Here is a 102,594-nt window from a genome sequence, read left to right on the forward strand (position 1 = left end):
CATGATCTCGCGCAGCTTGTGGGTGATCAGGATGATGGTCTTGCCTTCGGCGCGCAGCCGGTCGAGGATGCGAAACAGCTGGTCGGCCTCGGCCGGGGTCAGCACCCCGGTGGGCTCGTCCAGAATCAGGATTTCCGCCTTGCGGTACAGCGCCTTGAGGATTTCGACCCGCTGCTGCATGCCCACGCCGATCTCGTCGATGCGCTTGTCGGGGTCCACGAACAGCTCGTATTCTTCCTCGAGCTCTTTCAGCTCTTTCCGGGCCTTGGCCAGCGAGGGGGCCAGCAGCCCGCCGTCTTCGGCGCCCAGAACGATGTTTTCCAGAACGGTGAAATTCTCGACCAGCTTGAAATGCTGAAAGACCATGCCGATACCCGCGGCGATCGCAGCCTGGCTGTCGGGGATGTCGGTCTTTTTGCCGTTGATCCAGATTTCACCTTTGTCGGCCTTGTAGAAGCCGTACAGAATGCTCATCAGCGTGGATTTGCCCGCACCGTTTTCACCGATGATCCCGTGGATCGTGCCGGGGGCGACGCTGATCGAGATGTCCTTGTTCGCTTGAACTGGCCCAAAGGCTTTGGAAATCCCTTTGAGCTCGATGGCGGGGACTGTCATGTCTTGTCCTCGATTGCCGTAGAAGCTGCGCTGATTTCGCGATCATTCTGTCGTGGCGAAACAGCGGCATGAGTGGATGCGGGACGGGAGGTTTCCCCCGCCCCGCGCGATATCAGAACTGCAGTGCCGGGCAGCTGTCGTTCTCGTAGTAGCTGACGACGGTGACATTGCCGTCGATGATGTCGCGGCGCGCCTTTTCGACGGCGGCCTTCATCTCGTCGCTCACCAGCGAGGCGTTGTTTTCATCCATGGCAACGCCGACACCGTCCTGTGCCAGACCCATGGTGAACTTGCCGGTTTCGACATCTTCGCCTGCCTTCATGGCGTCATAAACGGCCACGTCCACGCGCTTGAGCATCGAGGTCAGAACCTTGCCCGGGTGCAGGTGGTTCTGGTTGCTGTCCACGCCGATCGACAGGATGCCTTCGTCGGCTGCGGTCTGCAGAACACCAACGCCGGTCCCGCCTGCGGCAGCGTAGATCACGTCAGCGCCTTGGCTGATCTGAGCTTTGGTCAGCTCCGAGCCCTTCACCGGGTCGTTCCATGCAGCCGGGGTGGTGCCGGTCATGTTGGCGACGACGTTGATGTCAGGGTTCACGGCCTTCGCGCCCTGGGCGTAGCCGCAGCCAAAGTGCCGGATCAGCGGAATGTCCATGCCGCCGATGAAGCCGACGGTACCCGACTTGGATGCCATCGCGGCCATCATGCCGACCAGGTACGAGCCTTCATGCTCGGCAAACGAGACCTGGCGGATGTTCGGCGCGTCCAGCCAGCTGACGTCGACGGCAACGAACTTGGTGTCGGGATAGTCAGGTGCGACGGCGGCCAACGGATCAGCCATCGCGAAGCCCATCGTGATGATCGGGTTTGCACCGGCTTCAGCGAAACGACGCAGGGCTTGTTCGCGCTGCGCTTCCGACTGCAGCTCGATTTCGCGATAGGATTTGCCGGTCTGGTCGGCCCAGCGCTTGGCGCCGTTATGGGCTGCTTCGTTGAACGATTTGTCGAACTTGCCGCCCAGATCGAAGATGATCGCCGGTTCGGCCAGCGCCGCACCTGCGGTCAGTGCAAACGCGGCGGCCGCGCCCATCAAGGATTTCATCAGGGTCATCATATACTCCCGTTGTTTTTTATGGCTTCGGGGCAGGGGCTTTTGCCCAGCCCCGCTCAGAGCGAGCAGAACTGCTGTGATAGCGGCAATTAAGGCCGTCTGAAACAGCCATGGTCAACCGCTTTTTGACCATTTGGTCTCAGAAATGCCCGGCTTTCGTCAGGGTAGCGCGCGCTCCATCAAGATTGCATCTACTTTGTCAGCCTTGCCGCGCCGGTAATATCCCGGCCGAAGACCGCAGCGCGCATAGCCGCAACTTTGGTAGAGTGCAATGGCGGCCGCGTTGTCCGAAGCCACCTCAAGAAACGCCCGGCGCGCACCTAGATCGTGAGCCCTGTCGTGCCAAGCCTGCATGCAGGCGCGGCCCAGACCCTGCCGCTGATGATCGGGATGCGTCGCGATGGTCAGCAGCTCGGCCTCGTCGCCGATGACCTGGATCAAGGCAAATGCTGTTTTGTTTCCAACGACATGGGTGAAGCGGCTGGCAAGCAACTCAGCGAACTCATCGGCGGTCCAGGGGCGAGACTGGGTGAAAGCCGCGCCGTGGGTCTCGGCCATTTCCTGTGGGGTCATGGGTCCAGCAAAGGCGGCGGCGTATCGCGCGACGGGGCGGCGTCTGCGGCACGAACGTACAGGGGGGCCGGGGGACCTGACACAAGGTCAACACGTTCGGATGCAATCCGGGCGATGGCCCGGACGACTGCATCCGCATCGTCGCACAAAAACAGGGTGCCAAGTGATTCTGCCTGTTCCTGCGTCATCAGTTGCGGCGTCCCGTCGGGCGCTTGCAGGTAAACATGTTCCCGGGGGGCTGGAATGGCTGGGATCCGCCCTTCGGGCGCCAAGGCCGCAAGGGCTTCAAGGCCCGAAACGCCGATTGCCGGCTTGTTCAATCCAAGCGCCAGCCCTCGGGCGGCAGAGACCGAGATGCGAATTCCAGTGAAATTGCCCGGACCCGTCCCGACACCGACCGCGTCGATATCCGCCCAAGAAACCCCACCTTCTGCAATGACGTCTTGAAGCAGAGGCATCAGGCGTTCCGCCTGGCCGCGGCTCATGGTTTCGGCGCGGCTCACGACGATGTCTGGCCCGCGCAGCAAAGCGGCCGCGCAATGCGCGGCCGATGTGTCAAATGCCAGAATTGTCTGATCAGACGGCAACAGGGCGAACCTCGGTCACCTCGGGGATGTAATGGCGGAGCAGGTTCTCGATCCCCATTTTCAGGGTCAGCGTCGAGGACGGGCAGCCTGCGCAGGCCCCTTGCATATGCAGGTAGACGACGCCGCGGTCAAAGCCGTGGAAGGTGATGTCACCGCCGTCCTGCGCCACGGCGGGGCGCACGCGGCTGTCCAGCAATTCCTTGATCTGGTTGACGATTTCCGAGTCCTCACCCGAATGTTCAGCATGGCCGGACGCGGTTTCCACCCCGGCCCCCATCACCGGCTGGCCGGACTGGTAGTGCTCCATCACAGCGCCCAGGATGGCGGGTTTGATGTGGTCCCACTGCACGCCGTCGTCTTTGGTGACGGTTACGAAGTCATTGCCGAAGAAAACTCCGGTCACACCGCTGACCGCAAAGATGCGCTGCGCCAGCGGCGAGTTCTGCGCGGCTTCGGCGGTCGGAAAATCCGCTGTACCGGCCTCGAGCACGGTCTGACCGGGCAGGAATTTCAGCGTGGCCGGGTTGGGTGTGGATTCGGTCTGGATGAACATGGCGCGCTCCGTATCAGTTGGCTCTGATATGCGCGTCAGCGGCCGGGAAGTCAAGATTTGGAACGGTTCTAAATCGCTGTGGCCTGTCGGATTGCCATGTCCAGTCGGTCATCGCCCCAATAAAGCTCCTCATCCACGACAAAACTGGGGGCGCCGAAGATCCCCAGCGATTTGGCGCGGGCAACCTGGTCAAACAGAGCACTCTTGATGTCAGTGACTGCGGTCCGGTCGATCATGTCCTCGGGGAGGCCGGCGGCGGACAGGGCGCTGCGCAGGACAGGCTCTTCGGAAATGTTCAGGCCTTGGCCAAATTGTGCGGCGAAAACGGCGCGGGAGAATGCAGCGCGCGCTTCACCCTGAGGGATGGCGAGCGCAAGGCGTGCAGCCTTCAGGCTGTTTTGCGGAAACTCGCCAGGTCGGGTCAGGGGCAGGTCACGCTGCCGGCACAGCCGTTCCATGTCGCGCCACATGTACCGCCCCTTGGCCGGATAGATGTTGAACGGTGAGGTTTTCCATCCCTGCTCGGCAAAAATGGGACCCAGAAGGAATGGCTGCCAGTCCACCTGCACGCCGCAGGCTGCCGCGTCCTGTTCGACCCGCATGGCGCTGAGGTAGGAATAGGTTGAGGCGAAATCGAACCAGAAGTGCAGGGTGGCGGGCATCAGGTGATCTCTTCGAGCTTCTCCTTGCTCAGGTCGCCCGGAACGATGGTAATCGGAATCGGCAAGCTGCCGGAATTCCGCGTCAACTGAGTGACCAGTGGACCGGGGCCCTTCTTGTCAGTACCTGCACCCAGAACAAGGACGCCGATTTCGGGATCCGAGCGCACATGCTCAATGATCTGCGGAACGGGTTCACCCTCGCGGATCGCCAGTTCAGGCTCGATCCCCTGCTTGTCGCGCATCCATTTGGCAAACACCTCGAAATGCGCATGGATACGTTCGCGGGCTTCTTCCCGCATCACTTCGGCCACGCCGATCCAGTGGTTGAACTCGTCCGGAGGAATGACCGAGAGGATGGTCACCCCCCCGCCCGTATGCGCAGCACGCATCGCGGCGAAACGCATGGCGTTCAGGCACTCGCGGCTATCGTCAAGAACTACAAGGAACTTGCGCATGAATGTCCTCTTCGGTTTTCGGGATCATGCCCGAGCATTCGGTGTCTGGCAACTCGGGCCGCGACGGACCGTTGCTTATTGGTTGCTGGCCGCCCAGTCCCAGTAGAGGGCGCGCGTGCGGCGCGTGATAGGGCCAATCTGATATTGCGTGTCGTCCAGTGCGGTTACGGGCGTGACCTTGTTCATGTTGCCGGACATGAACACTTCGTCCGCGTCGTGGAAATCGTCGAAGGTCAGAACAGTTTCGTGAACCGTCACCCCGTCGCGACGCAGGTTGTCGATGTGCCGCGCGCGCGTGATGCCTGCAAGGAAGGTTCCGTTCGGTGCCGGAGTAAACACCTCTCCATCCTTGGCCATGAAGATGTTGGCCGTTGCGGTTTCTGCCACGTTGCCCATGGCGTCGGTCACCAATGCGTTTGAAAACCCCTTGGATCGCGCTTCCGCCAGCATTCGGGCGTTGTTTGGATACAGGCACCCGGCCTTGGCGTTGACTACCGCGCTTTCCAGAACCGGGCGGCGGAAGCGGGTGGTCGTCAGCGTGACCGAGGCAGCCTCGGGCGCCATCGGGATCTCTTCGAGGCAGATGGCAAAACCCGTGCTGTCACCCTGCGGCACGATTGCAGTCGCGTCTCCGTCGATCCCCCAGTACATCGGGCGAATGTAGACGGCGGCCTCGGTCGGGTATGCTTCCAGACCTTCGCGGATCAGTTCGACCATTTGTTCGGTGGCCACGGTCGGAGTGAGCATCAGCGCCTCGGCCGAGCGGTTCACCCGGTCGCAATGCGCGGCCAGATCAGGGGTCATGCCATCAAATCGGCGGGCCCCGTCAAACACCGACGAACCCAACCAGGCCCCGTGGTCCGCAGCCCGCATGATCGGGGCATCGCCATCGTGCCATTTGCCATCGAAATAAGTGCGGATATTCTTGCCGACTGCCATTGTGCCCTCCGTCAATTCCGCCGAACCGTAGGAGCGCGCGCGCCCGAGGTCCAGCAGATTATCCAGCCGACGATGGCAACACGTCGCGCTTGACCATCGCGCGCAGGGCGAAGTTGGAGCGCAGGTTGCGGATGCCCGGAATCTGCATCAGCCGGTTTTCCAGAAACGCATCAAAGGCGGTCAGGTCACGCGCCACGACGCGCAGCAGGATGTCGCGCGAGCCTGTCATGAGGTAACACTCCATAACCTCATCGCAGCGCAGGATGGCGCGTTCGAAGGCGTCGATGGCGTGGCGGTCCTGTTTCTCCAGTTCGACCGACACGAAAATCGTGACGCCAAAGCCCAGCTTCTCAGGGTCGACCTGGGCCGAATATCCGGTGATCACCCCGTCGCGGCGCAGGCGGTCCAGCCGCCGCGCGCAGGGTGTGGGCGACAGGCCCACCTTTTCGGCCAGGTCCAGAACGGTCATGCGCCCGTCCTGCTGCAGCGCGCGCACGATCTTGCGGTCGATCTGGTCCATGGAGAGAATCCCTAATATAATCGGATCAGATTACTATTATCTCCAAGAGAGATAAGTTGACCAGCATGTATTGGCGAAAATCGCTCGGTCGGATGTGGCAGAATCCATCTGTCTTTCTGGAGGAGCAAAATGGAACTAACCACGATTGACGCGCCAGATCACGAGCGTGTGGTCGAATTCAAAGACGCCGCCAGCGGGCTTTCGGGCTTTGTGGCGATCCACTCCACGCAATTGGGGCCTGCAGCGGGCGGCGTGCGGATGCGCACCTATGGCCACCCGTCCGAGGCGCTGGACGATGCGCTGCGCCTGTCGCGGGGCATGACCTACAAGAACGCGGCGGCCGATCTGCCGCTGGGCGGGGGCAAGGCCGTGATCATCGGCGACCCGAACGCGGACAAGTCGCCTCGGTTGCTGCAGGCCTTCGGGCGCGTGGTTCAAAGCCTTGGTGGCCGGTACTGGACGGCCGAGGACATGGGGATGACCCCGGCCGACATGGCCCAGATCGGCACCGAAACCGAATATGTCGCCGGTCTGCCCGACGGCCCGTTCGCCAGCGGCGACCCGTCGCCGGTCACCGCCCGCGGGATCTTCAACGCCATCCGCATCACCGCGCGGCATCGGTTCGGGTCCGGGGATCTGAGCGGCAAGACCGTCTCGGTGCAGGGGCTGGGCCATGTGGGCGAACATCTGTGTGCGTTGTTGCATGACGCTGGGGCAAAACTGGTGATCACCGACATCGATGCGGGCCAGACCGCCCGGCTGGGGGACCGGTTCGCAGCGCAGGCCGTCGCGCCCGATGCGATCTATGCGGCCGAGGCGGATATTTTCGCGCCCTGCGCCATCGGCGGCATCCTGAACGAAACCAGCATTCCGCTTCTGAAAGTCAGCGCGGTGGCCGGAGGGGCCAACAACCAGTTGGCGACCGATGCCGACGCGCAGCGCCTGCATGACCGCGGCATCCTCTATGCTCCGGATTTCGTGGCCAATGGCGGCGGGATCGTGAACGTCGCGACCGAGATCCTGAAGATCAAGGATCGCGAAGCCTGGGTCGGTCAGCGGCTCGAGGCGCTGGAGCGGACGATGGACCGCATCCTGACCCGCGCCAAGGTCGATGGCGTCAGCCCCCATGCGGTGGCCGAATCCATCGTCGAGGAAAAACTGCACCCGCAGGCCGCCTGACCTGCAACGAAAAACGCCGCCCCGGATCAGGGGCGGCGCTGAAGTTTCTGTCTGGGTCTCAGGCGCGGCCGGCGCCCACCATCCCCACGATCTCGTAGGTGCGGCTGAGGATCGGAGCCGCGATTTCCCGCGCCCGTTCTGCGCCACGGTCCAGAATCCTGTCGATCTCGGCCTGATCGCCCATCAGCCGCGCCATCTCGGTCGAGATCGGCGACAGCTTTGCGACCGCCAGATCGGCCAGCATCGGCTTGAATTCACCGAACTGCTTGCCACCGACTTCGGCCAGAACCTGCTCGACCGTCTGATCGCTGAGCGCGGCATAGATGTTGACCAGGTTGCGCGCCTCGGGGCGGCCTTCCAGCCCGTCCGCGTCCGAAGGCAGGGCGTCGGGGTCGGTCTTGGCCTTTCGGATCTTCTTGGCGATGGTGTCGGCATCGTCGGTCATGTTGATCCGGCTCATGTCAGACGGATCCGACTTGGACATCTTCTTGGCCCCGTCGCGCAGGCTCATCACGCGTGTCGCCGCGCCCTCGATCACCGGTTCGGTGATCGGGAAGAAATCGACGCCATAGTCGTGGTTGAACTTGATGGCGATGTCGCGGGTCAGCTCAAGATGCTGTTTCTGGTCGTCGCCCACCGGCACATGGGTCGCGTGATAGACCAGAATGTCAGCGGCCATCAGCGAGGGATAGGCGAACAGACCCAGAGAAGCGTTCTGCTGGTTTTTGCCAGCCTTGTCCTTCCACTGGGTCATGCGCTGCATCCAGCCCATGCGCGCGACACAGTTGAAGATCCAGGCCAGTTGCGCGTGCTCGGGCACCTGGGACTGGTTGAACAGGATCGACTGTTCCGGGTCGATGCCGGCGGCGATGAAGCCCGCGCACAGCTCGCGCGTGGAATGCGCCAGTTCCTTGGGATCCTGCCAGACGGTGATCGCGTGAAGATCGACCATGCAGTACACGGTCTCCATCTCCGGCCCCTGCATGTCCACAAAACGCTTGAGCGCACCAAGGTAGTTGCCAAGATGCAGGTTTCCCGAGGGCTGAATGCCGGAAAACACGCGCGGCGTGAACTTGGTCTCGGTCATGGAAGGGAACTCCCGTCTGGAAAAATAAGCCTCCGTCGCTTACCCATGAGGCAAAGGGACGTCAACAGCCGCGAAAGGCCCGCCCAATGAGCAGCGAGCATTACACACCCCCCGTGAACCCCCTGCCACCCGTGGTGGTGGCGCTGGTCTTGTTCATCATGGGGATCGAACTGGCCTTCACCCTCGGCACGCGCGGCCTGGTCGGCGGACCCGGCGCGGTAGGCTGGCGGCTGGAGGCGATCCAGCGCTATTCCTTCTCGGCCGACATCTTCGACTGGATGGTGATGAACGGGCGTTGGCCGGTCGAGCATGTGATCCGATTCTTCACCTACCCCTTCGTGTCAGGCAGTTTTACCCAGGCGCTTTTTGTCTGCGTCTTTGTTTTGGCGATGGGCAAGATGGTGGGCGAGGTCTTTGGCGGTTTTGCGATGCTGGTGATCTTCGTGTTGTCCGGCGTGGGCGGGGCATTGGCCTATGCGGTGCTGCTGGACCCGCGCTATCCTCTGGTCGGGGGCTTTCCGCCGGTCTACGGCCTGATTGGCGCATTCACCTGGCTGCTGTGGCGTAGGCTGTCGCTGGTCGGAGAGAACCAGGCGCGGGCGTTCCAGTTGATCGCGGTGCTGATGGGCATCCAACTGCTGTTCGGGCTGATTTTCGGCGGCACCTCGGATTGGGTGGCCGATCTGGGTGGCTTCGCGACCGGATTCGGGCTGTCGTTTTTCGTGGCGCCGGGCGGATGGGCGCGGCTGGTGGGGCGTATCCGGCGGGACTGAGGCGGTCAGGACCTTCGCAGGGCGGACCGGAACTCGGACAGACGGAACGCACCCAGCAGGTGGCCTAGAAGGAAGTATGACACTGCGGCGACCGCGATCAGGCCCAGCAACGCCAGATAGCGCCAGCCCGGAATCTCGAACGTCCAACCGAACATCTGCATCGATGCGATCAGCACCACGCCCATTCCTATTGAGGCGGCCAATATCCTGGGCGCGCGGCGCTTGAATCGGTCGTCGAAACGGGCCTCGTCGCCCATGCGCCGGGCGCCCAGTGCCAACAGCGCCACCATGCCCCACCCGGCGGCCGAGGCCGCGATGGCCGGGGCAATCCAGCCGACGATCGGGTACAGCCCAAAGGCCAGCACGGCGTTGATGACCATCGCCACAACGGCATACCGGAAGGGCGAGCGGGTATCTTCGCGGGCGAAGAACAGCGGTTGCAGCAGCTTTTGCAGCATGAAGGCCGGCAGGCCGATGCCATAGACCGCCACGGCCAGCGCGGTGGCAGCCGTGTCTTCGGGTGTGAACTGTCCACGTTCGAACAGGACCGAGACCAGCGGCACCGGGATGAGCACGAAGGCCACGGTGGCCGGAATGGTCAGCAACAGGGTGAACTCGCCGGCGCGGGAAAAGGCGTTGCGCGCACCGTCGCCGTCCCCCGCGCGCAGGCGGCGCGACAGGTCGGGTAACAGCACGATGCCCACGGCGATGCCGACCACGCCCAGCGGCAGCTGATACAGCCGGTCGGCGGCAAAGAGCCAGCTGATGGCCTTTTCGGTCTTTGACGCGACCAGCTGCCCGACAACGAGATTGACCTGCGTCACACCCATGGCAAGTGCCGCCGGTACCGCGATCCGAACCATGTTGCGCATTTCAGGGCTGAGGTTCGGTCGGCCGAACCGGATGCGAATTCCGGCGCGTTCGGTGGCGACCCAAACCAGCGCCAGTTGAGCGACCCCGGCAATGGGTATGACGGCGATGAGCCAACGGATGACCTCGCCACCGGTTGCCGCGCCTACGATCAGTGCCGTGCAGGCGAAGATGTTCAGCAGGACCGGAGCCGCTGCAGCGGCGGCGAATCGACCGGTGGCATTGAGAACCCCGGAAAACAGCGCGGCCAGAGACATGAACAGGATGTAGGGAAAGACGACATAACCGTAGCCGACCGCCAGATCGAAACGTTCGTCGCCATAAAACCCTTCGGCCGTCAGCCAGACCAGCCCCGGCATGAACACCATGGCCAGCCCGACCAGCGCCAGAACGGCCGCCGCCAGCAGGTTGAACGCATCCTGCGCAAACCCCTGCGCATCTTCGCCGCCTTCCAGCCGTTTCGAGAACATCGGAACGAAGGCTGCGTTGAAAGCGCCCTCGGCGAAGAACCGGCGGAACATGTTGGGTAGGCGGAAGGCTGCGACGAAAGCATCCATGACCGGCCCCGGCCCGATATAGGCTGTCAGCAGGATTTCCCGCAAAAAGCCCAGAATACGGCTGGCAAGGGTCCAGAACCCGACCGTGAACAGGCCCGAGAACAGGCGGATCTGCTTCATGAGGCCGCCCGCTCGGCGCCTTCGGTGATCGCGGTGCGCAGCTTGGCTTCCAGCGTCCTCTGCTTGGCCTCCGAGTGGTATTTGAGCCCGAACATGTCCTTGACGTAGAACGTATCCACCACCTGCTCGCCATAGGTCGCGATCACGGCATTGGCGATATAGACATTGGCGGCGGCAAGGGTCCGGGCCAGATCATAGAGCAGACCGGGCCGGTCGCGGGTGTCGACTTCGATGATCGTGTAGATCTCGGACCCCTCATTGTCGAAGGTGATGTGCGTCGGGACGTTGAACGCCTTTTCCCGCTTCTTGATCTTGTCGCGGGACTTGAGCGCCTCGCGGGCCACCACCTCGCCCTTGAGGATGCGGTGAATCATCTGGGTCAGGCGCGGAAGACGCGACAGCTCGAACGGGTGGCCGTCAGCGTCCTGAATCCAGAACGCGTCAGTCACGTAGCCGTCCTTGGTGGTGTAGCTGCGGGCATCGACCACGTTTGCGCCCACAAGCGCCAGCGCACCGGCAATCCGGGAAAAGATGCCGGGATGGTCGGCCATGGCAAAGCACGCCCGCGTCGCATCCCGGTCTTCGTCCGGGTGCAGCCGGATTTCCATCGCCGCCGGATCCGCGCTTTTTTCCAGCGCGCGCAGCATTTCGGCGAACTCGACATGGGTCGAGAGATTGAGCCCCTGCCAATACGGATCGTAGTGCCGCCCGGTTTCCGTCTTGAGGTCGGCCTTGGACCAGGCTGACAACGCGTCACGCAGCGCTTTCTTGGCCTCTGCACCACGATTGGCACGGTTGAGGTCCTCCATCCCGGTTTCCAGCGCGCGCTTGGTTTCCGCGTGCAAGGCCCGTAGCAGGGTGGCCTTCCAGTTGTTCCAGGTGTTCGGCCCAACCCCGCGGATGTCGCAGACTGTCAGGACCGTCAGCAGATCCAGCCGTTTGACGGTCTGAACCGCCTTGGCAAAGTCGCGCACCGTGCGCGGGTCCGAGATGTCACGCTTCTGCGCCATGTCCGACATCAGCAGGTGATAGCGCACCAGCCATTCGACGGTTTCGCATTCTTTCTTGTTCAGCCCCAGCCGAGGTGCGACTGTCCGTGCGATCTTGGCCCCCAGGATCGAGTGATCCTCGGGGCGGCCCTTGGCGATGTCGTGCAACAGCAGAGCGACGTAAAGCACACGCCGGTTCACTCCGCCCTCGAGGATCGACGAGGCCAGCGGCAGCGCTTCGACAAGTTCTCCCCGTTCGATCTGCGCCAGGTTGATGATGCACTGGATCGTGTGCTCGTCCACCGTGTAGCTGTGGTACATATTGAACTGCATCATCGCCACGATGGGCTCGAACTCGGGGATGAAGGCCGACAGAACGCCCAACTCGTTCATGCGGCGCAGCGCGCGTTCGGGATTGCCGTGTTTCAGCATCAGATCCAGAAAGATGCGCCTCGCCTCTTTGTCGTTGCGCATTTCGTCATCGATCAGGTGCAGGTTGGCCGTGACCAGCCGCATCGCATCGGGATGGATCAGCATACCCGTGCGCAGACCTTCCTCGAACAGACGCAGTAGATTCAGCTTGTCGGACAAAAAGCTTTTTGGGTCGGCCACATCCAGCCTGCCATGAACAACCCTATAGCCCGGCTTGACCCGTGGCTTGCGGCTGAAGATGCGTTCCAGCAACGGCGCGTTCTTCATATGTGCCGCTTCAAGCTTGGTCAGGAAGATCCGTGTCAGCTCTCCCACCTTCGTGGCTTCTCGGAAATAGCGCTGCATGAAGATTTCGACGGCCCGGCGGCCCGCTCGGTCTTCGTAACCCATGCGGTCGGCCACCTCGACCTGCAGATCAAAGGTCAGCTGTTCGGTTGCGCGCCGTGTCACCAGATGAAGATGCGAACGTACGGCCCAAAGGAAGTCTTCAGCCTGCACGAACGTGTTGAATTCGTCCTGGGTGAATAGCCCCAGCGGGACAAGTTCAGCCACGTCCTGAACGCCATAGATATATTTGGCGATCCAGTACAGCGACTGCAGGTCGCGCAGGCCGCCCTTGCCTTCTTTCACGTTCGGTTCGACCATGTAACGCTCGCCCTGCTTGTGGTGGCGTTCGTCGCGTTCATGCAGTTTGGCTTCGATGAATTCGCGTTCGGTTCCTTTGAACAGCTCGGATTTCAGCCGGCTTTCCAGCTCATCCGCCAGGTCCCGATCACCGGCCAGATAGCGCTGTTCCAGCATCGCTGTCCGAATCGTGAAATCCTCGTCTCCCAGACGCAGGCAATCACGGATCGTGCGCGAGGAATGTCCGACTTTCAGCCGTAGATCCCACAGGATGTACAGCATCGACTCGATCACGCTCTCGGCCCAGGCGGTGATCTTGTAGGGAGTCAGAAACAGCAGATCGACATCCGAAAACGGCGCCATCTCGCCGCGCCCATAGCCGCCCACCGCCAAAACCGCCATCTTCTCGCCCTGGGTCGGGTTGGCCAATGGATGCAGATGCTGTCCGGCCACAGTCATCGCGGCGCAGACCAGCCCATCGGTCAGATAGGTGTAGGATCGCGTCAAAGGCCGGGCGTCGAAGGGCCGGGCGGCGAATGCCTCTTCGATGGCCTGACGCCCGGATTTCTGAGCGTCCCGCAGGATCCGGACGGCCTCGTTTCGGGCTGCGGCCGTTTCCGGAATGTCTTTCAGGGCCTTCGACAGCAGCGCGTTGACCTTTTCGCCATCGAAGATTTCGCTGGCGTCGCAGATCAATGCGCCAGCCGGCGCGGGGATCGTCACAAGCTGATCAGAAACCGGCGCCAGAGAAGCTTTGCGGGGCAGGGTCAATCACAACTACCTGTTTGTTCTGGATCGTGGCCACGGCCAGACCTCGTTCATTCGTACCGTTCGGGCGCAGACGGAAAATACCGCCAACACCCTGGAACCCGGCATTCTGGGTCAGGGCCGCGGCGGAGAGGGCATTGGACTTCCCTTGGCTGGCCAGAGCGCCGATGGCGGCGATGCCGTCATAGGCCAGGCCGCTGATCGGATGCGGGGCCTCGCCATAGGTCGCGTTGTAGCGCACGCGATAGGCCTGGGCCTTGGCAGGGTCAGGCAAGGCAAACCATCCGCCCTGCACTCCCGGCAGTTCCAGCGTCTGGGCCGGAATGTCCCAGCGTGTCAGGCCAATATATTGCACGGTTGCCGGTGAGACACCGGCCTCGGGCAGCAACTGGCTGAAAAGCGGCAGCGCGCCGGCGGTCGTGGCGGTCAAAAAGAGCGAATCCGCCCCCGTCGAGTCCACAGTTGCCTTGATCGCAGGAATGGCGTCGATCACGCCCTGCTGAGATCGATCAAAACCGACCACACCCGCATTCGCCACACGGCTGTTGCCAAGTGCGTTCGAGACTGCCGCCTGGCCCAATTGGCCTGCCGCATCGTTGCTGTGCACGATGACGGTGCTTTTCTTTCCCTGTTTGCCGGCGTAGCTGACAAGCCGGTTGGCCGTGTTGTCGAAGGTCGGGCCAAGGACAAACACGTTTCCGCCGGCAATGCTGGTATTGTTCGAGAAGGACAGAACGTTCACGTTCTTGCTCAGAACCGCAAGGCCGGCAGCATTTGCAGCCTGCGCGTAGACCGGCCCCAGAATGACCTTTGCGCCGTCGGCAACGGCCTGTTGTGCAACTGCGGCTGCCGTGTTCGGATTGCCGGCAGTGTCATAGACGCGAAGATCGATCTTGACGTTGTTCAGATCGGCCATGGCCAGCCGTGCAGCGTTCTCAAGGCTTTGCGCCAACGCGGCGTCGCCCGATTTGGGCACCAGCAGGGCAACGGGGATCGGCTCTGACGTGTCTATCGACGGTCCGCGCCCGGTGGCGCCGGGTTCGCAGGCGGCCAAAAATGCCGCCGCGGTCAGGCCGATGGCGAATTTCGCCAGTTTGCGAACGGGCTTGCAAACGGTAAACATCTAAATGAAAACTCCCTGATCCGGCGGCAAAGAACGCTGCTGTTCTATCACGCCGCGATAATAAACGTCACGCTGCGAGGGTCCAGCTTTGAATTTCCAAAAGGTAAGATTGGCTGGGGGGCTGTATTTTGTTGCCACTCCGATCGGAACGGCGCGCGACATTACGCTCAGGGCGCTGGACGTTCTGGCCTCGGCTGATGTGATCGCGGCGGAAGATACACGCAGCCTGCGCAGATTGATGGAGATTCACGGTGTACCCCTCGAAGGGCGGCGCATCCTGGCCTATCACGACCACAGCGGCACGGCTGCGCGTGAAAAACTGATTGCCGAACTGTCCCAAGGCAAGTCCGTGGCCTACGCGTCCGAGGCCGGCATGCCCCTGATCGCCGACCCGGGTTATGATCTGGGCAAGAAGGCGGCCGAGGCCGGGTTCAGCGTGACCTGCGCCCCTGGAGCGTCAGCCGTCGTTACGGCGCTGACCCTGGCGGGCTTGCCGACGGACGCCTTCTTTTTCGCCGGATTCCTGCCGAATGCGTCCGGCGCCCGCCGAACACGGATCGAGGCGTTGCGGGATGTTCCCGGGACGCTGGTGTTCTACGAATCTCCCAAGCGTTTGGGGGCGTGCCTGTCGGATCTGGCGCAGGTTCTGGGTGGCGAGCGTCAGGCCGCGGTCTGTCGTGAACTGACCAAGAAGTTCGAAGAAATCCGGCGGGCTAGCCTTGCAGAGCTGTCCGAACAGTATCGAGATGCCACCGTGAAGGGCGAGATCGTCTTGCTGGTGGACCGTGCCCATTCACAAGCCGTTAACGATTCGGATGTAGAAGAGGCGCTGCGACAGGCTCTGGAAACGCACTCCGTGCGGGATGCGGCAGATCTGGTGTCCAGGATGTATGATTTGCCAAGGCGGCCAATTTACCAAAAGGCCCTGCAACTGGGGAGGGGATGATATGGCGCGACGGTCGGTCCAGGGCTCGGTTTCCTATCACTCCGGGCAGGCGGCCGAGAACAGCGTCGCTGCCGATTACGAGAGCCGAGGGTTCAAGGTCTGTCACAGGCGTTGGCGCGGCGCGGGTGGCGAGATCGACCTGATCGTCCGGGATGCACAGGGCCTTGTGTTCGTCGAGGTCAAGAAAAGCCAAACCTTTGACAGCGCCGCCGCCCGGATCAGCAAGCGGCAGATCGACCGGATATGCGCCTCGGCGGCGCAGTATTTGGCGCAGGAACCGGGCGGGCAGCTGACCAATGTCCGGTTCGACGCGGCTCTGGTGGATGCAACGGGCGCAGTACAAATCGTCGAAAACGCCTTTGGTCAGGGCTGATCGCCATTGAACACCCGTCCCCGCTGGGCCATGTATCTGGCGTGACTACGAGGGACAAGCCATGAAAATCGCCTTTCAGATGGACCCGATCGGGGCCGTGGACATCAATGCAGACAGCTCGTTCCGGCTGGCCGAAGAAGCCCAGGCCCGTGGGCACCAACTGTTTTACTACGGACCCGATCAGCTGGCCTATCAAGAGGGGCGCATCACCGCCCGCGGTCACGACATGACGGTGCAGCGGGTTGCGGACCAGCCGGCGGTTCTGGGGCCTGAGTGCGAGGTTGATCTGGCGGATTTCGATGTCGTCTGGCTGCGGCAGGACCCGCCGTTCGACATGCACTATATCACGTCCACCCATCTGCTGGATCGGTTGCGTGGGCAGGCTCTTGTGGTGAATGATCCGTTCTGGGTGCGCAACTATCCGGAAAAACTGCTGGTTCTGGATTTTCCCGACCTGACTCCGCCCACCACGATCGCCCGCGATCTGCAGACGATCAAGGCGTTCAAGGAAAAGCACGGCGACATCATCCTCAAGCCGCTCTATGGCAATGGCGGGGCCGGCGTGTTCCGGCTGGATGCCGATGACCGCAACCTGACTTCGTTGCATGAGTTGTTCACCGGTTTCTCGCGCGAGCCGCTGATCGTTCAGAAATTCCTGCCGGATGTGCGCAACGGCGACAAGCGGGTGATCCTGGTCGATGGCGAACCGGTCGGCGCGATCAACCGCGTTCCGGCCGAGGGTGAGACCCGGTCGAACATGCATGTGGGTGGCCGTCCCGAAAAGATCGGGCTGACCGACCGCGATCTTGAGATCTGCGCGGCCATCGGTCCGCTGCTGAAGGAAAAGGGCCAGATCTTTGTAGGTATCGACGTTATCGGCGACTATCTGACCGAAATCAACGTGACCTCGCCCACCGGAATCCAGGAATTGGAGCGGTTCAACGGAACCAATATTGCCGAAAAGATCTGGCAGGCGATCGAGGCCAAGGTCTAAGCCGCAACCCGGGCGCTGATCCTGTAGCTCAGCGCCTCGGCCACATGGGGGCGGCGCACATCGGGCGCGCCCTCGAGATCGGCAATGGTGCGGGCCACGCGCAGGATGCGGTGGTAAGCCCGTGCCGACAGGCCGAACCGCTCGGCCGCCTTGACCAGCAGGTCCTTGCCCTCCGCGTCTGGTGCGGCGACCTCCTCCAGCAGATTGCCCTCGATATCGGCGTTCTGGCGAATCCCGGGCGTGTCCTGAAAACGCCGGGCCTGAATTATGCGCGCCTGCTGCACCCGCGCAGCGACGGTAGCCGAGCTGTCTCCGGATGGCGGCAGGTCAAGGTCGGTAAAGCCCACTGGCGGCACTTCGATCCGCAGGTCGAACCGGTCCATCAGCGGCCCCGAGATGCGGCCCAGATAGTCCTCGCCGCAGACGGGTGCGCGCGAGCAGGCGCGGGACGGGTCGCTGAGATATCCGCATTTGCAGGGGTTCGCCGCCGCCACCAACATGAACCGGCAGGGGTATTTTACATGGGCGTTGGCGCGGGCGACCATGACTTCGCCGGTCTCGATGGGCTGGCGCAGGGTTTCCAGAACCGTTCGCGGAAACTCGGGAAATTCGTCCATGAATAGGACGCCGTTGTGGGCCAGGGAAATTTCGCCGGGTTTTGCGCCTTTCCCGCCGCCCACGATCGCCGCCATCGACGCCGTATGATGCGGTTCGCGGAACGGGCGGGCCCGGCTGATGCCGCCTTCGTCCAGCATGCCGCACAGCGATTGGATCATCGAGGTCTCGAGCGCCTCGGTGGGCGTCAACGGCGGCAGAATGCCGGGCAGGCGGGCGGCCAGCATGGATTTGCCTGACCCCGGCGTGCCGATCATTATCATGTGGTGACGACCGACCGCTGCGATTTCCAATGCGCGTTTTGCCCGTTCCTGCCCTTTTACGTCGCGCAGATCGCGGGTCGAGGGCTCCAACCTGACCTCGCCTGGCTGGGCGACCGGCAGGGGCGACTGGCCGGTGAAATGGCGCACGACGTCGGCCAGGGACGTGGCCCCGATCACCTGGGTCGCGTCAACCCAGGCCGCCTCGGCACCTGACGCGCGCGGACACAGCAGCGTGCGGCCCTCGGCCGCAGCGGTCATCGCGGCGGGCAGGGCGCCGGCCACGGGCACCAATGAGCCGTCCAGCGAAAGTTCGCCCAGAGCCATGGTGCCTTCGGCGGCGTCGGCGGGCAGGATGTCGATCGCACAGAGCAGGGCCAGCGCGATCGGCAGGTCGAAATGGCTGCCTTCCTTGGGCAGGTCAGCGGGCGACAGGTTGATCGTGATGCGTTTGGAGGGCAGCGCAATGGCCATCGCGCTGAGCGCACTGCGCACGCGTTCGCGGGCCTCGGACACGGCCTTGTCCGGCAGGCCGACGATTGAAAAGGCGGGCAGCCCGGGAGAGACGGCGCATTGCACCTCGACCGGGCGGGCCTCGACCCCCTGAAAGGCAACGGTATGAGCGCGGGCGACCATGGCGATCCTGTTCTTGGTTAACGGGACCTTGCTGCCATGGCTTCGGTTTAGGAATGGTTAACGGTCACACCGCTTGCCGGATCATTTGCGTGAATTTCGGCCACGCTCCGGGGTCGGCCACGGTTTTGTCGCGGCAGAAGGTGTTGCAGAAGCCCCATCGATTTCCATCCAGCTCCAGAAATGCGGTCACTGGCTTGCCGGAATAGGGGCAGCGGTCATTGACCGAAGGCCCCGCCTCAACCGCGCGGGCCGTCGAGGCCCCGCCGATCGGCCAGGGCTCGGTGTCGAGCGGCTGGTCATAGGGGAACGGGTCGTAGTCGACAGTCAGCCCCATCGCGCGCCATTGCCGAACCGCCGGGTCTGACAACAATTCCATGCAGTAATCGCGGCTCTGCACTGACACGGGCAGACCATAGCCGATGATCCGGGCTGCGACCGGCGTATAGAACACATCGGCCAGCGAATAGCTACCGAACAATGGGCCGGTATCCGTGCCTGAGATTTTGCGCGCATGCGCCCACAGGGTCTCGATCCGGGTCAGATCGGCGCGGGTTTCGTCGGACGGCTCGAACCCTTTCCAGCGGTGTTTGAGCTGCATGGGGCAGGCCGACCGCAGCGCGTGGAACCCGGCGACCATCTCGGCACACAGCCAACGGGCGGTTGCGCGGACGGCGGCGTCTTGGGGCCACAGCCCGGCATCGGGGTGTCGTTCGGCCAGCGTCTCGGCCATGGCGAGGCTTTCGCCGACCACCGTGCCGTCGGGCAGGCGCAGCGCAGGGACCAGACGGGCCGGGGCCAGCGGCTGCATGTCCCGGGCCATCGTGCCCGAATACAGGCCGATCATGTGGGTCGTGTAGGGCACGCCGAATTTTTCCAGCATAAGCCAGCCGCGCATGGACCAACTGGAAAACAGGCGGTCCCCGATGAAAAGGTCATATGTCATGGCCCGAGGATGGTCGAACGCCCGATATCAGTAAAACGCTGATTTGTGCGCGTTGTGTTCACGGAAGATGATTGATCCGGCCGACCGACCAGGTTTTGCCGTCAACGGCCAGCTCAGTCACCGACAGGTTATCGATGCGATGGGCAAAGGTCTGTTGCGCGTCCAGGTCAAGGGTGCGCTGTACCTGGGTCAGGATCACGCCGAAATGGGCCACGATGACCAGATCGGCGCCGGTATGCATACCGATCAACCCGTCGATCGCCGCGTCGACCCGCGCGCGGACCGCGTTCCAGCTTTCGCCGTTGGGCGGGCGCACGTCGCCGGGGCTGTCCCAATATGCAAAGGCCAACTCGGGGTCTTCGGCCTCGATCTCGGCGAATGCGCGCATTTCCCAGGTGCCGAAATGGATCTCGCGCAGGTCGGGATGGTGCGGCAGCCGGCGACGCGTGCCCTGAATGGCCGTGGCCGTATCCGCGGCGCGCGACAGGTCCGACGAAATGACCAGCGCATCCTGCGGCAGGTGGTCATGCAGGCGCGCGAGGGCCGCGTGGTCGCTCAGATCGGCGGGAATATCGGACCAGCCCACCATCGTCTTGGCATGGGTCGGGCCGTGGCGGACTAGATGCAGCCGGGTCACGGCAACTGGCCTTTCAAAACCTGCGGTAGTCCCGCGATGACCTGAACCACAAGGCCGGCTTGGGCGGCGAGGGCGATGTTCAACCGCCCCTGCGCCTCGCGGAATTTGCGGGCCAGCGCGTTGTCGGGGACGATACCGTGCCCCACCTCGTTCGAGACGATCACGACCTGCGCGGGACATGTCCGTAGCGCGGCCAGAAGGGCGGCCTGTTCCTGTTCAAGATCGCTGTCGGCCAGCAAGTGATTGCTGAGCCACATCGTGGCGCAATCGATCAGACAGACCTGATCCCGGCTCAGCCCCGCCAGCGCCGGGCGCAGGTCCATCGGGGCTTCGATCGTGGCCCAGCCGTCGCCTCTTTGGTCCACATGGCGCCTGATTTTTAGGCGCATTTCATCATCAAACACTTGTGATGTCGCCAGGTAGACGCGGGTTTTTTCCGTTGAAACAACGAGTTGCTCGGCAAATGCAGATTTTCCCGATGCCGCGCCACCCAGCACAAAGGTTAAATCGGGATGCATTTTTTACTACCTTTACAGTGATCCACCCGGTGCGCCCTTGCGTATCGACCATACGTCGGCAAGGCAAGACCGGCGGCGCCTACGACAGATGGGAGAGCTGCATGGCACTGGATAACCCGAACGACTTCTCGATGTCCCGGCAGGCTATGAAAGCCGAATTGCTGGATGCGGAAACCGAATTGCGCCTCGCTTATGCCTGGCGAGACGAGCGCGACGAACAGGCCCTTCACCGGTTGATAACGGCCTATATGCGTCTGGCCATTTCAATGGCGGCCAAGTTCAAACGCTATGGCGCGCCGATGAATGACCTGATCCAAGAGGCCGGACTGGGCCTGATGAAGGCCGCTGACAAATTCGACCCGGATCGTGGGGTCCGCTTTTCGACCTATGCGGTGTGGTGGATAAAGGCCAGCATTCAGGATTACGTGATGCGCAACTGGTCGATGGTACGGACCGGTTCGACCTCGTCCCAGAAATCCCTGTTCTTCAACATGCGGCGCGTGCAGGCCCGCCTGGAGCGCGAAGCCGCGACCGATGGCGTCGAATTGGACCGCCATCAGCTGCACCAGATGATTGCGGCCGAAATCGGTGTACCGCTGCGCGATGTGGAAATGATGCACGGCCGGTTGGCCGGCTCAGACTTCTCCCTGAACGCCGTTCAATCGGCTGACGAGGATGGTCGCGAGTGGATCGACGCGTTGGAGGATGATCGCGAGCAGGCTGCTGAAACTGTCGAGAACAGCCACGATACTCGCCAGTTGCGCGAATGGTTGATCACGGCGATGCAGGCGCTCAACGACCGCGAACGGTTCATCGTGCGCGAGCGCAAGCTGCGTGAGCCGGCGCGCACATTGGAAAGCCTAGGTCAGGAACTGGGTTTGTCAAAGGAACGCGTGCGACAGCTTGAGGCAGCGGCGTTCGTGAAGATGCGCAAGAACCTTGAAGCTCAATCGCGCGAGGTGCAACACTTCTTCGCATGAGACATCTTGCGATTCTGACGGCGGCCGTGCTGTCGCTGACACTTGTGACCCGGCCAGTTCTGGCCGGGGAGCTTATCCCCGACGATATTTTGGCACAGATGAGGGACGCCGATGTCGTGATCCTTGGCGAAGTTCACGACAACCCCCTACATCACCTGGTCCAGACCGAAGCGATTGCGGACATCGATCCGTCTGCAATGGTCTGGGAAATGGTGACCGAGGAAGGGGCTCAGAGACTGGCGCAGACTGCCGCCTCGAACCCCGAGGAGCTGTCACGCATCCTGAGATGGGCCGAAACGGGATGGCCGCCGCTCAGCATGTATTACCCTGTTTTCCAAGCATCAGAGGCTCCGGTATACGGAGCGATGGTGCCGCGCGCGGCTGCGCGAGCTGCGATGGAACGCGGTGCCGCAACGACCCTGGGCGCGGATGCGGCGCGATATGGGTTGAACATTCCGTTGGCGCCCGAGGATCAGGCGGCGCGCGAGGCCGAGCAATTGGCAGCGCATTGCAACGCACTTCCCGCCGAGGCCTTGCCGCAACTGGTGGCGATCCAGCGTCTGCGCGATGCTGTTCTGACCCGGGCTATTCTGCGTGCAATTGATGAAACCGGCGGTCCGGTGGCGGTGATTACCGGAAACGGGCACGCGCGAAAGGATCAGGGCATTCCGACCTTTCTGTCGCGCCTGCGTCCGGGCCTTAAGGTCTTTGTTCTCGGTCAGGCCGAAGACGGTGTCGTGACCGGTGAATTTGACGCGGTGATTGACAGCCCCGCGGCCGAACGCGAAGACCCTTGCAAGGCCTTCGAGTCCCAGAATTAAGCGCTGGAACTCGGGACATGGGTTGCATAGTGTCGAGGCCGAGCACGACCGGGAAGGGCTGAACATGCTGGCATCCAAACGGATCCTCCTGATCCTTGGCGGTGGGATCGCGGCCTACAAATCGCTGGATCTGATCCGAAGGTTGAAGGAGCGCGGGGCGGCGGTGACCCCGGTCCTGACCCGCGCTGCCGAGGAATTCGTGACCCCCTTGTCCGTGTCTGCTCTGGCCGGTGAAAAAGCATATCGTGATCTGTTCGACCTGACGGACGAGGCCGAGATGGGGCATATCCAGCTGTCACGTTCGGCTGATCTGATCGTCGTGGCCCCGGCGACTGCTGATTTGATGGGAAAGATGGCCGGGGGTCTGGCCAATGATCTGGCATCGACCCTGTTGATGGCCACGGATACCCCTGTTTTATGTGCGCCGGCGATGAACGTGCGGATGTGGAACCATCCGGCAACGCGCCGGAACCACAAGCAGCTGATCGCGGACGGCGTCCGGTTTGTCGGACCCAATGACGGTGACATGGCTTGTGGCGAGTTCGGTCCCGGCCGCATGTCGGAACCTCTCGAGATCGTGGCGGCGGTCGAGTCTGCCTTGTCGGATGGCCCACTGAAGGGAAAGCGGATTCTCGTGACGTCGGGGCCGACGCATGAGCCGATTGATCCGGTTCGGTACATCGCAAACCGATCCTCGGGGGCGCAGGGGACGGCGATTGCCAACGCTTTGGCGGCCCTGGGGGCCGAAGTCGTTTTCGTAACCGGCCCCGCGGATGTGCCACCACCCCAGGGCGTCCAGGTAGTGCAAGTTGAGACTGCGCAACAAATGTCGGATGCGGTGGACGCGGCTCTGCCGGTGGATGCGGGCGTGTTTGCCGCAGCCGTGGCCGATTGGCGGGTAGACGGGGCATCAGACCGCAAGTTGAAGAAAAGCCGCGACGGAATGCCTGCACTGCAATTTGCCGAAAACCCGGACATCCTCAAACGGATTTCGCATCTGGAGACCGGCCGACCCAGCTTGGTCGTGGGTTTCGCCGCCGAGACGGATGATGTGATCGCCCACGCAACCGCCAAGCGGGCGCGCAAAGGGTGCGATTGGATTCTGGCCAATGATGTCAGTCCGGTGACCGGCATCATGGGTGGGGCCGAAAATGCGGTCGTGCTGATATCGGATGCGGGTGCCGAGGAGTGGCCGCGCATGGGCAAGGACGCAGTGGCCGTACGGCTGGCGGAAAAGATCGCGGCCGCGCTGGCGCTGTGATGCGGTTGTTTGACAGAAGATGAAGGTTGGGATGCGCTGATGGTGGCAATCCGGGTGATCCGAGAAGACGGGGCCGATCCGGCCATTGCATTGCCGTCCTATGAAACGGCCGGGGCAGCCGGCGCGGATGTGCGGGCCAACCTGCCTGATCGAGGGTCGATCACCCTTCAACCCGGTGCGCGCGCCTTGGTTCCGACCGGCCTGCGGGTAGAGATTCCGGATGGATATGAGATCCAGGTGCGTCCGCGCTCGGGACTTGCGTTGAAACACGGGATCACGCTGCCGAACGCACCGGGCACGATCGACAGCGACTATCGCGGTCCCTTGGGGGTGATCGTGCTGAATGCGGGTCAGGAAGCCTTTGAAATCGGACATGGCGACAGAATTGCGCAGCTTGTCGTGGCCCCGGTGATCCAGGCGCGGTTCGAGATGGCGGACAGCCTGCAGGAGTCGCAGCGCGGTTCCGGTGGGTTCGGATCCACGGGGCGCGCCTGATGGTTCTGGTACTGGCACTGGCAGCGGGGCTGTGGGGGCTTGGCTACCTCGCTGGTGCCTCGCGTACTGCCCGTTGGGTGTCGGTTTTGGTGTTGCTGGCAGGTGTGGTTCTGTCTCATCTGGTTTTGCCCGACGGGAACCCACTGCGCGAGGCCACGGGCGGCTCGGCCGCGATGTGGCTGATCCTGGGTGGCTTCGTTCTGCTGGCCATGGGTTATGGCGCTGTGGTGAAAGCCCTGAGGCGCCGGGCCAATCCACCGTCGGATATTCGACCGCACAGCCCATCTGACCAGTTCAGCGAAGCCGAACTGGAGCGCTATGCCCGTCACATCGTCCTGCGCGAGCTTGGTGGACCCGGGCAGAAACGGATGAAGACCGCTCGGGTATTGGTGATCGGGGCAGGTGGATTGGGCGCACCGGCGCTGCAGTACCTTGCCGCCGCCGGCGTGGGCACGATTGGCGTCATCGATGATGACGTCGTCGAGAATGCCAATCTGCAGCGGCAGGTCATCCATCGGGATGCAGACATCGGAATGCCCAAAGTCTTTTCTGCGCAGCAAGCAATGGAGGCGCAGAACCCTAATGTCATCGTTCGCCCCTATCACCGCCGCCTGACGGACGACATTGCGGCCGACCTGTTCGCGGATTATGACCTTATCCTCGACGGCACCGACAATTTCGAAACCCGGTATCTGGCCAACCGCACCGCCGTGGCTTTGGGCAAGCCCCTAATCTCAGGCGCGCTGTCCCAATGGGAAGGCCAGTTGAGCGTGTTTGACCCCGCCAACAACGCCCCCTGCTACCAATGCATTTTTCCCGAAGCGCCTGCGCCGGGTCTTGCGCCTTCCTGTGCCGAGGCCGGGGTGGTCGGGCCACTGCCGGGCGTGGTGGGGGCGATGATGGCGGTTGAGGCGGTCAAGGTAGTCACGGGTGCAGGTCAGGCCTTGCGTGGCGAGATGCTGATCTATGACGCGCTTTATGGCGAAAGCCGCAAGATCACCCTGTCCCGGCGGGACGATTGCCCGGTTTGCGGGCAATCCGTTTGATCGCGGCCACTGGACGATCTTGCCCTGCATTCCTAGCTTGACGCTTGAAGGAGACCCCAATGACCAATCCGATCCTGTCCGACTGGACGACCCCGTTTGAAATCGCGCCCTTTGCCGAAATCTCGGATGACGATTTTGCCCCGGCACTGGAAGCTGCTCTGCAGGCCCATGCCGACGAGATCGACACCATCGCGACGAATACCCAGCCCGCGAGTTTTGCCAACACGATCGAAGCGCTGGAAGCGGCGGGCGAGGCCTTGAACAAGGTCCTGTCGGTTTTCTTCACGGTCGCTGGCGCTGACAGCAACCCGGAGCGCGAAGCGTTGCAACGGGAGTTTTCGCCCAAGCTTGCAGCCCATTTCGCCGCGATTTCCTCGAACAAGGCGCTGTTCCAGCGTGTGGACGACCTTTGGACGAAACGAGATACGCTGGAGCTGACCGAGGAACAGGATCGGGTTTTGATGCTCACCCATCGCGGGTTCGTCCGCTCGGGTGCGGCGCTGCACGGTGCGGAAGATGCCCGGATGCAGGAGATCAAGGCGCGTCTGGCGTCATTGGGCACCGCGTTCACGCAAAACCTGCTGGCGGACGAGCGTGGCTGGTTCATGGAGCTGACTGAAGATGACCTGGCGGGACTGCCGGGTTTCGTTGTCGATGCGGCACACGCGGCCGGTCGGGAAAAAGGGGCCAAGGGGCCGGTTGTCACGCTGTCGCGGTCTCTGATCGTGCCGTTCCTGCAGTTCTCGCCACGTCGCGACTTGCGCGAAAAGGCTTACCGCGCCTGGGCGTCACGCGGGGCAAACGGAGGCGAGACCGACAACCGAGCGATTGCCGCCGAAATCCTTCAGCTACGCGAGGAACGGGCCAAGTTGCTGGGTTATGATAGCTTTGCGGCCTTCAAGCTCGAGACCGAGATGGCCCGAACCCCCGAACGGGTACGCGACTTGCTGATGCAGGTCTGGGCACCCGCCAAGGCCCGGGCCGAGGCCGACGCGGAGATCCTGACGCGAATGATGCAGGAGGATGGCGTCAACGGTCCGCTCGAACCCTGGGACTGGCGGTACTATGCCGCAAAACGGCGCAAGGCCGAGCATGATCTGGATGAGGCAGAACTCAAACCCTATCTGCAGCTGGAGCGCATGATCGAGGCTGCCTTTACCTGCGCCAACCGCTTGTTCGGGTTGGAGTTCGCGCCGTTGGACGTGCCGCTGTACCATCCGGATTGCCGAGCCTGGGAGGTGACCCGGCGTGGCAAACACGTTGCCGTATTCATCGGAGACTATTTTGCGCGTGGATCGAAACGGTCGGGTGCGTGGTGCAGCGCGATGCGGGCGCAGGCCAAGTTTCCCAAGGTCCAGACGCCAATCGTCATCAATGTTTGCAACTTCGCCAAGGGCGATCCGGCGCTGCTGTCATATGACGACGCACGGACCCTGTTTCATGAATTCGGGCACGCACTGCACCAGATGCTGTCGGATGTGACCTATGACAGCATCTCGGGGACCAGCGTTGCCCGGGATTTCGTGGAGCTGCCCAGCCAACTGTATGAGCATTGGCTGGAAGTACCGGAGGTTCTGGCCGAGTTTGCAACTCATGCCGAAACCGGAACTCCGATGCCACCGCAATTGCTGGACAAAGTTCTGGGTGCCGCCAATTTCGATCAGGGTTTTCAGACGGTCGAATACGTCGCCTCGGCGCTGGTCGACCTGGCCTTTCACGACGGTCCGGCCCCGGCGGACCCCATGGCGAAGCAGGCTGAGGTTCTGGCCGAGATCGGGATGCCGCATGCCATCGGTATGCGCCACGCGACGCCGCATTTCGCTCATGTATTTGCGGGTGATGGTTACAGCTCGGGTTACTACAGCTACATGTGGTCCGAAGTGATGGATGCTGACGCATTTGCTGCCTTCGAAGAGGCAGGAGGCGCGTTTGATCCTGAGCGGGCGCAGGCTCTGGAGGACAACATTCTGTCCAAAGGAGGCTCGAAGGAGGCCGAGGATCTGTATCTGGCGTTCCGGGGCCGGTTGCCGGGTGTCGAAGCCCTGCTGAAAGGTCGGGGACTGGTGGACGCGTAGCGGTCGAATAGCGCCCGGCAAGACGGGGGCGGTGGCCCCCGATGGCCTTAGTACCCGAGTGCGCGGTCGACGAGATGCAGCAGCGGCCGTCCGGATTCGCTGCGTTGGATGTTTTCGCAGATCACCTGCGCAGCCGTTTCGGGCCGGGTTTCCGACGCGATATGCGGCGTGACGGTTACATTTGGATGCGCCCAGTACGGATGATCGGAGGGCAGCGGCTCGGTGCGGAACACATCCAGCGTGGCATGCCCAACTTGGCCGGTGTTCAGCGCCTGCAACAGCGCTTCGTCGTCAATCAGTGGGCCTCGGCCGGGGTTCAGAATTCGCGCACCTTTTGGCAGAAGTGCCAGAGTGTCCGCGTTCAGAGTGTTCTCCGTGGCTGCCGTTTCAGGCAGCAGCAGGACGAGTATCTCGGCCTGGCTCAGGGCGACGCGCAGCCCGTCCGGTCCGTGCAGGCACGTGACACCAGACAGTTCCTTGGCCGAACGGCTCCACCCTGTCACGTTGAAGTTCAACGCGGCCAGCGCCTGTGCCGCAGCCCGGCCCAGGGCGCCAAGTCCCAGAACGCAGACCGATCGCTGCGTGGCAAGCGGAGGCGGATCCGGGGCCCAAACCCCATCCTGGACCGTTATGTGTCGATCCATGCCCAGATGGTAGCGCAGAACGTGCCCCACGACCCATTCGGTCATGCCCTGGGTGAGACCGTGATCGACCATCCGGGCCAGCGGCACGGTCAGCGTGTCGTTCGAGGCTATCTTCTCGACACCGGCCCACAGGCTGAGCACGGCCTTCGCGCGCGTGTAGGGCGTGAAATCAAGCAGCCCGCCATTGGGTGCATAGACGATGTAATCCACCTGATCGGGCGGCAGGTCGGTGGCGATAGTGGCTTCGATCCCGGCATCGGCCAGCCCGGTGTTCAGCAAGGGCTCGTAAACCGGCCAAAGTGCCGGGCGGGCGGAAAACAGGACTTTCACGGACATGGTCGGCCTTTCGGATCAACGAGGACGGTGTATATGCGCGCTCTGCACGATGCCGAAGGCGGCCATCAGAACCAACATGGCCGAGCCCCCATAGCTGACCATCGGCAACGGAACACCGACCACCGGCGCCAGCCCCATGACCATCGACATGTTGACGGCGAAGAACAGGAAGAAGTTCAGCGAAATGCCGAGTGTCACCAATGACGAGTACCTGTCCTTGGTCGACAGCGCCGTGACGAGGCAGAAGATCAGGATCAGTCCATAAAGCAGCAACAAGGTTGTACCCCCGACAAAGCCGAACTCTTCGGCCAGTGTCGTGAAGATGAAGTCGGTGTGCTTTTCGGGTAGGAAGTTCAGGCGCGACTGGGTGCCTTGCATGAAGCCTCGACCGTTCCAGCCGCCGGATCCCAGGGCAATCTTGGACTGGGTGATGTGATACCCCGCGCCCAACGGATCGGTCGAGGGGTCAAGGAATGTGTCGATGCGCCGGAACTGATAGTCTTTGAGCAACTGCCAATCGGTGCCACGGCTTTTGAACACCGTTGAAATCAAGCCGACACCCGCCGCGATGACCGCTGCGAAATAGGCCCAATGCACGCCGGCCAGAAACATCAGGCCGCCTCCGGCCGCCAACAGCAGGATTGCAGTTCCCAGATCGGGCTGACGCAGCACCATGAAGGTCGGGATCAGGATCAGGACAACCGGGATCAAGACCCAAACCGGGCGCGAGGTTTTGTAGGAGGGAAGCCAATCGTAGTAGGCCGCCAGCAACATGACCAAAGTCACCTTTGCCAGTTCGGAGGGCTGCAGGCGCATGAACCCTAGGTCGATCCAGCGTTGCGCGCCCATGCCGATGGTGCCGAACAGTTCGACGAACAGCAGAAGCCCCAAAGAAACAAGATAGGCGACGACGGACATGTTGCGCCAGAACCAGATCGGAACCAATGCGACGATGAACATGACCGTCAGGCCCAGGCCAAACCGTTCCATCTGTGGTTCCGCCCACGGCGACCACGAGCCGCCGGCCACCGAATACAGCATCAGAAAACCGGCACTTGCGACGCTGATCAGCAAAAGCGTCAGCGGCCAGTTCATATACAGAACCTTGCGGATCCCCGTCGGCGTGGTCTTGACCGCATATTCAAGATAGCTCATGCGCGGTCCTTTTCGTCAGGGCGCGCTTTCGGGCGGCGATCACCTTCCAGACGTTTCTGCTGTTCCTTGATGCGGTCGCGGTCGGCCACGGGATATGCTTCCAGCGGCGGGGTGCCGTTGTACAGCGCCTGCAGCATCACGTCCCGGGCTACGGGGGCTGCAGCCTTCGAACCGCCGCCGCCATGTTCGACAACGACGGCCACCGCATATTTTGGATTGTCGTAAGGGGCAAAGCTGACATACAGCGCGTGGTCCCGCCGTTCCCAGGGCAGGTCTTCGTTGCGGATGACCCCGGCGGCCCGTTCGGCCTTGGTGATGTTGCGCACCTGGCTGGTGCCCGTCTTGCCGGCCATGCGGAATTCGTCTGCGATGATCCGGCTGCGATAAGCGGTGCCGCGACGGTCGTTCGAGACCTTGTACATCGCGTTGCGCACCTGTTCCAAGTTGGCCGGATTGACGTCCAGCGGCTCGCCCGCGCCCGAAGGCTGTTCGACCCCGTCGACACTGCGGATCAAACGCGGTGTCACTGATCGGCCGGTCGCGATGCGCGCAGTCATGACGGCAAGTTGCATCGGCGAGGCCAACATGAAGCCCTGCCCAATCGAGGCATTTGCCGTGTCACCGACCAGCCAGTCCTGTCCGTGGGTGGTCTGCTTCCATTCCTGGTTCGGTGCAAGGCCAGCCGCCACGGCGGACATCGGCAGGTCGTGTTTGATGCCGAGGCCGAACTTGCGCGCCATGTCCGAAATCTTGTCGATCCCGACCCGCAGGGCCACGTCGTAATAGTAGACGTCGCAACTGCGCTTCAACGAAGTCTCCAGATCGACCATCCCGTGCCCGCCGCGCTTCCAGCAGTGGAATCGACGGCTGCCCACCTTCAGGTAGCCGGGGCAATAGACGGTGTTGCCCGGACCGACGACGCTGGCCTCGAGCGCGGCCAGCGCGGTGATCATCTTGAATGTCGAACCGGGCGGGTAGGTGCCCTGAACCGTCTTGTTGGCCAGCGGGCGGTGGTTGTCCTGGGTCAGAGCCTGGTAATCCGCGACCGATATCCCTCGCACGAACAGATTGGGGTCGAAGCTGGGGGTCGAGCTGATGGCCCGCAGATCGCCCGTCTCACAGTCGATCACGACCACGGCGGCGCTTTCTCCGGCCAGCCGGGCCTGTGCGTATTCCTGCAGGTCGGCGTCGATGGTCAATTGCAGGTCGGCGCCGGGCTGGCCCTCGCGGCGGTCAAGTTCCCGCATCACCCGGCCGGTCGCGTTGACCTCGACGCGCTTGGCGCCCGCCTTGCCGCGCAGCAGGTCTTCCTTCTTGGCCTCAAGCCCGACCTTGCCGATCTGAAAGCGCGGGATCATCAGAACCGGCTCGGGGTCTTCCATCTTGCTCAGGTCATAGTCGCTGACAGGTCCGACATACCCGACCACATGGGCGAAATCCTCGTAGCGGGGATATTGGCGGGTCAGTCCGACTTCGGGCGTGACGCCGGGAAGGGCGGGGGCATTGATCGCCACCTTCGAGATATCTTCCCAGGTGACCTGGTCGGCCAGCGTAACCGGCAGAAACGGCGCTGTACGTTTCATCTCGGCTTTGGCCCGCTCAATCTCGTCTTCGTTCAGCGGAATCAGTTGTGACAGTTTGGCAATGACCTTGTCGACGTCGCCCGCATCCTCGCGCACGATCACGATGCGGTAGGACGGCGCATTCTGCCCGATGATCTGACCATTGCGGTCATAAATGCGCCCTCGGGTTGGCGGAATGAGCCGGATGTTGATGCGGTTTTCTTCGGCCAACAGGCGATATTGGTCGGCCTGATCGACCTGCATGTAACGCATGCGGGCCGCCAGGCCGCCGACGAATGCGAATTGCATGCCACCCAGCACCAGCGCGCGCCGGGTCAGCCTTTTGTATGCGGCACCTTGTGTTTTGGGTGTGCGTTTCATGAGCGTGTTCCCACAGTGGCAACATCTACCGCAGATGGCCTGCGGACGCCAAATATGGTTTGGCTGAATGCAACGACAAGCGGGTAGGCGAGGACCGTGAAGACCACTTGGACAAATACCGGGCCAATGCTGGCCTGACTGACGGACAGCAGCGCCAGAACTGTCCGGTTGAAGGCAAAGATTGCCGCGATGACGACGCCCACCGTCGTCCACTCGCCCACGAATCCGACGTCGCGCATTCCGGGGCCTGCCGATCGCAGATAGGCAGAACCGATGACGACGGATGCCGCCAGCAGTCCCGGCGGCCGTTGCAGCAACAGGTCGGCCATCAGCATGACCGCAGCTATGCTGAGTGTCGGTACATATTCCGGCCGCCTGAGGACCCATGCAAAGGTCAGGCAGATCAGGAAGTCAGGAAAGGGCAGACGACCCGGTTGCGTGTTCAGAGGCAACAGGTGAAAGAACATCACCGTCAGAGCGAGGAACAGGTACAGGCCCCGCATCAGCCATAGACGTGACGCGGCGCTATCCATCGGCGGCCTCCTCGGTCGGGAGAAGAGCCTCGGGGCGCGGAGGTCCGACGATGCCGCCCGGGTCTCGGATCGGGGCGGCCGAGTGGTAGCGCAGGACGCGCAGGAATTCCAAACGCTCGAAATCCGCGGACAGTCGGACGCGCAGACGCCCCCCCGGATCGGCGGCGATCTGGCCGATCAGAAGGCCCGCAGGAAATACGCCGCCATCGCCTGAGGTCACCACACGGTCGCCGGGCCGCACCAGTTCACGGCTTTCAAGAAACTCGACGGCTGGGGCAGGGGTATTGTCACCGGTAATCAGCGCGGTCTGACCCGAGGGCTGGATGGTGGCGGGAATCGCGCTTGAGGCGTCGGTCAACAGGATGACCCGCGCGGTATCCGGGCCAACGCCAGAAATCCGGCCCACCAGCCCGATGCCGTCCATCGCGGCCCAGCCGTCGACGATCCCGTCACGCTCGCCGACGTTCAGCAAGACAGATTGCCGAAATGGCGAGCCGCTGTCGGCCATGACGACCCCGGTAATATAAGTCAGACGCGGATCCAGCCGAACGTTGTTCAGGTCCAGAAGCCGCGCGTTTTCCTGCTCCAGCTGCAGGGCCGCCTCTTTCCAGGCGCGCATGCGGCGCAGTTCACTGCGCAGTTCCTGGTTCTGCTCGCTCAGCCTTTGGTAGCTTTGGAAATCCCTTACAAGGTTTATGGCGGCCGTGACCGGAACCATCGCCCATTCCATCGAGGGCACAACGGTATCCACCACTTGGGCCCGGAACCTTTCGACCCGCGGGCTGTCGATGCGCCAAACCAGGAATATGCCGAGCAGGCACAGAACAACGATCCCCATGAACAAGCGGCGCAGGGGGGTGGTGTAGTCGTCGCGCTGTGCTCGGTCTTTTGCCACAGGACTCCTTCCCGTGCTGCTCGTGCCCGATCTTGAACCCTCAGATCAGAGGGTGCGCGCCTTAGCTTTCGTAGTCAATCGCGTGGCGCAGCTGTTTTTCGTATTCCAGCGCCTTGCCGGTGCCCAAAGCCACACAATTCAGGCTTTCGTCGGCAATCGACACCGCCAATCCGGTCTGTTCGCGCAGTGCTAGGTCCAGATCACCCAGCAGCGCGCCGCCACCGGTCAGCATCACGCCACGGTCCACGATGTCCGCGGCCAGATCCGGCGGGGTGGTTTCCAGCGCGGTCATCACCGCTTCGCAGATCTGCTGGACGGGTTCCGACAGAGCCTCGGCCACCTGGGCCTGGCTGATCTCGATTTCTTTGGGGACGCCGTTCAGAAGGTCGCGTCCGCGGATGTGCATCGACTGCCCGCGCCCGTCATCGGGCATCCGGGCGGTGCCGATGGTGGTCTTGATCCGCTCGGCGGTGGATTCGCCCACCAGCAGGTTCTGCTGACGGCGCAGGTACGAGATGATCGCCTCGTCCATGCGGTCGCCCCCCACGCGGACCGAGCGAGCATAGACGATGTCGCCCAGCGACAGAACGGCCACCTCGGTGGTGCCGCCGCCGATATCCACGACCATGTTGCCGGTTGGATCGGTGATCGGCATCCCGGCTCCGATGGCGGCGGCAATCGGCTCGGCGATCAGACCCGCGCGCCGCGCGCCTGCTGACAGAACCGACTGACGGATCGCGCGTTTTTCGACCGGCGTTGCCCCATGGGGAACGCAGACGATGATCTTGGGCTTCGAAAAGGTCGAACGCTTGTGCACCTTGCGGATGAAGTGCTTGATCATCTCTTCCGCGGTGTCGAAATCGGCGATCACACCCTCGCGCATGGGGCGGATGGCCTCGATAGAGCCGGGGGTGCGGCCCAGCATCAGCTTGGCGTCCTCGCCCACGGCCAGAACCTTCTTGACACCGTCCTTGACATGGTAGGCGACAACCGAGGGTTCAGACAGGATCACGCCGCGCCCCTTGACGTAGACCAGCGTGTTGGCCGTCCCTAGGTCGATGGCCATATCCGCTGTGAACAGGCCGCCCAAACTGTCAAAGATCCCCATATTCCCCTGATCCTGTCTGTCAGATGTTTTCTACTGCCCGCGACTCGACGGTTCCGGGACGGATGACTTATAGGGTGCCATGACGCCCGGTTAAAGGCCTGATTCCGCGTAAATCAGCACCTTTCCGCCTCTTTGACAGGGACTTTAGAAGGCAACATGCTCTCATATCAACACATTTACCACGCGGGAAATCTGGCGGACGTACAAAAGCACGCTTTGTTGGCATGGATGCTGGACTACATGACCCGCAAGGACAAGCCGATCAGCTATCTAGAGACCCATTCGGGGCGTGGTCTGTACCACCTCGATGCGGCCGAGGCCGTACAGACCGGCGAGGCGGCGGCAGGGATCGGACGCGCGCTGAGCAACGGGTGGTTTGCCGACGATCACCCGCTGGCACGCGCGTTGCGCTCGGTGCAGGCGAAGTTTGGCGAAACGGCCTACCCGGGCTCGCCGATGATTGCGGCAAGCCTGCTGCGCCCGCAGGACAGTCAGCATTTCGCCGAGCTTCATCCGCAGGAATACGCGGCGTTGAAAAAAGCGCTGACCGGGCGCGGTGCCAAGACCTACAGACAGGACGGGTTCGAGCTGGCTCAGTCGGTTCTGCCGCCCACACCTCGGCGCGGGGTGATGCTGATTGACCCCAGCTACGAGGTAAAGGCGGACTATGGCCGCCTGCCGGGGTTGATCGCCAAGTTGCACCGCAAGTGGAACGTGGGTCTCATTACCTTGTGGTATCCGATCCTGACAGACGATCGGCATGTTCCGATGGTGTCGGCACTGAAGGGCTTGGATCTTCCCAAGACGTTTGTGCACGAAGTTCGGTTTCCGCCTGCGCGTGAGGGTCACCGGATGATCGGTTCGGGCATGTTCGTGGTCAACGCTCCCTTCGGGATCGAAGACGAAGCGGCGCGCCTGTCCGACCTGTTCGCAAAGATCTGACGGCGCTTCAGGCGGCGAAGGCCTCCCGCCCCGTTTGACAGCATCAAAGATGCCGCCAAACGTGTTGGGCCCGGCACCGCGCCTTGGCGCGGTGCCGGGCCCAAGTCCGTCAGGCTGCGCGGCGAAGCCGGGCTGCCGCGGGCGCGGGAGCCTTGCCTGCCAATTCAGATCAGGTCAGATCCTTGTAGCTGATCTCGCGCGCATCCGCGCCCGGGCCGGCCTTTTCGCGGCGCATGATCAGACGGTTCAGCGCGCTGATATAGGCCTTGGCCGACGCCACCACGGTATCCGTATTCGCGGATTGACCCGTGGCGATCATGCCGTCTTCCTCCAGACGGACGGAAACAGTGGCCTGTGCGTCGGTACCCTCGGTCACGGCATGCACCTGGTAGAGCTGCAGATGCGCCTTGTTCGGGTAGATGGCCCGGATCGCCTTGAAGGTGGCGTCGACCGGCCCGTCGCCGTGCTCGGTGGCGATGACATCCTTGCCGTCCACCTCCAGTTCGACCGTCGCTTCGGCCTGACCGCCGGTGCCGCAGGTGACTTTCATCGAGACCAGCTGCAGGTGGTCGTTGGCCTCATCATCTGCACTCATCAGCGCGATCAGGTCGTCGTCGAACACCTCTTTCTTGCGGTCGGCCAGATCCTTGAACCGCACGAAGATGTCCTTGAGCTGGTTGTCCCCGACCTCGTAGCCGAGTGTCTCCAGCTTGTCGCGCAGCGCGGCCCGGCCGGAATGCTTGCCCAACGGAAGCGAGGTGCCTGAAAGGCCGATATCCTCGGGGCGCATGATCTCGAAATTCTCGCGGTTCTTCAGCATGCCATCCTGATGGATGCCGCTTTCATGCGCAAAGGCGTTCTTGCCGACGATCGCCTTGTTGAACTGCACCGGAAAGCCTGAAACCGTCGCCACCCGACGCGAGATGTGCATGATCTTGGTCGTGTCGATGCCCGTTTTCCATGGCATGATGTCGTTGCGGGTGCGCAGGGCCATCACGACCTCTTCCAGCGCGGTATTGCCCGCGCGTTCGCCCAGCCCATTGATCGTGCATTCGATCTGTCGGGCCCCGCCTGCAACGGCGGCCAGAGAGTTGGCAGTCGCCATTCCAAGGTCGTTGTGGCAATGGGTGGCGAAAACCACTTCGTCCGCGCCCGGAACGGTTTCGATCAGGCGTTTGATCAGGTCCGCGCTTTCAATCGGGGCAGTATAGCCCACCGTGTCGGGAATGTTAATCGTGGTCGCGCCGGCCTTGATGGCAATCTCGATCACGCGGCACAGATAGTCCCATTCGGTCCGGGTCGCATCCATCGGCGACCATTGCACGTCTTCGCACAGATTGCGGGCGTGGCTGACGGTCTCGTGGATCTTTTCGGCCATCTCGTCCTGCGTCAGGTTCGGAATGGCGCGGTGCAGCGGCGAGGTGCCGATGAAGGTGTGGATCCGGTTCTTTTCGGCGTGTTTCACCGCCTCCCAGCAGCGGTCGATATCGGCGAAATTGGCGCGCGCCAGGCCGCAGATGCGGGCGTTCTTGGACCGCTGCGCGATTTCCGAAACGGCCTTGAAATCACCCTCAGAGGCGATCGGAAAGCCGGCCTCGATGATGTCGACGCCCATGTCATCCAGAAGCTCGGCGATTTCCAGCTTTTCGTCATGGGTCATGGTGGCGCCGGGGCTTTGCTCGCCGTCGCGCAAAGTGGTGTCAAAGATCAAGACGCGGTCTTGGTCGGTCACGTTGGTCATGGGAGTCACTTTCTTGTCTGTCCTAAAGCCATTGGCGCGCAGGCGTCCTCCTCTGAGCGGGCGCGCCGGATGGCACGCTCAGAGGCGGATTAGGATCAGTAGGCCACGCAGAGCAGCGCCGGCGGAAGCGGCGAAAGCAAAAGGGATATCTGCGCGGTTGATCATGGGTCCGAGGTTATACACCCCGAACCGGGAATGAAAAGAAGGAAAATGCGCGGCCGTCTGATTTCGCGAAGGGATCGGAAACGGGGATTGATTGCGTGGGCAACTCCGCTAGCTGGAGGGCTATGAGAAATGCTTTGGTCATAGGTGCAAGCGGCGGGATAGGCCGGGCCGTCTGCAACGAGCTTCTGTCGCGGTCGGTCCATGTGGTTGGTCTGTCGCGGTCGGAAAACGGGCTGGATCTGATGCAGCCGGAACTGGCCGACGAGATGCTGGGCCGGATCAAGGGGCCGTTCGACCTTGTTCTGGTCGTGTCCGGCGCGCTCGAGATCGACGGGGCGGAACCGGAAAAGACCATTCGGGCGGTTTCGGCCAACGCCATGATGGATCAGTTCGCCCTGAACGCAGTGGGGCCGGCGCTGGTTCTGAAACACGCGCATCGCCTGTTGCCGCGCAATGGCCGGGCGGTGTTTGCGGTGCTGTCGGCGCGCGTGGGCTCGATCGGGGACAACCGTCTGGGCGGCTGGGTCAGCTATCGCGCGGCCAAAGCGGCGGTGAACCAGATCGTGCACACGGCCGCAATTGAACTGGCCCGAACCCACAAGGATGCGATCTGCGTCGCCCTGCACCCCGGAACGGTCAAGACCCCGTTCACGCAGAAATACCTGGGCCGCCATCCCGCGGTCGAGCCGAGTGACGCCGCCCAAAACCTTCTGCGGGTTGTGGATGGTCTGACGACTGATCAGACCGGCCAGTTTTTCGACTGGGCCGGTCAACCGGTTCCCTGGTAGCGGGCTATCCGTCCGATGGGGTGACTTCCGGGTCCTGTTCGGCCTCCGGTGCCTGCGGCTCGTTGCCCGATGGTTGCGCCGCGCCTGCTTCCGACAGGGCGCCGTTTTCCCAGGTGCCGCTTTCCTCTTCGCCATTTGCATAGCGCATTGTTCCAGTGCCCTGGCGTTTGCCGTTCACGAAGTTGCCTTCATAGACATCGCCATTTGCATATGTCGCGACACCTGAGCCGGTGATTTTGCCCTCGGTCCACTGGCCGGAATACTTGAAGCCATTCGCCATCACGACCTCGCCCTGGCCATGGCGCTGCCCGTTCTGGAAATCACCTGTGTAGACCGTGCCATCCGCGTAGGTGGCGGTACCCTTGCCTTGACGCACGCCGTCTACCCATTCGCCATCGTAGCGAGAGCCGTCGGCACGGGTCAGAACGCCGGTGCCATGCGTTCGGGCATTCTTGAACTGTCCTTTGTAGATCGTGCCGTTCGTGTAGGTCGCGGTGCCCTGACCTTCGATCACCCCTGCAACCCAGTCGCCGTCATAGGACGACCCGTCGGGATAGGTGATCCGGCCTTTGCCATCGGCGAGGTCCGCCTTGAAGTCACCGACATAGACCGAGCCGTCGGGATAGGTCAGTTCGCCCAACCCTTCGATCTGACCGTTTTTCCAGTCGCCGGTGTAGACATAGCCGTCGGTGCCAGTGAACGTTCCCTTGCCGTGTCGCCGGTCGTCGACGAAATCGCCTTCGTAGGTATCGCCGTTCGCGTAGGTCGCCTTTCCGTTGCCCTGCCGGCGCCCGTCCACCAATGCGCCTTCGTAAACGTCACCGTTGGCCTGTTTCAGTACGCCGGTTCCGGTGATCCGGTCCTCGGTCCATTCGCCGGAATAGATCATGCCGTCGGGCAAAGTCAGCGATCCGTTGCCCTGACGCTGGCCGGCAACGATGTCGCCTTCGTATACCGCGCCGTCCGCATAGGTGATCTTGGCTTTGCCCTGGCGAACGCCGTCCACCCAGTCGCCATCATAGGCATAGCCGCCGGGGTCTGTCATGACGCCTTTGCCGTCATGCTGGGCATTCATGAAGCCGCCTTCGTAACGCATTCCGTTTGCGTATTTCGCGATGCCGGTTCCGTTTATCGCGCCGTCGGTCCAGTCGCCCTCGTAGGTGCCGCCGTCGGCAAAGGTGATCTTGCCTTTGCCGTGCGGGCGACCTTTGACGAAATCGCCCTCGTAGACCGATCCATTGGCGTAACGTGCCACGCCCTTGCCCTGAATTTCTCCTTCGACCCACTCACCGGTGTATTCAAAGCCGTCGGGTAGGCGATAGGTGCCGGTTCCGTGACGCAGCCCGTTTTCAAAGGTGCCTTCGTAGACCCCGCCCACATCGTCATCTGCGGTGATGATCTGGCCCTGCTGCGCGGACGCGCTCTGTGCGGCGATGCCCATTGCGGCAACGGCAATCGTTGTACGAAAAGCGTTCATGGTAGTCCCTGCCTGCCCGATTGTCCCGTGGTGCATTGGTTCGTGCAAAACTATGACACTGATGAAGGTCGGGCAACGGGTTTTGCCGCATTGGCCTTTCACTTGCGGCCTGATCTGCTAAATGCCTTTTCAGGTGACGAGGGCAAGAGGGCAAAGATGGCCGACCATTTCCGCATCACGCTGGCGCAGCTGAACCCGACGGTGGGCGACATTGCAGGCAACGCCGCAAAAGCCCGTTCCGCATGGGAGCAGGGCCGCGCTGCGGGGGCCGATCTGGTGGCTCTGCCAGAGATGTTCGTCACCGGTTACAACACTCAGGACCTGGTTCTGAAGCCGTCGTTTCACATGGCTGCCATGGCGGCTGTGCAGCAGTTGGCGGAATCCTGCGCGGATGGACCGGCGATGGCCATTGGTGGGCCTTGGGTCGAAGGTGGCAATCTCTACAACGCCTATCTGATCCTCAGCCGGGGGCGGATCGTCAGCAAGGTGTTGAAACACCATTTGCCCAACGAAACTGTGTTCGACGAGGTTCGGTTGTTCGACGCCGGGCCGTTGGGTGGCCCCTATGCGGTGGGCAACACACGCATCGGCAGTCCGATCTGCGAGGATGGTTGGCACGAGGATGTTGCCGAGACGTTGCAGGAGACGGGCGCCGAGTTTCTTCTGATCCCCAACGGATCACCCTATTTCCGCGACAAGCACGATGTGCGCCTGAACCAGATGGTGGCCCGTGTGGTCGAAACCGGGCTGCCGGTGATCTACCTCAACATGGTGGGCGGGCAGGATGATCAGGTTTTCGATGGCGGGACATTTGGCCTGAATCCCGGCGGCGAACTGGCCTTTCGAATGCCAGTCTTCGACGAGGCGGTGATGCAGATCGATCTGCGGCGCGGTGATGAAGGATGGGCCATCGTCCCCGCCGAAATCGCCGAGCAGCCTGACGCGTGGGAGCAGGACTATCGCGCCATGGTGCAGGCGTTGCGCGACTATATGGGCAAGACCGGATTTTCCAAAGCACTGCTGGGACTGTCCGGAGGGGTCGATTCCGCGCTTGTTGCGGCCATCGCGGTTGACGCTCTCGGGGCCGAAAATGTGCGTTGCGTGATGCTGCCGTCGGAATACACCAGCGCCGGGTCGCTGGAGGATGCCGAAGCCGTCGCCAAGGCGCTGGGTGTGCGCTACGACTATGTTCCGATCAGCCAGTCCCGCGCCGCCGTCACCGAGACCCTGGCGCCGCTGTTTGACGGTCTTCAGGCCGACATTACCGAGGAGAACATCCAGTCCCGTCTGCGCGGTCTGCTGTTGATGGCGATGTCCAACAAGTTTGGCGAGATGCTGCTGACCACCGGCAACAAATCCGAAGTGGCGGTCGGGTATGCCACGATCTATGGCGACATGAATGGCGGCTACAACCCGATCAAGGATCTGTACAAGACCCGGGTGTTCGAAACCTGCCGCTGGCGCAATGCCAATCACCGCGACTGGATGAAAGGACCGGCCGGCGAGGTCATTCGCCCCTCGGTCATCGACAAACCACCCAGTGCCGAGCTGCGCGAGGATCAGAAGGACAGCGACAGCCTTCCCGATTACCCGGTCCTGGACGGCATTCTCGACATCTTGGTTGATCAGGATGGCTCGATCGCGGATTGTGTGGCGGCCGGGTACAACGAGGCTGATGCCCGCCGGGTCGAGCACCTGATCTATATCAGCGAATACAAACGCTTTCAGTCCGCGCCGGGCACGCGCCTGACACCTCGGGCCTTCTGGTTGGACCGGCGCTATCCGATCGTGAATCGTTGGCGCGATCCGAGCTGACGGAAACTGCGGCTGAGCGCCCCGTGCTCGGGTCCGGGTGTTTGTTTACAAATGGGCGGCAATGAGGGGGGTTTCATACTAACTGTTCTGCAGGTGGGGCGGAATTGCTGACAGCGCTTGGCCGCATCCTTGTTTTTTGGACATTTTTTTGCCATAGTTTAGGACCGATCTTGCCACATATTTTGAAAGATCGGCACGCTGGGGCCGGGCATTGATCTGTCGGCCGAAGCGCAGTTGAAGACCAAGTTTTCTGGTGACGCATCCGTGGTGGGGTGCCGGTTATAAGGTTTAGGTGGTCCGATGGTTGATGGATATGACAAACCGCTGCATGCGCCGTTGAGGTACAAGACAATGGAGACGCCGGCGCGCGAATTGGATGAGGCGCGTCTGGAAGCGGCAATCGCCGGTGTGTTGGCCGAGGCTGACGCAGAGAGCGAGGAACCGTCCGAGGAGTTCTCAGCCAAACACCCGGAATTGCCCGAGCTTCAACCCGAAGAGACCGAGACAAGGACCCAAAACTCGGGTGTCGCAGCTTTGTTGCGTCAGAAATGGGCCGAGTTCTCGGGCGCGGCCTGAACCGGGTGCCGGTCTAATTGCATTGTGGCGTTTGCATCGACGCCACACAGCCGAACAAAGTGATGCTTTTTCCTTTATTCAGGATTGCCGGATGACGTTTGCCAAGGCTCGATGAAGCTCGTGTCTGACTAACAAGATCCGTTGATGCCCGGCCCCAAGCCCAACCCTGTTGAATCCGATCTTTGCCTGCCCAAATCCGTTGACGTCGTGATCGTCGGCGGAGGGATTATCGGTGTCTCAACTGCGCTGGAACTGGCGGAACGTGGCAATTCCGTCCTCTTGTGTGAAAAGGGCCAGGTCGGCGCTGAACAGAGTTCCAGGAACTGGGGCTGGGTTCGCCTGGGGCTGCGCGACCCGCGCGAAATACCGTTGATGACCGAGTCGCTCAGGATCTGGCAATCGCTTGATGAGCGGATCGGACGCAAAACCGGCTATGTGCAATCCGGCATTCTGTTCGGTGCGCGGACCGACCGGTCCGCAGCTGATATGGAGCGCTGGTTGCGAAACCTCGAGGGCTACCAGACCGGAGCGCGCATGGTTTCCGGATCCGAGTTGGAACAGAACATGCCCGGCCTCCAGACCAAGTTGAAGGCCGCGCTTTTCACGCCGCAGGACGGACGGGCTGAGCCACAATGGGTTGCTCCGGCGTTGGCCGAGGCGGCGCGTGACCAAGGCGCGGTCATCATGACAAATTGCGCGGTACGCTGTCTCGACCTGAAAGCTGGTCGTGTTGCCGGGGTTTACACGGAACGGGGGCGGGTCGCTTGCGATCAAGTGGTTCTGGCCGGGGGGGCTTGGTCTCGGTTGTTTGCCGGTAACGAAGGAATCGCCCTGCCACAGCTGAAGGTGCTGAACACGGTTCTGCGGACCTCGCCTGTGGAGCCGGGTCCGGAAACAGCTCTGTGGTCGGATGATTTTGCCATTCGCAAACGCGCCGACGGCGGGTACACGATCGCCTCGGGCCATGAAAACACGGTGGATATCGTTCCTGACAGTTTTCGGTTGGCCGCGAAATTCCTGCCGGCATTCGCGCAGGAATGGAAATCGCTCAGATTCCGCCTGTCGCACCGCTGGACCATTGAGGCGCGTCAGCGCCGGTCATGGGCGCCCACCGACGTAACCCCGTTCGAACTCTGTCGGATACTGGACCCCGAGCCGTCGCAAAGGGCGCTCCGCAAGTCATGGGCCAAGGCCCGTCAGGCGCTTCCGGCACTGGTTGGTGCCGAAATCGTGCAGAGCTGGGCAGGGATGATCGATGTGACCCCGGATGCAATCCCGGTCATCTCAAACGTGCAGGAAATCCCGGGACTGGTGATCGCAACCGGATTTTCGGGACATGGATTTGGCATAGGGCCCGGGGCCGGCCGCCTGGTGGCCGATCTGGTGACGAACACAGCGCCTTGTGTGGACCCGGCCGCCTTTCGACTGTCGCGGTTTTCGGACGGTACGAAAGTACGGCCGGACCCGGGGTATTGATCAGCCCATCATCTGATAGCTGACAGGCACAAATCGGAAGCCTCCGCCGCGCGGCTCGACATAGCCGGCGGCCGGGAAAGGCATGTGGTACCCGATCATCGGGACCTTGTCCGCGGCCAGCATACCCAACACGTTCCGACGCGATGCGGTGGCCGCTGCCTTGTCCATGTCAAACCGGACTTCCCATTCCGGATGCGCGAAGGACCAGACATAGTGATTGGCAAGATCGGCGGTCAGGATCAGCCGCTGACCGTTGCTTTCGAGATGATAGACCATATGGCCGGGCGTATGCCCGAAGGCCGCCATGGCGGTCACGCCGGATGCGACCTCGCCACCGTCTTCGATGAACGACATCTTTTCAGCCATCGGAGTGACCTTGGCTGCCACAAGATCGCCGACGCGGTTGCCGGCCTCCTGTGCTGACCAGAAGTCATACTCGGCCGCGGCGGTCACATAGCGTGCGTTCGGAAAGGTCGCGGCATCGTTGGTCGTCATGCCGCCAATGTGGTCGGGGTGCATGTGGGTCAGGACGACGACGTTGATCGCCTCAGGGCCAACGCCCGCATCGGCCAGAGCCTTCTGGATACCGCCTTGGCCCAATCCCGTGTCAAACAGGATCAGTTCGGATCCGGTATTGACGAGCGTTGGCGTGAAGAAGAACTGGGCGATGTCGGGCGAGATGAAATTGTCGGCCGATACCTTGGCAAACTCCTCGTCTGACGCGCCACCGCCGAAAATCTCTTGGGCGCCGTCTCGCGGCAGGCTGCCATCCAGCAGGGTCGTGACCGTGAAATCGCCCAGTTGAAAGCTGCGGGCGACGGTCGAGTTGGCCTTGGTTTCGGCCCCGGCAGCCAGTGACTGTGTCGCGATAGATGCAAAAGGTAGCGCAGCGGCCGTGCCCAACGCGGCCCGGCGGGTCAGTTTCATGGTCATTTCAAAGTCTCCCTGTCAGATTACGTGCGACGAATTAGAACGCTTTCGGATAATTGCCACTTTCCACTCTACCATATGGGCTGCGCGTTGGCCGATCGCATGTTAAATCTTGTTCATGTCCCGCTCAGGAAACAAAACCGTTCCGACGGATCAAAGCGTCCAGGAATTCTTGGCGGCGATCCTGCCGGCCGCGCGCGCTGCGGATGCGCAGAGGCTGAACACCCTGTTTGAAACCGTCACCGGGTTTCGGCCGGTCATGTGGGGGCCATCCATCGTTGGATACGGGCGATATGGCTACCGCTACAAGTCCGGGCGGGAAGGCACATTTCTTGCCACCGGGTTTTCCCCACGCAAGGCCGCGTTTTCGATCTATATCATGCCGGGCTACTCCGATTTCGGCAGTATTCTGGCGCGCTTGGGCAAGCACAAGACCGGCAAATCATGTCTGTACGTGAACAAGCTGTCGGACATTGACGAGGACGTGTTGGCCGAATTGATCCGCGCAGGGTTGGATGACCTGTCATCACGTTGGCCGATCAAGTCCGAGTAAACGGCAAGCATTCGCACCGCCTTCTGGACAAAAACGCGCTCATGTGACATGAGCCGCGCCAACAGGAGACATCCATGACAACCACCCGTTTCGCCCCTTCGCCCACCGGTTATATTCATGTGGGCAACCTGCGCACCGCGCTGATGAACTATCTGATCGCCCGCAAGGCCGGCGGCACGTTCATTCTGCGTATCGACGACACCGACCCCGAACGGTCGAAGGAAGAATATGTTGATGCGATCAAGCAGGATCTCGAGTGGCTGGGTCTGCACTGGGACCGGGTGGAGCGGCAGTCGGACCGGCTGGACCGCTATGCGGAAGCCGCCGGCAAGCTGCGCGAGATCGGCAGGTTCTACGAAGCCTTTGAGACCCCGACCGAGCTGGACCTCAAGCGCAAGAAGCAGCTGAACATGGGCAAGCCGCCGGTTTATGATCGGGCCGCCCTGAACCTGTCGGAGGCCGAGAAAGAGGCGCTGCGAGCCGAACGTGGCAACGGTGTATGGCGGTTCAAGCTGGATCATGAGCGCATCGAGTGGACGGACGGCATTCTGGGTGACGTGTCGATCGACGCGGCCTCGGTATCGGATCCGGTGCTGATCCGTGGCGACGGGCAGGTGCTGTATACGCTGGCCTCGGTCGTGGACGACACCGAGATGGGCGTGACCGACGTGGTGCGCGGCGCCGACCACGTCACCAACACAGCGACCCAGATTCAGATCATCAAGGCGCTGGGCGGAACCGTTCCGCGTTTTGCCCATCACTCGTTGCTGACCGGCCCGCAGGGTGAGGCGCTGTCCAAGCGTCTTGGAACGCTGGCGCTGCGCGATCTGCGCGAGCAGGGTGTGCAGCCTATGGCGCTGTTGAGCCTGATGGCGCGGTTGGGCTCGTCCGACCCGGTCGAACTGCGCAGCGACATGGCCGAGTTGATCGAAGGTTTCGACGTGACCCGGTTCGGGTCGGCGCCAACCAAGTTCGACTTGCAGGATCTGTTCCCGCTGACGGCCCGGTATCTGCAGACGCTGCCGCTCGAGAAGGTTGCCGACGCGGTGGCCGCGGCCGGTGTACCCGATGAACTGGCCGAGCCGTTCTGGATGATGGCGCGCGAGAACATCACCACGCTGAACGATTTGAAGGGCTGGTGGGAGCTGTGCCGCGACGGGGCCGAGCCGCTGATCGACGACGAAGACCGCGAATTCGTCGCGCAGGCGATGGAACTGCTGCCCGAGGGGCCGTTTGACGGCGAGACCTGGGGCAAGTGGACCGCGGCCGTGAAGGAAGCGACCGGCCGCAAGGGCAAGGGCCTGTTCATGCCGTTGCGCAAGGCGCTGACCGGAATGGAGCGTGGCCCCGAGATGGCGACCTTTCTGCCGTTGCTGCAGGTCGTGCGGGCGCAAAAATAAGACACCGCGGAGCGGTGTCGCCTTCGATCTGAACAAGAACCAGAGGCGGGTGCTGCAGGCGCCCGCCTTTTTCACGCGGTTTGAACGATCCGGGCCGAAACCCGGGACAGGTGCTCATCGACCAAGGCTGTTTCGTCGGGGTGAAGCTGTTGGTGGCGCGGATAACGCGGCGCGTTCCGGTCATTCAGGATCGGCGCGTCCCACCCGTCGGTCGTGGCGAAGAAACGCTCGACACCCGGCAAGCCGAATGCGCGCAAATACCCCTGCACCACAACGTCTATATAGCTGAGCAAAACCGGGTGGCTGTGCGTCGGGTCCTTGCGGTGCTGTTCCGGAACCGCATAGACCGCAATCTCGACCTCTGTCTTCAGAGAATGAGTTATGGCGTGGGTGGCGGGGATCCGATCATAGGCCCACTCCCGTTCATCCAGTGCCGCCCAGTCGTTTTTGGGGACATGTGCGATCATGCCGTCGATCTCGCAGGCGGGATCCGGCACCGCGGTCAAGAAGGCGACCGGGCGCAGATCGGTATGCCGCCACGCCCGGCGCCAGCCCTTGAGTCGCGCCGGGCGCGGGTCGGGAAAGTCATGCGTGGCAAGGTTTACGAGGCTGCCGTAGCCAAAGAAATAGGGCTCTGCCATGTCGCGTGCTGTCCTTCTTGACGATTGATGTATGTCAAACCGTTTTTTTGCGGTCTGTGCAATAAGGCTGCATCTTGAAATTCGGGGGGAGGATCTGATGCGGATCACCAAACGAACAAATATCGCCGTGCGGCTGTTGATGTATTGCGCTGCACATCCGGATCGGCTCGTGACGAAATCCGAGATTGCGGATGTCTGCAACATCTCGGAAAACCATCTGGCGCAAGTCATCAACCAGCTGGGTCAGCTGGGGTATCTGAGCACGCAGCGCGGTCGCAACGGTGGAATGACTCTGGGGCGGCCGGCGGACCAGATCCGGATCGGATCCGTCTTTCGCCATGTCGAGGGCAGTTTGCCGATCGCCGAGTGTTTTGCGGATGCCGACAACACCTGTCCGTTGACCGATGCCTGCCGCCTGCGTCTGGCGCTGCAGGACGCGGCCGAGGTCTTCTTTGCGTCGCTGGATGAAATATCGTTGGATGCTTTGGTTTGTGACAACGATCCGCTGCTGAAAATTCTGCAACCCGTTACCTGCGTGCGTTGAATTCAATCGCTGGCCCGCAGGACGCGGGCTGGGCTGACGGATAGGGGGCGGAGGGCGAAGAACAGCCCTGCCAGCAGCGTGACGGCCAGCCCGGCAGCGACGATACCCAATGCCGAAGGCCATATCACCACAAAGCTGGTATCGAAAATGAATGTCGCCACCGCCCAGCCGCCAAGGATGCCGGCCAGCAGCGCCACGCAGCCGGCGGCCGCACCCAGAAGCGCCGAGCGCAAGCCAAAGCTGAGAAGTATCCGTCGGCGATCTGCGCCGATCGTCTTGAGGATTGCGGCCTCGTAGCGACGTGCGGGCTCTCCCGCGGCCGCTGCGCCGATCAGGACCAGAAAACCGGTCAGCAAAGAGACACCGGCGCCGTAGGAGGTGGCCGAGGCCAAACCGGCAAGCAGGCCCGAGACACGGTCGATCGCGTCCCGAACCCGGATCGCGGTGATGTTGGGGAACTGGGTCGCAAGGTCTTGAAGAATGGCTGCCTCGGCCTCTTCCTCGGCGTAAACCGTTGCAATGAAGCTATGAGGCGCGCCGGCCAGTGCGGACGGATTCATCGACATGATGAAACCCATGCCCGCGTTCGAGAAATCCACCTCGCGCAGCGATGTTATGGTCGCGGTGATATCACGCCCGAGAATATTTACCGTCAGTTCGTCACCAAGCTTGAGACCCATTTCCTCGGCCTCTTCCGCCGCAAAGCTGATCTGAGGCGGGCCTGAATAGTCCTCTGGCCACCATTCCCCGGCGGTGATGCGGGCGTTTTGTGGCGCATTGTCCGAATAGGTCACGCCGCGATCGCCCTCCAGAACCCAATGATCGCCCGCAACCTGATGTGCGGGCTGGCCGTTGATCTGCGAGATGATTCCGCGCAGCATTGGTGCGCTTTCTACGCGTGTGACACCGGGGTCGTTTTCAAGCCGGCTGCTGAAGCCGGGCATCTGGTCTTTTTGAATGTCCACGAAAAAGTACGACGGCGCCACGTCCGGCAGGTTCCCGGATATCGCATTGCGCAGAGTGCCGTCGATCTGTCCGACCGCAGCCAGAACCGACAGGCCCAATCCCAGAGACAGGACCACCGATGCGGCACCTTCACGGGGGTCGGAAATTGCGGCAAGTGCCCAACGCAACGCCGGGCGGCCACGGGCGCGTGTGGCGGCCCTTTTTGCCACATAGCGGATGCCTTGGGCCGACAGCGCCAACAGCACCAATGCGCCGACAAATCCACCTCCGGTCCAGAGGGTCAGCCACGGGGAGCCGCTGAACCAAGCGGCGGTTGCGATCAGTGTCGCCAGGGCCAGGCCCGTCGCCAACAGGTAAGCGGCGCGGGGCAGCCTGCGGGCACTGCTCAGCGCATCGCGGAACAGGGTCGCTGCCCGGACGTCCTCCGCCCGGGCAAGCGGCCACAGGGTGAACAGCAAGGCGGTCAGCAGGCCATACAATGCCGCCTCGAACAGCGGTTGCGGGTAGACAGAAAAAACGGCCGGTACGGGAAGCCGGCTTTCGATCAGAGGCGCGAGGAGAATCGGGGCCAGCCCGCCAAGGGCTACACCGGCGGCGATCCCGACAACCGAAAGGACGCCGATCTGGATCAGATAGGTCTGAAAGATCGTGGCGCGGTCAGCGCCCAGGGTGCGCAATGTGGCGATGGTTTCGGTCTTTCGGGCGAGATAGGCGCGTACGGCCGCGGACACGCCGATGCCGCCCACAGCCAGACCCGAGAGGCCCACCAGCACCAGGAACGCGCCGAGGCGCGAAACGAATTCGGCAATTCCGGGTGCGCCGTTGCGCGCATCGGTCCAGCGCAGTCCCGAACCCTGCAGAACGCTCTCTGCCTGTTCTGAGAGTTCTGTGAGGTCGGCTCCGATCGGCAGGTCCATACGGTATTTGGTCGAAAACAGCGTGCCGGGCTGCAATAGGCCCGAGTTTTTCAGATCGGTTGTGCGAACCAATGTGCGCGGGCCCAAGGTGAACCCATCTCCGGCCGCGTCGGGTTCGGATATCAGGGCGGCGGACAGCACAAAGTCCTGCGTGCCCAGTGCAAGACTGTCGCCGATGTCCAGCCCCAGACGCTCGATCAGAACCGGGTCCATTACTGCCCCGGGAAGGGTGGCATTTCCGTCCAACGCCTCGGACAGTGAGATTTCGGAGTCCAGTTGGACGGTACCGATCAGAGGATAGTCGTCATCGATGGCCTTGACCTGAGTAAGTCCGCGTTGCGGTGCGTCGCTGCGGGTCACGGCCATCGAGCGGAAATCGACAACTTCGGACACGCGATCCGCGTTTTGCTCCATCCATGCGGTTTCTGCTTCGTTCGCGAAGCGGTAGGTCAACTCGATCTGGGCATCGCCGCCCAGCAAGGCTGCCCCCTCTTGCGCAAGGCCGGTCATGATTGCTTGCCGCACCGATCCAACCGCTGCAATGGCGGCAACCCCCAGGGTCAGACAGGCCAGAAAAACCCGAAAACCGCGTAAGCCGCCCCTGAGTTCACGTCGGGCCAGGCGCGTCGCCAGGCGCAAGCTCATTCCGCTGCCTCTTGGCTGGCCTCTTCGGTGATGCGGCCGTCGCGCAATCGGACAACCCGGTCGCATCTGCGGGCCAGCGAGTGGCTGTGTGTGACGAGAACCAGCGTCGCCCCGTGCCGGTCGCGCAGGCCGAACAGCAAATCAACGATAGCCGCGCCATTCGTCTCATCCAGATTGCCGGTCGGTTCGTCCGCCAATAGGATCCGAGGCCTCGGGGCCGAAGCGCGGGCCAGCGCGACCCGCTGTTGTTCGCCGCCCGACAGTTGCGCCGGGTAGTGATCGCGCCGATGCGAAAGTCCCACTGCCGCCAATTCGGCCTCGGCCCGATCGAAGGCATCGCGGTGACCGGCTAGTTCCAGCGGGGTGGCTACGTTTTCAAGTGCCGTCATGGTCGGGATCAGATGGAAATTCTGGAAAACGACGCCCATCGCGTCACGGCGAAAGCGGGCAAGCGCATCCTCACTCATCGAGGTCAGGTCTTGTCCCAGTGCGGTGATGCGACCTGCGGTCGTCTGCTCCAGCCCGCCCATCAGCATCAACAGCGAGGATTTACCCGAACCGGATGGGCCGACGAGGCCCAGCGTCTCTCCCTCTTTGACGGTCAGATTGATGTCCCGCAAGATTTCAACGGGTCCTGCATTGCCATCCAGCGACAAAGCGGCATTTTGGAGTGTCAGAACGGGTTCAGTCATCAGTCTTTCCGAAAGGGGCAGTCATTTGGGATATGGAGCGGTCAGGAATTTGCGCAAGGCTCTGGCGGCGGGGCTGTTGTCGCTCTGCGGCATTGCTGCCACAGCCGAGCCGGTGGTCCTGGCCGCTCTCGGAGACTCGCTGACTCAAGGCTACGGCCTTGTCGAGGAGGATGGGTTCGTCCCTCAACTGAACCGGTGGCTGGATGCGCAAGGCGTGGAGGTGAAGATAATCAACGCCGGTGTTTCCGGGGACACAACGGCCGGTGGTGCGGCGCGTGTGGGCTGGACCCTGACACCAGAGGTGGACGGGATGATCGTGGCGCTGGGCGGAAACGACGTTCTTCGTGGGATCGACCCGGCGGTCTCGAAGTCGAATCTGGAAAAAATTCTGACCGAGGCGCAAACGGCCAAGGTTCCGGTTCTGCTGATCGGCATGCAGGCCCCGGGCAATTATGGCGCGGACTACAAACAGGCGTTTGATGCGATGTATCCGGATCTGGCCACCCAGTTCGGCACACTTTACGCCCCCAGCTTTTTTTCCGGGTTGCAGGCGGGTGGCGACCCCGGAGCCGTGCAGACCTACATGCAACCAGACGGGATCCACCCCAATGCGCGCGGCGTTGCGCTGATCGTGGATGATCTTGGACCTGCTGCCCTTGATCTGATCGCCGCCGCAAAACAGCGGCAGTAAACCGTGCCCGGGCGGTTCTTTCTGACGCGGCCGTTTTCCCAGATTTCCGAATTCCTGGGTCGAGAAACTGCTTGGCCGGATGAACAGCCGCGCCAGAACATACAACCCGGTCAGGAAGTGATCGTTCTGACTGCTGAAGGCGTCGGGCCCATGCGGTGGGGCATGATCCCCGTAGGGCGCGTCAATGCCCGGGGGCGACCGGTCATGGAAACGATCATCAATGCGCGGTCGGAAACGGTTTTTGACAAATCTGCTTTTCTAGGTGTCGGTCGCGCGGTTGTTCCGGTTGATGGCTGGTACGAGTGGACCGGCGAAAAGCGCCGCAAAACCGCGTGGCGGATTGAATCCGCCGACGGAATCCCCTTGTTGTTTGCCGCGATTACGGACAGATGGATCGCGCCCGGTGGTCAGCATGTCGATCAGTTCGCTGCTGTGACCTGCGAGCCGAACGATGATCTGCGGCCGATCCACCACCGCATGGGTGTCCTGTTGCGGCCCGAAGACGTCCGGACCTGGCTGAACGGATCGGACAGGCAAGCGGCAAGCCTTTGTGTCCCGTGGCCAAACGGAAGACTGAAGATTGAAAAAGCCGAAGGGGTGGATTGGTCGGGGCCTTGACCGCTGCCTTAGACGACGGTGACGACCGTTCCGATCGGGACGCGGTTGTACAGGTCGATCACGTGCTCATTCAGCATTCTGATGCACCCGTTCGACACGGCTCGTCCGATGGTCTGCGGCTGGGTCGTTCCATGGATGCGGAAATACGTGTCGACGCCATTCTGAAACAGATACAAGGCACGGGCGCCCAGCGGGTTGTCTCCTCCACCGGGCTGGACATAGTCATTGTCCTTGAATTTGGCATAGGCAACGGGGTCCCGCTCGATCATCTCTTCGGTCGGGCGCCAGGTGGGCCATTCCTTTTTCACGTCGATCGTCGCAGTTCCGGTAAATTCCAGCCCGGCCTTGCCGACGCCACAGCCATAACGGATGGCTTTGCGGGGCTCGGTCACGAAATACAGGTAGAACGAACGTGGCGCGACCAACAATTGCCCGGGCAAAAACTGCTTCTTGATCCGAACGATTTGCGGAGTCGGGTCGTATTCGACCGGCTTCTTTTTCGCGTGGGCCGTGCCAGGCACGGCGCTGAGAGCGGCAGCGGAGATCAGAAAATTGCGGCGTGAGAACATGGCAATACTCGGCTAATCAACAAAGAAAACAGGGTAGCAGTCTGTTCAGAATAGCCGATCCGGTCAATTCCCGCGCGGGTTTCACCGGAAAGTGATGTTGTTTTCCTGCCCCACTGGGGCTGGAAAGCGCGATCAGAAACCGCGCAAAAAAATGGGGGCGACGGTCATCCGTCGCCCCCAAGAGACCTGGTTTAGGCCAGTTCGATGTTGTCGGCGCTTTCGCGACCGTCGCGACCAGCGCGCAGTTCATAGGTGACTTTCTGGTTGTCGGCCAGACCAGTCAAGCCCGAACGTTCGACGGACGAAATGTGCACGAACACGTCTTTGCCGCCCTCTTCGGGTGCGATGAAGCCGAAACCTTTGGTGGTGTTGAACCATTTTACGGTGCCTGCGGGCATATCCGTATCTCCTGTATTAGTGCTGCCCACGGAATTGCGGCAGCCCGGCGTCGTTGTCTGGATCGATAGACTGAACGCCGAAAACGGAGACAGTAGGTCGAAGTAGAATAACGTAAGCTCTTTGCATATGGCACTGAGAGGGCCATATGGCAAGGGTCAGTTGGGCAGAATGTGTTGTGCTTTCAGGGGCCAGCGGGCGTTTTGAACATAAATCCGCCGAACTGAATTCGAATCCGCTACGGACTTTTCGGTGTCAGATTATCGCGTCCCATCCGGGCAGAACGGACACGAATCCAATAGCGGATCGGCCAAGAAATAGGATCGGTCACCTGTCTGATAGTCGACTCCAGTCAATGGCATTCGGACGCCCGAGAGCCCGTTTCGGCACAAGCAATCAGCCAGATGCCGGGATGTCGTTTTCTAGATTCGTGCCGAGATGATGTTGAACATCGCGGATGCATCGACCCACAGGAACACGGAAAAAATCAAGGTCGCAAGTGCCAGGAGAAGCATGCGAAAAAGGTTGCGATTTGGAGTGGTTTTGAGTGCACCCGGTGCAGGTGAGTCGTGCCCCCAATCTATCTTAAAGAAATAGCTGTTAGCCCCGTAAACCGTCAGAAGCAGACGAAGACGGGTGGGCGGTGCGCCGCTTACCCTCAATAGATACTCGGTATACTCTTTCTTGAAGTTGAAGAATGGAAACACAGACGCCAAGATCAGCATAGACACCCACGCCGAAATGCTTGCGAGCACAAAGAAGCCAATCAACAGTAGCGCTTCCGCCATACCGTTCTCCAACTGTCCATCATCCCGGTGATAGTATGGGCTGATTTCTGCTCACACTATCCATCCGGAGATGTGTCAGGAGTGTTATCGCGCAAACTTCTTATGCTTCAACCGCTTGGGCTCCAACGCGTCCGGTCCCAGGCGGCGCTTCTTGTCTTCTTCGTAGTCTTCGAAGTTGCCCTCGAACCATTCGACATGCGCATCACCTTCAAAGGCCAGGATGTGCGTACAGATCCGGTCGAGGAAGAAACGGTCGTGCGAGATGACCACGGCGCAGCCGGCGAAATCGACCAGCGCGTCTTCCAGCGCGCGCAGGGTTTCTACGTCCAGGTCGTTGGTCGGTTCGTCCAGCAGCAGGACGTTGCCGCCCTCTTTCAGCAGGCGGGCCATGTGGACGCGGTTGCGCTCACCTCCTGACAGCAGCGAGACCTTTTTCTGCTGGTCGCCGCCCTTGAAGTTGAAGGACGAGCAATAGGCGCGGGAATTGACCTGCGCGTCACCCAGTTGGATGATCTCGGCGCCGCCGGTGATCGCCTCCCACACGGTGTCGTTGTCGTTGAGGTCGTCGCGCGACTGATCGACATAGGACAGTTGTACCGTGTCGCCGTATTCAATGGTGCCGGCATCGGGCTTTTCCTGGCCGGTCAGCATCTTGAACAGGGTCGACTTACCGGCGCCGTTGGGACCGATGACGCCGACGATGCCGCCCGGCGGAAGGCTGAAGGACAGGTTCTCGATCAATTGCTTGTCGCCCATATGCTTGGCCAGCCCGTTGACCTCGATCACCTTGCTGCCCAGGCGCGGGCCGTTGGGGATGACGATCTGTGCGCGGGTCAGCTTTTCGCGCTCGGACTGTTCGGCCAACTCGTTGTAGGCGTTGATGCGGGCCTTGGATTTGGCCTGACGCGCCTTTTGCCCCTGACGCATCCATTCCAGTTCGCGTTGCAGGGTCTTCTGCTTGGATTTGTCCTCGCGGGCTTCCTGCTCAAGCCGCTTGGCTTTCTGCTCCAGCCACGAGGAATAGTTGCCCTCGTACGGGATGCCACGGCCGCGGTCCAACTCGAGGATCCAGCCGGTGATGTCATCCAGGAAGTAGCGGTCGTGCGTGACGATCAGGATCGTGCCCTTGTAGTCGATCAGGTGCTGTTGCAGCCAGGCGATGGTCTCGGCGTCCAGGTGGTTGGTCGGTTCGTCCAAGAGCAGCATGTCGGGCGCTTCCAGCAGCAGCTTGCAGAGCGCTACGCGGCGTTTCTCGCCGCCCGAGAGGTTGGCGATGTTGGCATCGTCCGGCGGGCAGCGCAGCGCCTCCATCGAAACGTCGATCTGGCTGTCGAGGTCCCACAGGTTTTCCGCGTCGATCGCGTCCTGCAGGGCTGTCATCTCTTCCATCAACTCGTCCGAGTAGTTCTCGGCAATCTCCATCGCGATCTCGTTGAAACGGTCGACCTTGGCCTTTTTCTCGGCCACGCCCAGCATGACGTTTTCGCGGACGGTCAGGGATTCGTCCAACTGAGGTTCCTGTGGCAGATAGCCGACCTTTGCGCCCTCGGCGGCCCACGCCTCGCCTGTGAAATCGGTATCGAGGCCGGCCATGATCTTCATCAGGGTCGACTTACCGGCGCCGTTCACGCCGACGACACCGATCTTTACGCCGGGCAGAAAGCTCAGGTGAATGTTTTCAAAGCACTTCTTGCCACCGGGATAGGTCTTTGAGACACCCTGCATGTGGTAGACATATTGATAGGCGGCCATGTCGCGTCCTCTGGGTCGGGGAATTCAGGTTGACCCGCTTGATAGCCAAGCGGGACGGGCGGGGCAAGCTGGTGCTTTGGCGAATTTCTGGCTGGCCTTATGCGCTGGCCTGACCGGACTGGGAAGGATGCTGGCAATGCCGGAACTTGCGCAATTGGTATCGGGTTGGGCCAAGGCCGGGCGGATCGAATGGATCGGCGTCAGACCGGGGCGACGATTGGATATGATCGCACTGGGTCAGGCCATGATCCGGGAAGACGGGGTTGAGGGCGATCGCGGTCGCTCGGGGAAGCGTGCGGTGACCCTGGTTCAGCACGAGCATCTTGCCGCGATCGGCAGCTATTTGGGGCAAGGTCCGGTCGCACCGGACGTGCTGCGGCGCAATCTGGTGGTTTCCGGCATCAATCTGGGCGCTCTCAAAGGGCGCGAGGTTCAGGTCGGCACCGCCATCTTGCGGATCACGGTTATCTGCGCGCCTTGCAGCAGGATGGAAGAGGCGTTGGGCAACGGGGGGTACTCTGCCGTGCGTGGGCATGGCGGCTGGTGTGCCGAAGTGGTGCGATCGGGGGCGGTCGGTTTGGGCGATGCTGTGCAACCTGTTGATTGACAAGGCCGGCGAGTTCTGGACTACAGCAGGGGATGTTGCGAAGCGCGATACCATATGCGCGGCCCGGTCAGGTCGTGGGACTGTTCGGGGGATCGTTCGATCCACCGCATCAGGGGCATGTGCACGTTACACTGGAGGCGATGAAGGCTTTTGGATTGGATCGGGTCTGGTGGTTGGTGTCGCCGGGGAACCCGCTGAAGGCTCGCGGCCCGGCTCCGATCGATCAGCGAGTTGAGGCCGCACGGTCCATCATGCAGCATCCCAAGGTTGAGGTGACTGACATTGAGGATCTGACCGGCACCCGCGCCACGGCTGACACACTTGCTGCATTGCGGCGGCTCTATCCGCAGGTTCGGTTTGTTTGGCTAATGGGGGCTGACAACCTGGCCCAGTTTCACAAATGGAAGGACTGGCGGTTGATCATGGACACCGTTCCTGTGGGCGTGGTGGCGCGCCCCGGAGATCGGATTTCAGCCCGCATGTCACCGGCGGCGCGTGTCTATGCCAAATACCGGATTGACGGAACGGCGCGGCATCTTTTGGGTCGGGCCGATGCGCCGGCCTGGTGTTTCGTGAACGTGCCGATGGTCGATGTCAGCTCGACTCAGATACGCTCCAAAGGCGGCTGGACCTGACAGGTGTTGCCTGAACAGCCCCGATGGGCACATAATTCAGGTGCATGGTTGTTTGCCTGTGATCTCTGGGATTTTATTTGACCCATGACTGATCGTATTTCGAGACGTTTCTTTCTGGCCGGCGCCGGTTCGCTTCTGATCCCCACCGCGGGTCTTGCCGGGGCGCCAACTGTCTCATTGCGGCCTGTTGCCCGTGGCGCCGAGTTGAGCGGTGCCGAACGCATCATTCAGGCGGCGCGATTGAAGGGGGAAGTGGTCTTCGCCGTGGCAGACGTAAAAACCGGCGCGCAACTGGAGGAATTCGGCGGGGCCCGCGGCTTGCCGCCGGCCAGCGTCGCCAAAGCCCTGACCGCGCTTTACGCGCTGGACGTTCTGGGGCCGGACCATCGGTTCGAAACAAAGCTGATCGCAGATGGTCCGATTGAAAACGGAATCCTCAATGGTGATCTGATACTGGTCGGAGGCGGCGATCCGGTATTGGATACCGATGCTCTGGCCACGATGGCCGCCAACCTGCGCAAGGCCGGACTGACCGAGGTTCGGGGTGCGTTCAAAGTGTACAGCGGCGCATTGCCCTATGTATTCAGCATAGACCCCGGTCAGCCTGATCATGTGGGCTATAGCCCTGCGATCAGTGGAATTTCCCTGAACTTCAACCGCGTGCATTTCGAGTGGAAACGCCAAGGGTCCAGCTATGACGTGACCATGGACGCACGCAGTGCCAGTTATACGCCGTCGGTGGACATGGCCGCGATGCGGATCGAAAATCGCAACCTTCCGGTCTACAGCTATCAACCCAGCGCGCGGCAGGACCGCTGGACAGTTGCCAAGGGCGCGCTGGGTAATGGTGGCGCCAGGTGGTTGCCCGTGCGCAAACCGGGTTTGTATGCCGGGGATGTGTTCCGCACTCTGGCCCGGGTGAACGGCATCGTCCTGGGGCGGGTTCAAGTCACACGCGAGGCCCCCAGCGGCACCGTTCTGGTCACGCATCAGAGCGATGAACTTACCAGCATAGTGAAAGGGATGCTGAAATATTCGACCAACCTCACGGCCGAGATGGTGGGGCTGGCTGCGACCGTCGCGCGGGGTAGGCGGCCGCAAACACTGGCAGAGTCCGCGGATGAGATGAATCGCTGGTCGGCTCAGACCTATGGCGCGTCCGGTATTGCTATGGTGGATCATTCGGGGTTGGGCGATGCTTCGCGAATGGTGCCGTCTGGCCTGGTCAAAGTTCTGGTGGCCGCTCAGCAACATGAAACGCTGCGACATCTGTTGAAGCCGTTTACCCTGACCGACGCCAAAGGCCAGCGGATCCAAGGGCACCCGATCAAGGTCGACGCCAAGACCGGAACCCTGAACTTTGTATCTGGCTTGGGCGGGTATCTGACCACCGCCGAAGGATCCGAGTTGGCCTTTGCGATATTCACTGCCGATCTTCCGCATCGGGCGACCATCGCGCGTGAAAGCCGCGAACGCCCTGAAGGCGCGCGCAGCTGGAATCGCAGGTCTCGCAAACTGCAGCAGGCCCTCATCGAGCGCTGGGGCGCGCTTTATGGCAGCTGAATCCGATCAGACGGTGTGACGCGCCCGTGCGCCGCGCTCGATCGCTGCGGCGTGCAGCCGATCGATCTCCAACTCATACCGGATCTCTTCCAGCAGCCGCAGTTCGGTTTCGGCCAGCGAGCCGTCGGCGGCGGCGACATCGCAGGCCAGAGCATAGGCCGTTTCGTTCAACCGCTCAGGCAGGTTGTCCCGGATCAGACCAAACAGTGCGTCCAGACCATCTTCCTGCTCGAACAGATCAAACACGATCTGCGAAACCCGGCGCATACGGTCGATATCGTAGTCGGCAAACACAGGCAGCATATTCACGGCTGTCTCGATCTTGACCAGTTCGACGGTGCGGATGTTCTCGTCCGAGGCTGAGACGGCCACCATGATCGCCACAAGGCAATCCTGCGGCGACATCGGGTGGGAAACGGGTTGGGTCATGGGAACGTCCTGCGATTGGTATCGTGCCGCACGTTATTGAGGTGTGGCAAAGGGTTCAATATCTTGTTTTCCAATACATACCGATGTCTGCTTGTGTCCTGATCAGAATTTTCTGTGTTCCTGGTCACGAGCAACCGTCTGAAATCGTAGCAGGGGCGGCGTTTCTCGCCTGTGGTCATTGACTCACGCTGCATCTGCACAATAGGAGATGCCGGTCGGTCGCATTGAGCGACCCTCGCTGATTTCCCGATGGAGAACGAACGAAATGTCTGAACTGCGTGAAACCGCCATGACGTCAAAGGCCTGGCCTTTCGAAGAGGCGCGCCGGTTGCTCAAACGCTATCAGAAGTCTCCACCGGAGAAGGGCTTCGTTCTGTTCGAAACGGGATATGGCCCGTCGGGCCTGCCGCATATCGGCACTTTCGGTGAGGTGGCACGGACCACGATGGTCAAGCGCGCCTTCGAGGCCCTGTCGGACATTCCCACCAAGCTGATCTGCTTTTCGGATGATCTGGACGGAATGCGCAAGGTCCCCAGCAACGTGCCGAACCCCGAGGCCCTTGAAGCCTATCTGCAGCAGCCGCTGACTTCGGTCCCTGACCCGTTCGGCGAGTATCCCAGCTTTGGTGAACACAACAACGCCATGCTGCGTCGTTTTCTGGATACGTTCGGGTTTGAGTACGAGTTCTATTCGGCGCGCGATTTTTATCGTTCGGGTCAGTTCGACGAGATCCTGAAGCGTGCAGTCGAACGATATGACGACATCATGGCCATCATGCTGAAAAGCCTGCGCGAGGAGCGTCAGCAGACCTATTCGATCTTCCTGCCGATCCATCCGGAAACGGGCCGAGTCCTTTATGTGCCGATGAAAAAGGTGTGCGCCGAGACCTACACCGTCACCTTCGATGATGAAGATGGCAAGGAGTGGACGCTGCCCGTGACTGGCGGCAATGTGAAGTTGCAGTGGAAACCGGATTTCGGAGCGCGCTGGGCGGCGTTGGGCGTCGATTTCGAGATGTATGGCAAGGAACATGCGACCAACGAAAAGATTTATGACGCGATCTGCCGCGCGCTGGGCGGCCGTGCGCCCGAGCATTTCTCGTATGAGCTGTTTCTCGATGAAAACGGGCAGAAAATCTCGAAGTCGTCCGGAAACGGAGTGTCGATCGACGAGTGGCTGACCTATGCGCCGACCGAGAGTCTGGCCTATTTCATGTATCAAAAGCCGAAGACGGCAAAGCGGATGCATTTTGACGTCATCCCGAAGGCATATGATGAATACCATCAGCAGTTGCGTGCCTACCCCGGGCAGGATCTGAAGGCTCAGTTGAACAACCCGGTCTGGCACATTCACGGCGGTGACGTGCCGGAATCGACGTTGATCGTACCCTTTGCAATGCTGCTGAACCTCGCGTCGGTTTCAGGTGCCGAGGACAAGGAGACTCTGTGGGGCTTCATCCGCCGCTATGCGCCCGAAGCCACGGCCGAAAGCCATCCGGACCTCGACAAGGCTGCCGGTTTTGCAGTGCGCTACTTCAACGACTTCGTGAAGCCGACCCGCAAGCATCGGGCGCCGACGGAGCAAGAGCGCGAGGCGCTTGAAGCCCTGAAGTCGGCGCTTGAAGCCTATGACGGTCCGGTCGAGGACGAATCCTTGCAATCGGTGGTCTATTCCATCGGCCGCGAGCGCTTTGACCCGATGCGCGGCTGGTTCACAGCCCTTTACGAGGTGTTGTTGGGCGCCAGCCAAGGTCCTCGGTTCGGCGGGTTCATCGCCCTTTATGGCGTCCCCGAAACGATTGCACTGATCGACAAGGCCCTGGCCGGAGACCTAGCCTGATTTGACCACATACTGCATGGGGCTACTTTTCCGGCAGGAGGTGGCCCCATGCGTCGACTTTTGCTTGCAGTTTCCCTGAGTGCCGGTCTGGCAACAGCCGCAGTTGCCCAAAGTGGCGACATCGAAGCCAATATCGCGGCACAGATTGAAGCCTTCAAGGCCGATGACTTCGCCACGGCCTTCACCTTCGCCAGCCCCAACATCCAGACAATGTTCCGCACGCCCGAGAATTTTGGCGCGATGGTGCGCAACGGCTATCCAATGGTCTGGCGCCCAGCTGAGATCCGATTTCTGGAATTGCGGCAGATCTCAGGGTTCTGGTGGCAGAAAGTGATGGTGGTGGATGCGAACGGCCGGGTTCACATCCTGGACTATCAGATGGTCCAGCTGGAAAACGGCTGGAAGATCAACGGGGTGCAACTGCTTGGCAACTCCGACCCATCCGCCTGACGCAACACCCACCGTCACGATGATATGAGCGACGGTTAATCCCTTTTCGATACTCAGACCAGCGTGTCCGGGCGGCTTCCGGATCCGAAATCTGGCATGCGCCATAGCCTGAAGAGTGGGCGCGTTTGGGAAAGGGTATTCAATGAACAAGGCAATCACCGACGGAATCGTTTTCACGCCGCCGCAATTCGCGAATGGTCTGGATGTGTGGTCCAGCGGCGACGGCACTCCGGGCTCACCGACCTATGACGGATCGGGAACGGGAGTGTTCGTGCCTGCAGATGCGGAGTTTGGCGGTTGTCTTGAGATACTGAAGGTCAATCCCACGCAGCAACTGCGGTACATGGGGCAGACGCCGCTTCTGCCGGGCTGCTATTTGCAGATCAAGGCGCGGGTCAAAGCGATCAGCGGGCCATTGCCGCAGGTCCGGATCGCTGGATGGGCCGGAGGGGCCGGCGACGTGCACCTTTCCGGACTGACCGAACAGGGCCCGGCCATTCAGCTGTCGGCCTATGGCGTGGTGCACGAGGTCACCGCCATCGTCGGGATTGGACAGCGGCCGGGCGTGGACATGCCTTGGGGCATTTCGGCGCTATACGGGCATTTCGGCCTCGATATCGAGGGGGCAAACGGCGCGCTCGTTCGGATCGATGATATCGAAATTACCGATGTCACCGGGATCTTCTTGCGCGACATGATCAGCCTTGTGGACGTGCGGGACTATGGCGCGTTAGGAGATGGTGTGGCCGACGACTCGGCCGCGTTCGAGGCGGCAGACCAAGCCGCGGGAGGTCGCCGCATCTATGTGCCGCAGGGAACCTACCACCTGGCACAGGATGTTGGGCTGGACGCGGAGGTCGACTTTGAGGGCACGGTCACGATGCCTGATGACAAGATGCTTCTTCTGACCAAGAATTTCGATCTGCCGACTTACATCTCCGCCTTCGGCGATGAAGCCCTGGCCTTCAAAAAGGCGTTTCAGGCGCTGTTGAACAACTCGGATCATGAATCGCTGGACCTGGGCGGCCGCAAGATCTCGGTGTCCGAGCCGATCGACATGCAGGCCGCCGTACCCAATCGCGGCAGCTACTCCACTCGCCGCGTGATCCGCAACGGGCAGTTCGACGTCAAGAGCAGCGCCTCATGGGACACCGAGACCTTTACCTCTGTCGCAACATACGATCCGGCGGATCCTTACAAGTTGTCCGGTGTGGCCAACGTGGCCAATATCCCGCTCGGGTCGTTGGTTCAGGGCAGCGGCGTTGGACGTGAGATCTATGTTCGGTCCAAGGATGAAGGTGCCGGTGAGATCACCTTGAACGCACCTATCTATGATGCGGCTGGCACGCAGACATTCACGTTCGTTGCTTTCAAGTACCTGTTGGATTTCTCGGGCTTCAGTGCGCTCCAGAAATTCGCGATGGAAGACATCGAGTTTCAATGCAACGGGCGCTGCAGCGCGATCCGCCTGTCGCCGGGCGGGAACACGTTCGTTTTGAAAAACTGCTTTGTCAGCCGTCCGTTGGATCGCGGCATCACTTCAATCGGGGTGGGGTGCCAGGGCATTTTGATCGACGGTTGCCAGTTCCTGTCCAGCGAGGAGTCTCTGGACGTGCCCGACCGCAGTTCGATTGCCATCAACGCCAATGCCAACGACGTCAAGCTGCGCCACAGCAGGGCCGTTCGTTTCCACCACTTCGCGGTTCTGGGTGGAGACAACAACCTGGTTCTCGGCAACCATTTCTTTCAGGGCGACAGCGTGTCGAACGGTGTGCGCAATGCGGGTTTGGTGATGATCGGGGCCTACAACAGCTCTTCGATCGCCGACAATTATGTCGACAACTGTTTCATCGAGTGGAGCAATGAGCGCGATGCCGAGCCCGACTACACCTCGGGCTATTCCTTCAGCGCCATGAGCATCACCGACAACATCTTCTATTCAAGCGACGTTGCCCCGTGGTTCGCCTATATCGTCGTGCGCCCGCATGGCGTCGGGCATTTCCTGAACGGAATGACGGTCACGGGCAACAAGTTCCGAACGGCGAACGGGTCAATCGACCGCGTGGACAAGGTTGATACAACTTTTGCCGATCTGAATCCTGATCGGCATGTGAATGTCACGTTCGCAGACAACACGTATCACAACGTGACACTCAAGACCGCGAACCCTCTGCGGGTCCGTCACGAACAAAATACGGCGGCCTCTGCCTGGACGGTGGACTCGGATGGTGCATTCCCCTTTGGTGGGCAGGCCCGCAGCTGTGACAGCGTCGTCGTGCTGGACGGGCTGAGAACCGCCTTTGGAACTCTGCGCTATACGGCCCCCTATGTTCAGTTGCAGCAAGGGACGAACCAGGACCAGATCAAGTTGCGTTGGTCCGAGGCCTTGAGTGGTGAAGTTTCGGTGATCATGCGGATCGAGGTCTGATCCGTGTCGGCCGGTCGCTTTTGGGGCGGCCGGCGCGCAGCATTCAGAACTCGCGCCACAGCGCGAATCTCAGGCCTGGCCTGTCCCGGGCGGCGTTGCGCTCGACCCCGATTATCCAGGTGTTGGGGCCGCTTTCGGATCGAAACATCGCCGAGGGTCGCGCGCTCCAATAGAGCGGGCGGCCAGGTACATAGGACGTTTCGATCTGGAGCAGGGGATTGACCCGACGGTGCGACGACAAACCCACTGTCAGGTCCAGTTTTCGGATCAGAGCGTCATGGCTTCGGTACTCCAGCGCGGCATCAGCCGCCATCCAGCCACTGCCATATCGGGCCTGAAATCCTTTGCCCCAAGACAGGGTTGCCTTGTACATCGCCCATGCGCGGGTTTCACGGTGATGCGCGCCGACACCCAACTCGGCCGCCAGACGCCCACCGTTGGAAAATTCGGCAACCGGTAGGCGCGCAAACACCACGGCGTGACCGTAGAGTTCTTGATGCTCTTCCGCGTCCAAACCCAGCGTCAGATTTGGGCGCATTCCCCATTCCCCATAGAGCGAGGACTTGAAGCGGATGCCCTTCCCGGGCTCGGAAAACGCCGTCAGGGCCAACGAGGTGAACGAGGCGCCTTCTTCACGTAGCCATGCCCCGGCCAAGGCCGGAGTTGAAAACACAAGGCTTGCACACAGGAAGGCGATCAGGCGGGCCATTTGCGCAGGATCATCAACCTTGGTTAACGGAAGGTTAGCGCTCGGTTCATTTTTTTCGGAAACTTTTTCGCGCCAGCTCAACGAAAGGCAGGACGTTTGAAAAACCTGTGCTAGGCTTGGGTCAGACAAGGGAGATGACCGATGCCGAAGATATCAAAAGACGCCAGTGTTCAGACCGTTATCACCACTTTCGAAATGACCCCCGGAACCTGCCAGGACCTGCTGGAAGCGTTGACCGACGCCTATGCGAACTTCATTTCCAAGCAGCCCGGTTTTGTCGCGGCCGGACTGCATGTCAACGATGCCCAGACCCGCATCGCGAACTATTCGCAGTGGGAGCGGCGGGAAGACTTTCTGGCCATGCTGCGAACGCCTGAAATGCGCGAGCGCAACCGCAAGATCAACGAATTGTGCAAAAGCTTCGAGCCGGTGATGTACGACGTGGCCGAAACATTTGACTGATCCTGACCTGAATCAAGGTCAGAAGACTTTGGCTACTGCTATCTGAACGCGAAACTCAAGGAGGCGCCAGCCATGTATCACAATATTCTTGTCCCGATTTCCTTCGATGCCGAGCGTGACACGTCGGGGCCGCTGAAGCTGGCCAAGCTGTTGGCGACGCCAGATGCCAAAGTGACCCTGTTGCATGTTGTCGAGCATATCCCGGACTACGCAATCTCTTACATGCCGGCCGAATACCTGACCGAAGCACGGCGCGCGATCCAGGATGAGCTGAACATTCTGGCCGCCAAGCTGCCGAACGCCAAGGGCGTTGTGGTCGAGGGCCATTCGGGGCGCACGATTCTGGATTGGGCGGAAACCAACAAACCTGACCTGATCATCATGGCTTCGCACCGACCGGGGATGCAGGATCTGTTGCTCGGCTCGACCGCGACACATGTGGTGCGCCACGCCAGCTGCGCAGTTCACGTCGTTCGCTGATTTGATGGCGGGCAAAGGTCTTCGCGTGTCATCTTCCACGCTTTGCCGAACCCGCCATTGAGAAGCCCATCAACAATCTCGAAACGCACAAAACGGAAATCTGCGAAGTCGATATATAGTCCGGCCTTCGGACGCTGTGACAAGTAGCGTGCCCGAAGCGCGGTATGCTCCTCGGTCGCCCGTGGGATCGGGCGCGCCGTGCAGTGCAGGGTCAGCCGGGGATGGGTCAGTGGATCACCTTTGTCAGCGGGCTCGCCGATCAGCAACGCGCAGGCCGGATATGCCTCCAATGCGCGTGAGTGCTCCGCCAGATCCGAGATCAGGGTCAGCGGCCATCCAGCACTGTCGGTGGCCAGTGCGATGCGGCTGATCGACGGCAGTCCGTTGTCCGTTTGTACCACGGCAAGCGCGGCAAAACGGGCCTGCGCGATGAGATCAAGGGCCAGTTCCCGCGCAGTCTCGTCGACCGGTTGAAACGGGTTTCGAGTGTTCACGTGGCGCCCTCGCTGGATTGCGTCATTCCGATGCCTCGGCTTTGCCACATAGTTGGTGTATCGCCAAGGTTATGAAGCTGAAGACAACCGTATATAACGAACCCGCACCAGATCCGCGCTTGGCACGTCGACAGCGCAAGGCTGATGCCCTGCGCCGACATGCGCTGTCCCCTCTGCGCATTCTGCTGATGGTGCTGGCCCTACCGCTGACGACAGGGATGATCGCGCTGGGCGTATATCTCCGGACTTCTGATCTGGAGCGGACCGAAGCCGTGATGCACCTTGTGGCGCTGGCTGGTTGCGATGCTGCTCGCTCCGTTGGTCTTGGGCCGATGCGCGAGGGACAGCTTGGATACCACAAACGCAACGACCCTGACGGCGACGGGATCGCATGCGAGTCCAGTGTCCGGGCCGCGACGCGGTCGGCTGTGCCGGTCCAGGCACCTGCGTCCACGCAAAGCACGGCGCCCAAACCGCGGGCTGTCGGAAACGCCAAATTTGTCCGCCCCTGACGGCCATGGAAGATACCTATCTTCATGGTTGAACCTTTTCGCGCACATGATCGCGTTGCCTGTGTCCCTGCGTGATTTGGGCAGGACGTGGTAGGATCATACCGTCCGCTGGCAGTTTGCCGCGGTTCGGGGTCTGGACCCCAAGCGAGGGAGGACAACCATGTTTGCACGCGTTACCCAGTTCAAAATGAAGCCCGGCACCCGCGAGGCCGCCACGGCCCGAATGAACGATCTGAAGGATCAGATCATGGGCATGCCCGGTATGCACTGCTTTACGAATGTGATGAACGAGGACGGCAGCGGCTATGTGATCTCGGTCGTCGAAAGCGAGGCGACATCAAACGCAAACGCCCCCAAGGTTGCCGAGTTGTGGGGCCAGTTTGCCGAGTATCTTGAAGGACCTCCGACGCCGATGGGGTATGATGTCATTGCCCACTGGGACAAGGGGTGACATCGGCCGCCACTCGGAGATGGCCTGATGCCTTACAAGATCACACCGCGTATTGCCGCCGAGCTTATCTCGCACGAGGCGATCGTGCGCGAGGCCTATCTGGATTCCGTTGATGTCTGGACCTGGAGTGTGGGGATCACGTCGGCCTCGGGCCACACGGTCTGGCCGCGTTATCTGGACAACCCCCAGACCTTGCGGCGCTGTTTTGAAGTGTATGAGTGGGCTATCCGCACCAACTATCTGCCTGCGGTGGAAACGGCCTTTGCCGGCCACGCCCTGACCGAGGCGCAGTTGGGCGCGGCCTTGTCCTTTCACTACAACACCGGGGCCATAGACCGGGCCGTTTGGGTGGGCAGATGGAAGGCCGGGGATGTGGCCGGCGCTCGACGCGCGATCATGTATTGGCGGCGGCCGCCTGAAATACGCCCGCGGCGGCGCAAGGAGCGCGCTCTGTTCTTCGATGGCGTCTGGTCGGGCACGGGCACCGGAACCGAGTACCAGGTGCGAAAACCGTCCTATCGGCCAGACTGGTCCAGCGCGGCGACGGTTCAAATCGGCGACGTTCTGCAAGACCTGTTCGGTTAGGCCCGACAGGTCATGCTTGCTTGCGAAATCCTTGCCGGCCCGTCAGGATCGGCGTCATGACCCGAGACGAATTCAACGCTTTCTGCGCCTCTCTCAAGGCCACGAGCCACGTTGTGCAGTGGGGCAATGCGGATGTGTGGAAGGTGGGTGGCAAGGTGTTCGCGATCTGCGGCTGGAACGACGGCAAGGATGCCTTTACCTTCAAGGCCACCGACCTGGCCTATGAGGTGCTACAGGATCAGCCCGGCATCCGGCCCGCGCCCTATCTGGCCTCGCGGGGAATGAAATGGCTGCAGGTTTACGACGAACGCGGGATGAGCGACGCGTCCCTGCGCGACCACATCGTGACGTCCTACGAGATGGTCGTGGCCAAGCTGACGAAAAAGATGCGGGCCGAGCTGGGGCTTTAGCCCTTCATCGCCTGCAGCAGTTCGATCAGCCGATTGCGGTCATCGTCATCGGCATAGTCGCCCGCAGCCAACCGTTCAGCGATGCGCAGGCGCAGGCGCTCGTGCTGGGTGCGCACTTCCTCGCCTGCGGTTTCGGCCAGCGTTTTCATGATCACCGCCACCGCCTGCTGGCGCTTGGTAGTAGGGTTGGCGATGTAGTCGACCAGGCTCTGCTGCCCGGAATCGAGGATGTTTTCGGCCAGCGCCCGCAATTGCTCGCCATTGGGCAGCAGCGGGGCGGGGGTGCCTTGGGGCGGCAGGATCTCGGGCGCGCTGCGTGGGGTTTCAGCGAGGGCGTTCGCACCGTCGACGAAGGCCTCGGTGATCATGCGGGTGATCTTGATCGCGCGCGGATCCTTGAACAGGGTCGAGGCGATGGCCACGCCGTAATCGGTATAGACCCACGGATTGACCCGCCGCCCGCCGCGGCCTTTGGGCTTTGAAATCACATTCCGTGATGTCAAATCGGCCACCTCGGCGTCGGTCAGCTGAAAGCGGTAGCCCTCGAACAGGTCCTTGTTGCGCGAGACGGCCTGATTGAAGGCGCTGACGGATTTTCCGTAGAACCGCGCCAGATCCTCGGCCAGCACCACGCGGGTGCCGCGCACCCGGTGAATGGCGCTTTGGACCTCATGCGTGGAGGGCAAGTTCTTGGCGTTCGTCATGGCTGCCGTTTGGAATCACAATTTGTGATTTCAAACGTGGAGGAGGGAGGGGTGCGTGGCAAGGGATGAGTGAGGGGCGTAAACTAAGGGGCGGACAAAACGCAATAACAGAAATTCTAAAGAAAGGGCTCTTTACGGAAGTAAAGTCACCTCTATTGCGGGGTGTGCAAAACTTGCTATCAATCTCTGTATGATTAGGTTTGCTTTCTTGTTAATTTTTTCCTTAGCAGCGGTGTTATTGTCGGTGACGGCTTTCGGTCCGGTCATAACATTTCCAATGTTGGCCGGGGTCGTCGGTTCAGTTCTGGCAATTATACAATTAATTAGAACTAAGCTGCGCAAACAAGCCAATTGGGTCGTGATAGACGGGTCAAATGTGCTGTATTGGAATAACGATAAACCTGACCTAGACTCTGTAAGAATAGTAATTGACGAGCTAATCTCGGAAGGGCTTGAACCTGTAATCTGGTTTGATGCAAATATCGGTTATTTGGTTGCCGGCCGTTACCTAGATCCAGCAAAGCTGTCCAAAGCACTTCGGTTTCCCGCACGTCGTATTTGGGTTGCGCCGAAAGGAACGCCTGCTGATCCGCTGTTGATTACGGATGCTCAAAAACTGAACGCGCGGATAGTATCAAACGACAGATATAGGGATTGGGAACAGCAGTTCCCGAATATATCTCAGAAGGATGTCTTCGTGCGAGGCAAAATAAAGGACAACCGTGTAGAGTTCAGGTAAATTCACATCTTCCTTCTCTTCACATTCCCACCCCGCTGCCCCGGCCGTCCGGCCGTTGACCGTCCCTGCGAGCGAATTGCGTCTTCCGAGGCTTTCTCGACTGCCCATTGCCGCGCCATGGGGTCGTCGGCGACGGCCAGATCGACCGCTTCCAGGCGCTTGATCTCATCCCGGATGCGGGCGGCTTCTTCGAATTCCAGGTTCTCGGCCGCCTTGCGCATCTGCTCGCGCAACCCGTCCAGATGGGCCTCGAGGTTGGCGCCGTGCATCGGTTTCTCGATGGTGGCGGTGACGCGGTTCATGTCCACGTCGCCGGCATAGAGACCGGCCAGAACGTCCTCGACATTCTTCTTCACCGTCTCGGGCGTGATGCCGTGTTCCTCGTTATAGGCGATCTGCTTGGCGCGGCGGCGGTTGGTTTCTTCCAGCGCGCGCTCCATGCTGCCGGTGATGCGGTCGGCATACATGATCACGCGGCCCTCGGCGTTGCGCGCAGCGCGGCCGATGGTCTGGATCAGCGAGGTTTCCGAGCGCAGGAAGCCCTCTTTGTCCGCGTCCAGAATGGCCACCAGCCCGCATTCGGGGATGTCGAGCCCCTCGCGCAGCAGGTTGATGCCCACCAGCACGTCGAAGGCCCCCAGCCGCAGGTCGCGCAGGATCTCGATCCGCTCGATCGTGTCGATGTCGGAATGCATGTAGCGGACCTTGATGCCCTGTTCGTGCATGTATTCGGTCAGGTCTTCGGCCATGCGTTTGGTCAGCGTGGTGACCAGCGTGCGGAACCCCTTGGCCGAAACCTTGCGCACCTCGTCCAGCAGGTCGTCGACCTGCATCTCGACGGGGCGGATTTCGACCTCGGGATCCAAAAGGCCAGTGGGGCGGATCACCTGTTCGGTGAAGACGCCGCCGGTCTGCTCCAGTTCCCACTTGGCCGGCGTGGCGCTGACGAAGACCGACTGCGGGCGCATGGCGTCCCATTCCTCGAACTTGAGGGGACGGTTGTCCATGCAGGAGGGCAGGCGGAACCCGTGTTCGGCCAGCGTGAACTTGCGCCGGTAGTCGCCGCGATACATGCCGCCGATCTGCGGCACGCTGACGTGGGATTCATCGGCAAAGACGATGGCGTTGTCGGGGATGAATTCGAACAGGGTCGGGGGCGGCTCGCCCGGTGCGCGGCCGGTCAGATAGCGCGAGTAGTTCTCGATCCCGTTGCAGACGCCGGTGGCCTCCAGCATTTCCAGGTCGAAATTGGTGCGCTGTTCCAGCCGCTGAGCTTCCAGCAGCTTGCCCTCGCCCACTAGCTGGTCCAGCCGTTGGCGCAGCTCCTTTTTGATGCCGAGGATCGCCTGCTGCATCGTCGGTTTCGGCGTGACGTAGTGCGAGTTCGCATAGACGCGGATCTGCTCCATCGTGTCGGTGCGCTCGCCGGTCAGGGGGTCGAATTCGGTGATGGCCTCCAGTTCTTCGCCGAAGAACGAGAGTTTCCAGGCCCGGTCTTCCAGGTGGGCGGGCCAGATTTCCAGGGAATCGCCCCGCACCCGGAAGCTGCCGCGCTGGAAGGCCTGATCGTTGCGGCGGTATTGCTGAGCCACCAGATCGGCCATCACCTGCCGCTGGTCGTATTCGTTCCCAACCTTCAGATTCTGCGTCATCGCCCCGTAGGTCTCGACCGATCCAATGCCGTATATGCACGACACCGAGGCCACGATGATCACGTCGTCACGTTCCAGCAGCGCCCGGGTGGCCGAGTGGCGCATCCGGTCGATCTGTTCGTTGATCTGCGATTCCTTCTCGATATAGGTGTCGCTGCGCGGCACATAGGCCTCGGGCTGGTAGTAGTCGTAATACGAGACGAAATATTCGACCGCGTTGTCCGGGAAGAAACCCTTGAACTCGCCGTAAAGCTGGGCCGCCAGCGTCTTGTTGGGGGCGAGGATGATGGCGGGGCGCTGGGTTTCCTCGATCACCTTGGCCATGGTGAAGGTCTTGCCGGTGCCGGTGGCGCCCAGCAGCACCTGATCGCGTTCGCCGTCCAGGACACCGGCGGCGAGTTCCTTGATGGCCGTTGGCTGATCCCCGGCCGGTGCAAACTCCGTATGCATGACGAACCGCTTGCCGCCCTCAAGCTTCAGGCGGGCGCGGACATCGTCGACGGTCAGCTGGGTTTTGTCAGAATGTGCATAGGGCATCGGCAGGCTCCGCTTGGGCTTCTTACATTTGTTCTTATTTTGTCCGCATGCAACCCCTGCAGCGCCGGTCATTTGCATGGCCCTGCGGCATTTGCAATCTTGTCCCCGCCCGCACTCTGACGCATAAACGGTCGCGACCAATCGAGTATGGAGAGGCGACATGCGCGCACGGATTTACCAGCCTGCAAGAAATGCGATGACGTCGGGTATGGCCAAGACCCGCAAATGGGTTTTGGAATTCGCGCCGGCGTCGGCGCGCGAGGTTGATCCGCTGATGGGCTGGACGTCGTCCTCGGACACGCAATCCCAGGTTCGCCTGAAGTTCGACACCAAGGAAGAAGCGTTGGACTATGCCAAGGATCATGGCATCGAAGTTTTGGTCAGCGAGCCGCACAAGCGCAAACCCAACCTGCGCCAGCGCGGGTATGGCGAGAATTTTGCAACAGACCGCCGCGGTCCCTGGACCCACTGAATGATTGACATCCGCGAGGCGGATCCGACTTCGGCCGCGCTGCGGCCGGTGGTCGAGGCGCATTTCGCGCACAGCGAAACCGCGGGACCCGCCGAAAGCAATCACACAATGGATGCCGAGGCGCTCTCTGGGCCGGATATTCGGTTCTGGGCCTTGTTCGACGACGACGAGCCTGTGGGGTGCGGCGCATTGAAGGCTTTGCCGGACGGGACGGCCGAGGTGAAGTCGGTCCATATCCTGGCCAAAGCACGTGGGCGCGGGTTGGCGCGGACGATGATGAACCACCTAGCCGAATGCGCCCGCGCCGACGGAATCTCTGCTCTGGTTCTGGAAACCGGCGCTGCCCATCTGGCCGAGTACGACGCCGCACGCAAACTCTATGAAGCGTTGGGATACAGCTATTGCGGTCCGATCTTTGGGTATCACGACGATCCCAACAGCGCGTTCATGCGCTTGGCTCTTGAACCCCGGCTCTAAACCGATCAAGAAGGGCCCAGCGGTCCCGTAGCTCAACTGGATAGAGCAGCTGACTTCTAATCAGCAGGTTGAGGGTTCGAGTCCTTCCGGGATCGCCAGTTACTGATCCAAGTGACGTTCGAGATCCAAAGTCGGTTTTTGCGACAAAAAAGCGGTTTTTTGGAACTGCGCTCGAACCTGCTTTGCCTTTAGCGCTGATCTTTCAACGGCTTATTCGCGATGCGGCGGTTCATTCAATCTGACCGGGTCCGATAGCACAGCCGCAAGCCGTTGCCTGATCATCTGGACCGGTATGTCGAAGTTTTGTCCCCAGGCGGGGACTGCACCCGCTGCGGCGGCAAAGCAAGCCGAAACCCTGATCGTGCAATGGCGTCTCCACTACACTACCGTCAGGCCACACAGCGCATTGGCTAACGTCCGCCTGCACCAGAAAGCATCGCCCGATGGACCGAAGGCCCGCGATGATCTTAAAATCGAACGGGCCACCTCAATTAGACAAGCCACAACACGAGACAACATGCGATTGATCCGAGGGACAGGCTCCCAACAACCAATTGCAAGTGGAAGCGAGATGCCGGTTGGGCGCTGTGCGCTTCCAATCGGGAATATACGCGGCGGGCGTTCATCCAGGCTCCCCAATAGATCAGCAGCGAGATCAACACAAAAAGAGTGGCTGCGGCTTTTGCCAGCCACTCGGGCTCGACGGCGGAAAATACGGCCTTGAGGCCAAGGGCGATGGCCACGCAGGCCATTCCGGTTCTCATCCAACCCGCAAACGTGCGCTCATTTGCCAAAATGGTGCGGTCTTCGGCCCAGTCGGTCCGCTCCTCGGCCAAGTTTTGGCTTTTCGTGTTTTTTTTAGACATTGCCGCCCTTTGGACTGGTCACCAGATCAGAATGTGCAGGCTTGCCGGTTTTTCGGCAAGCCTGCACAAGACTTTAAACGCGCGCCGTCGGGTCGCAAAACGACACACGCGCCCGCTCACCGCGTCAGCTTGATTTCGAGATCGCCCGCAGCATCCAAGCTGCCTGCTCATGAAATGCCGAACGTTCGGTCGCCAGATCTTCGGTCACGACGTCTTTGCGGCTTCCTGCAAGCTCGGTCAGGGCGTGCAGGCGGTGCGCCACCCGCTCGTGATCGGCGGCCAGATCTTCGATCATGTCGGCGGCGGACAGGTCCCCTTCGCGATCCTTGATGGCCGAGAAATCGAGGATGTCGGACATGCGCGAGGGTGCCAGATGACCCAGCGCGCGGATGCGTTCCGCGATCTCATCAGCGGCGGCGAACATGTTTTCGTACTGTTCTTCGGTCAGCTTGTGAATCGAATAGAACAGCGGGCCTTCCACGTTCCAGTGATACGCATGTGTCTTGAAGGTCAGCCGGTAGGTATCGGCCAGAACATCAGCCAGACCCTTGGCCAAGGGCGCGGTGTCGCGCACGCCAGTGGAAACGGGGTTTTCGTTCGGGACAACGTTCAATGCGTCGGTCATGACAACTCCTTTTTTCTACTGGGGAAGAAACGCCCAAAGGCGGATTTGGTTCCACTTTCGGCGGAAAAATCAGGTGACGGTGGGCATCCCGCCATCAGCCGAATAGTCGACGGACACCCGCAGCAAAGTCGGAACGGCGACGTCAGCGGCCGCCTGCAGCGCAGGAGCAAGTTTGCCGTGACTTTCGATATCGTGGTAGACCCAGCCAAAGGATCGGGCCAGCGACTCCCAATCGGGGTTGCCGAAGTAAAACTCGCGCGCACCAGGCTGTTTTTCGTCGATCAGACCATAGCCGTTGTCTTCCCAGATCAGAACGGTAACGGGCACGCACAACCGGGCCGCCGTCTCCATCTCCTGAACGTTCATCAGGAAGTCCCCATCACCGCAAACGGCGATCACCCGACCCTCGTCCAACAGACGGGCAGCCTCGATCGCTCCGGGCAGCGCAAGGCCCATACCGGCCAGGCCGTTCGGAATGATGATTTGCCCCGCCCGGCGCGCTTGAACCTTGCTGGCGACCCAAAGTTTGTGCAGGCCCACGCCAGACAACAGAACGTCGCTTTCGCGAAGCGTTTCGGAAATCGCCTGACAAATGTCCGACGGCGCGACGCAGGCGGCATCGGTAGCTGTTGATCCACCTTCCAGCGAGGCGTCAATCCTCCGCTGAAGATCTTTGAACCAGCTTTGCGGGGGACGTTCGGCGGTGGCCTTGGCCAGAACGTCGATGCAGTGAGGAAGGTCGCCTGTCAAAGCGGCCTTTACCGGCCAGTCCACATCAACAGTCGAGGCCACATCCGAGATCTCGAGAACCGGCTTCTTACCGCCCATCGAAATATTCGAGGGGGGATATTCGACCGGGTCAAACCCGATGGCAATGATCAGGTCGCACAGGTCGAAGGCTTCTGATGCCAATTCTTTGCCCGGCTGACCGACCGAATGCAGCGAGAGCGGGTGCCCCGGAGGCAGAACGCCTTTGGCCATGAATGTCGTGACGACCGGGGCAGACAGGCTTTCCGCAAGTGCCCGAACGTCGCTTGCGGTGCCGGATCGGATGACCCCGTGCCCTGCAAGGATCAAGGGCTTTTTCGCCTCGGCCAGTAGGCGCGCAGAACGGATGACCGCATCGGCCGCCGGTCGCACCTCGGCTGGCGGCGGCGCCACAAAAGGTTCGGCCAGAATCGGGACCTCGGCCAGATCTTCGGGCAGGGAAAGATGGACGGCTCCGGGTTTGTCGAGCTTGCTCAATCGCACGGCCTCGGCAACGACTTGGGGGATTTCATCCGCAACCATCAGCGTTCGGCTCAGCTTGGTTACTGGCGCGAAGAGTGCTTCGAGATCAATGATCTGATGGCTTTCGCGGCCCAGCCTGGACCGCGCACCCTGTCCCGTGAGGGCGATCAGCGGCACATGGTCAAGCGTGGCATCAGCCACACCGGTGACAAGATTGGTCGCTCCAGGTCCAAGTGTCGAGAGGCATACCGCCGGGTTCCCCGTCAATCGACCGTGAACCGATGCCATGAACGCCGCCGACTGCTCGTGCCGGCACAGGACGAAGTCGATGCTCGACTTGTCGATTGCGGCGATCAGATCGGTTGTTTCCTCACCCGGAACACCGAATGCACAGGTCACGCCGTTGGCTTCCAGGCAGGCAATCAGCAATTCGGCGGCGGTTTGGGTACGGACGGCATCTTTCATAGGGGTTTGAACCTCAGGGTACTGTTTCAGGGTGTGCGGATGCGCCGGGGTTTACCCACGGATCAGTCGCAAGATCAGCGAACCGATGAACAGGACCAGAAAGATCACGAAAAGGATCTGCGCGATACCGGCCGAAGCCGACGCGACGCCGCCAAACCCGAAGATGCCAGCAACGATAGCAAGTGCGAAAAAGATCAGCGCCCAGGACAACATGGGATTTCCTTTCATTTTTGTGACTACTGACGGGTCAACGCTTGGAACCCCAGATTGGTTCCGGATCATTTTGGTGGAACCTTTGGCGACCGCCCGCGTTGGGTCGATGAAAGGAGATCTGACATGACACAAAAAACGGCGAAGAAGGCCCCTCAGGACACTCCGCATGTCGAGATGGCGGCGCGGATCGACGAAGTGGCCAAGGAGGCCAAATCAGCGTTGGAAGATGGCGTAACCGCAACGCGTGACACGTTGAAGACGGCGCGAGACGAGGCGCAAAAACAGCTGACACAGACATCCGAGAAAAGTGTCGCATTCGTGCGTGAGAACCCGGGTCTGGCAATGGTCGGAGCGTTGGGCGTGGGTGTCCTGCTGGGCCTCGCGCTGCGCAAGGCGGACCGCAGTTAGAACACGCGGTACACTGCGACCGATATGGGCATCGAATACGTATTGCCGGCCATGCTCGGCTTGGGTTTGGCCGGTCTACTGATCTGGTTTTTCATCAGGAATCGCTGACAGCGCTATTCGTCACTGCCACGCCAACCAACCCGCCATCCCAAAGACCCAAAGCGCCTCAGCCGCGCTTTGGGTCTTCTTCTATTTCGGGTTTGATCTGGGCGTAGGCCAGCATCGTGAAGACAGCGGTTCCTCCGATGATGTTGCCGGCCAGTACGGGCAGGAAAAAACTGAAAACGGCTGCGCCTACTGGCAACTGCCCCTGAAGCATCAGAACCGCCATTTCCACCGAACCGGCAACGACGTGGGTAAAGTCACTGGCCGCAATCATCCAAGTGAAGATCACGATGACCAGGACCTCGTTGTTCTGTGCCGAAGGCAGCATCCAAACGATCGCCGCAATCAGGATCCCCGCCGGTATTCCGCGCAGAAAGCCAACCCAGGCGCCCATGCCGGTGGCGTGGTGGCTCAGGTCGTTGATGACCGAGACGAGTTCGAGTGACAACACCGGCGTATGGATCAGGAAGGCGGATATCGCAAACGCCCCCAGCACATTGGCACCCAGTACGATTGCCCAAAGCCTCGCGGTTTTGGTGAAGCAGGCAACGGACGGATTTATCATGGCTGGAACGACAGTCGTAATCGTGTTTTCGGTGAACAGCTGCATCCGCCCCAAAATGACCAGGACAAAGCCGAGGGAATAGCCCAGGTTCTCGATCAGAAAGCGCCCGCTGGTTTCGGGCAGATGTGCTCGCAAGATCGCTTCGCCGAGCACCGAAAAGCTGATCAGCACGCCTGCGGCAATCCCGGACCAGAACAACGCTTTGGTCGGGCGGTCCAGTTCCTCCTCGCCGTTTTGGCGGATGGTCTCGAATATCAGGCGCGGAGACAGGCCGGACGCTTCTTCGACCGCTTCGCGCTCACTTTCTTTCTCGACAAGATCTTTTCGCGGCGCTTTGATTTTATCGGACATTTTGACCCCATGTATCGACCTTCAAACCCAACGTTCTGCCGGTCGTTTTGGTTCCGTCAGGTACAAAGTTCCTCAAACCTTCTGAAAGAACTGGGAACACGCCCAGATCTTTGTAGGGAACTTTCAGCCACCTATCGCGTTGTGTCCTTGTAGGAACAACGACACGTAATTCGAAAGGAACTTCGGTATGGTGGAAGTATATGGCATCGGCGGTCTGATCGTCCTGGTTTTATCGATCTGGGCCATAATCTCGATCATCGGTTCGTCTGCGACGACCGGTGCGAAAATTCTGTGGGTCCTTTTCGTTCTGTTGCTTCCGGTCATCGGATTCATCTGCTGGCTGATCTTTGGCCCGAAGGCCGCGCGCAGCGCGATCTGATCAGTTCGGAAATTGTCAGTACAAAATCAAAGCGCGGCATCGGCCGCGCTTTTTTGGTTGAAGGATCTTGGGGGCACAATGCGCCCTGCGCCGACTCACCCAGGATCTGAACCGATCTTCAAGCCGTTCCCACTAAAATCAATGGCTGCGATCGTACGGGCAAGATCTGCGGCCGTGAAAGGCCGTATCAGAGCCGCGCATTCAAATTGCGCTTGCACCTCGGGGGACGGGTCCAACAGCAACAGTGCACTGCCGCGTTCAACCAACAGACGCGCGACGGCGTTAAATGACGTCTCACTTCTGCGATAGCTCAGAACGCTCAGGGCCGGGGCGAATTTGCGATCCTGCCAGAAATGCCCGCCCGCGTGCAGCTCGCGGATATGGACAATGCGATCGGGCGAAACTCCGGGGATGGCGTCACTGATGTCCGCTGCTTCGATAAAGTTTTCCGTAACAATCAAAACATCTGCTACGCTGCGCGAAGAGGCTTCCATAAATACCATCCTGAAATCTGTTCGATGCCACCGTATGGCAATCCCGCAGCGCCGCAATAAACTATGACACAGCAACGAAAAATTTCTCTGATCGCATGTGCGGACTGTCCGCTGAGGCAGATGGATGTCTTCCTGCCGTTCTCGGAAGAAGACCTGCGGTTCATGCAGGGGTTCAAAACCGGCGAGATGCAGGCCGAACCCGGAACGCAACTGTTCATCGAGGGCGCGAAATCCGCGCATCTGTTCACGGTTCTGAGCGGGATGGGCGTTCGTTACAAAACGTTGGAAAACGGTCGTAGGCAGGTCATCGGTTTTGTGCTTCCCGGCGATCTGGTCGGGTTGCAAGCTGGGGTCATGGGCGAGATGCGGCACTCCGTCGAAGCGACAACCGCGATGCGGCTGTGCGTGTTCAATCGCTCGCGGCTGTTCGAGTTGTATCAAAACCAGCCCGATCGGGCCTTTGACCTGACATTTCTGGCAGCCGTCGAAGAGCATTTCCTGGGCGACGCCCTGACTACCGTCGGCCAGCGCGGCGCGATCGAGAAGATCGCGTGGAGCCTGCACCGCTTCTACACAAGGTCGCAGGCCGTCGGATTGGCCAAAGGCTTGCGGTGTCCGCTGCCCTACCGGCAGCAGGATCTTGCGGATGCGTTGGGCTTGTCGCTGGTTCACACGAACAAGACCCTGCGCCGGCTGAAGGATCTCGGTCTGGCCGAGTGGTCCAACAATGTGCTGCAGATCAACGATCTTGAGGGTCTGGCCGAGCTTGGCTTGGTCGAAATCACCGAGGCCGTTCCACGACCGCTGATCTGATCGCGGCGGATGGACAGAAATTGAAAACCGCCGACCGAAAAATCGGCCGGCGGCTTGATCACATGCTTTGCGACTGAAGACCCGGTTTACGACCCTTCGTAGGCCGGCAGGTCCTTCAGCAGCTCCTTGTCGGCGTGAACGAAGGCATAGGTGGTGTCACCATCGACTTCACGCATCAGCGACACACGCGAGAAATCGATCAGAACATCCTTTTCCCCCAAGCCGAGGAACCCGCCGACACCGATCACGGCCCCATCGACCGATCCGTCCATGTCGACGACGACCTCTTCGATCTCGCCGATCCACTCTTGCGAGACGTCATAGACGCGCATGCCGGTCAGGTCTTCGGCCGGGATGGTGCCTTGGGCAACGGGGACATAACCTTCGATGTCGATGGTGGTTGGATCGACCGCATCGGCCATCTGCCCTGCTTTTTCGCTGATGTACTCACCGGTTGCTTCGGCTGCCTGGTCGACGTCTTCCGCCGTGTTCTGCGCAGCGTTCTTGATGTCCTGCGCGGTATTCGACAGCGCATCACCGGCTGCCTCGGCTGCCTCTTCCAGGTTCTTGCCGACTTCTTCGACATTCGAGCTTTCTGCATAGGCCGATGCCGACATCACCAGAACGATCGAAGTTGTGGTCAGAAAACGTTTCATAGCTCACTCCTTTGGTCTGTTCTGACCGCATTTCCCGCGGTCTTGTTGAACAAACGAATGACGCCGCAACTTGTTCCCAGAAAAATGCAAAAATATCTGTTTTGAAAAGAAAAAACCGCGCATCTGCGCGGTTTGACAAGCCGTGTCCAGATACTCAGAGCGGGTGCAGCGGATCGGAAGATCTAGACAGAACCATGTAGTGTTCGTCGTCGGGAATATTGCGTAACTCGGCGAATGGAAAACTCAGGATATCTGGTCGCCCGTCGATCAAGAGAAACCGCAGAGCCTTGGTGTCAGGGTCGAACTCAATATCCTTGAAACTGCCCAACTCACCAGTCGAGTCAAACACTGGGTTGCCCTGCAACTTCGTAAACCATCGGAAGTTGCTACCGGGTGGCGTGGGTTGGGGGCGTTGGCGGAGGGCGTCATTCAGGACCGCCCCCACCACAACCGGTGCAATCGCGTTGCCGAACGGCCCTATGACCAGGGGCGGCAGGCCTTCGATGTCCACTGAAAGGGGATCTTCATCTTCTCTGCGCTGGCGCAAATGATCCAATTGCTGTTGGGATAACGCGCACTCTATCTCGCTTGCGCCAAGATCGAGCGTATCGGCCGTGAACGCCACCGGGTCACTCCCCCCGGTCACGCTCAGATTGACCAAGACGTACTCCAACTCGGTCTGCCCAGCGCGGATGGCGATATCGGAAACACGACCAATTGCGTGGTCGGTTCCAGCTGAGACAACGGGCGTGTTGATGAGGTTAGACAGTTTCATAGTCTCGATGATTGCCTTTGGTGTCTATCCTGGGAGTGTGCGGCGCCATTGGTTCGACGCCACCCCACGCGATGTGCGCATCCACCTTTGGGCTACATGTCCTTCATCAGGCGATCCACGATTTCCCGAACGTCCTCTTTCGAGTCTCCGTATTTCTTTTGGATGATGCCTTCCAGTTGCTCGCGATCGCCGCGCGCTTGTTCGAGTTCATCATCAGTCAAATCGCCGAAACGCTCGATCAGCTTGCCTTTGAATTCGGTCCAGCGTCCAAGAATTTGGTCCCAGTTCATGATAATTTCCTTTCGATTGCTTCGTCGCTGTCAGTGAAACGCGCCAAACGCGAGCTGGTTCCGGGCGGCGGTGTTTTTCTGCAACTGACAACGTGCAAGGGCGATCTGACGGTATCCGAACTGGGTCCACCGTGGCGTTCGAACTGGTCTTGGGAACAATCTCGCTAGCCATGCGTTGGGGGCTTGAGACCTCAACACAGGAGATCGAACCATGCCACGTCGAACCGAGACCACGGAGAAAGCAAAAGCCCATGCCCAGGATCTGGCCGGCAAGGTCAAGGACACCGTGACCGCCGAGGCCTCGGCCCGGGCCGAAGCCCTGAAAGACAGCGCAGCGCAGGAGGCTGAGAGTGCCGCTCATGCAGCTGACGCAGCTGCCGATGCATTTCCCGACCAATCTGTGCAGCATCAGGTCCTGTCGAGGATTGCCGACAACATGGAGGCAGTGGCTGGGCAAGTGCGCGCTGCCGATTTGGCCAGTATGAGCCGAAAGGTATCTGATTTCGCCCGGGAAAACCCGCTGTTGTTCGTCGGATCGGCTGCCTTGGCTGGGTTTGCCGCAGCCCGTTTTCTGAGCGCGCGTAACACGGGCGCCGCTCAATCCGCATCTTTTGGCGCAGATCCTTGGGACATTGATCCCTCGCCGCTGCATGGGACCTCGGTCGATACGTCGGGTCACACCAGCGCGCTGGCGCGGATGAATGGTGGCCGCGATGCATAACCCCAACGATCTGCGATCGGCACCGGGGCTTTTGGCAAACGCGCTCAAACATCTGTCGGGTTTGCTTCAGGCTGAGGCGAAGCTAGCCAAGGAGGAGTTGTCCCGAAACTTGACGCGAGCGGGCGTAGGGCTGGCCTGCCTTGGCATTGCTCTGATCCTGTTGATGATCGCGCTGAACCTCATGGCCACAGCCCTGGTCGCGTATATCGCCGCCAATGGATTGTCGGTGGGTATGGCCTCGTTGCTTGTTGGCGCGGGCTTGGCACTGGCTGCTACGTGCCTGGCGCTTTTTGGCCGGTCCCGCATGTCCGCCACCGCGCTGGTTCCCGAGCAAGCCATGAAAAACCTGCAGCGCGACATCGAAGCGATGAAGGAGTCGACCCATGTCTGACCTGACACCCTTTGAAACGCAGATCGCATATGAACGCAGCGCCCTTGCGCGCTCGCTGAATGCTCTGTCGGATACGCTGGCGCCACAGCGCCTGGCCGACGAGGCGAAATCGACACTCGAAGCCTATGGCGGGCAGATCGGTGCGCAACTCTGGTCCGCGGCTCGAAAAAACCCGGCCGCATTTGCTCTGTTCGGTGCAGGGGCAGCCCTTTTGGTTGCGGGCCCCGGGTCCGGCGCAAAAAGCCCCCAATCCCCGCCCCAGGCCGTACCCCCGCAACAGGCCTTCGACGGGTTTGATCGGCGTGTCGCCGACGCCGACAGCCGCATGAAACAGGAGATGACCGGAATGACTGAACACAGCCAATCTGCCAGTGCGCTGTCCGCCGCCTTGGACCGTGGTCTGGACAGACTCTCACCCCAGGCCCGTGCCCGTGTGATCGAGGCGCGCAAGGCCGCAATCGGTGCGCAGCAAGCGGTCGAGAAGCGTGCGCGGAAGGCGGCGAAGGCCTCGCAAACCTTCGTTCATGATCAGCCGCTGGCGGCCGGAGCATTAGCGCTGGGCGTAGGTATTCTGGCTGGCGCTCTGCTGCCCAACACTCGCAAAGAGGACGAGTTGCTGGGCCATCGGCGCGATCAGCTGATGCGACAGGCCCAAAGGGTTTTGAACGCAGAACTGGACAAACTGCATGCCGCGGCCAACGCACGGCTGGATGAGGCCGCTGATCGGGCCTCTGACGCTTTGCGCAGTCAGTGAAGCGCACCCATGCCAACTGCTTTCATCTCTCCATCGGCCCTGCGTGCGATGCTGGCGATCCTGACCGGGATTGCCATCATCACCGCTTTGTACCTGGCCCGGTCGATCGTTGCGCCGATCACCTTCGCTTTGGTTTTGGGGGTCGTGGTTGCCCCGCTTGCGGACAAGCTTGAGAAGGTCGGTTGCCCGCGTGTGATATCCGCCTCGGCACTGCTGTTCGTGACCAGCACCGTCATCGTCGCGGCATTCCTTCTGCTTGAACCACTGCTGTCCACGCTGGTCGAACAGTTGCCTGCCATCAAACGCGAGTTGCGCTCTTGGGTCGCCGCGATGTCCGAGTTCATTCGGGGTATCGAAACGCTTGGACGCGAGATCGAAGAAACCGTCGGCGCCGATGGGGCAGCGGAAACGGAGTCCGCCCTTCCGTCAGTGATGGATGCCTTGTGGCTGGCGCCCAATTTCGGATCAAAGATCCTGATTTTCATCGGCACGCTGTTCTTTTTCGTTTTGACCCGACCCGAGCTCTATGCCGCAGCCGGCCCGTTGACGGAGCGGCTGTATCTGGCCGACCGCGCGGTCTATCGCTATTTCGCTGCCGTGACGTTGGTCAATATCGGCCTCGGAACGGTAACGGCCGTGGCCTTGGGACTGATCGGCATCAATGACGCCGTGATCTGGGGGGTGGCCGCCGGCCTTCTGAATTTTGTGCTGTATCTCGGCCCGCTGATGATCCTGACCGGCCTTCTGATCGCCGGCTTAACCCAGTTCGGCGGAGCCGCGGCCCTGTTGCCCCCCCTGATTTTCCTGGCCATCAATCTGTCCGAGGCACAATTCGTAACACCCGCCTTCGTCGGCCAACGTCTGCAGGTGAACCCGCTGGTCGTATTCATCGCCATCATCTTTGGGCTTTGGCTGTGGGGACCGGTCGGCGCCATCGTCGCGCTGCCGATCCTGCTGTGGTTCGGCGTATTGATGAACCCCAAGGTCATGAGCCCGGTCGCGACCACCTAGACGATGTTTTCAGTTACCCCTGGCAGCGGTTGCCGCATGTCGCGCGCAACGTCGGCGTCATGCGGGACCAAGAAGCCGCTGCGCGCTTCGGGGCGCCGCACGCCGTTGGCCTGAACCTCTCGCCGCCACCACGCAAACATGGCATCGGGCTCGTTCTGTTTGCGCAGATCATCCGAGAACCACCAATGGTCCACCAGTGCCTGCCGCATAACCGCGACCCGCTGCCGATCTGTGATCCGAAGGGCGACTTCTGTGTCCCACCGCAAAGACCGTCCGTTCAGGTTGGCGGACCCGACCAAGGCATGGCTGTCATCCACCACCAGAACTTTGTTGTGAACGTGAATGATCGGAGAGCCGCTCAGAACTTCAGCGCTGGCATCGGCCCCACTGGTCGAATTCGGTTGGACCGGGGTCGACACCGAAACCCGGTTTTGGAACCCCTGCTGGATGATTTCCAGACATTTGGCCTGCAGGTCCAACCCGTATTGCGCGTCCAGTCCGTCATGCCCGCCAAAGGCCACTTCCTCGGGCAAGGCTGGCAGAACAAGCACCAGTTTCAGATCCTGCTTGGCTTGGCCTGCTTCAGCCAGAGCCTCGGCCAGCCGGGTTGATCTGAAATACTGGGTCTCGATGTGCAGAAGTTGCCGCGCGGCTTGAAAGGCGGCGATGTGCTCATCCTCGATCTCATGCGCGATGGTCTTTGGCGACAGCCGCCAGAACGCAAACCGGCGCGGGCTTGACAGGGTGCGGCGCAGGTGGGTCGCCTGTGGGTCCGGTTTTCCGGTTGCGATTTCCTGTTCGAACCGGTCGATATGGCGCGCGGCCTCGGCGGCCTCGGGTCCGCGGACCAGCAATTGAACGTCTGACCAGGTGTTCTTGGCCAGACGATCGTGATCCGGCGTGTCAAAGCGCCTTTCGTTCAAGTCCAATCCGCCGAGGTAGCAGACCTCATTGTCGATCACGGCGACTTTCTGATGGTGCGACACGGTGTGAAGCCGGGGCAGCGTGTCCGACCCCAGCCGCACCGCCTGCCGTTCGCGTCGTTCGCGGGACAGTTCCTGCATCCGCTGCGCCTTTTTTCGCAAAACCGCGGGTAACAGCGTGGCCCAAGGCAATGCGCCGGCCTGCGCGGGATGCATGGACACGCGAACGCTCAAGCGCGCGGCCAGTTCTAGGCCAAGGATTTCCCCAAGCGCAACTGCCTGCCGTTTGGTGCGCCAGCTCAGTTCGTGTAACTCGGTCGCAAAGATCGGATCGAAATCGCTGATGACCAAATGAAACGAGACACCCTTGCGGATGACATGCTCGATCAGGTCAAACCAGGTATCGCCGATCCGGCGCGCCTCATCGCTGCGCAGCCGTGTCATGAAATCGAATATCCGAAAACTTGCCTTGATCTGGTGCCGGGCCTCCAGAACCGCTTTTTCCAAGGCGGGCCAGGCTTGCTCGGCCGTGATCAGGACTTCAAAGTCATTCTGCTGCGGCACGGGCATCACCGCCTCTCTCATCCGCAATGGTCTGTGGTTCGCTATCCCCTTCTACTTCGGCGATTTCGAACGTCACCTCATACACATAATGCGATGATGTCTCGGTTATGGTTTCCGAACCGTCCAATTGGCGAAGGAAGGCCTGCATCAGCCGTTGACCGATCCCGCCGCTGTGGAACAGATCCGCACCGTCGTCTGTCTGTCCGCGCGTGTTGGAGATTTTCAGATGCAGGGTGCTCTCCTCGGGTCGGGTCAATTCCACCGAAATTTTAGGCGGTCCGTCCTGCGGCACGCCTACGTATTTGACCGCGTTCGTCAGCGCCTCGGCCACCAGCATCGACAGCGTGACGGCCTGATCCTGCCCCAGTTCGACCGGCGCGATCCGGCAGTCGACCTCGACCACCTGACCCAGAATTGGCGGTCGATGCGCCAGTTCGGCCACCAAATGCGTGATCAGAGCCTCGGTGTTGATTGTCGTCATCTGCGAGTTCTGGTTCAGGGTCTGGTGCACCATGGCCAGGCCGCGAACCCGACGCTGCAACTGTTCCAGCAAGCGCCGGGCCTCGGGGGTTTCGGCCTTGCGCAAATGCATGTTCATGATCGAAGCGATCAGTTGCAGGTTGTTTTTGACGCGATGGTGCACCTCGCGCAACAACAGCGTTTTTTCGACAAGATCCCGTTCGTGCTGCGCCTCAGCCTCGCGGATCAACAAGACCATGCGGTTGAATGCAGTCTGGATTTGCTGGAACTCCTGCGGTGCGCCTGCAAGGCTTTCAATCGGGTCGCGCTCGCCTAACGCAAAGCGACGCACGGCGGAACGCAAGCTGTCGAGATGCCGGATCACCAATCGATGCAGGCCCCACAGGGCAACTCCCAGTCCGGTCACCCACATCAGGATGGGAAAAGCAATGGTCAGGGCTGTACTGCCTGCACCAACAGAGGCCAGCGCCGCCTCGCGCGGCCAACTGCCGATCACGGCAACTTCGCCCGGAATGATGGTGGCTACTGCAAAAACCCGATCCTCGCCGCCGACCGTCTTGGCGGCAAAGGTCTTGCCGGAACTGGATAGAACCAGCAGGTTTTCCTGCGCGGGCGGCAGGAATTTCTGGACCGCGTCCAGGCCGACATTTGACGACAGCACTTCTCCGGTCGCGTCGAACAGGGCGATGACAACGTCGCTCCCGATGTTCCCAACATCCAAGGGTGTCCGTGCCAGCGCATGAGGTATCGAGATGGAAACGAACCCCACAAGTTCGGTCCTGTTCAGGACCGGCTGGGTCACGATGATCACCGACTGCCCGGTCGCCGCGCCGGCACGATTGACAGAAAACGTAAGTTGCGGATTTTCAGAGATCTGCCCGAAACCGGGCGCGTCCGACAAATCGATGGTCCTTTCGACGGTCGAGCAGGCCATGATCCCGTTTGGCTGGATGAATCCGGCAAATACGAACTCGGGCTGGCGTTCAACAAACCGGCGCATGAGGCCCGAGCACGCAGCATTGTCCAGACCTCCCTCTGCAAGCGCGGCGGTCAGACCCGAACTTGCACCAACAGCTTTTTGCAGAAGCTCCCGTTCCCGGCTGGCCGCCTCAATCGTACGCGCCAGCACAGAGGCCCGCGATCTTTCGTCGGCCTCGGTAATAACAGCGCGTGTCTGCAATACCGCAATCAGCCCCAAAGGCAGAAGTGCCAGAGTGACCAGCGCGGCAAGATAAACGGTCAGGCTGCGCGGCTTCGCATCCATCGATCGTCAGGCCGCCGGTTGCGTCTGAACGATTGCCGCCGTTACCGCATCGGTCAATTCGATGGGTTCGTCATCTTCCAAATCCATCAGTTCGGCCAGTTGCGCGCGGGCCCGGTTCACCCGGCTTTTTATCGTTCCAAGGGCGACGCCGCACATCTCGGCCGCTTCCTCATAGGAAAACCCTTGTGCACCGACCAGCACCAACGCTTCGCGCTGCTCATCCGTCAACTTATCAAAAGCAACCGCAAAATCCTTCAAGGCCAAACGTCCGTCATGGTCGGGTTTCTGCGACAGGCTCTCGGCCATGACACCATCGACATCCTCGACCTCGCGCTTGCGCTTGCGGTGCAGGGAAAAATAGGTGTTCCGGACGATGGTGAACAACCAGGCCCGCATGTTGGTGCCTTCCTGGAACGAGTCGATATTGCTCCATGCCTTGATCAATGCGTCCTGGACGATGTCATCGGCCGTTGCGCCGTTTCGGCACAGGCTGATCGCAAAGGCACGCATCGCACCAATATGTTCAACAAGCTCTTCTCGCGGATCAACCATCCGAGCCTCCCGTGTCACCGCTTTTGGAAACACTGGTCTGATTGCGCAGTTTTTCAAGAAGATCGACGAACCGGTCCGGAACCGGTTCGCTTGCAACCTCATCGAAAGCCCGCTTGAGGTTTTCGTCGATCCGCTTTTCTATTTCTGGCCGATGTTCTCGGCTGGGCTGTGGTTTTGTCATGGCATCATCAAAAATTTTTACTTTTGCTGGAACCATAACGCCCCAGTAAGCGTTTGGTTCCCGAGTTTAGAGAAAAAAATGAGGAAAACATAGATGACTGAGCTGACCGGAGTTTCCGTCGCAGATCAAATTGGCCCGCTCTTGCCGTTTCTGCGCCGTTATGCCCGTGCCCTCACCGGCTCACAGGACAGTGGCGACGCGTACGCCGCTGCATCGCTTGAGGCGATCCTTGCAGATCCCGCCCAGTTCGATGCCGATCTCACGCCGCGGGTCGCGTTGTTTCGTGTTTTTCACGGTATCTGGTCAACGTCGGGAATGCCCGTTGACGCCGATGGCGGCAGTTTCGACATTCAATCGCGCGCCCACGCCCAGTTGGCACGACTGACGCCGAACACGCGCGAGGCTTTGCTGCTGCGCACGGTCGAAGAGTTCTCGGTCAGCGATATCGCCGCGATCATGCAGACAGAACCCGCCGAGGCTCAGAAACTGATCGATATCGCCTACGAGGAAATGGCCCGCCACACTTCTGGCCGCATTTTGATCATCGAAGACGAAGCAATCATCGCGATGGATCTTGAAACGATGGTGACCGACCTGGGCCACCGGGTCACTGGGGTCGGACGCACCGAGACGGCCGCCATTGACCTGGCCGAGCGCGAGCCGTTCGACCTGATCCTGTCCGATATTCAACTGGCGGACAAATCAAGCGGAATCGATGCGGTGAACCGCATCATTGCCCAGCACGGCGATTGCCCCGTCATTTTCATTACCGCATTCCCCGAGCGCCTTCTGACGGGCAAAGGGCCCGAACCGGCATTTTTGATTTCCAAACCCTACACCGAAGAACAGGTCAAATCGGCCGTCAGCCAGGCCATGTTCTTTGCCTCTAGCGCCGTGATCGAGGTCTGACGCGGCAGGGCCGCGTTGCAAGACACCCAAACTCAGGCGATGAAATTCGAGGAACACCATGGAAAACGAGATTGCACAGACCGCAGAGACCGTGACGAACACCGTTTGGGCCGAACTGTCGCAAGTTCTGAATACCGAGCTGTATGACGGGAAATCGCTGAGCGACCTGCTGACGCTCGAGGCTCTTCTTGGCCTCGTCGCGAACACGATCGCCGCGCTGATCCTTTTGGTTCTTGGGCTTGTGATTTCAAGATATGTCAGCCGGAAGATCCGGGGCGTCGGTGAAAACTCGGAACGTCTGGACGACACGCTTTTCAACTTTCTTGGCAATCTGGCGCGCTATACGATCCTGGCGTTTACGGGGCTGTTCATTCTGAACACGTTCGGGGTGCAGACGACGTCGATCATCGCGCTGATCGGTGCTGCGGGTTTGGCCATTGGTCTTGCCCTGCAAGGCACATTGTCCAACGTCGCAGCCGGCGTGATGATCATCCTGTTCCGGCCGCTCAAGATCGGCGATTTCGTCGACGTGAACGGCGTGCTCGGAACCGTAAAAGATATCACCCTGAACTACACCGAAATTGCGGATATGGGGAACGTGAAGGTTATCGTTCCCAACGCCGAGGTGTGGGGAAACACCATCAAGAACTATTCCGTCTACGATGCCCGTCGTGCCGAGTGGACGTTTGGCGTTGGATACGGCGTCAACCTGGCGGAGGCCGAGCGTGTCATTCGCGATACGATCATGTCGGACGCCCGTTCGCAGGCAGATCCCGAACCGTTCATCCAGGTGAACAATCTTGGTAGCAGCAGCGTCGATTTTCTTGTCCGCGTTTGGTGCAAGTCTTCGGACTACTTCCAGTACCAGGCAGACATGAAGCGCAAAGTCAAAGAGGCACTGGACGAAGCCGATATCAATATTCCGTTTCCGACCCGCACGCTGTTGATCGAGGACGTCGAAACACGGCAAGAGAAGGCGATCGCGGCAGAGTAACCTTGACTGTTGATCTTAGGAGGTCTGAAGCCGGAACTCCAAAAAAGCGAACGTCATCGGGGTGCCGAAAGACAGGATTTATGCGTCGCAGGACGGGCTTTGCATGTCGAGCGTCACCTAGTGGGTGGCAAATGCCCTAGAATCGGTAGGTTGCGCCAATGACCGGGCCGGATTGGTGGAAGCTGAAGTCATTGCCATTGATGTCGTGATCAAAGGAAATGTAGCGGTACCCGCCGCGTAGCAGCCAGCGGTCGTTGATCGCATAGTCCGCAGTCAGAAGGACCTGCCAGGTTTCGCTGTCGCTGCGGAACCCGCCATAGTCCAGGAACCCGGTTCCCGACCATTTGTCCGAAAACGCGACCCGGGCACGGACGCCGATCACCGGATCAGTCCAGCGGCTGTCAACCGACGTCTGATTGCCGGGCGCTGTTCCGGGCAACAGGTTGAACTTTGTTTCAGTGCTGAACCATCTGAACCCGCCAGCCAGATCGACGCTGGCTGTTGGCGTTTCGAGGACGCGGTAGCCGACATAGCCGCTCAGGAACTGGGTTTTGAACGATGTGTCCAGACCCGAACTTGCCGGTCCGGGAGTCTCGTTCGAGAAGGACAGGTTCGTATAGTTGTAGTCCGCAAGGAACGACCAACGGCCGTTCGACGCGGTAAACGTGCCCATGAAAGCAAGGTCGAGGTTTTCCAGCGCGTCAGAGAAGCTGAGTGTGCCATCCAAGGTTCCCGCCGGTGTGTCCAACGACACTTCGGTTTCAGGGGTGAACAGGTAGATCGTGGCCGAATAGGACCAGTCGGACTGTTGGGACAGTGCCGAGGTCGCAAACATCATACTCAGCAGGGTGCAAACTATCCTTTTCCAGTGTTCCATTTCGCACTCCCGCTACGCTCTTTCCACCATAGCATCATGTATCTTGTTGAAAACTCAATCGCACCACAAGCCTACAGCCGGTATGTGCAAGTCGGGCACACAACTCCTCAACGCTAAGAACTATCACATTTGTGATTAGTATCTATTTTTTGTTCATGCGCAACAGTTTCCAGTTTCCTTCCGTATGCACCTCTTCAAAATGGAAGTCTTCACTATTGCTCAGTCGGGAAAGGTAAATCTGTGACCAACGCGGAACACTGTCAATTGGCTGCAGTATGCTGAAATTATCGGGAATTTCGACAATCAAATAGTTGACCCCCAATTCATCTGCTCGCTCAAGCTCAGATCCCGTCTTCACAAAGCTTTCGAAATACTGTGGCGAAGCCGCAATCCCGTCCAACGGAACAACAGTCTGCGGCATTGTGTAGGCAATCAATCCAGGCCAGAAAGCACCAGCAAGATCATTTGGTTGGAGCAAGGCGGATGCAGCTTGAGCTACGGCCAGCCGATCACGCCAGCTTTCTGATGGTTTAAGTTTATAGCTTGGCTGAAGAAAGGCCCACGCAATCGCAGTTGTTGCCAATATAGCGCCTGTATAGCGAAGGTTGACAGCCTTAATGAACCCCATCCTTTCAAAGAAAATCCCCGCGAACCTCTGAAATAGAAATGAGACAGAAACCAATATGAAAATGATTTCCGGTAGGAAGTAGTAGCTTGTGTAAGGCCGCACTTCTCTGTGTATGAACTGCAGGTACAATAAGTGCAGAAGGATAATAATGGAAAATACTATAAACTCCTTAGGAAAAAATGCTCTAAATTTCCGAGAAAGAAGCGGCATGAAGGTAACGGCCAAAAAAAGAAGAGTAACGTAGAACGACATATTCCAGACTTTGTCGGTCATACTAAAAAGACCCTGCCACTGATCGGAAGCCCAATAGCTCTCCCACGTAGGGTATTGGAGATTCATATAAAATTTTTTGACCCGGCCTGAAATTGGAATGAGGGAGCCAAAATAGTGCAGGTTATACAAAAGGTACGTCAGGACAATTGACAGGCAAGGCAGAAAAAAACAGGCTGTTCTGAATGACGCGCGGTGTAAGTAAAGAACAACCAGCGCCGTAACAGGTACAACCCAGAACATATCCGTTCGCGTTAGAAATATTCCACAGGATGTTATTGCTAAAGCAAAAATGTGGCTAGCGTTATCTTTTCTAGCGACAAGCTGTCGAGCATAAATTAACCAAATTGGTATAAGTGAGAACAATAGCGGTGTCTCAAGCCCTAGAAATATCGGCCTAAAAAAACTTGAGTTAAGCACGCTAAACGAAAGTAAAAATCCAAGCCCTAGTAGTTTTGGAAGCGACAATTCCTCCACAAACCACCAAACGAGCAACCCATAGCCTGCAGAGTAAAGCGCAACACTAAGCCATATTTGTACAGAAATTATCTCTAGCGACGGTGCAATAGTTTTTGCGATCACAATCAGTAGCATCCAAAGCGGTTGATAACCATTGGTTTGATGAATGCCATCAAAAGTCGCGCCTAAGCCGGAGGCAATATTTTCGGCGATAACCGCATAAATAAATGCATCGTCGATGAGAACGCCGGCTTCAACGATTGTGCCTTCGTCAGCAAGAGAAAACGGCAAAAGCACAATGAAGACGCACAGAGAAGCCACAAAAGAGAGAAAAAGTCGCATCTTAGCCATGGACTTACGCCTAATTTATGGACAGGGAATGTGCAATCGGTTTTAGACTTCTGCAAGTGCCTCTTTCGACACCTTTTCTTGGCAGCTTCGTGCGACAAAACCATCATTGAAGCTGGACGACGTGGTGGGTGATGAGAGACTCGAACTCCCGACATCTTCGGTGTAAACGAAGCGCTCTACCAACTGAGCTAATCACCCGTGAGGAGGGATTTAGCCAAGCTGGTGGGCCGGCGCAAGAGGGTCTTTCAGAATTTCTGCGCCGGTGGCCGTGTGTCTCAGGGATTCATGTCCTTCAATGCCGTCAACAAATGCGCAACCTCGTGCTCGGTGTTGTAGTGGCACAGCGAAATCCGGATGCAATCGGACAAGCCCAACGGGTTCAGCACGTTCCCGCTGTAATGGTCGGCCTTGCGGGTGTGGGTTCGGATGCCTTGCGCGTTCAGGCGCGAGACCACGTCGGTCGAGGGCATGTCGCGGACCACGATCGACACCAGTCCTTCGCGGGCGGGGTTGTCTTCTCCGGCCAGAATCGCGACGTGATCCATATCGCGCAGGCCGGGCAGGTTGCCCACGCCGTTGATCATCGCGTTGGTCAGATGGGTCTCATAGGCATGAATCGCCTGGCCGGCGGCCTCGATTCTGGTGCGTTGGTCAGGGGCATCCGACACCTGGCCGCCCAGCCAGTCGAAATAGGCAACCACGTCGGACATCGTGGCGTAGGCGCCGGTATCGCGCGTGCCGAATTCCCAACCATCAGCGGGCGCGTCAATCAGTTGGTCATGGGGCAGGGCGGTCAGCCGGTCGGATATCCAGGCAATGCCGTAGCCATGCCGGGAAAACACTTTGTAGGGTGAAATCGCGTATCCATCGACTCCGTAACTGTCGATGTCCAACTGTCCGTGTGCTGCGTGCTGGATGCCGTCGACGATGATGAAACAATCCGGCGACACCGCCCGGATCGCGCGCGAGATTTCAGCCACGTCCATTCCCATTCCCGTAACCGGCGAAGCGTGCAGGATCGTGGCGACCGCGACGTCCGGTGTCATGTGGGCGGCATAATCTGCGGCGGTAACCAGACCTGTCGCGTCGTCATGCGGCACGTTTACATAGTCCAACCCGGCAATGCCCGCCCAGCGGCGCGCGGCGCTGCGGCTGGCGGGATGTTCGATCGAGCTGCCGATCACCTTTGCACCTTTGGGCGCATTCACGCAGGCCGTGCGGATCATGCGGAACAGCAGCTCTGTTCCGCTTTCACCCACGAAGAACTGCCCCGAAGGCGCATTCATAAACACGGCAAGATCGGCCTTGGCACGTTTGATGATGTCGACCAACGCGTGACCGGCGGGATTGTCCCGCCCCTGATTGTCCGGGATGGCAGCAAAACGGGCCGAGGTTTCGACCACCGAGTTCAAGGTCAGTGCGCCGCCGGCATTTTCGAAAAAGATGCGGGGACCCTGAAAGGGGCAGCTGTCCACATGGGCAAACCGCGCGCGAACGGTGTCGATCAATCCCGGGGTTTGGTGCAGCATGGTGTACTTCCTGTTTGGTTCATGCCCAGACTCGTCTTGCGAGTGCGCGACATCAATTTCGTTTGCGACAGATTGCGGGTTTGGGATGCCGCCTTTTTGTCCGGGCTTACTCTTTCGACGCCGGAAAGACCAATTGATTCCGGACTCTGCATGGCACGCCGGCGGGAATACACCTTGCCTGCGGGCCGCTGCCTCCGATATTCCAACAGCAGTGCGACCGTCCGAACAGGAGAGCCGGGGATGCAGTTCGACACATGCCGCCGTCTTGTTGCGGTTGCCGCCGTTTGCGGTGCGTTGGTTGCCCCGGTTCGGGTTGCGGCGGCTGAGGTCCTGGTGTTCGCAGCGGCCAGCCTCAAGTCCGCGCTGGACCAGATCGCTCCGGAATTCGAGGCCGCGACCGGTCAACAGGTTACGGTTTCCTTCGCAGCCTCTTCCGTTTTGGCCCGGCAGATTCAGCTGGGCGCGCCGGCCGATCTGTTTATTTCGGCCAATACCGCCTGGATGGATGTTCTTGAGAGTAACGGAGATATCGACCCGGCGTCGCGGGTCGATCTTGTGGGCAACGGGCTGGTGCTGATTGCTCGCGCAGGGCAGGCGAGCGAACAGGCGCTTACGCCGAACTTCGATCTGAGCGGACATTTGAAAGGCGGCTATCTGGCGATGGCCCTCGTTGATGCGGTTCCCGCCGGAATCTACGGCAAGGCCGCGTTGACTGCCCTGGACCTGTGGGACGATGTTCAGGATCAGGTGGCTCAGGCCGACAACGTGCGCGCGGCGTTGGCGCTTGTCGCAAGCGGCGCGGCACCAATGGGTGTTGTCTACCGATCCGATGCGCAGGCCGAGGCCCGGGTGGATGTGGTCGGAGTTTTCCCTGAAGGCACGCACCCGGTGATCGTCTATCCCGCAGCCCTGACCTCGACTGCACGGATTGAGGCGCAGGTCTTCCTCGACTACCTGCAGAGCGAACCGGCGACCGGCATATTCAAGGCGCAGGGTTTCACCCTGCCGCACGGATAGCGCCATGGTTTGGCTGAGCCCCGCCGAGATCGAAGCGTTGCGACTGTCACTGCGCGTCTCTTTCTGGGCGACGATCGTTTCGCTGCCACTTGGGATATTCGTGGCCTACGCACTGGCCCGCTGGAGGTTTCCCGGCCGACAAGTGCTGAACGGTCTGGTGCATCTGCCGCTTATCCTGCCACCGGTCGTGACCGGTTATCTGTTGTTGCTGACCTTCAACGTACAAGCCCCGGTTGGTCGGGTGCTGGCTGATCTGGGCGTCGTTATGGCTTTCCGCTGGACCGGAGCCGCACTGGCCGCCGGGATCATGGCATTTCCGCTGATGGTTCGGGCAATCCGCCTGTCGATCGAGGCGGTTGATCCAAAACTGGAACAGGCCGGAGCGACGCTTGGGGCATCGCAACCTTTTGTCTTTGTCACCGTGACTTTGCCTATGATTTTGCCGGGGATCATCGCAGGGGCAATCCTTGCCTTCGCAAAGGCGATGGGCGAGTTCGGAGCCACGATCACCTTCGTGTCGAACATTCCCGGCCAGACCCAGACTCTGCCGTCGGCCGTTTATGCCTTCCTTCAGGTGCCGGGCGGTGAGAGCGCCGCGATGCGGCTGGTCATCATCTCGATCGTCATCGCCATGGGGGCGCTGCTTCTGTCGGAATATGTGGGGCGTCGCGCAGCGGCCCGGGTGGCGGGAACATGAGCCTGTCCGTGCAGATAAGACACCGCCTGCCGGGCATTGACCTGGACATCCTGTTCCAGGCACCGCGGGGTGTGACGGTTCTGTTCGGACGATCGGGGTCGGGCAAAACCACCATTGTGGATGCCGTGGCCGGTTTGCTGCGCCCTCAAGCCGGGCGGGTCGCGGTGGATGATTGGGTGCTGTTCGATACCGAGCACGGCCATTGGCTGCCGCCGCATCGCCGCCGGCTGGGGTATATTTTCCAGGAAGGCCGCTTGTTCCCGCACCTGACCGTGCGCCAGAACCTGTCTTATGGCCGGTGGTTTGCTCCCCGGGACGCGCGCCGTGAAAACCCCGATCACGTGATAGAGATGCTGGGCATCGGCCACCTGCTGGACCGTCGCCCCGCCCACCTGTCGGGCGGTGAAAAGCAGCGTGTCGCCATTGGCCGTGCTCTGCTGGCAAGTCCGCGGTTGATCCTGGCCGATGAACCTCTCGCTGCGCTGGACGAAGCCCGAAAGGCCGAGATCCTGCCCTATTTCGAGCGATTGAGAGACGAGGTCTCGGTGCCGATCCTCTATGTTACGCATTCTGCAGCCGAAGTGGCCCGCCTTGCCACGTCAGTCGTAGCGTTGCAGGACGGCAAGGTGCTGCGGCAGGGACCGGCCTCCGAAGTGCTGGCGGATCCCTCGGTTGCGCCGACAGGTGTGCGGGCCGTGGGTGCGGTGCTTGAGGTCAGTGTGGCCGCGCATCACGAAGACGGCCTGACGGAACTGGCGGCAAACGGTGTCCGACTGTTCCTGCCGCGCATCCCGCATTCGGTTGGCGACGCGCTGCGGATCCGCATCCCCGCCCAGGAAGTCATACTGTCGGACCGAAAGCCCGAGGGCCTGTCGGCGCTGAACGTCCTGCAGGGCACCGTCGAGACCGTGCGCGCGGGCGAAGGGCCGGGGGCGATCGTTTCGGTCCGAACACCGGCGGGCACCTTGCTGGCCCGTGTGACGCGCCGGTCGGTCGATGCCCTGGCGTTGCAGCCCGGCAAACCGTGCCACGCGGTCGTCAAGACCGTAGCGCTGGCACCGCAGGATGTCGGTGGACGGGTCGCCAAGTCTTAGTTGGCCGGGTCAACCACCCTGTTCTTTCAGAAGCTGCGAGAACTCTTTTTTCCGGTACAGCTTCATGTGGACCTTGCCGGCCTCATCCCGGGTCCATTCGACAATCCGGTTTCGGGTCATGTCGCTGTCCATGCGGTTCGTGCGTACCCTCGGGTGCGGAATCTCGCGTTTCAGAATCTCGACCATCTGGTTGGTCTGTCCGAAAGGTGCGACCAAGTCGACGATCCAGAAAGATGAGCCGCTGGTGAAGTCGGTATCCATCAGCGGCTTTTCCTGCACCGCATATCGGTATTCCGCTTCAGGGCTGAGCCCGGCAAAGGTCACGAAACCGCGCGGGAATCCGTTTTGGCGAAAGATGTGATACTGCCCCAGCCGCAAAGGCGTTTCGAATGCGTACAGAACCTGGGCGAGGCTGCGCTGCTGGTGGGTTTTGGTCAGCCCGGCAAGGTAGAAGAGCGCGCCGAAATCGGCGTATTTCTCGGGAGCGATATCAAACCAGTCCTTTGGAAATTTTCTGCTCAAACCCGACCTCAACCCCTTGGGACATCGGCAGTATATCGGGCAAAGTCTTGAAATGGTATTTGTTTTCTGTCGCCTCCGAAGCTGAGAGGGCGTGTGGGCGCGGCCTGTTTCCAAAGGTAACCGGGTTTGGCTTTACTCAATGGACATGCGGCCTATGATTGGAGCAACTTGGTTTTTTGGCGGATAGTTTTGATGAAGCATTCGATTTCAGCCGTGGTTCTGTCTGCAACACTGTTGGCTCCAATTGCCGCACAAGCTGTCGGGTTTGGCATCGGCGTCCGCCCGACCTACCGCACCGAGATAAGATCCGTCGGAGACGGTGTGTACGAGGTCAAGGCAATCGGGTCGTCAGCCCCTGTCAACTACTGGTGCGGGATCGGCGATTTCGCCATTCGGCAGTTGGGTGTCCCCGGTTCGCAACGGATTTACATCTGGAGGGCTTACGAGCCGGGTGTCCGAACCGTGCAATTCTCGTTGAAGCCGCCGCCGGGCGTGGATACCACCCCCGGCTATTCAATCACCGTCAAGCGGGTGGGCGAGAACATGTCAGCGTCCTCGGCGCAGAACTACTGCTACGACAACTTCATGGATTTCGGGTTCTGACGTCTCAGACCCACTTGGCCAGCGGCGGCAGGCTCATCAGCACTGCGTCTGGGTCATGCCCGGTTTCCAGCCCGAATTTCGTGCCCCGGTCATAGACCAGATTGTATTCGGCATAGAGCCCGCGGTGCACCAGCTGGCTGTCTTTGTCCGCTTCGGTAAAGGGCTGCACGCGTCGCTTTTCGACCAGCGGCAGAAAGGCCGGCAGGAAAGCGCGGCCAATGTCCTGGGTCAGCGCGAAATCCGCCTGCCAGTCGCCGGTGCAGTAATCATCCATGAAGATCCCGCCGACGCCCCGCGCGCGCTTGCGGTGCGGGATATAGAAATACTCGTCGGCCCACTCCTTGAGGCGCGGATAGTGCCCCGGCCCGTGCGGGTCCAGAAGCGCCTTCTGCGTGGCGTGGAAATGCGCCGTGTCCTCGGGGTATTCGATGCAGGGGTTCAGGTCGGATCCGCCGCCGAACCACCAGGCATGGGGCGTCCAGAACATGCGGGTGTTCATGTGAACGGCCGGGACATGCGGGTTTTGCATATGCGCCACAAGGCTGATGCCCGAGGCCCAGAAACGCGGATCGTCGGCCATACCGGGGATGCCCTTGCGCGCGGCCATCGCCAGTTGTGCCCGTTCGCCGAGCGTGCCGTAGACGGTCGAGACATTGACGCCGACCTTCTCGAACACGCGGCCACCGCGCATGACCGACATCAGCCCACCGCCCGCGTCCGAGCCGTCCTCGGACTGGCGTCGAGTTTCCTTGACTTCGAACCGTCCGGCGGGGGCATCGGAAATCGGCCCCACGTGGTGGCTGTCTTCCAAAGCCTCAAAGGCCGTGACGATTTCGTCGCGCAACTGGCGAAACCAGGCCGAGGCGGTGGATTTTTCCGTTTCAAACATCGTCAGGCTCAATGCGCGGGAGCGGCAACCGGGTCCAGAAGGGTCCGTCCACCGTCGATTGTCAGGACTTGCCCGGTAATGAACGCAGCCGCGTCCGAGGCAAGGTATTGTGCCGTTTCGGCCAGCTCGGCCGGGGCGGCAATGCGGGCCAGTGGGGTATGATCCTCAATGTCCCGCCGATAGTCCCGATTGTCTTTCAGGGTGGCCTGCAGTGATGCGCTCATGACCGACCCCAACGCAATCGAGTTCACGCGGATCCGATGAGGCGCAAGCGCCACTGCTAGGGACCGGGTCAACTGGTCCTGCGCGGCGCTGGAAACCGAATAGGCCAAAAGGCCTGGATGCGCGCGCTGACCGGCGATCGAGGACAGGTTGATGATCGAACCATTCGGTCCCTCTTCCTGATCCTCGGATTGTTTGATCATCCGCTTGGCCACAAGCTGGCTCAGCCGCAGGGCGGGCATCAGGTTCTGGTTCAGAAGGGTGCGAACCGAGTCGTCTTCCAGGTCCAGCGGATCCGTCGGGATGACCTGTCTGGCCCCGTTGACCAGAATATCGACCTGATCGAATGCATCCAGAGTGGCCGAAAGGAGGTTGGCGATCGTCAGCTTTTCGCGCAGATCACCGGCGAAGTAGCGGACGTTGCTGTCGTCGGCCTGTTCGCCCAGTTCTTCTGCCAGACGTTTCTCGTCCATGTCGGCGAACATCACGTTGGCGCCCGCATCGGCAAAGTGACGGCCGATGGCAAGGCCGATGCCGTTGGCGCCTCCGGTAACGATGGCGGTCTTGCCGGCTATGGAAAAGGACATGTGTTTCCTCCTGAGTCGCGGCGCAGGTTAATCGGCTTCACCGCCGAGGGCGAGAGGCGTGGAATACCTTGAACCGGTTGTCGCCTGCAATTTCCTCGACCCGCGCAAACGCGTCAGTCAAAGTCGTTTCATAGGGGAGATGGCGGTTGGCGACCATCCACAAGTGGCCCGAGCGGGACAGGTTGCGCGCGGCGGCGGTGATGAACCCACGCCCCAGGTCGGGATCGGCGCTGCGCGACGTGTGAAACGGCGGGTTCATGACAACGGTGTCCACGGGTTCTGGCGCAGACCACGTCACCGCATCTGCCCAGTGGAGCTGTGCCCTTGGGTCGGGCACGTTGGTCCGGGCGCATGTCAGGGCTGTATGGTCGGCTTCGACTAGGTGCAGCGTGCGCACAGTGTCATCCTGCAGCAGCCCGGCGGACAAATAGCCCCATCCGGCACCCAGATCGGCGACCCGAGGTCCAAGCTTTAGTGGAAGGGTCTGGCGCAACAGTCCCGAAGCAGGATCGACCCCGTCGGCCGAAAACACCCCGGGCGCGGTTTGGAAGCCATCCGCCATCTGTCCTGTGGGCGGGGCCCAGTCTGCAAATGCGTTGGGTTCGGCCTTGAACCAGAAGATCTTGCCATGCGCCTTGGCGATGGGGCCCTCGATCTCGACCCGCTTGCGAATGTCCTTCAGCAAGCTGTCCACGCCATCTGTCTTGGCACCATCAACGACAACCGTTCCCGAGGCCCGCCTGCACGCATGATGGATCATGGCGCGTGCCTGCGCTTTGGCGCGGGGCAAAAACAGAACCACGTCTTCGCAGACGCTGTCGGTTTCGGGCACAGCTGCAAAGCCGCGGTCCCGGAAATGGTCGTGGAACGGTTTGAAAGGCTGAACAACCTCGACGCCGTTCGACAGCGCCGACAAGTCATGATCCGGCGTCGGTCCAACGACCGACAGAGGTTCCGACAGGGTCAGGCCCGAGTCGAGGGCGAGAGACAATCGTGAGGACATCAGAGCGGGTTAAAGGGGGCAGAGGCGCGCGTCGCGGCCTTACTCCTCTTTCTCCATGGTGCATTGAAGCGGGTGTTGGTGCCGACGAGCGAAATCCATCACCTGCCCAACCTTGGTCTCGGCAATCTCGTGGCTGAATACGCCGACCACGGCCACACCTTTCTTGTGCACGGTCAACATGATTTCGAATGCCTGCGCATGGGACATCCCGAAGAACCGCTCGAGCACATGCACCACGAATTCCATGGGCGTGTAGTCGTCGTTCAACAGCAGCACCTTATACAAGGGCGGTCGTTTGGTCTTGGGCTTGGTCTGAACAAGGATTGACGTGTCGCCATCGTCTTCCGATTTGCCAGCCATCATCCAACGGGCTTCAATCATGTCGCGAGATTTTCCGATTCACACTTCGGGTCGTTTCAGGACTTATATAACGTCGACCCACCCAGAGGAAAGAGCAACCGGGCGGATTCGAAATGGATGAAAACCTGACCATCGTCGCTTTCGACGCTGACGATACCCTGTGGTACAACGAGCGTTTCTTTCAGTTGACCCAGGCGCATTTCGCTGCGCTGCTGGCGGATCATGCGGACCGTGACCATCTGATGGAGCGGTTGTTGGCGGCCGAGAAGCGCAACATCCGCCACTATGGGTACGGCATCAAGGGTTTCGTCCTGTCGATGATCGAAACAGCAATCGAGGTAACGGAGGACAGAGTACCGGCCAGGGTCATCCGCGAATTGATCGAAGCCGGGCAGGAGATGCTGTCCCACCCGATCGAGCTGTTGCCTCACGCGCGGGAGACGGTCGAGACAATCGCAGGCACCCATCGCATTGTTCTGATCACCAAGGGTGATCTCATTGATCAAGAGCGCAAACTGGCCCAATCGGGATTGGGTGAACTGTTCGACGCGGTCGAAATCGTGTCGGAAAAGACGCCCGACACCTACCGCGAAGTCTTTCGGCGGATGGGGCAGTCACCTGCCGGTGCCATGATGGTCGGCAATTCGATGCGGTCGGATGTGGTCGCGCCGATCCAGGCGGGGTGCTGGGGCGTGCACGTACCGCACGGTCTGGTGTGGGAGATCGAGCAGGCCGAGATCCCGACAAGCCATCCCCGTTTCCGGGAGATCCGCGATTTGGGAGATCTTCCTGATCTGGTCCGGCAGATTTCCTGACCTGTGACAGATTGGCCCCAGTTTCAAACTTTTACGACGAAGCCGCGCCAACTTTTTGACATCTTCGCCGTTTTGGTGGCGGCCATCCGTTGGGCCGCAACATCTAGACGCCACCGAGCGGAGCCGCTGCCGCGGATTTTTCAGCTTTCGGTTTATTTCAACAGTGCTGTGTGTTAGCCTCGAACAAATAATCAAAAAGGCTGACCGGGAAAACTCGGCGGCGCGAGGCAGACAGAGGCAAAGATCGTGCAGATTCGGCGGATAGTTCCGGCGCGGGCGGGCTTGCTCGTAGTCACAGTGGTATGGATGGCGCTGGTCCTGGCGACTCAGGCGCTTGCGGCTCCTTATGCGGCAATGGTCATTGACGCCAGAACCGGTGAGGTTCTGCACTCCCGCAACGCCGATACCAGGCTGCACCCTGCTTCTCTCACCAAGATGATGACCCTCTATATCGCCTTCGAAGCGGTGCGGAACGGTGAGATCACGCTGGACACCCAGGTGCGGATCACCAAGGCCGCGGCGGCCGAGCCGCCCTCCAAGCTGGGCCTGCGGGCGGGCCAGACCATCGCGTTCCGTTATCTCATCCGCGCGGCCGCTGTGAAATCGGCCAATGACGCCGCGACCGCGATCGGCATCGCTCTCAGCGGATCCGAGGCCGCCTTTGCGCGGCGCATGACCCGCACAGCCAAGGCCATGGGCATGAGCCGCACAACCTTCAAGAACGCACACGGGCTGACCGAAGCGGGCCATCTTTCGACTGCGCGTGACATGACCACGCTGGGGCGGCACCTGCTTTATGACTATCCTGAGTATTACAACCTGTTTTCACGCCAATCGACACATGCGGGCATCAAGACTGTTCCGAACACCAACCGGCGGCTGCTGGCAGCCTACCGGGGCGCCGACGGCATCAAAACCGGGTACACGCGCGCTGCGGGCTTCAACCTTGTTGCTTCGGCCAAGCGTGGTGACAAACGGATCATCGCAACCGTGTTCGGCGGCAAATCCAGCACTTCGCGCAACGCCAAGGTGGCCGAGTTGCTGGACATGGGATTCCGGCGCGCCCCGTCTCGGACTCCGATCCGCAAACCTGCCCGTCCGGCATATGCCGGGAATACTGGGCTGGGTGGAGCCACCCAATTGGCCAGTGCGGTCCGCGCGCCACAGCGGAGCCTTCGGCCTGTGATGCGACCCGGGGCTGGCGTTGCCATCCAGGTTGCCGGCGCCGTGGCTGAAACCGCAGCCAAGAACGGTGCACGTATTCAAGACGGCATCGCCGCAGCGATCGCCGCAGCGGATATCGCGCCGACGGCGCCTCCGGTCGAAAACGCCGACACGCGCCCGGCCCTGCGCCCCGAGAACCTTGTGCTTGCATCGACCGAACCGGCAGAAGTCGTGGCCGAGCCCGAGCAGGAGGTCGTTACCCGTCTGTCCACGTCGGGCGGGCATCTTTGGGGCGTCAATGTCGGGCGCTACACCACCCGCTACGAGGCCGAGAAGGTTTTGCTGAAAACGGCTTTGTCGGAAATGACGACACTGGAAGGCACTTTGCGCAAAGTGAACCAGAGTTCGCGCGGGTTCGACGCGACCTTCCAGGGCATGACCCGCGAGCAGGCGGATCTGGCCTGTCGCCGCCTGAAGGCGCGCAATGTCACCTGTTTCATGATCGGGCCATCATAAGGTCCGACATTCTCTCCTGGATCGTTGCTGGCCGCGAATGGATTTCGCGGCCTTTTTTTTGAGCCTTGAATGCGGCGGTCCATCGGTCCGGTCGGAGGCCAATTGCCCATTGGACGGCAAAAGCATGGGGGCGGCGCAAAACGCTGTGTTCGGCGCTTCAACGCTTGTGCGTTCCGAGCCGCAATTCGGGTGCAGAGTGAGTCGACTCATGGGGCGCGAGTCGAGTGTTCTTGTGGTGGTGTCAGGGCGCTTTCGCTATATATAGTGGTCTGGTGGGTTCGGACTTTGAATCCAGCGGGTCGAGCTTGATCTCCGAGGGTGAAATTCCCAAGGGCGGAGCTAGTCGGATGTTATCTAAGTAACTGACAAATATTGATAAAAATAAAATAAGCAAAAAAGTTCGGCAGTTTGTCATTTTCTGCTTGCGGTGATTTGTAGTTATCCTTAGAACGCCCTTCACCGGCGCTGCTGAGGCGGTGTTGGTTGGTCGGAGTGACGGCCTGACGGACTGGAAAGACGGTTGAGACGCCTGGGAGAGACCGG

At 60.7% G+C, this 102,594-nt stretch carries 111 protein-coding genes and 2 tRNA genes (1 of these 113 only partly in view); 52 read left to right on the plus strand and 61 right to left on the minus strand.

All coding sequences use genetic code 11. From position 1 onward, the window contains the following. From ACR0CU_RS16430 to ACR0CU_RS16470, 9 genes are all read right to left on the minus strand, one after another. On the minus strand, window positions 1–615 hold the 5' end (the start) of the coding sequence (locus ACR0CU_RS16430) for an ABC transporter ATP-binding protein (protein ID WP_093963455.1). Its footprint begins 915 nt before the window's first position; only the first 615 of its 1,530 coding nucleotides appear in the window; it begins with the start codon at window positions 613–615; its stop codon lies beyond the left edge, outside the window. A 112-nt stretch (window positions 616–727) separates the two neighbouring features. Continuing rightward, complete coding sequence (locus ACR0CU_RS16435) at window positions 728–1,726, minus strand: BMP family lipoprotein (RefSeq protein WP_093963454.1); 999 nt, start codon at window positions 1,724–1,726, stop codon at window positions 728–730. A 159-nt stretch (window positions 1,727–1,885) separates the two neighbouring features. Then, window positions 1,886–2,299: a ribosomal protein S18-alanine N-acetyltransferase gene (rimI, locus tag ACR0CU_RS16440; protein ID WP_170406712.1), complete on the minus strand. Its 414-nt coding sequence runs from the start codon at window positions 2,297–2,299 to the stop codon at window positions 1,886–1,888. Then, the gene (gene tsaB, locus ACR0CU_RS16445; RefSeq protein WP_170448461.1) at window positions 2,296–2,886 is read right to left on the minus strand and encodes a tRNA (adenosine(37)-N6)-threonylcarbamoyltransferase complex dimerization subunit type 1 TsaB; all 591 of its coding nucleotides are present in this window, start codon (window positions 2,884–2,886) and stop codon (window positions 2,296–2,298) included. The genes rimI and tsaB overlap by 4 nt, the downstream gene beginning before the upstream one ends. Further along, complete coding sequence (locus ACR0CU_RS16450; protein ID WP_093963451.1) at window positions 2,876–3,439, minus strand: NifU family protein; 564 nt, start codon at window positions 3,437–3,439, stop codon at window positions 2,876–2,878. Before ACR0CU_RS16450 ends, tsaB begins: the two co-directional genes overlap by 11 nt. A gap of 68 nt (window positions 3,440–3,507) precedes the next feature. Further along, window positions 3,508–4,101 carry a 2-hydroxychromene-2-carboxylate isomerase gene (locus tag ACR0CU_RS16455; protein WP_170448459.1) on the minus strand — a complete coding sequence of 198 codons (594 nt, stop codon included), beginning with the start codon at window positions 4,099–4,101 and terminating at the stop codon, window positions 3,508–3,510. Continuing rightward, window positions 4,101–4,556, minus strand: coding sequence for a universal stress protein (locus ACR0CU_RS16460; protein WP_170342153.1), 456 nt, complete (start codon window positions 4,554–4,556; stop codon window positions 4,101–4,103). Before ACR0CU_RS16460 ends, ACR0CU_RS16455 begins: the two co-directional genes overlap by 1 nt. Window positions 4,557–4,631: 75 nt before the next feature. Then, on the minus strand, window positions 4,632–5,495 hold the full coding sequence (locus tag ACR0CU_RS16465; RefSeq protein ID WP_170448457.1) for a branched-chain amino acid aminotransferase: 864 nt from the start codon (window positions 5,493–5,495) through the stop codon (window positions 4,632–4,634). Window positions 5,496–5,553: 58 nt separating this feature from the next. Then, window positions 5,554–6,015, minus strand: coding sequence for an Lrp/AsnC family transcriptional regulator (locus ACR0CU_RS16470; protein WP_170360173.1), 462 nt, complete (start codon window positions 6,013–6,015; stop codon window positions 5,554–5,556). 129 nt (window positions 6,016–6,144) lie between these two features. Between ACR0CU_RS16470 and ACR0CU_RS16475 the strand changes: the two genes are divergently transcribed. After that, window positions 6,145–7,194: a Glu/Leu/Phe/Val family dehydrogenase gene (locus ACR0CU_RS16475; RefSeq protein ID WP_170448455.1), complete on the plus strand. Its 1,050-nt coding sequence runs from the start codon at window positions 6,145–6,147 to the stop codon at window positions 7,192–7,194. Between the two features lie 58 nt (window positions 7,195–7,252). On the opposite strand, the gene trpS is transcribed toward ACR0CU_RS16475, so the two are convergent. After that, on the minus strand, window positions 7,253–8,281 hold the full coding sequence (gene trpS / locus ACR0CU_RS16480) for a tryptophan--tRNA ligase (RefSeq protein WP_170406695.1): 1,029 nt from the start codon (window positions 8,279–8,281) through the stop codon (window positions 7,253–7,255). Between the two features lie 86 nt (window positions 8,282–8,367). Between trpS and ACR0CU_RS16485 the strand changes: the two genes are divergently transcribed. Continuing rightward, entirely contained in the window at window positions 8,368–9,054 is a 687-nt protein-coding gene (locus ACR0CU_RS16485; RefSeq protein ID WP_170342144.1) for a rhomboid family intramembrane serine protease, read from the plus strand. Window positions 9,055–9,059: 5 nt separating this feature from the next. Here ACR0CU_RS16485 and murJ read toward each other — a convergent pair whose 3' ends face one another. From murJ to ACR0CU_RS16500, 3 genes are read right to left on the minus strand one after another with little or no spacing between them, the layout of a single operon-like run. Beyond that, window positions 9,060–10,601 (minus strand): murein biosynthesis integral membrane protein MurJ, encoded by a 1,542-nt coding sequence (gene murJ / locus ACR0CU_RS16490; RefSeq protein WP_170448453.1) that lies wholly within the window; start codon window positions 10,599–10,601, stop codon window positions 9,060–9,062. After that, window positions 10,598–13,417, minus strand: coding sequence for a [protein-PII] uridylyltransferase (locus tag ACR0CU_RS16495; RefSeq protein ID WP_170448451.1), 2,820 nt, complete (start codon window positions 13,415–13,417; stop codon window positions 10,598–10,600). The genes murJ and ACR0CU_RS16495 overlap by 4 nt, the downstream gene beginning before the upstream one ends. Further along, a complete protein-coding gene (locus tag ACR0CU_RS16500; RefSeq protein ID WP_170448449.1) occupies window positions 13,377–14,537 on the minus strand; it encodes a penicillin-binding protein activator in 1,161 nt (386 codons plus the stop codon). The genes ACR0CU_RS16495 and ACR0CU_RS16500 overlap by 41 nt, the downstream gene beginning before the upstream one ends. 88 nt (window positions 14,538–14,625) lie before the next feature. Between ACR0CU_RS16500 and rsmI the strand changes: the two genes are divergently transcribed. The 3 genes from rsmI to gshB all read left to right on the plus strand — a co-directional run bounded on the left by rsmI (window position 14,626) and on the right by gshB (window position 16,850). Next, a complete protein-coding gene (gene rsmI, locus ACR0CU_RS16505) occupies window positions 14,626–15,483 on the plus strand; it encodes a 16S rRNA (cytidine(1402)-2'-O)-methyltransferase (RefSeq protein ID WP_170448447.1) in 858 nt (285 codons plus the stop codon). A 1-nt stretch (window position 15,484) separates the two neighbouring features. Continuing rightward, entirely contained in the window at window positions 15,485–15,856 is a 372-nt protein-coding gene (locus ACR0CU_RS16510) for a YraN family protein (protein ID WP_170365342.1), read from the plus strand. Between the two features lie 61 nt (window positions 15,857–15,917). Next, window positions 15,918–16,850, plus strand: a complete 933-nt coding sequence (gshB, locus tag ACR0CU_RS16515) for a glutathione synthase (RefSeq protein ID WP_170448445.1) — start codon at window positions 15,918–15,920, stop codon at window positions 16,848–16,850. Here the strand turns inward: gshB and ACR0CU_RS16520 are convergent. The 4 genes from ACR0CU_RS16520 to cobU form a co-directional block, all read right to left on the minus strand. Continuing rightward, window positions 16,847–18,361, minus strand: a complete 1,515-nt coding sequence (locus ACR0CU_RS16520; protein ID WP_480643458.1) for a YifB family Mg chelatase-like AAA ATPase — start codon at window positions 18,359–18,361, stop codon at window positions 16,847–16,849. The two genes, gshB and ACR0CU_RS16520, sit on opposite strands and share 4 nt — an antisense overlap. A gap of 64 nt (window positions 18,362–18,425) precedes the next feature. Continuing rightward, complete coding sequence (locus tag ACR0CU_RS16525) at window positions 18,426–19,304, minus strand: glutathione S-transferase (RefSeq protein WP_170448441.1); 879 nt, start codon at window positions 19,302–19,304, stop codon at window positions 18,426–18,428. A gap of 58 nt (window positions 19,305–19,362) precedes the next feature. After that, window positions 19,363–19,941: a histidine phosphatase family protein gene (locus tag ACR0CU_RS16530; RefSeq protein WP_170448439.1), complete on the minus strand. Its 579-nt coding sequence runs from the start codon at window positions 19,939–19,941 to the stop codon at window positions 19,363–19,365. Then, the gene (gene cobU, locus ACR0CU_RS16535; protein ID WP_170448436.1) at window positions 19,938–20,459 is read right to left on the minus strand and encodes a bifunctional adenosylcobinamide kinase/adenosylcobinamide-phosphate guanylyltransferase; all 522 of its coding nucleotides are present in this window, start codon (window positions 20,457–20,459) and stop codon (window positions 19,938–19,940) included. The genes ACR0CU_RS16530 and cobU overlap by 4 nt, the downstream gene beginning before the upstream one ends. Before the next feature lie 101 nt (window positions 20,460–20,560). On the opposite strand from cobU, the gene ACR0CU_RS16540 reads away from it, so the two are divergent. The 6 genes from ACR0CU_RS16540 to ACR0CU_RS16565 all read left to right on the plus strand — a co-directional run bounded on the left by ACR0CU_RS16540 (window position 20,561) and on the right by ACR0CU_RS16565 (window position 27,137). Continuing rightward, on the plus strand, window positions 20,561–21,439 hold the full coding sequence (locus ACR0CU_RS16540) for an RNA polymerase factor sigma-32 (protein WP_093963433.1): 879 nt from the start codon (window positions 20,561–20,563) through the stop codon (window positions 21,437–21,439). Beyond that, window positions 21,436–22,260: a ChaN family lipoprotein gene (locus tag ACR0CU_RS16545; protein WP_170448434.1), complete on the plus strand. Its 825-nt coding sequence runs from the start codon at window positions 21,436–21,438 to the stop codon at window positions 22,258–22,260. Before ACR0CU_RS16540 ends, ACR0CU_RS16545 begins: the two co-directional genes overlap by 4 nt. A 64-nt stretch (window positions 22,261–22,324) precedes the next feature. Further along, on the plus strand, window positions 22,325–23,521 hold the full coding sequence (coaBC, locus tag ACR0CU_RS16550; RefSeq protein ID WP_170342599.1) for a bifunctional phosphopantothenoylcysteine decarboxylase/phosphopantothenate--cysteine ligase CoaBC: 1,197 nt from the start codon (window positions 22,325–22,327) through the stop codon (window positions 23,519–23,521). 39 nt (window positions 23,522–23,560) lie between these two features. Then, on the plus strand, window positions 23,561–24,016 hold the full coding sequence (gene dut, locus ACR0CU_RS16555) for a dUTP diphosphatase (RefSeq protein ID WP_170448760.1): 456 nt from the start codon (window positions 23,561–23,563) through the stop codon (window positions 24,014–24,016). Further along, window positions 24,016–25,062, plus strand: coding sequence for a HesA/MoeB/ThiF family protein (locus tag ACR0CU_RS16560; protein ID WP_170391921.1), 1,047 nt, complete (start codon window positions 24,016–24,018; stop codon window positions 25,060–25,062). Before dut ends, ACR0CU_RS16560 begins: the two co-directional genes overlap by 1 nt. Window positions 25,063–25,121: 59 nt before the next feature. Beyond that, entirely contained in the window at window positions 25,122–27,137 is a 2,016-nt protein-coding gene (locus ACR0CU_RS16565; RefSeq protein WP_480643461.1) for a M3 family metallopeptidase, read from the plus strand. A gap of 47 nt (window positions 27,138–27,184) precedes the next feature. On the opposite strand, the gene ACR0CU_RS16570 is transcribed toward ACR0CU_RS16565, so the two are convergent. The 6 genes from ACR0CU_RS16570 to ACR0CU_RS16595 form a co-directional block, all read right to left on the minus strand. Further along, window positions 27,185–28,117: a 2-hydroxyacid dehydrogenase gene (locus tag ACR0CU_RS16570; RefSeq protein WP_480643463.1), complete on the minus strand. Its 933-nt coding sequence runs from the start codon at window positions 28,115–28,117 to the stop codon at window positions 27,185–27,187. Between the two features lie 15 nt (window positions 28,118–28,132). Then, window positions 28,133–29,272: a rod shape-determining protein RodA gene (gene rodA / locus ACR0CU_RS16575; RefSeq protein ID WP_170342118.1), complete on the minus strand. Its 1,140-nt coding sequence runs from the start codon at window positions 29,270–29,272 to the stop codon at window positions 28,133–28,135. Beyond that, window positions 29,269–31,215, minus strand: a complete 1,947-nt coding sequence (gene mrdA, locus ACR0CU_RS16580; protein WP_170440310.1) for a penicillin-binding protein 2 — start codon at window positions 31,213–31,215, stop codon at window positions 29,269–29,271. The genes rodA and mrdA overlap by 4 nt, the downstream gene beginning before the upstream one ends. After that, on the minus strand, window positions 31,212–31,748 hold the full coding sequence (locus ACR0CU_RS16585) for a rod shape-determining protein MreD (protein WP_170342115.1): 537 nt from the start codon (window positions 31,746–31,748) through the stop codon (window positions 31,212–31,214). The genes mrdA and ACR0CU_RS16585 overlap by 4 nt, the downstream gene beginning before the upstream one ends. Further along, window positions 31,741–32,643: a rod shape-determining protein MreC gene (gene mreC / locus ACR0CU_RS16590; protein WP_170448426.1), complete on the minus strand. Its 903-nt coding sequence runs from the start codon at window positions 32,641–32,643 to the stop codon at window positions 31,741–31,743. The genes ACR0CU_RS16585 and mreC overlap by 8 nt, the downstream gene beginning before the upstream one ends. A 61-nt stretch (window positions 32,644–32,704) precedes the next feature. Continuing rightward, complete coding sequence (locus ACR0CU_RS16595) at window positions 32,705–33,751, minus strand: rod shape-determining protein (protein ID WP_093963423.1); 1,047 nt, start codon at window positions 33,749–33,751, stop codon at window positions 32,705–32,707. A gap of 156 nt (window positions 33,752–33,907) precedes the next feature. Between ACR0CU_RS16595 and ACR0CU_RS16600 the strand changes: the two genes are divergently transcribed. After that, window positions 33,908–34,693: a 23S rRNA (adenine(2030)-N(6))-methyltransferase RlmJ gene (locus ACR0CU_RS16600; protein WP_170448423.1), complete on the plus strand. Its 786-nt coding sequence runs from the start codon at window positions 33,908–33,910 to the stop codon at window positions 34,691–34,693. A gap of 169 nt (window positions 34,694–34,862) precedes the next feature. Here the strand turns inward: ACR0CU_RS16600 and ACR0CU_RS16605 are convergent, their stop codons facing one another. Next, the gene (locus ACR0CU_RS16605; protein WP_170372178.1) at window positions 34,863–36,434 is read right to left on the minus strand and encodes a 2-isopropylmalate synthase; all 1,572 of its coding nucleotides are present in this window, start codon (window positions 36,432–36,434) and stop codon (window positions 34,863–34,865) included. Window positions 36,435–36,721: 287 nt separating this feature from the next. Between ACR0CU_RS16605 and ACR0CU_RS16610 the strand changes: the two genes are divergently transcribed. Then, window positions 36,722–37,387 (plus strand): SDR family NAD(P)-dependent oxidoreductase, encoded by a 666-nt coding sequence (locus ACR0CU_RS16610; RefSeq protein ID WP_170448421.1) that lies wholly within the window; start codon window positions 36,722–36,724, stop codon window positions 37,385–37,387. A gap of 4 nt (window positions 37,388–37,391) precedes the next feature. Here the strand turns inward: ACR0CU_RS16610 and ACR0CU_RS16615 are convergent, their stop codons facing one another. Next, window positions 37,392–38,864: an MORN repeat-containing protein gene (locus ACR0CU_RS16615; RefSeq protein ID WP_170391933.1), complete on the minus strand. Its 1,473-nt coding sequence runs from the start codon at window positions 38,862–38,864 to the stop codon at window positions 37,392–37,394. Between the two features lie 156 nt (window positions 38,865–39,020). Here ACR0CU_RS16615 and ACR0CU_RS16620 point away from each other — a divergent pair, with 156 nt between their 5' ends. The 3 genes from ACR0CU_RS16620 (at window position 39,021) to ACR0CU_RS16630 (ending at window position 42,731) form a co-directional block, all read left to right on the plus strand. Further along, a complete protein-coding gene (locus ACR0CU_RS16620) occupies window positions 39,021–40,679 on the plus strand; it encodes an NAD+ synthase (protein ID WP_480643467.1) in 1,659 nt (552 codons plus the stop codon). 300 nt (window positions 40,680–40,979) lie between these two features. Beyond that, on the plus strand, window positions 40,980–41,255 hold the full coding sequence (locus tag ACR0CU_RS16625; protein WP_170448415.1) for a hypothetical protein: 276 nt from the start codon (window positions 40,980–40,982) through the stop codon (window positions 41,253–41,255). 144 nt (window positions 41,256–41,399) lie between these two features. Next, window positions 41,400–42,731, plus strand: coding sequence for an NAD(P)/FAD-dependent oxidoreductase (locus ACR0CU_RS16630; RefSeq protein ID WP_170448412.1), 1,332 nt, complete (start codon window positions 41,400–41,402; stop codon window positions 42,729–42,731). Here the strand turns inward: ACR0CU_RS16630 and ACR0CU_RS16635 are convergent, their stop codons facing one another. After that, window positions 42,732–43,664, minus strand: coding sequence for an MBL fold metallo-hydrolase (locus ACR0CU_RS16635; RefSeq protein ID WP_170448410.1), 933 nt, complete (start codon window positions 43,662–43,664; stop codon window positions 42,732–42,734). Window positions 43,665–43,779: 115 nt separating this feature from the next. Here ACR0CU_RS16635 and ACR0CU_RS16640 point away from each other — a divergent pair, with 115 nt between their 5' ends. Beyond that, window positions 43,780–44,214 carry a DUF1801 domain-containing protein gene (locus ACR0CU_RS16640; protein WP_170448408.1) on the plus strand — a complete coding sequence of 145 codons (435 nt, stop codon included), beginning with the start codon at window positions 43,780–43,782 and terminating at the stop codon, window positions 44,212–44,214. A gap of 74 nt (window positions 44,215–44,288) precedes the next feature. Next, window positions 44,289–45,614: a glutamate--tRNA ligase gene (gltX, locus tag ACR0CU_RS16645; protein WP_170448406.1), complete on the plus strand. Its 1,326-nt coding sequence runs from the start codon at window positions 44,289–44,291 to the stop codon at window positions 45,612–45,614. Between the two features lie 71 nt (window positions 45,615–45,685). On the opposite strand, the gene ACR0CU_RS16650 is transcribed toward gltX, so the two are convergent. Continuing rightward, the gene (locus ACR0CU_RS16650; protein ID WP_170448404.1) at window positions 45,686–46,255 is read right to left on the minus strand and encodes a gamma-glutamylcyclotransferase family protein; all 570 of its coding nucleotides are present in this window, start codon (window positions 46,253–46,255) and stop codon (window positions 45,686–45,688) included. 97 nt (window positions 46,256–46,352) lie between these two features. Between ACR0CU_RS16650 and ACR0CU_RS16655 the strand changes: the two genes are divergently transcribed. After that, complete coding sequence (locus ACR0CU_RS16655; protein WP_170360231.1) at window positions 46,353–46,799, plus strand: RrF2 family transcriptional regulator; 447 nt, start codon at window positions 46,353–46,355, stop codon at window positions 46,797–46,799. A gap of 2 nt (window positions 46,800–46,801) precedes the next feature. On the opposite strand, the gene ACR0CU_RS16660 is transcribed toward ACR0CU_RS16655, so the two are convergent. Both ACR0CU_RS16660 and ACR0CU_RS16665 read right to left on the minus strand, forming a co-directional pair. Further along, a complete protein-coding gene (locus tag ACR0CU_RS16660; protein WP_170448402.1) occupies window positions 46,802–49,327 on the minus strand; it encodes an ABC transporter permease in 2,526 nt (841 codons plus the stop codon). After that, entirely contained in the window at window positions 49,324–50,019 is a 696-nt protein-coding gene (locus ACR0CU_RS16665; RefSeq protein WP_170448400.1) for an ABC transporter ATP-binding protein, read from the minus strand. Before ACR0CU_RS16665 ends, ACR0CU_RS16660 begins: the two co-directional genes overlap by 4 nt. Window positions 50,020–50,068: 49 nt before the next feature. Here ACR0CU_RS16665 and ACR0CU_RS16670 point away from each other — a divergent pair, with 49 nt between their 5' ends. Together ACR0CU_RS16670 and ACR0CU_RS16675 are read left to right on the plus strand one after the other, a co-directional pair. Beyond that, window positions 50,069–50,710, plus strand: a complete 642-nt coding sequence (locus ACR0CU_RS16670) for an arylesterase (RefSeq protein ID WP_254437622.1) — start codon at window positions 50,069–50,071, stop codon at window positions 50,708–50,710. Window positions 50,711–50,713: 3 nt separating this feature from the next. Then, window positions 50,714–51,328: an SOS response-associated peptidase gene (locus tag ACR0CU_RS16675; RefSeq protein ID WP_170526039.1), complete on the plus strand. Its 615-nt coding sequence runs from the start codon at window positions 50,714–50,716 to the stop codon at window positions 51,326–51,328. An 8-nt stretch (window positions 51,329–51,336) separates the two neighbouring features. Here the strand turns inward: ACR0CU_RS16675 and ACR0CU_RS16680 are convergent, their stop codons facing one another. From ACR0CU_RS16680 to ettA, 4 genes are all read right to left on the minus strand, one after another. Continuing rightward, window positions 51,337–51,897 (minus strand): L,D-transpeptidase, encoded by a 561-nt coding sequence (locus tag ACR0CU_RS16680; RefSeq protein ID WP_170365294.1) that lies wholly within the window; start codon window positions 51,895–51,897, stop codon window positions 51,337–51,339. A 191-nt stretch (window positions 51,898–52,088) separates the two neighbouring features. Beyond that, on the minus strand, window positions 52,089–52,295 hold the full coding sequence (locus tag ACR0CU_RS16685) for a cold-shock protein (protein WP_093963409.1): 207 nt from the start codon (window positions 52,293–52,295) through the stop codon (window positions 52,089–52,091). A 420-nt stretch (window positions 52,296–52,715) separates the two neighbouring features. Then, the gene (locus ACR0CU_RS16690; RefSeq protein ID WP_170526038.1) at window positions 52,716–53,081 is read right to left on the minus strand and encodes a hypothetical protein; all 366 of its coding nucleotides are present in this window, start codon (window positions 53,079–53,081) and stop codon (window positions 52,716–52,718) included. An 84-nt stretch (window positions 53,082–53,165) separates the two neighbouring features. Then, window positions 53,166–54,833, minus strand: a complete 1,668-nt coding sequence (gene ettA, locus ACR0CU_RS16695; protein ID WP_170343264.1) for an energy-dependent translational throttle protein EttA — start codon at window positions 54,831–54,833, stop codon at window positions 53,166–53,168. Between the two features lie 136 nt (window positions 54,834–54,969). On the opposite strand from ettA, the gene ACR0CU_RS16700 reads away from it, so the two are divergent. From ACR0CU_RS16700 to dacB, 3 genes are all read left to right on the plus strand, one after another. Beyond that, complete coding sequence (locus ACR0CU_RS16700) at window positions 54,970–55,440, plus strand: MOSC domain-containing protein (RefSeq protein WP_170365291.1); 471 nt, start codon at window positions 54,970–54,972, stop codon at window positions 55,438–55,440. 32 nt (window positions 55,441–55,472) lie between these two features. After that, window positions 55,473–56,075: a nicotinate-nucleotide adenylyltransferase gene (locus ACR0CU_RS16705; protein WP_409233606.1), complete on the plus strand. Its 603-nt coding sequence runs from the start codon at window positions 55,473–55,475 to the stop codon at window positions 56,073–56,075. A gap of 84 nt (window positions 56,076–56,159) precedes the next feature. Next, window positions 56,160–57,638 (plus strand): D-alanyl-D-alanine carboxypeptidase/D-alanyl-D-alanine endopeptidase, encoded by a 1,479-nt coding sequence (gene dacB / locus ACR0CU_RS16710; RefSeq protein ID WP_170448391.1) that lies wholly within the window; start codon window positions 56,160–56,162, stop codon window positions 57,636–57,638. Window positions 57,639–57,644: 6 nt separating this feature from the next. Here dacB and ACR0CU_RS16715 read toward each other — a convergent pair whose 3' ends face one another. After that, window positions 57,645–58,067, minus strand: a complete 423-nt coding sequence (locus ACR0CU_RS16715; RefSeq protein ID WP_093963405.1) for a tellurite resistance TerB family protein — start codon at window positions 58,065–58,067, stop codon at window positions 57,645–57,647. Window positions 58,068–58,332: 265 nt separating this feature from the next. On the opposite strand from ACR0CU_RS16715, the gene ACR0CU_RS16720 reads away from it, so the two are divergent. The 3 genes from ACR0CU_RS16720 (at window position 58,333) to ACR0CU_RS16730 (ending at window position 62,785) form a co-directional block, all read left to right on the plus strand. Then, entirely contained in the window at window positions 58,333–59,907 is a 1,575-nt protein-coding gene (locus ACR0CU_RS16720) for a lysine--tRNA ligase (protein ID WP_170448389.1), read from the plus strand. A 48-nt stretch (window positions 59,908–59,955) separates the two neighbouring features. Beyond that, on the plus strand, window positions 59,956–60,357 hold the full coding sequence (locus ACR0CU_RS16725) for a DUF4864 domain-containing protein (protein WP_170343260.1): 402 nt from the start codon (window positions 59,956–59,958) through the stop codon (window positions 60,355–60,357). A 142-nt stretch (window positions 60,358–60,499) separates the two neighbouring features. Beyond that, the gene (locus ACR0CU_RS16730) at window positions 60,500–62,785 is read left to right on the plus strand and encodes a glycosyl hydrolase family 28-related protein (protein WP_170448387.1); all 2,286 of its coding nucleotides are present in this window, start codon (window positions 60,500–60,502) and stop codon (window positions 62,783–62,785) included. Window positions 62,786–62,828: 43 nt separating this feature from the next. On the opposite strand, the gene ACR0CU_RS16735 is transcribed toward ACR0CU_RS16730, so the two are convergent. After that, window positions 62,829–63,494 carry a hypothetical protein gene (locus tag ACR0CU_RS16735; RefSeq protein ID WP_170448386.1) on the minus strand — a complete coding sequence of 222 codons (666 nt, stop codon included), beginning with the start codon at window positions 63,492–63,494 and terminating at the stop codon, window positions 62,829–62,831. A gap of 141 nt (window positions 63,495–63,635) precedes the next feature. Between ACR0CU_RS16735 and ACR0CU_RS16740 the strand changes: the two genes are divergently transcribed. After that, window positions 63,636–63,956 (plus strand): antibiotic biosynthesis monooxygenase family protein, encoded by a 321-nt coding sequence (locus ACR0CU_RS16740; protein WP_093963400.1) that lies wholly within the window; start codon window positions 63,636–63,638, stop codon window positions 63,954–63,956. A gap of 72 nt (window positions 63,957–64,028) precedes the next feature. Then, window positions 64,029–64,436, plus strand: a complete 408-nt coding sequence (locus ACR0CU_RS16745; protein WP_093963399.1) for a universal stress protein — start codon at window positions 64,029–64,031, stop codon at window positions 64,434–64,436. On the opposite strand, the gene ACR0CU_RS16750 is transcribed toward ACR0CU_RS16745, so the two are convergent. Then, the gene (locus tag ACR0CU_RS16750; RefSeq protein ID WP_170391959.1) at window positions 64,421–64,930 is read right to left on the minus strand and encodes a HugZ family pyridoxamine 5'-phosphate oxidase; all 510 of its coding nucleotides are present in this window, start codon (window positions 64,928–64,930) and stop codon (window positions 64,421–64,423) included. The two genes, ACR0CU_RS16745 and ACR0CU_RS16750, sit on opposite strands and share 16 nt — an antisense overlap. Before the next feature lie 71 nt (window positions 64,931–65,001). On the opposite strand from ACR0CU_RS16750, the gene ACR0CU_RS16755 reads away from it, so the two are divergent. The 4 genes from ACR0CU_RS16755 to ACR0CU_RS16770 all read left to right on the plus strand — a co-directional run bounded on the left by ACR0CU_RS16755 (window position 65,002) and on the right by ACR0CU_RS16770 (window position 66,888). Then, complete coding sequence (locus tag ACR0CU_RS16755) at window positions 65,002–65,442, plus strand: excalibur calcium-binding domain-containing protein (protein ID WP_170360265.1); 441 nt, start codon at window positions 65,002–65,004, stop codon at window positions 65,440–65,442. A gap of 160 nt (window positions 65,443–65,602) precedes the next feature. Beyond that, window positions 65,603–65,893: a hypothetical protein gene (locus ACR0CU_RS16760; protein ID WP_170360267.1), complete on the plus strand. Its 291-nt coding sequence runs from the start codon at window positions 65,603–65,605 to the stop codon at window positions 65,891–65,893. A 27-nt stretch (window positions 65,894–65,920) separates the two neighbouring features. Next, the gene (locus ACR0CU_RS16765) at window positions 65,921–66,478 is read left to right on the plus strand and encodes a lysozyme (protein WP_170360269.1); all 558 of its coding nucleotides are present in this window, start codon (window positions 65,921–65,923) and stop codon (window positions 66,476–66,478) included. A gap of 56 nt (window positions 66,479–66,534) precedes the next feature. Further along, window positions 66,535–66,888 carry an MmcQ/YjbR family DNA-binding protein gene (locus ACR0CU_RS16770; protein ID WP_170342062.1) on the plus strand — a complete coding sequence of 118 codons (354 nt, stop codon included), beginning with the start codon at window positions 66,535–66,537 and terminating at the stop codon, window positions 66,886–66,888. Here the strand turns inward: ACR0CU_RS16770 and ACR0CU_RS16775 are convergent. Next, on the minus strand, window positions 66,885–67,592 hold the full coding sequence (locus ACR0CU_RS16775) for an ORF6N domain-containing protein (protein WP_170448384.1): 708 nt from the start codon (window positions 67,590–67,592) through the stop codon (window positions 66,885–66,887). The two genes, ACR0CU_RS16770 and ACR0CU_RS16775, sit on opposite strands and share 4 nt — an antisense overlap. 190 nt (window positions 67,593–67,782) lie before the next feature. On the opposite strand from ACR0CU_RS16775, the gene ACR0CU_RS16780 reads away from it, so the two are divergent. Next, window positions 67,783–68,331, plus strand: coding sequence for an NYN domain-containing protein (locus tag ACR0CU_RS16780; RefSeq protein ID WP_170448382.1), 549 nt, complete (start codon window positions 67,783–67,785; stop codon window positions 68,329–68,331). A gap of 2 nt (window positions 68,332–68,333) precedes the next feature. Here the strand turns inward: ACR0CU_RS16780 and uvrB are convergent, their stop codons facing one another. Next, complete coding sequence (gene uvrB / locus ACR0CU_RS16785) at window positions 68,334–70,520, minus strand: excinuclease ABC subunit UvrB (RefSeq protein ID WP_170448380.1); 2,187 nt, start codon at window positions 70,518–70,520, stop codon at window positions 68,334–68,336. A 160-nt stretch (window positions 70,521–70,680) separates the two neighbouring features. Here uvrB and ACR0CU_RS16790 point away from each other — a divergent pair, with 160 nt between their 5' ends. The 3 genes from ACR0CU_RS16790 to ACR0CU_RS16800 all read left to right on the plus strand — a co-directional run bounded on the left by ACR0CU_RS16790 (window position 70,681) and on the right by ACR0CU_RS16800 (window position 71,567). Continuing rightward, window positions 70,681–70,992 (plus strand): ETC complex I subunit, encoded by a 312-nt coding sequence (locus tag ACR0CU_RS16790; protein WP_093963390.1) that lies wholly within the window; start codon window positions 70,681–70,683, stop codon window positions 70,990–70,992. Next, window positions 70,993–71,469 (plus strand): GNAT family N-acetyltransferase, encoded by a 477-nt coding sequence (locus ACR0CU_RS16795; protein ID WP_170448378.1) that lies wholly within the window; start codon window positions 70,993–70,995, stop codon window positions 71,467–71,469. Between the two features lie 21 nt (window positions 71,470–71,490). Then, window positions 71,491–71,567, plus strand: a tRNA-Arg gene (locus ACR0CU_RS16800). A gap of 393 nt (window positions 71,568–71,960) precedes the next feature. Here ACR0CU_RS16800 and ACR0CU_RS16805 read toward each other — a convergent pair. The 4 genes from ACR0CU_RS16805 to ACR0CU_RS16820 form a co-directional block, all read right to left on the minus strand. Further along, window positions 71,961–72,335 carry a YidH family protein gene (locus ACR0CU_RS16805; RefSeq protein WP_170365270.1) on the minus strand — a complete coding sequence of 125 codons (375 nt, stop codon included), beginning with the start codon at window positions 72,333–72,335 and terminating at the stop codon, window positions 71,961–71,963. 124 nt (window positions 72,336–72,459) lie between these two features. After that, window positions 72,460–72,960 (minus strand): Dps family protein, encoded by a 501-nt coding sequence (locus ACR0CU_RS16810; protein WP_170360286.1) that lies wholly within the window; start codon window positions 72,958–72,960, stop codon window positions 72,460–72,462. Between the two features lie 69 nt (window positions 72,961–73,029). After that, window positions 73,030–74,655: an acetolactate synthase large subunit gene (locus ACR0CU_RS16815; RefSeq protein ID WP_170448376.1), complete on the minus strand. Its 1,626-nt coding sequence runs from the start codon at window positions 74,653–74,655 to the stop codon at window positions 73,030–73,032. A 51-nt stretch (window positions 74,656–74,706) separates the two neighbouring features. Next, the gene (locus ACR0CU_RS16820; protein WP_170448374.1) at window positions 74,707–74,868 is read right to left on the minus strand and encodes a DUF1328 domain-containing protein; all 162 of its coding nucleotides are present in this window, start codon (window positions 74,866–74,868) and stop codon (window positions 74,707–74,709) included. Window positions 74,869–74,991: 123 nt separating this feature from the next. Here ACR0CU_RS16820 and ACR0CU_RS16825 point away from each other — a divergent pair, with 123 nt between their 5' ends. After that, window positions 74,992–75,276, plus strand: a complete 285-nt coding sequence (locus ACR0CU_RS16825; RefSeq protein ID WP_170365267.1) for a DUF883 family protein — start codon at window positions 74,992–74,994, stop codon at window positions 75,274–75,276. Between the two features lie 166 nt (window positions 75,277–75,442). Here ACR0CU_RS16825 and ACR0CU_RS16830 read toward each other — a convergent pair whose 3' ends face one another. Then, window positions 75,443–76,297, minus strand: coding sequence for a formate/nitrite transporter family protein (locus tag ACR0CU_RS16830; protein WP_170448372.1), 855 nt, complete (start codon window positions 76,295–76,297; stop codon window positions 75,443–75,445). 187 nt (window positions 76,298–76,484) lie between these two features. On the opposite strand from ACR0CU_RS16830, the gene ACR0CU_RS16835 reads away from it, so the two are divergent. Next, a complete protein-coding gene (locus ACR0CU_RS16835; protein ID WP_093961670.1) occupies window positions 76,485–76,676 on the plus strand; it encodes a PLD nuclease N-terminal domain-containing protein in 192 nt (63 codons plus the stop codon). A 95-nt stretch (window positions 76,677–76,771) separates the two neighbouring features. Here the strand turns inward: ACR0CU_RS16835 and ACR0CU_RS16840 are convergent, their stop codons facing one another. Further along, window positions 76,772–77,170: a hypothetical protein gene (locus tag ACR0CU_RS16840; protein WP_480643478.1), complete on the minus strand. Its 399-nt coding sequence runs from the start codon at window positions 77,168–77,170 to the stop codon at window positions 76,772–76,774. A 63-nt stretch (window positions 77,171–77,233) separates the two neighbouring features. Between ACR0CU_RS16840 and ACR0CU_RS16845 the strand changes: the two genes are divergently transcribed. Then, window positions 77,234–77,983 carry a Crp/Fnr family transcriptional regulator gene (locus ACR0CU_RS16845; protein ID WP_480643480.1) on the plus strand — a complete coding sequence of 250 codons (750 nt, stop codon included), beginning with the start codon at window positions 77,234–77,236 and terminating at the stop codon, window positions 77,981–77,983. 86 nt (window positions 77,984–78,069) lie between these two features. Here the strand turns inward: ACR0CU_RS16845 and ACR0CU_RS16850 are convergent, their stop codons facing one another. The 3 genes from ACR0CU_RS16850 to ACR0CU_RS16860 all read right to left on the minus strand — a co-directional run bounded on the left by ACR0CU_RS16850 (window position 78,070) and on the right by ACR0CU_RS16860 (window position 79,704). Continuing rightward, window positions 78,070–78,639: a PRC-barrel domain-containing protein gene (locus ACR0CU_RS16850; protein ID WP_480643482.1), complete on the minus strand. Its 570-nt coding sequence runs from the start codon at window positions 78,637–78,639 to the stop codon at window positions 78,070–78,072. A gap of 154 nt (window positions 78,640–78,793) precedes the next feature. After that, window positions 78,794–79,414 carry a PRC-barrel domain-containing protein gene (locus tag ACR0CU_RS16855; RefSeq protein ID WP_480643484.1) on the minus strand — a complete coding sequence of 207 codons (621 nt, stop codon included), beginning with the start codon at window positions 79,412–79,414 and terminating at the stop codon, window positions 78,794–78,796. Between the two features lie 92 nt (window positions 79,415–79,506). Continuing rightward, window positions 79,507–79,704: a CsbD family protein gene (locus ACR0CU_RS16860; protein ID WP_170448364.1), complete on the minus strand. Its 198-nt coding sequence runs from the start codon at window positions 79,702–79,704 to the stop codon at window positions 79,507–79,509. Window positions 79,705–79,915: 211 nt separating this feature from the next. Between ACR0CU_RS16860 and ACR0CU_RS16865 the strand changes: the two genes are divergently transcribed. Genes ACR0CU_RS16865 through ACR0CU_RS16880 form a run of 4 tightly spaced genes read left to right on the plus strand, consistent with a single transcriptional unit; the run spans window position 79,916 to window position 82,581 of the window. Further along, on the plus strand, window positions 79,916–80,425 hold the full coding sequence (locus ACR0CU_RS16865; protein ID WP_170448363.1) for a hypothetical protein: 510 nt from the start codon (window positions 79,916–79,918) through the stop codon (window positions 80,423–80,425). Next, the gene (locus tag ACR0CU_RS16870) at window positions 80,418–80,816 is read left to right on the plus strand and encodes a phage holin family protein (RefSeq protein ID WP_170448360.1); all 399 of its coding nucleotides are present in this window, start codon (window positions 80,418–80,420) and stop codon (window positions 80,814–80,816) included. The genes ACR0CU_RS16865 and ACR0CU_RS16870 overlap by 8 nt, the downstream gene beginning before the upstream one ends. Continuing rightward, a complete protein-coding gene (locus ACR0CU_RS16875; protein WP_170448358.1) occupies window positions 80,809–81,570 on the plus strand; it encodes a DUF883 family protein in 762 nt (253 codons plus the stop codon). Before ACR0CU_RS16870 ends, ACR0CU_RS16875 begins: the two co-directional genes overlap by 8 nt. 9 nt (window positions 81,571–81,579) lie before the next feature. Next, window positions 81,580–82,581: an AI-2E family transporter gene (locus tag ACR0CU_RS16880; protein ID WP_170448356.1), complete on the plus strand. Its 1,002-nt coding sequence runs from the start codon at window positions 81,580–81,582 to the stop codon at window positions 82,579–82,581. Here the strand turns inward: ACR0CU_RS16880 and ACR0CU_RS16885 are convergent. From ACR0CU_RS16885 to ACR0CU_RS16900, 4 genes are read right to left on the minus strand one after another with little or no spacing between them, the layout of a single operon-like run. Beyond that, on the minus strand, window positions 82,578–84,074 hold the full coding sequence (locus tag ACR0CU_RS16885; protein WP_170448354.1) for a phospholipase D family protein: 1,497 nt from the start codon (window positions 84,072–84,074) through the stop codon (window positions 82,578–82,580). The genes ACR0CU_RS16880 and ACR0CU_RS16885 overlap by 4 nt on opposite strands. Then, on the minus strand, window positions 84,052–85,812 hold the full coding sequence (locus tag ACR0CU_RS16890) for a sensor histidine kinase (protein ID WP_170448352.1): 1,761 nt from the start codon (window positions 85,810–85,812) through the stop codon (window positions 84,052–84,054). The genes ACR0CU_RS16885 and ACR0CU_RS16890 overlap by 23 nt, the downstream gene beginning before the upstream one ends. A gap of 6 nt (window positions 85,813–85,818) precedes the next feature. Continuing rightward, a complete protein-coding gene (locus ACR0CU_RS16895; RefSeq protein WP_170448350.1) occupies window positions 85,819–86,364 on the minus strand; it encodes an RNA polymerase sigma factor in 546 nt (181 codons plus the stop codon). Then, a complete protein-coding gene (locus ACR0CU_RS16900; RefSeq protein ID WP_254437621.1) occupies window positions 86,357–86,581 on the minus strand; it encodes a NepR family anti-sigma factor in 225 nt (74 codons plus the stop codon). The genes ACR0CU_RS16895 and ACR0CU_RS16900 overlap by 8 nt, the downstream gene beginning before the upstream one ends. Window positions 86,582–86,638: 57 nt before the next feature. Here ACR0CU_RS16900 and ACR0CU_RS16905 point away from each other — a divergent pair, with 57 nt between their 5' ends. Both ACR0CU_RS16905 and ACR0CU_RS16910 read left to right on the plus strand, forming a co-directional pair. Next, on the plus strand, window positions 86,639–87,454 hold the full coding sequence (locus ACR0CU_RS16905; RefSeq protein WP_170448349.1) for a response regulator: 816 nt from the start codon (window positions 86,639–86,641) through the stop codon (window positions 87,452–87,454). 58 nt (window positions 87,455–87,512) lie between these two features. Next, on the plus strand, window positions 87,513–88,448 hold the full coding sequence (locus tag ACR0CU_RS16910) for a mechanosensitive ion channel family protein (protein WP_170448345.1): 936 nt from the start codon (window positions 87,513–87,515) through the stop codon (window positions 88,446–88,448). A gap of 136 nt (window positions 88,449–88,584) precedes the next feature. Here the strand turns inward: ACR0CU_RS16910 and ACR0CU_RS16915 are convergent, their stop codons facing one another. From ACR0CU_RS16915 to ACR0CU_RS16930, 4 genes are all read right to left on the minus strand, one after another. Then, window positions 88,585–89,286: an outer membrane protein gene (locus ACR0CU_RS16915; protein WP_480643489.1), complete on the minus strand. Its 702-nt coding sequence runs from the start codon at window positions 89,284–89,286 to the stop codon at window positions 88,585–88,587. A 181-nt stretch (window positions 89,287–89,467) separates the two neighbouring features. After that, window positions 89,468–91,033: a hypothetical protein gene (locus ACR0CU_RS16920; RefSeq protein WP_480643491.1), complete on the minus strand. Its 1,566-nt coding sequence runs from the start codon at window positions 91,031–91,033 to the stop codon at window positions 89,468–89,470. 122 nt (window positions 91,034–91,155) lie between these two features. After that, window positions 91,156–91,231: transfer RNA gene (locus ACR0CU_RS16925), tRNA-Val, on the minus strand. 77 nt (window positions 91,232–91,308) lie between these two features. After that, window positions 91,309–92,562: an aminotransferase class V-fold PLP-dependent enzyme gene (locus tag ACR0CU_RS16930; RefSeq protein WP_170448339.1), complete on the minus strand. Its 1,254-nt coding sequence runs from the start codon at window positions 92,560–92,562 to the stop codon at window positions 91,309–91,311. 240 nt (window positions 92,563–92,802) lie between these two features. Here ACR0CU_RS16930 and modA point away from each other — a divergent pair, with 240 nt between their 5' ends. The 3 genes from modA to modC are packed head-to-tail and all read left to right on the plus strand — an operon-like array spanning window position 92,803 to window position 95,370. Next, window positions 92,803–93,579: a molybdate ABC transporter substrate-binding protein gene (gene modA, locus ACR0CU_RS16935; RefSeq protein WP_170448337.1), complete on the plus strand. Its 777-nt coding sequence runs from the start codon at window positions 92,803–92,805 to the stop codon at window positions 93,577–93,579. Between the two features lie 4 nt (window positions 93,580–93,583). After that, window positions 93,584–94,276 carry a molybdate ABC transporter permease subunit gene (modB, locus tag ACR0CU_RS16940; RefSeq protein WP_170448334.1) on the plus strand — a complete coding sequence of 231 codons (693 nt, stop codon included), beginning with the start codon at window positions 93,584–93,586 and terminating at the stop codon, window positions 94,274–94,276. After that, the gene (gene modC, locus ACR0CU_RS16945) at window positions 94,273–95,370 is read left to right on the plus strand and encodes a molybdenum ABC transporter ATP-binding protein (RefSeq protein ID WP_170448332.1); all 1,098 of its coding nucleotides are present in this window, start codon (window positions 94,273–94,275) and stop codon (window positions 95,368–95,370) included. The genes modB and modC overlap by 4 nt, the downstream gene beginning before the upstream one ends. 9 nt (window positions 95,371–95,379) lie before the next feature. Here the strand turns inward: modC and ACR0CU_RS16950 are convergent, their stop codons facing one another. Beyond that, window positions 95,380–95,892, minus strand: a complete 513-nt coding sequence (locus ACR0CU_RS16950) for a toxin-activating lysine-acyltransferase (RefSeq protein WP_170448330.1) — start codon at window positions 95,890–95,892, stop codon at window positions 95,380–95,382. 192 nt (window positions 95,893–96,084) lie between these two features. On the opposite strand from ACR0CU_RS16950, the gene ACR0CU_RS16955 reads away from it, so the two are divergent. Beyond that, a complete protein-coding gene (locus ACR0CU_RS16955) occupies window positions 96,085–96,495 on the plus strand; it encodes a hypothetical protein (protein ID WP_170448328.1) in 411 nt (136 codons plus the stop codon). A gap of 4 nt (window positions 96,496–96,499) precedes the next feature. Here the strand turns inward: ACR0CU_RS16955 and hemF are convergent, their stop codons facing one another. Genes hemF through clpS form a run of 4 tightly spaced genes read right to left on the minus strand, consistent with a single transcriptional unit; the run spans window position 96,500 to window position 99,577 of the window. Further along, complete coding sequence (gene hemF / locus ACR0CU_RS16960; protein WP_170448326.1) at window positions 96,500–97,384, minus strand: oxygen-dependent coproporphyrinogen oxidase; 885 nt, start codon at window positions 97,382–97,384, stop codon at window positions 96,500–96,502. Window positions 97,385–97,392: 8 nt separating this feature from the next. Next, the gene (locus ACR0CU_RS16965; RefSeq protein WP_170343228.1) at window positions 97,393–98,193 is read right to left on the minus strand and encodes an SDR family NAD(P)-dependent oxidoreductase; all 801 of its coding nucleotides are present in this window, start codon (window positions 98,191–98,193) and stop codon (window positions 97,393–97,395) included. Window positions 98,194–98,230: 37 nt separating this feature from the next. Beyond that, window positions 98,231–99,196 carry a class I SAM-dependent methyltransferase gene (locus ACR0CU_RS16970; RefSeq protein WP_170448324.1) on the minus strand — a complete coding sequence of 322 codons (966 nt, stop codon included), beginning with the start codon at window positions 99,194–99,196 and terminating at the stop codon, window positions 98,231–98,233. 39 nt (window positions 99,197–99,235) lie between these two features. Then, window positions 99,236–99,577 carry an ATP-dependent Clp protease adapter ClpS gene (gene clpS / locus ACR0CU_RS16975; protein ID WP_170342017.1) on the minus strand — a complete coding sequence of 114 codons (342 nt, stop codon included), beginning with the start codon at window positions 99,575–99,577 and terminating at the stop codon, window positions 99,236–99,238. Between the two features lie 92 nt (window positions 99,578–99,669). Between clpS and ACR0CU_RS16980 the strand changes: the two genes are divergently transcribed. Next, complete coding sequence (locus ACR0CU_RS16980; protein WP_170448322.1) at window positions 99,670–100,371, plus strand: HAD family hydrolase; 702 nt, start codon at window positions 99,670–99,672, stop codon at window positions 100,369–100,371. 306 nt (window positions 100,372–100,677) lie between these two features. Next, a complete protein-coding gene (locus ACR0CU_RS16985; protein WP_170448320.1) occupies window positions 100,678–102,051 on the plus strand; it encodes a D-alanyl-D-alanine carboxypeptidase family protein in 1,374 nt (457 codons plus the stop codon). A gap of 350 nt (window positions 102,052–102,401) precedes the next feature. On the opposite strand, the gene ACR0CU_RS16990 is transcribed toward ACR0CU_RS16985, so the two are convergent. After that, window positions 102,402–102,594, minus strand: a 193-nt coding sequence (locus ACR0CU_RS16990; RefSeq protein ID WP_480643496.1) for a hypothetical protein, incomplete at its 5' end; no start/stop codon positions are given.

The organism is Ruegeria sp. BC2, from assembly GCF_056539245.1.

What these genes read in the sequence shown, in the direction of transcription:
- ACR0CU_RS16955 (WP_170448328.1), top strand. Translation starts at nt 96,085, where the DNA reads ATGAAGCATTCGATTTCAGCCGTGGTTCTGTCTGCAACACTGTTGGCT.
- ACR0CU_RS16600 (WP_170448423.1), top strand. Translation starts at nt 33,908, where the DNA reads ATGCTCTCATATCAACACATTTACCACGCGGGAAATCTGGCGGACGTA.
- ACR0CU_RS16585 (WP_170342115.1), bottom strand. Translation starts at nt 31,748, where the DNA reads ATGGATAGCGCCGCGTCACGTCTATGGCTGATGCGGGGCCTGTACCTG.
- rodA (WP_170342118.1), bottom strand. Translation starts at nt 29,272, where the DNA reads ATGAGCTATCTTGAATATGCGGTCAAGACCACGCCGACGGGGATCCGC.
- ACR0CU_RS16870 (WP_170448360.1), top strand. Translation starts at nt 80,418, where the DNA reads ATGCATAACCCCAACGATCTGCGATCGGCACCGGGGCTTTTGGCAAAC.
- ACR0CU_RS16665 (WP_170448400.1), bottom strand. Translation starts at nt 50,019, where the DNA reads ATGACTGAACCCGTTCTGACACTCCAAAATGCCGCTTTGTCGCTGGAT.
- ACR0CU_RS16905 (WP_170448349.1), top strand. Translation starts at nt 86,639, where the DNA reads ATGACTGAGCTGACCGGAGTTTCCGTCGCAGATCAAATTGGCCCGCTC.
- ACR0CU_RS16680 (WP_170365294.1), bottom strand. Translation starts at nt 51,897, where the DNA reads ATGTTCTCACGCCGCAATTTTCTGATCTCCGCTGCCGCTCTCAGCGCC.
- ACR0CU_RS16895 (WP_170448350.1), bottom strand. Translation starts at nt 86,364, where the DNA reads ATGGTTGATCCGCGAGAAGAGCTTGTTGAACATATTGGTGCGATGCGT.
- ACR0CU_RS16730 (WP_170448387.1), top strand. Translation starts at nt 60,500, where the DNA reads ATGAACAAGGCAATCACCGACGGAATCGTTTTCACGCCGCCGCAATTC.
- ACR0CU_RS16830 (WP_170448372.1), bottom strand. Translation starts at nt 76,297, where the DNA reads ATGTCCGATAAAATCAAAGCGCCGCGAAAAGATCTTGTCGAGAAAGAA.
- cobU (WP_170448436.1), bottom strand. Translation starts at nt 20,459, where the DNA reads ATGCATCCCGATTTAACCTTTGTGCTGGGTGGCGCGGCATCGGGAAAA.
- ACR0CU_RS16970 (WP_170448324.1), bottom strand. Translation starts at nt 99,196, where the DNA reads ATGTCCTCACGATTGTCTCTCGCCCTCGACTCGGGCCTGACCCTGTCG.
- ACR0CU_RS16780 (WP_170448382.1), top strand. Translation starts at nt 67,783, where the DNA reads ATGATTAGGTTTGCTTTCTTGTTAATTTTTTCCTTAGCAGCGGTGTTA.
- ACR0CU_RS16470 (WP_170360173.1), bottom strand. Translation starts at nt 6,015, where the DNA reads ATGGACCAGATCGACCGCAAGATCGTGCGCGCGCTGCAGCAGGACGGG.
- ACR0CU_RS16860 (WP_170448364.1), bottom strand. Translation starts at nt 79,704, where the DNA reads ATGAACTGGGACCAAATTCTTGGACGCTGGACCGAATTCAAAGGCAAG.
- ACR0CU_RS16595 (WP_093963423.1), bottom strand. Translation starts at nt 33,751, where the DNA reads ATGGGGATCTTTGACAGTTTGGGCGGCCTGTTCACAGCGGATATGGCC.
- dacB (WP_170448391.1), top strand. Translation starts at nt 56,160, where the DNA reads ATGACTGATCGTATTTCGAGACGTTTCTTTCTGGCCGGCGCCGGTTCG.
- ACR0CU_RS16985 (WP_170448320.1), top strand. Translation starts at nt 100,678, where the DNA reads ATGGCGCTGGTCCTGGCGACTCAGGCGCTTGCGGCTCCTTATGCGGCA.
- ACR0CU_RS16825 (WP_170365267.1), top strand. Translation starts at nt 74,992, where the DNA reads ATGACACAAAAAACGGCGAAGAAGGCCCCTCAGGACACTCCGCATGTC.
- ACR0CU_RS16835 (WP_093961670.1), top strand. Translation starts at nt 76,485, where the DNA reads ATGGTGGAAGTATATGGCATCGGCGGTCTGATCGTCCTGGTTTTATCG.
- dut (WP_170448760.1), top strand. Translation starts at nt 23,561, where the DNA reads ATGGTGGCAATCCGGGTGATCCGAGAAGACGGGGCCGATCCGGCCATT.
- ACR0CU_RS16520 (WP_480643458.1), bottom strand. Translation starts at nt 18,361, where the DNA reads ATGGTCGCCCGCGCTCATACCGTTGCCTTTCAGGGGGTCGAGGCCCGC.
- ACR0CU_RS16980 (WP_170448322.1), top strand. Translation starts at nt 99,670, where the DNA reads ATGGATGAAAACCTGACCATCGTCGCTTTCGACGCTGACGATACCCTG.
- hemF (WP_170448326.1), bottom strand. Translation starts at nt 97,384, where the DNA reads ATGTTTGAAACGGAAAAATCCACCGCCTCGGCCTGGTTTCGCCAGTTG.
- ACR0CU_RS16460 (WP_170342153.1), bottom strand. Translation starts at nt 4,556, where the DNA reads ATGCGCAAGTTCCTTGTAGTTCTTGACGATAGCCGCGAGTGCCTGAAC.
- ACR0CU_RS16525 (WP_170448441.1), bottom strand. Translation starts at nt 19,304, where the DNA reads ATGACATATGACCTTTTCATCGGGGACCGCCTGTTTTCCAGTTGGTCC.
- ACR0CU_RS16855 (WP_480643484.1), bottom strand. Translation starts at nt 79,414, where the DNA reads ATGAAACTGTCTAACCTCATCAACACGCCCGTTGTCTCAGCTGGAACC.
- ACR0CU_RS16965 (WP_170343228.1), bottom strand. Translation starts at nt 98,193, where the DNA reads ATGTCCTTTTCCATAGCCGGCAAGACCGCCATCGTTACCGGAGGCGCC.
- ACR0CU_RS16815 (WP_170448376.1), bottom strand. Translation starts at nt 74,655, where the DNA reads ATGAAAGATGCCGTCCGTACCCAAACCGCCGCCGAATTGCTGATTGCC.
- ACR0CU_RS16475 (WP_170448455.1), top strand. Translation starts at nt 6,145, where the DNA reads ATGGAACTAACCACGATTGACGCGCCAGATCACGAGCGTGTGGTCGAA.
- ACR0CU_RS16545 (WP_170448434.1), top strand. Translation starts at nt 21,436, where the DNA reads ATGAGACATCTTGCGATTCTGACGGCGGCCGTGCTGTCGCTGACACTT.
- ACR0CU_RS16770 (WP_170342062.1), top strand. Translation starts at nt 66,535, where the DNA reads ATGACCCGAGACGAATTCAACGCTTTCTGCGCCTCTCTCAAGGCCACG.
- uvrB (WP_170448380.1), bottom strand. Translation starts at nt 70,520, where the DNA reads ATGCCCTATGCACATTCTGACAAAACCCAGCTGACCGTCGACGATGTC.
- ACR0CU_RS16565 (WP_480643461.1), top strand. Translation starts at nt 25,122, where the DNA reads ATGACCAATCCGATCCTGTCCGACTGGACGACCCCGTTTGAAATCGCG.
- clpS (WP_170342017.1), bottom strand. Translation starts at nt 99,577, where the DNA reads ATGATTGAAGCCCGTTGGATGATGGCTGGCAAATCGGAAGACGATGGC.
- ACR0CU_RS16915 (WP_480643489.1), bottom strand. Translation starts at nt 89,286, where the DNA reads ATGATGTTTGCGACCTCGGCACTGTCCCAACAGTCCGACTGGTCCTAT.
- gltX (WP_170448406.1), top strand. Translation starts at nt 44,289, where the DNA reads ATGACAACCACCCGTTTCGCCCCTTCGCCCACCGGTTATATTCATGTG.
- ACR0CU_RS16455 (WP_170448459.1), bottom strand. Translation starts at nt 4,101, where the DNA reads ATGCCCGCCACCCTGCACTTCTGGTTCGATTTCGCCTCAACCTATTCC.
- ACR0CU_RS16755 (WP_170360265.1), top strand. Translation starts at nt 65,002, where the DNA reads ATGAAGCTGAAGACAACCGTATATAACGAACCCGCACCAGATCCGCGC.
- ACR0CU_RS16765 (WP_170360269.1), top strand. Translation starts at nt 65,921, where the DNA reads ATGCCTTACAAGATCACACCGCGTATTGCCGCCGAGCTTATCTCGCAC.
- ACR0CU_RS16885 (WP_170448354.1), bottom strand. Translation starts at nt 84,074, where the DNA reads ATGCCCGTGCCGCAGCAGAATGACTTTGAAGTCCTGATCACGGCCGAG.
- ACR0CU_RS16635 (WP_170448410.1), bottom strand. Translation starts at nt 43,664, where the DNA reads ATGACCATGAAACTGACCCGCCGGGCCGCGTTGGGCACGGCCGCTGCG.
- murJ (WP_170448453.1), bottom strand. Translation starts at nt 10,601, where the DNA reads ATGAAGCAGATCCGCCTGTTCTCGGGCCTGTTCACGGTCGGGTTCTGG.
- ACR0CU_RS16795 (WP_170448378.1), top strand. Translation starts at nt 70,993, where the DNA reads ATGATTGACATCCGCGAGGCGGATCCGACTTCGGCCGCGCTGCGGCCG.
- ACR0CU_RS16660 (WP_170448402.1), bottom strand. Translation starts at nt 49,327, where the DNA reads ATGAGCTTGCGCCTGGCGACGCGCCTGGCCCGACGTGAACTCAGGGGC.
- ACR0CU_RS16615 (WP_170391933.1), bottom strand. Translation starts at nt 38,864, where the DNA reads ATGAACGCTTTTCGTACAACGATTGCCGTTGCCGCAATGGGCATCGCC.
- ACR0CU_RS16760 (WP_170360267.1), top strand. Translation starts at nt 65,603, where the DNA reads ATGTTTGCACGCGTTACCCAGTTCAAAATGAAGCCCGGCACCCGCGAG.
- ACR0CU_RS16875 (WP_170448358.1), top strand. Translation starts at nt 80,809, where the DNA reads ATGTCTGACCTGACACCCTTTGAAACGCAGATCGCATATGAACGCAGC.
- mrdA (WP_170440310.1), bottom strand. Translation starts at nt 31,215, where the DNA reads ATGAAACGCACACCCAAAACACAAGGTGCCGCATACAAAAGGCTGACC.
- ACR0CU_RS16570 (WP_480643463.1), bottom strand. Translation starts at nt 28,117, where the DNA reads ATGTCCGTGAAAGTCCTGTTTTCCGCCCGCCCGGCACTTTGGCCGGTT.
- ACR0CU_RS16465 (WP_170448457.1), bottom strand. Translation starts at nt 5,495, where the DNA reads ATGGCAGTCGGCAAGAATATCCGCACTTATTTCGATGGCAAATGGCAC.
- gshB (WP_170448445.1), top strand. Translation starts at nt 15,918, where the DNA reads ATGAAAATCGCCTTTCAGATGGACCCGATCGGGGCCGTGGACATCAAT.
- ACR0CU_RS16625 (WP_170448415.1), top strand. Translation starts at nt 40,980, where the DNA reads ATGGTTGATGGATATGACAAACCGCTGCATGCGCCGTTGAGGTACAAG.
- ACR0CU_RS16890 (WP_170448352.1), bottom strand. Translation starts at nt 85,812, where the DNA reads ATGGATGCGAAGCCGCGCAGCCTGACCGTTTATCTTGCCGCGCTGGTC.
- ACR0CU_RS16610 (WP_170448421.1), top strand. Translation starts at nt 36,722, where the DNA reads ATGAGAAATGCTTTGGTCATAGGTGCAAGCGGCGGGATAGGCCGGGCC.
- modC (WP_170448332.1), top strand. Translation starts at nt 94,273, where the DNA reads ATGAGCCTGTCCGTGCAGATAAGACACCGCCTGCCGGGCATTGACCTG.
- ACR0CU_RS16810 (WP_170360286.1), bottom strand. Translation starts at nt 72,960, where the DNA reads ATGACCGACGCATTGAACGTTGTCCCGAACGAAAACCCCGTTTCCACT.
- ACR0CU_RS16740 (WP_093963400.1), top strand. Translation starts at nt 63,636, where the DNA reads ATGCCGAAGATATCAAAAGACGCCAGTGTTCAGACCGTTATCACCACT.
- ACR0CU_RS16845 (WP_480643480.1), top strand. Translation starts at nt 77,234, where the DNA reads ATGACACAGCAACGAAAAATTTCTCTGATCGCATGTGCGGACTGTCCG.
- ACR0CU_RS16880 (WP_170448356.1), top strand. Translation starts at nt 81,580, where the DNA reads ATGCCAACTGCTTTCATCTCTCCATCGGCCCTGCGTGCGATGCTGGCG.
- ACR0CU_RS16540 (WP_093963433.1), top strand. Translation starts at nt 20,561, where the DNA reads ATGGCACTGGATAACCCGAACGACTTCTCGATGTCCCGGCAGGCTATG.
- ACR0CU_RS16720 (WP_170448389.1), top strand. Translation starts at nt 58,333, where the DNA reads ATGTCTGAACTGCGTGAAACCGCCATGACGTCAAAGGCCTGGCCTTTC.
- ACR0CU_RS16485 (WP_170342144.1), top strand. Translation starts at nt 8,368, where the DNA reads ATGAGCAGCGAGCATTACACACCCCCCGTGAACCCCCTGCCACCCGTG.
- ACR0CU_RS16605 (WP_170372178.1), bottom strand. Translation starts at nt 36,434, where the DNA reads ATGACCAACGTGACCGACCAAGACCGCGTCTTGATCTTTGACACCACT.
- ACR0CU_RS16790 (WP_093963390.1), top strand. Translation starts at nt 70,681, where the DNA reads ATGCGCGCACGGATTTACCAGCCTGCAAGAAATGCGATGACGTCGGGT.
- ACR0CU_RS16630 (WP_170448412.1), top strand. Translation starts at nt 41,400, where the DNA reads ATGCCCGGCCCCAAGCCCAACCCTGTTGAATCCGATCTTTGCCTGCCC.
- coaBC (WP_170342599.1), top strand. Translation starts at nt 22,325, where the DNA reads ATGCTGGCATCCAAACGGATCCTCCTGATCCTTGGCGGTGGGATCGCG.
- ACR0CU_RS16820 (WP_170448374.1), bottom strand. Translation starts at nt 74,868, where the DNA reads ATGTTGTCCTGGGCGCTGATCTTTTTCGCACTTGCTATCGTTGCTGGC.
- ACR0CU_RS16705 (WP_409233606.1), top strand. Translation starts at nt 55,473, where the DNA reads ATGTTGCGAAGCGCGATACCATATGCGCGGCCCGGTCAGGTCGTGGGA.
- ACR0CU_RS16685 (WP_093963409.1), bottom strand. Translation starts at nt 52,295, where the DNA reads ATGCCCGCAGGCACCGTAAAATGGTTCAACACCACCAAAGGTTTCGGC.
- ACR0CU_RS16920 (WP_480643491.1), bottom strand. Translation starts at nt 91,033, where the DNA reads ATGGCTAAGATGCGACTTTTTCTCTCTTTTGTGGCTTCTCTGTGCGTC.
- ACR0CU_RS16865 (WP_170448363.1), top strand. Translation starts at nt 79,916, where the DNA reads ATGCCACGTCGAACCGAGACCACGGAGAAAGCAAAAGCCCATGCCCAG.
- ACR0CU_RS16850 (WP_480643482.1), bottom strand. Translation starts at nt 78,639, where the DNA reads ATGAAACGTTTTCTGACCACAACTTCGATCGTTCTGGTGATGTCGGCA.
- ACR0CU_RS16450 (WP_093963451.1), bottom strand. Translation starts at nt 3,439, where the DNA reads ATGTTCATCCAGACCGAATCCACACCCAACCCGGCCACGCTGAAATTC.
- ACR0CU_RS16690 (WP_170526038.1), bottom strand. Translation starts at nt 53,081, where the DNA reads ATGGCGGAAGCGCTACTGTTGATTGGCTTCTTTGTGCTCGCAAGCATT.
- ACR0CU_RS16725 (WP_170343260.1), top strand. Translation starts at nt 59,956, where the DNA reads ATGCGTCGACTTTTGCTTGCAGTTTCCCTGAGTGCCGGTCTGGCAACA.
- trpS (WP_170406695.1), bottom strand. Translation starts at nt 8,281, where the DNA reads ATGACCGAGACCAAGTTCACGCCGCGCGTGTTTTCCGGCATTCAGCCC.
- ACR0CU_RS16655 (WP_170360231.1), top strand. Translation starts at nt 46,353, where the DNA reads ATGCGGATCACCAAACGAACAAATATCGCCGTGCGGCTGTTGATGTAT.
- ACR0CU_RS16510 (WP_170365342.1), top strand. Translation starts at nt 15,485, where the DNA reads ATGGCGCGACGGTCGGTCCAGGGCTCGGTTTCCTATCACTCCGGGCAG.
- rimI (WP_170406712.1), bottom strand. Translation starts at nt 2,299, where the DNA reads ATGACCCCACAGGAAATGGCCGAGACCCACGGCGCGGCTTTCACCCAG.
- ACR0CU_RS16910 (WP_170448345.1), top strand. Translation starts at nt 87,513, where the DNA reads ATGGAAAACGAGATTGCACAGACCGCAGAGACCGTGACGAACACCGTT.
- ACR0CU_RS16715 (WP_093963405.1), bottom strand. Translation starts at nt 58,067, where the DNA reads ATGACCCAACCCGTTTCCCACCCGATGTCGCCGCAGGATTGCCTTGTG.
- ACR0CU_RS16640 (WP_170448408.1), top strand. Translation starts at nt 43,780, where the DNA reads ATGTCCCGCTCAGGAAACAAAACCGTTCCGACGGATCAAAGCGTCCAG.
- modB (WP_170448334.1), top strand. Translation starts at nt 93,584, where the DNA reads ATGGTTTGGCTGAGCCCCGCCGAGATCGAAGCGTTGCGACTGTCACTG.
- ACR0CU_RS16620 (WP_480643467.1), top strand. Translation starts at nt 39,021, where the DNA reads ATGGCCGACCATTTCCGCATCACGCTGGCGCAGCTGAACCCGACGGTG.
- ACR0CU_RS16840 (WP_480643478.1), bottom strand. Translation starts at nt 77,170, where the DNA reads ATGGAAGCCTCTTCGCGCAGCGTAGCAGATGTTTTGATTGTTACGGAA.
- ACR0CU_RS16500 (WP_170448449.1), bottom strand. Translation starts at nt 14,537, where the DNA reads ATGTTTACCGTTTGCAAGCCCGTTCGCAAACTGGCGAAATTCGCCATC.
- ACR0CU_RS16700 (WP_170365291.1), top strand. Translation starts at nt 54,970, where the DNA reads ATGCCGGAACTTGCGCAATTGGTATCGGGTTGGGCCAAGGCCGGGCGG.
- ACR0CU_RS16735 (WP_170448386.1), bottom strand. Translation starts at nt 63,494, where the DNA reads ATGGCCCGCCTGATCGCCTTCCTGTGTGCAAGCCTTGTGTTTTCAACT.
- ACR0CU_RS16805 (WP_170365270.1), bottom strand. Translation starts at nt 72,335, where the DNA reads ATGTCTAAAAAAAACACGAAAAGCCAAAACTTGGCCGAGGAGCGGACC.
- ACR0CU_RS16775 (WP_170448384.1), bottom strand. Translation starts at nt 67,592, where the DNA reads ATGACGAACGCCAAGAACTTGCCCTCCACGCATGAGGTCCAAAGCGCC.
- ACR0CU_RS16745 (WP_093963399.1), top strand. Translation starts at nt 64,029, where the DNA reads ATGTATCACAATATTCTTGTCCCGATTTCCTTCGATGCCGAGCGTGAC.
- ACR0CU_RS16650 (WP_170448404.1), bottom strand. Translation starts at nt 46,255, where the DNA reads ATGGCAGAGCCCTATTTCTTTGGCTACGGCAGCCTCGTAAACCTTGCC.
- ACR0CU_RS16435 (WP_093963454.1), bottom strand. Translation starts at nt 1,726, where the DNA reads ATGACCCTGATGAAATCCTTGATGGGCGCGGCCGCCGCGTTTGCACTG.
- ACR0CU_RS16900 (WP_254437621.1), bottom strand. Translation starts at nt 86,581, where the DNA reads ATGGTTCCAGCAAAAGTAAAAATTTTTGATGATGCCATGACAAAACCA.
- ACR0CU_RS16560 (WP_170391921.1), top strand. Translation starts at nt 24,016, where the DNA reads ATGGTTCTGGTACTGGCACTGGCAGCGGGGCTGTGGGGGCTTGGCTAC.
- ettA (WP_170343264.1), bottom strand. Translation starts at nt 54,833, where the DNA reads ATGGCCGCCTATCAATATGTCTACCACATGCAGGGTGTCTCAAAGACC.
- modA (WP_170448337.1), top strand. Translation starts at nt 92,803, where the DNA reads ATGCAGTTCGACACATGCCGCCGTCTTGTTGCGGTTGCCGCCGTTTGC.
- ACR0CU_RS16930 (WP_170448339.1), bottom strand. Translation starts at nt 92,562, where the DNA reads ATGCTGCACCAAACCCCGGGATTGATCGACACCGTTCGCGCGCGGTTT.